The organism is Ignavibacterium sp., assembly GCF_025998815.1.
GTDB lineage: Bacteria > Bacteroidota > Ignavibacteria > Ignavibacteriales > Ignavibacteriaceae > Ignavibacterium.
In genome coordinates this window covers 519,042-634,384 of sequence record NZ_AP026678.1, presented here as the reverse complement: position 1 = coordinate 634,384, position 115,343 = coordinate 519,042, and the positions used below count along the sequence as shown (strand labels likewise).

Here is a 115,343-nt window from a genome sequence, read left to right as displayed (position 1 = left end):
GGTAAGAGAAATAAATCCTTGAAGTTGATGGTATTAAAGCATATTCCTTTGTGTCAGTTGAGAAAGCTTTTCTTAATTCATATTGAGATAGCTGTTCATCACAGGAGAAGTTAATTTGCGCGCAAAAATTTTGATGCGGAACCAATATATAACTCATAGCTTAAACTCTTATGATGTTGTAAGCAGATAAATCGTGTAATTGAACGGCAGTTATTTCAACCCTGTTAATTGATTTTCTTATTGATGTGATAACAAAAGCTGAATATACCGTTTGATTGTTGACTGTTGCTGTGAAATTTTCAGCGCCAGCAAAACCTTTTATATGTAAACCAAGGAGCGTCTTTGGTACGTTAGCAACGCCTACTACATCACCAACGTTAAATCTCAGATAACTCAGATTGTCAGTTTCAAACTGAATAACTCTGTGTCTATTGGCTCTCTGATTCAATAAGAATTTTGCAATCATATATGCCTCTGCATCTTCACCGGCATATAAAGTTGAATTATTCCAAACCGGCGCACCAATCTGTGGCTCAATCAGTTCAGTCCAATATTCTGAATTTGTCGGTGGTATATTTTTACAGGTTTTCGCACATCCGTAATACTTACCTGAGTAGCTAACCACATCAACAGTTACATAGGAACTGTATTTCTTTTCAATATTTTCAATAACAAAAGTGTTATTTTCAACTGTGTTATTGGCTTTCCAGAAGGAATAATCATACTGTGTTTCATCGAGTCTGAAGTGTTCGTCAATTACGAAATCATCAAGTCCGTGCATATAATCGGTTTTAATATGATTTATTTCGGCGGCGACTTCTTTAGCATCTGTAAGTGACATATCAAAAACAGTTGCATCAGCATAATCAAGAAAATCAACAATATCCTGTTCAGTATAGGTGGCTTTCAGGATTGCAATATTAAAGCTATCATCCTCAGATACATATACTGAAAAAGGTTCTGCTTGTTGATATTCATCAATAAATTTATCAAGTGTAATTTCTTTGTCAATAACAAATCCGGAAAAATCACGTTTATTTGAGAATACTGACTCCCACGCGGAATTGATTTTCTGATAGTTGAAGGTGGAAGCTAATTTTGTTTCACCTGAACGTCTTAACAGGAATTCAATAAATTCATAAGGACGTTTCATCAGATAGTTGTTTATTCCGGCAGGCGCTGAAATTAATTCATCTGAGATTGTTAGCGTGTAGCCTTCGGTTGCCCCATATAGATTATCACCAAAGGATAAATCAATCGCTCCGGCAGTCAGGTGATATGCTTTATAGAGTTTCACTTTATCGTCTGTTGAGGCTGAAAATAAAGTTATAGTTGGTGCAGTGAATTCAATCGCCGCACCAAGATTCTCTCCGGTAAAAGATTCTCTGTTGATAAAGGGGGCTTTTCCCATATCAGGTGTAATATACTCGTTGCCTTGTAATCCGATATGCCTGTTGTTGTCAGCTTCTGCAAAATCATAAAATAAAGATCCGGTCTGGTTTGTAAATATTCTTGCCTGTGCGTTATACCAGTAATTATAAGGTTCTGTTTTACAGTCATCAGGCGTTAATAGTCCCAAAGTTCCGGCTCCGAGATATTGAGGTAAATTTCTTGCCTGAAGGTCAAAAGGTTCTCCGCAAAAACCATCCTTCCAGTGATGAATAACAAAAGGATATATATCAACCGCCGTCCAGATATTATCGTGGAAATAACCCATCGCGCCGATATTTATTTCCCACCTTCCAAGCAAAAAGCCTTGCCCGCCGTTATTGGAATCTGTTGAAGGAATATGAATTCGTCGGAGCTTTCTTATATGCCCTTGTTCATCAACCCTTAAATTTTTGTTCAAGTCAAGTTTCGCTTTAACCCACAGACGTAAAAAGTTTGACCTGTTATTAGTAAATACAAAAGGTGCTGTGTTCAGATTATTAAACACATCAGGAAAATTATCCTTATTATCATATGAACTTGCACCCTCAATAGTAAACCAGGAAGGCAAATCTTTACGCGCTTCATATCTTAAAGGTACTGTAACGAATATATTTCCATCACGTTTAGTATGCCCACCCTGAAAGGGTAATAAAATTCCCGGCGAAAAATTCTCATCGGGTGTAACAATAGTATATACCTTAAGTATATCGCTTGTAAAATCAGTTTCATACAGCGGCGTGTAATAATCATCGTTCTCTATAAGAATTGATGAAGCTGTCTTGTTGATATTGAAGTGCTTTATGTTTGTGCGGATGTTCGATTGATTTACAACTGAAGTTGAATATTTATTGTCAATTGATGAGTAATAACGCTTCCAGTCAATCGAGTTATTCTGCAAATACGGAACAATAGGAGAGCACCAGTGTTTTCCGAATACAACGGGAAGTACTTTTTTATCAAACTCCTTTAATATCTTAAATCCTGCTGGCACGGGGTCATCGCCTATTGTCTGCGTGTCGTAGTTTATCTTCCTACCCGCTATCTGCCTTTCGGGAATTATAGAAGTTTTACCGGTGATAATAATCGAACTGTTGCCGAAATTAACATCATCCACCCAGCCGTCAAAAGCTCTCAGGCTGTCCTGAAGTGAAAGCCCTTCATAAGTCATGAATATAACTAATCTTCTTCCGAATATATGCTTATAAACAAAGTCATCAAAAATCGAATAACCGTCAGGGGTCTGGTAATCTGAAAGTACCAACCGCGGTGATGTTACAGTAATATTGTTTTTCTGACTGAGAATATTCCACTGCTGCGTTATATCAGAAAATTTATTTATAATACCAAGATATTGTACTCCGTCAACTACTGTTTGAGTTGTTGCAACCGCAAAATACTCAGTGTCGTTATAATACAGATGAGCGAGAATTATTTTGCGGGTATCCTTATCTGCTATTCGTTGTTTGAAATTGTCAGATAAAATAATCATACTTAATTAAGTCCTAACTGGTAACCTTTTAATATTGCTTTATTAATTTTAGGAATCAGACTGTCTTCAACCCAGCTGTCTTCGGCAATCAGATTTCCATCGAAATTCAGATTAACAACAACTGTATTTGATGCTTGAACTTTTCTTCCTGAATTAATTGTCTCAAGAAGCAGAGCGTTTTCCTTTGCCGCTTGCCGGTTAACTACATATTCACCTGGTGTTAACAAAGCAGGCACTGAATCTGTATATCCTGTTCCTTCAATCCAGCCACCAAGATTTTTCTTTATCAAATAAGGGTTCTGCTGTGAATTGATTGATGCAAGCTGAGTTGCAAGTGTGCCTGCAATCAGGGTTGTAAGTGCAAGCGATAGGGGTGGATTCGGGGGAATTATTGTCCAGGCAGAAAGTGAAGCCTGAGCGGCAGTCATAATTGCGCCTGATATTCTTGCTGATTTTTCAGCTTCCCATACTTTTGCTTTAAGCTGGATTTCCTCTGAGGTAAGTTTTGCGATTGCGCGTTTTTTCTCTGATTCCTGTTTGATATAATAAGCAGTCCCCTTGGCTCCGGCTTCTTCAAGATTAGAAAGCACTGTGTCCCAATATTCCTGTTCAAGCTCAATTCGCCTCTGCATAACATCAAGTTCGTTATTGAGGCGTTCAAGATTTGCATCAATCAGTGTATTTATGAAATTTATCGCTTCACTCATAAGCGGAAGAAATTCCTGCTGGAATTTCTGAATTAACTCGTTGATTGGTGAGTTGTCAATCTCGTCAATCTCATCACTGAGTCTTTTAATTTGCTGGGAAAGTGCCTTTGCTTCATCTGACGCTGAATCAAATAAATCCTTAAAGCTTTTAAGCACATCAAGTTTATTTCTCAAAGCAGTTAATTCGCTCCCGGCAGCTTTTATTCCACCATACAGGGAAGTATCATCAAATTGAACAACTTTAAAGGAGCGCGCTTTATTAATTAACGGCTCACCTAAATTTTGTGGCAAATCAAACCCTTTTGCAATAGGTTTAAGCCTGAGGGATTCCTGGTTTATATCAGCAAGAAGTTCTCTTTGCTCGATAAGCTGTTTATTGATTTCACGTAATACATAAGGTTGATCAGAATATTGTCTTTTAAGATTTTCAAGCGTGTGGATGTATTTCTGTGTTTCTTCTTTCAGGTTAGCAAGGTTTTTAAATTGTTCGATGATTTTCTTTGTGTTTTCATCCTGTTCAGGGCTGTAAGTGATGTTTTTATTTTTTTTGCCCCCAAAATACTGAGGATGCTGTACCGGATTATATATCGGAATAACAACTTTATTTTCTTCATCAAGTCCAAAAAACTCGCGGACTCTCTTACCAATTTGTAAATCGAGTTTACCGAAACTTGCTATCTGCACGATACCATCGATAATATCAGCAACTAATTTAGCGAGTGAATAACCAAAAGCCTTGACTGTTTTCCATAATCTGTCAAGCCAGTTGTCTGTTTCCTTGAAATAAGTGAAAAGCGCGTCGAAGAAATCATAAATCATAAACAACACAGTCAGATAAACTGATATTTTTCCTATGAATTTGAAGATCGCCCCGAAGGCTTTTCCTATACCTGTTAACTCTGATATAAACTTTATTGCTTTCGATGAACCGGAGAAAATTCCCGCAAATAATTTAGATATGCTTCCAAGTGCTTTCCCGAAAATCGATTCAATAACAGAGCCCGACTTTCCTAAAGCCTCAAACTTTTGCGGCAATTCTGTTAAAGGCTTAATTATGTCAGTAATTTTAACTTTTAGTTTTTCAAATTGAAGTGCTATTGATTCAAGTGAATTGTTTTTTCCGAATAAACCTTTTTGTTCAATCCGTGATGCTTTTTTGAGTTGTTCCTGAGTCTTCTCAAGGATTAGAATTCTCTCTTCAATTGCGCTAATAGTTCTTGTATCTAAATCACCTGACTGACCCAGTAATTCAAGGTCTTGAGTGCTTTGTCTGATAATATCATCAAGTTCCAGTATTCCGGCTTTGATGTCCGTAAGGTCGATTGCGTTTTTAATATTGGATATGCTTGCAACAAAAGCGGATAATCTGTCGATAGTAGCAAGTAGCTGTGAAATCGTTCTTAAATTTTTAGCAACCTTATTTGTTGAATCCAGCATAAACTCAAACAGGTCGGCAATCTTCTCAGTGTCCAGGTTGGCTATCTTGTCACTGATATTTTCAATTACGGCAGCTATTTTATCACCGGATTGTGCAAATATTTTACCTACGATAAGCTGAACTGTAGCCTTAAGTGTTGTAATTGCATCGTTGTAACGCTCAATATATTGTATTTCCTTTTCGCTTATACCGATTCGTCGCAACAGTTGTTTGGAACTTTCAAGCTGTTCGTCGTTTATGTATGCAACTTTTCTTAATTCACCGGCTAATCTTGCTCCAAGTATTGAAGCGTCTCCGGTTGCGCGCACATATTTTTTGAGGGTTTCATATGCTTCCAACAGTGAAGAGTTTAAATCGATACCGTATTGTTTAAGCTTTTTTGACAGCTTTGGGTCGGAGATTGCTTCATCAAGCATCTGCTTTATGTTGTTTAATATCCTGACTGAAGTATCAGTGTCCACTCCTGATAAAGCGTTTTGAAAGACAGTAGCATATAGGTCCTGAAAGGTTAAACCTAGTTGAAAGGCTTCTTTCTTAAGCGCGTCAAGATTTTCCAGAGCAGAATTAAAAGCAGTTGTTATCGCGCCGAAAGTTTTTGCTCCCAGGTATGTAAGGAACAAGCTTTTAAGCCTTCCAAGTGAGGACTCCATATTGTTGACCCAGTTCTTTGTTTCGCCTAACTGCCTGGAATAATAAGCTTTCGAGCGTGATATTGCTTTCTGGTTTTCAGCTTCAGTGATACGTTCAATCTTTTTATTAAGAGAATTAATTTCAGATACGATTCTCTGGTTGGACTGTTGAAGATGCTGATATAATTTTGATTGTGTATTCTGATTTATATTCAGAAGCTGTTTCTCGTGGCGTAAAGCTTGTTGTTCTACTCGCTTAGTAAACCTGGAATATTCAGACGATGCCTGGTTTACGTTGTATTTAACATCTATTATCAGTTCAGGATTATTTGAAGCTATTGCCATAGTTGTTACCTTATAAAAAAAGGATGTAATATCAAATTGCGCGGAATTATTTTGATATACATCCTCTGAATTATATTGTTAATCTTTATTTATTTACTGTCTTTGCTTTTTGCTGACTTTATTGCATCAGCTTCAACTTGTTCAAGTGTGGAAGAAATAATCTGAAAGGCTTGAAATACAATATTCGGTATTTCCTTCATCCCTTTTGGATAAAGAAATTGCATACCGTATCTTTTGAAGTTCACATATTGTCCGATAAGAACAAAGCTGTCTTCTGAAATAAAAAACTCCGGATGAACTCTTGCTGCAAGTATTAAAACAAGCGGCTTTAATTCGTCCTTGCACAGAAGGTGTTCCAGCAATTCCTTTTTGTTATAACAAAGCTTTTTTTGACGATTAAAATTTACAGCTTCAAAAGGAAAATCCACGTGCTTTGGAAATTTGATTTCATCCTTCTTGTCATATGCGGACCAAAAAGCCGCCAATATTAGTTTTTTTCCTTGTCTCCACCCAATAAGCTTAGTTCCATAATTGCGTTAGCAAGTTCATATCTTACATCTATCGGAAGATAATCAATTGATTCATCAACAGCTTTACTGTTAAATTTAACCTCCTGAGAGTCCGCATCCTTGAAGTTTTCCCAACCAACAAGACCATAAAGCAGAACTTCATAAGTATAAGTCCCAAGATTCTCTATATTCGAGTCGCCGTTGTCTTTTCTTGAAAAGCGCATAGAGTCCTGAATCCTTGCGTACTGCTTTGCTGAAAGAGGTTTGATCTTAAAAATCGTTTGTTCTGATTTATCAAGCTTTCGATCTGATTCTAAAATATAGTCAACAGTTTTTCTGGAAAGGGCAATTGCCATAAAAAAATTCCTCCTTTGGTAAATAGTTTATCGAAAAAAATAAAGGGGGCTGTCTTATTGACAACCCCGGAATTTACGGTGTTGTATCGTAGAAGAATTTGAATTCGACGGGCGAAACTGAGTTTCCAAAAACGCCCTCAAAAGTGAACTCAATTACTTCTCCTTCTGTGTAATCAGGCTTATAGCCTGTAAGATATGCGTTAACAGTAATTGCTAAATCACCCTCAGCTGAAGGATTTGAATTTCCAAACACGATTTTTATCGGAACAGCCATATTCACATCTTTGAGCAGGCAATCGTTTTTCATCGCTTCGGTATAAGCGTTGGCAACAACTTTAATTGTGCCTGTAACTTCCCACTTAGGAAATACTATCTCTGAAGAAGTTAAATCCTGAGCAAACTTTGCACCGTTGGTGATATTTAACTCGCAGGAGATAAAATCGCTTAAAAGAGGATTGTTGTTATAGCTCACCTGTGAGAGATTACCCCAGCGATACATATTTGTCAGGGGTGCGTGAGTTACAGTTCCTGTTGCTGAAAAATTACGATCAATTGCAGATCCGATAAATTGAAATTCGCCGGACAAAATACCTTCATCATCAGTAGGGGAGACAGACAATTTGAGGCTGTTGACAACAGCGCCCTTCATCAATTCACCGGTTCCATCCTGAAATCTTCTCGCAAGGTCAAAGAAATATCCTTCGTTGGCAGTTTTAACACCAGGAAGTTGCGCGTAGTTATTTGCTTTCATCGTCCAGACATCTGCTGTTGCGGTCCAATCAGGTTTACTCTGAAGTAAGCCAGGTAAAAGCAGATGCAATATTTGTGGGGTTATAAGAATCTTTGATTGAGCGGTTGGAACCACGTTAAAAGTATCGTTCCAGCTATTGGCAGAGTGAAATCCTCTGAAGCCCCAGGCACGATTGAGTCTGTGTTTGTTCGGCTCTAAAGTGAATTCAAGATTTTCTGTTGGCAATCCTACTGGCGCAGTGTCGTTTTCCTGACCGTAAATCGTCTCTCTTTCTGCTGTGAAAGTGTAGTCCTGCAATACTCTAATTGCTGACATAGTTAATTCTCCAATTATAAGGTTATTAAAAGCCCCGAATTATCGGGGCTGTCGGTAATTATACTACAAGTTTATCGATTAATTTAACACCAGCGGCATCAGTCAATTCGACTGCTTTGAGGAAAGCTGTTGCCAGGAAGTCAACTGCTACTTTCTCAAGGTTAGGCATAGATTCAATATCAATTACAGGTTCTCTGTATCCTAAGCCGAGTGCTTCTTTGAAATAAACACCGTTGGTGTACTGACCTGAAGCATCGACCCAGGGAGAGACATAAATATCAACGCCGCCAACGTTTGCAATATAACCGCGTGTAAGATATTCGTTTGCTTTGTTTCCGGCGCCTGATAAGCCGAGAATATCTTTACCGATTTTCTTCCAGGTCATAGGGTGTAAAACTGCAACTTTATCACCTACATAACCTGATTCATCAAGTTTTGCTACTGCGGTGAAGAAACTATCAATATTGACATCAGTAGCGTTGTCACCAACAGCGTTTGAAAACCCGTTGAATAACTGAGCTATGATTGTGTCAACTGTTCTTGCAATTCCACCTGCAAGCTGTTCTGCAATTTTTAGTTCTGCGTTAGGAGCAGCGATTGATATTTTACTTGATCTTACCAAAATAGGATAGGTTTCTAACTGTGCAGGAACATCACTGATGGTAACAACTGTTGGAGTAACATCTGTGTTTTCGACTGCCTGTTTTGTTGCGGCTCCCGGAACGCCGCTTGACATAAACTGAACGACGCTTGCTGAACCTGCTGATTGTGTATAAACAGCGTTAAATAAATCAGAACGTAGTCTGAAAAGCGCTGTGCTGTCGGCAATAATTTTATCCTGAAGACCACTCAGGGTAGCTAAAGTTGTGGACATATAAAATTCTCCTGATTAAATAAAGTGATTGGATTTCGGTGTGTGCGTTTAAATCTTGCCTGCTTTACGCGCTTCGTAGTAACCTTTGGGGTCTTTGGAGGCGAATTCAACAAGTGTAGAGTATTTTCCGCCGAAGAGACCAGGCTCTCCTTTGGGATTTGGTTCTTTTGGAGGAGTTTTAGGCTGTGGAGTAAGTAAAGTGGCGCGGTTTGAATTAATATATTTAATCTTATCGGCTAAAGATAATTGCTCCGGTATAAGCGTTCTTTTATCCTCGTCAACGCTCTGTACCAAGCTATCATAAACCTCCTGAAGTACCGAATTAAGGTTACTTGTTTCGCTTTCAAGCTTTGAAGATTTCTCTTTTAATTGTTCCAATTCCGCAATCTGAGATTTTAGAGATTCATAGTCCTTGTACTTGTCTTTTTCTTTTGCAAGTCGGGCTTGAATTATCTGATTTACCTCATCCTGCGTAAAGGTTTTTTCCTCTGGATTTTTAGGAGCAGAGTCGTCTCCGTCTTTTCCGCTATTACCCTTAGCGTCAGGTGTACCCTGATTTTTATTTAAATCAGTATCCATCATAGAATTTGTCCTTGCTTATTTATTGATAAAAAAGTCCTGAATCTGGAGCATATCAGAAACTGATAGCTTGATTTCACCAAGATTGTTGATGTTTATAGGCTCATAGGGGATTTCAATTTCACAGTCCATGAGCTGATTTAATTCCGCAAGATATTTTTCTCTGTTTTCAGTATTATCATCCGGTATAATAAGACTTCCATCATCCTGTTTAACCGCATATTTTTCCAATAGTTTAACCCTTTGTTTTTCAAATAATTCTAACTCTTTATCTATTTGCTGGAAAGCTCTGGCAAGATTGAAGCTTATCGGGGCTGGAAGGTCTCTTTCGGCAAGCTTTTTTAATCCGTCAAGTGCCGAAAGAAGCTTAAAAATTTTAATTTTCATAAGGTTTCCTCTGGTATTAGTGGTTGTCTCTACTAATAGGTTAAAGTCAGCCTGATTTTGGGCAGGGAATTTTGATGAATTTTCAGGTTTTTAATTCAAGACTGTCCACTGTGGAGTGGATGAATTAAATCCGGAGCAAATATATACTTTACCATCAGTGGAGTTTATGTAAATATCAGAAACTTTAACACCATATTGCGGAGCAGTGGAATATTTACCTAAAAATCTGACCACCGGATAATTTGCAACTTTTATATCATAAGCGTTTATTTCAAAGCTGTTTTTGCGGAAGGAGAGGTAGTTCATATCGGAATTGTATATCATAAGTCCTTCTTCGTTTATTAGGGTTTTAGTTCCCTCATAACCATAGAATTTAAGATCGCTTATTTCAAAGTCCAAGGCTCGTTTATACTGACCGCCTTTTAAGAATCCGGCAGTGAATTCAATATAGACAGCATAGATGTCAGGAATATTTCCCGGCGCAAAAATTTCAATTGCGTTTGCTCCTGTTTTATCAATAACCGATGCGTTTGCATATCCGATGCCGGGAACCTGTGATTCAAGAAACTGAAAATAAAGCACCTGTTCTCGTTTGATAACCGCCCACGAGGAGTTGAAGTAAATTATGTTGACTGTTCCGAATAAATCGTGATAGGTGCCTGTTTGATATTTAATACCGCGTAGTTTAAAATCAATCTTGATTTTACGGTTAAGTACTCTCTCAGTGTCAGTAAATAATCTATGTATTGTGCCATAGGTTAGTTGGTCAATATCAGTTGCTCTTTGATTCGCATCAGTGTTCACATAGTGATAAAGTGTATTATTTGATTTATTAAGATAAATCTGTGATGTTGATGATAGAGTATGTAAAGTTTGCCCATAATCACCCCACCAAGTATCACCACTATTTATGCCCGAATATCCGTTTAACAAATAACTTGTAATATCAGAGTAACTATTAGTTGGAGACGTGTATGTAAAACTACCTATTTTAATTTTATCAGTATCAACAACTAACCCTTTCATCGTTGATGATGCTTCGAGGCTTACGATTCCGTTTGACAGCTTTGTGGTATCAAAGTTCCACCCGCTGATTTTATTTGTTGAACCAAGTTGAAAAATCAAATTTCCGCTTGAATCAGTTCCCTCAAGTCCAAACCAGTTACCTGAAGTTTGGTAACCAAGTTTAACATAACGCTGCCAGTTGGAGCCATAAGCAATTACAACTGATGCTGATGATGTTGCGCTTATAGTAAGTCCATAAGCTGGACTTGTTGTAGGTGTTCCGCTTGTTAGCTTGTAGATGTGGTCTGGAATAAAATTCCACCCGGCGATCTTGTTAGTTGAGCCAAGCTGAAATACGAGGTTATTACTTGAATCTCTTCCTTCAATTCCCCAGGAACTTGAGTTAGTATAGAAAAGCTTGACTTTGTTTGAATTGACGCCGATTGTATCTGTTGCTGAATTTAACTCGATGTTTGTTGATTTGTAAAGTCTCTGGTAATCAAAATTCCAGCCCGCAATCTGAGTTGTGTTGTTGCTCAGTTCAAATAAGTTTGAACTACCTTGTCTGAAGGATATACCGTAGTAACCTGTAAAATTACCGTAACCGTCTTTAATATTGCCGAAGGATAAAAATATTGGCGTGTCAATTACACCTAAATCATAGTTCAAATAAGCGCCAACAGCATCGGAGCCACCATCTGCAACCAATTCAAAATTTGTTTCATAGCCGGCTCCATCAACAATAGTTGGGCTTAATAATCGCGCGGAATCTATTGTCCATCCGGCAATCCAACCACCTTGTTCAGCATAGATTTTACCTCTCAAATAAGCGTTCGATTTAGCATATAGGCCGTAACCGGAGAGCGTTCCGAAGAAAGAGTCAGTTATGCCGTCTAACTTTCCAAGGCGGGCTTTTAATTTGTTGAATCCACTCCACGTGCTCCAGCTATTAACTCCATCCACAATATCTATAAAGGGGGCGTTTGCATCATCACTTGTAAGATAAACACTGCCCTGTCTTGTTATATTTGATGTGTTCCCGATCCTGACACATAAGTCGTTTTTATCAATTGTACCGTTTCGGTAGAGGACAGTAGCCTGTAAAGTTATGCCTGTAACACTCGTTACCTGCAAAGCTATCTGTTTAACCAGAGTTGTTGAATCAAGTCTTACTCGTTGAACAAGTATAATATCGTTAACCAGAAAGGGACAAACTCCATGTCCTTCTGGGTCTTCAAAAGTAATTGTATAAGTTTCAGGGTCTCCGGTTGTTAAAACAGCGGATAAAACCTTCGCACTGCTTGAAACAAATAGAGAGCCGTTTGTTGCTCTTATTTGATTTATAATAAGCTCGTAAACTCTCATCGTTCCACGAACTGTTAAATCATCAAGCTCAAGGTGTGTTCTATTTGATGCAGTTATACCTTTATCAATTCTCCAACCTGAACCTGTCCAGCCGGAAGCAAAAGGATTTGTACCGATTGATTTATTACCAAATTGTTCGATGTTTGCATAAAATTGATTTGTACCCGATGTGCTTTTTTGTTCGAGAATATTATCAAGTGTAAGCTTATCGGTAAATCGTCCGGTGCCGCTAACATCGAGCTTGTAGGAAGGTGTTGCAGTATTTATACCTACGTTATTTGTACTGTTGTTTACAACAAGAGCGTGCGTGGCTGTGCTTTTATTGTAAATAGTAAATATATAATTTTCACTATAAAGATAGCTTGCAAGAACCCACTTACTATTACCTGAATTTAAAAGCTCAATTCCGTTATTGTTGTTACCATCAACACGAATTCTTGTATTTGTTCCTGATGATTTGAAGCTCGCAACAATATCTGATGATGAAAATACATCCAACTTATATGAAGGTGATGTTGTACCAATACCAACACTACCTGCGTTAAAATAACTATTACCCGAAGTTGAAAGGGCGATTGTTTTTGTTGTGCCGTTGTAAAGATTAATATCTCCAAATACACTTCCTCCTGCAACAGTAAACATACCTCCTTCACTAAGACCCATGCGTGTACCAATATACATGATTTCAGTAATACCAACCGGCTGAGACGGATTTGGAGTAAAAATAAATTCAAAATCAGTTATGTAATTATAGGGATTTGCTGTAATTTGATAAGAGATATAATTACCGACGTAATTATAAAGCGGAACAATACTACTTGTAAGGTCTGTCCAAACGCCATCTTTATTTTTTGATTTTACAGATACAATATTTGCAGGGTGTCTGCCAGGATAAAACTGTAAATAAATATAACCACTCGAATATGTAAAACCGTTAGGAGAAGTTAAGCCATCTTCTGTAAAATTAAGCCTTAACTTAACGTTTGAACCGCCAGCTGTTCCTAAAGAATAAGCCCCCTCGAAGTTCAAATCAAAAAACTGTGTTGGTGTAGTTACTTTTACGTCATCAATATAAACTGCAATTAATTTATGTCTTCCGGCAAACCTATTATGCTCAATATAGTGCAGGTAACTATTCATAGGCCAGGGACTGATGCTATCAACTATATAGTATTTAGCCACATATCTTGATGATAGAGTTTGGTTTGCCTCTTTTATCGTCCCTGTTGCTGTCAAATTATTAAAAGTAGGACTGCTATTAGTTGCAATATCTTGTATTGTGTTAAGTTGATTTGATGTTAGCCTTAAATTGGTAGTGTTATAGTTTAGTCCGATTGTCCTGTCAGCAGTTAAATTACCGCCGCCGGTTATTGGATAGGAAGTATTTATTGCCCTATCCGCTCTTACAGCGTTTGATGTTGTAGTTCCGGCGTTATTAAGTGTTAATTGAGCAAAAGTTGGAGTTGAAGTTGTTGATATGTTTTGTATTGTGTCAAGCTGATTGCTTGTAAGCTTTAAGTTTGTAGTGTTGTAATTTAGTGAAAAATTACCTGTTGAGCTGTTATAGCTTATCGGAGAGGAGGCAGTAAGTGCAGCTCTGGCTCTTGAGTCAGTGAAATAAAGATTTAATCCTTCCGGAACTGCTGTTGTATTTAATAGTTGCCAGGTTTTGTCGCCGCGAAAATATTGTGCAGTTGTGCCTTGAGAGATTAAATCTTCCTTGCCGGATAGTAGTGTCGCGATTTCAAGCTTATTGAATACCTCAGATTTCAGATAGTGAGATGCGTTAGGGTCGTTAACACCGTGCGGCGCAGGTGCGTAATTCCTTATATCGCGATAATTCTTTTTGTCAAAAGCAGATTCCCACTTCTTTAAAAAATCCGACATATTATGATTCCTGTTTATTGTAATTGTTCAAATTCTGTTGCTCGTAATTCAAGCAGTAAATAATTTATGCGTGCGTTATATTCAATCAGTTCAGACTGAGTTGTAACTTCTGATATTGAAAGGGTGGGCGATGTAAAGCTTTTCAGTCTCAGAAGCTTTTGAATATTGTTGACGATTTCAATTACTGTGTCTTTAGCTGTTTGTGATTTGAGAATAATTATTAATTCAAGCCGGTGATATATTTTATCAATTCCGGCGGCGAATAATTTTCTTTCCGATGTGTAATTCCCAAGAGCCACAGCATAATCTGTGAATACTAATTTTTCGAGATCATCAAGCACGTTTGGTGTTGAATCGTATGATTTTACGATAATATTCTGACTTTGCAACAATAGTTTTGCGCCCGATTTTAAATCAACCATATAAGACCCCTGCCTGCTTTAGAATTCTGTTTGGTGAGGCGATCTTTTTTGTTTCCGGTTGCCCGAAAACAGTAAAGCTGTCTCCCTGAAAAAATTTGCCGTCCAACCTTATTTGAAGCGGTGTACCCTCAAGTGCTTTCCAATCAAAGCTACCTTCAAACTCAGTAAATCGCTCGTCAGAGTCGGACCTGATAACATCCCATATCGTTTGTGCAGGAAAGCCACCCTGTGTGCAGACAAAAACAAGTGAATAGGCTATATCAGGAGCAGTGCCTTTTATATACACTGAACCTTGTTGAAGAGACACACCCTTCAAATTCCAGCCAATCTCTATTGGGGTGATTTGTAATTCAGAGACTATAAGCTCGTTTTGAGTGATTTTCTTTAACGATTCAGCTGTTACATCATAAAGGTTTTTGAGTTCATCGCTGTAACCGATATTCATACTTTCAAGGACATACTGAAAGAATCTTGCCTGATGAATTTTGAGTATGTACGGTATCTGTCCTGCGGAATCAATTGCCGGCAATTTTAAAGTCGCATCCAGAAAGGAATTTACAAGACTAAAGCTTGTTTTAAGAGCCAGGTCTATCTGCTCAACTGAATATTGTTCGGCCTGCGGATAGAATAATATAGCTTCATCAGCGGTTAAATAGCTTGTCATCGGAGTTCCCTTTTAATTTTGTCTATGATTTGTTGGGCTGTCTGATTGGAAATTGTAAACCAGTCGGCGGCTTTTTTTACGTATTTAAGTGTGTCTTTCCCGGCAGGGAAGATTCTAAACCCACCGCTGAATTTTGTTACCTCAAGCTTTGTTGATTTTCCTGTGCGTATCAACCAGTCAGTTGTGTTGTAGCCTTTAAGCTTGTATTGTTTAATAGTTGACTGTTTCTTCTCAGGGAAGCGGTCTTTATTTTCATCTACCTGAGATTTTAGTTTGTTGATTAAGTGTTGTTTGAGGAAGTTGGTAATATCAGCGTGTAGGATTCTTTTTATCTGATTCGATTGCCGCGCGAAAAAATTGTTGTCTTTGTATAAAACCATAATCAGTTTCCTTTTTCAGTCAGGTAAGTATTCAGTATCGGCTCAAGCAATAATTTTGCGGTCTGTTCGTCAATCAAGCCCTCTCTCTTAAGCAAAATTATTCTGTCAATCTGTTCCTGACTGTCTTCAGGAAATAGGTTCTGATTGCCTTTTACGGTGATATTTAATTGCGCCGGAGATTTTTTGCCTTCAACAAGATATTGCATCCTTATAAGCTTTTCGGCAACACTTTCGATAACCCCATAATACAAAGGTCTTAATCTGTTGATTATCTCAACAAGAGGCTGAAATATAATTTTAAGAGCAATTCCGCTGGGCAATTTACCGGCATCCCTCAGACCGGCAATTTCAGCAGGTACCTGTGATGCTTTTGCTATGTGATGTTCAAGGATTTCAAGAAGTTTTATTTCCTCAGATAAGCTTAATTCACTGCGTACCTGCTCTAAAACGCCGTCTGGTCCTAAGAAATTTATAGTGTCTGGGTCAAGCCGTATGGGTTGTTCCGGGTTGTCAACTGACAGGTTGGTTTTCCAGACGTTCTGGAGAATCTTTGTTTTCTTGGACATCTGAGAAAGAGTGTGATTGTATTCAATCACAAGGTCTTTGAAGCGCATCGGAAAAGGTTTACTGTATTTTCCTGAAGCGAATTTATCTACTGAATTAAAAACAACCGCCGGTGTAAATCCTAAATTGTGTTCTAAACCGTCAAACATAATATCGTCAATAAGAACAGTGCGTATATCTTCTTCTTTGATTGATGAATCAAGAACCGGAATTATTATTCCATCCTGGATCGTATATTCATATCCAAGCACTCCAATATCAATATAATCAAGCAGTACGTAAGTGCCGTCCCAGTTTTCTGCAATAGGAGTTTGATCACCAATTCTGAGCACTGTTAAATTACTGCCTGATACAAGCGTGTTTACTAATACATCGCGGAAAAATTCCTGAAGAGAGAGTTTCTCTGTTAGGAAATCCAGTTTCTCTTGTGCATCCTGATTATCAACCGATACAACATATTGCGAACTTAGAATATTCACTATTCGGTCGATTATTGAGGATGTTATCGGCACTGAAATCTTTGGCCTCCGATTATATTGAGATTGTGTTTCACCTGGTGAAGGCGGAAAATAAGTTTTACAGTATTTGGGATCTGTCAGTTTATTGTGATAAAATACAAGAGCTTCGGCTGCTTGATTGCGCGCGAGAAATTTTTCAAAATTATTGTTCTGCATAAAGATGATTCCTTATTAGTAGTTCTTATAAGCGTTGTATTTTTTTCTCCAGGCGGAGTAAAAGTCCTCAGAAGGGGAGTTGATTTGCCCGATCTTATTGCCGGTCAGATATGTCAGTGCGTAGCCCAGTGCATCAGTTCTGTGTCCGACCTCGTTGTTTTTATCATCAGGTCTGTCTGTACCTGGTTTAAAGCTTAATTCTCGTAATTCCCTGATTGTTTCCGTGCATCGTGAATCAATTAACAATCTGCGTTGTCCGAGGGCGTTCTGAAGTGTTGCGTTGACAATTGCATATCTTTTAAGCCTGTCAGGGTTTCTGTTATTTTCAACAATTCGATTAAGTCCGGTTTGTCTGAGGAGCTGGATATTCGTCTGAGCAACCCCCTGAATTCTGTTATTTCCGGTTGCATCGGGGACAATTATTGGCTGATACCCGAATTTTTCTATTATCTGACGCCCTACATCGGCCGTTGTTTTTGCTCCATAGCCTTCGTAGAAAACAACAAATCTGTTATCCGGTAGTTTTTGAATTGCGCACCAGGCGTTTTTGTCAATATTAAAGTCTAAACCAATATAGACGGGCTGCGTCTGATCATATTCATAATATGTGATATTGTCTTCACTGAAAGAATAATAAACCTGGTTATTAAACAGATTCACCCACTCACCCAGTACTTCCTGTTTGAACAACAGCGGGTCATAGCTTTGCTCGAGGCGCTTTACTGCTTCGGCAGTTATAATTGGGTTGTCATAAATAGAGAAGCGTATATATCTGACGCCGCTTAATTGTCCTTTTGAGAAATAATCCTGATAAAGCCAGTTGTTCAGTCCCGCTGGAGTGGAAATAATTTTTAATTGCCCGTTTGTTGTTAATAGTCTTCCTTTTACGACGTCAACTGCATACTTTGAACAATAAGCAGCCTCATCAATATAAGCCCTGCTGATATTCAAGCCTCTGAGTGCGAGGTCAGGATCTTCAAGCGAACGATAATAAATTAAGTTTCCGTTTTTCAGTGTGGTCTCGTGTCTTGAGAAGCTGTGTGAGTGTAATAATCCGAAATATTCAAGGCGATTGACTATCTGTCTTTCAAGAACTGTATCAACAAGCCTGTAAGTCGGAGCCGTTATTAAAGTGCCGAAACCGGAATTATCGTTCCAGCTGTTAACAATTGAGTCATAAATTACCGCATAGCTCTTACCTGAGCGTATAGCGGAAATAACCACCACTTCTTTTTCTTTGGCGCGGTGAAATTCAATTTGCCCTTTGTGAGGAATATAATCGCTTATGTAATAACGCTTTTTAGACATCAGTGTTTTTAATTGCAAGCTCAAGACCTTTTAACTGGTCAACTTCGATGCGCTGTTTATTCAGTCTTTCAACTATCGGTGCGGTCAGTTTAAGAAGTTCAATATAGTTTTTGTAAATCGCCGGGAAATTCTTATCAGTGGGTTGCAGTGATTTGAGCGCTTCCTGTATTCTATAAAGATTGCCCATAAGGACGGCTTCTATGTTGTTCAGGAAGTTATTTTCGACATCACGTGCAAATTCCTGATATTCCGGTGTTGATAAGGTTTGTGTGTAATCTACAATTGAAAATTGTGGGTTGTGCAAATAAGCGACATCGGGACTTCCGCCCGCAAAAAAAAGACTGATAAATTTCGCGCGGGTATTATCTTGCTGATCGTTGCTCATAAGCCCTCTTTAATACAAGACAATCATGAATACAAAACAATTCTATTGTGCAGTAATCAAGCTGTTTAACTGACGGTAGGATCACAGCTATCTCTGATAGCTGTTGATCCTTTGAAATAGATTCTGTGTTGTAAGCCGACTTTCTTGCAACACGAGCGGATAGCTGAATAATTTCCGCGGCGGGGAAAAAATATTCCAACCAGGATAACAAACTCCCAAATAACCTCTGTATATGTATTATGTCCCTTGCAAGCCTTTTTCTGTCATCACCGTTCAACCTTAAATAAGGCTTCTCAATAATAACGTTTACAATATCCTTATGTCTGTCAGTAATTCCCTTGATAAGCTTATAAAACAAGCCTGACGAGACTTTAAAGCTTTTAGAGACCTGAACGACACCGAAGTCTTTTTCGCTGATGTACCAGGCAAGGCTCTTAGGGTGTAACTTTATGAACAAATTCATAATTCGTGCTTTTGTTATTGGTGAATTTACAGAGATAAGCTCTCTATTAAAGCCGAAAGTCAGCCTTTATGTTATGAGTGAATTCCGTTATTAAATACAAGTTTTTTGCGGGCGACCAAAACTGCCCGCAAAAAACAATCAAGCTTAAGCCATAATCCCTAAACTAAAGCTCGGTTGAAGCATATAGAACTTCACTGCTTACACGCTTTAACCCCGGAATAAAGCCTTTCCGACTTGCATACAGGCTTAAGCGTTAATTACGAGAGAGTAAGTTAACGTTCTTGATGACGGGTTACTTTAAAAGTAACCCTGAAAACGCTGTTTTCAGCGTAAAATCAAAGCTTTTTGCTTAAGCGTGTTTTTGTGGTAACCAAGAAGTAACCTCAAAAGTTGCGTTTTTGCTCTGAAAACGCAGAAAGGTTACTTTTGACGCTGTTTTGATGCAAAAACTTTTTTTTATGCATATACATAAAGCTTACACTTTTTTGTCAACAAAAGCGTAAGAAGTAACCTTTTTGTGTTTTTGGTTTAAAAACACGGTTTTTGGGGTTACTTCTTGGGTTACTCCAGGGTTACAAGTTGTAGCACTAACAGTATTAATTGTTGTTAGCGTGTAGAATTGGATTGTCATCAACGTTTCTTTTGCAAGGCAGTTTTGAGACTGCCTTGCAAAAATACGCTTAGGCTTTAGTTTAAGGATTAGGAGCTTGGGCTTTAATTAAGGGGGAACGTTATTTTTTTCGGGAGAATATTTAACGCCCCCAAAAAAATTAACGGTGTTGAATTTCTCTACACGCTTACCTTCAAATAACGCCTGTTAAATCGATTTAACTCCAATTGATATTGATAACACGTTATGTATCAAACACTTTTGGGGCGTTAATTTATTAATTAACGTAATTGTTTAACTCAAAAGCTAAATAAAAAGAAAGGACGTCATGACCCAACAATTACCAGCAACAGGAACTACCAGCCAGTTAAGTGTCAATCATACACGCAAATTTGAGATTTCCAGCGCGTGTGAAAGCTTTATTGACGAAAACCCTTATACGTTTTATTCAACAGACAGGCACTCGATTGTAAGTTATGATCCTAATATCGGGTGTTATGTTGAGCTTGATGAGGAGGGTTTTGCTTCGATCGTACAGGAATTTCTTGTCGCGCGAAATTATAATATCCTGAGTAGCTCAACAGTCGACAACTTATGCAGATTCATAAGACGTAACAAGCGGTTCAGACGTGATGTAAAGTTTAATAGCAATAATTATTGCTTTAACGTCAGAAATAAGATGATTGATGTAACTAACGGGATTATAACAATTAAAGAACACACACCGGAATTTTATTCAACTGTTGTTTATGATGTGGAATATAATCCAAACGCTGAAGCTGAGATATTTTCCAGGGTTTTAAGTGAAGTACTTCCGGATAACGAAAAGCGCGATTTTATACTATCGTGGATGGCTTATTTGCTGCTTCCAACATATGAATACCAGAAAATCCTCGTCTTGCACGGAAGTGGACGGAACGGGAAGCGAACAATATTTGAAACAATAGCGGCAATTCTGGGAAGAAGAAACGTGATTTCTGTTTCCACCCACGAGATTACAAAGAACCGCTTTATGATTTCTAACCTGAGGGATAAGCTTCTTAATCTCTCATCAGAACAGAAGCTTGGTGTACTTGAGCAGGATAAACTTAAACAATTATCCGGCGAGGATTTAATCACCGCCGACCGAAAATATGATGTCGATGCAGTTATGTTTTATAACAAAGCACGACTTATTATTTCAGCAAACGAATTACCTTCACTCCGGGAATTCAACAAAAGCGTTACTGAAAGATACCAGATAGTAAAATTTGACAAGTGCTTTACCGATAACGAAGTTGATACATCACTCACCAAAAAACTTGTAACCGAAGAAGAAAAATCGGGGCTACTTAATTTACTGCTTGAGTATTACATACCTAAAATTCTTGCCAAAGGGTCTGTTTATTTCGACGCGCCGGAAATTATTAAACAAGAAACTAAACTTGCCTTCGAGAGATTAACAGATATTGATGACTTCGTTAAGGAAGCCTGTGAATTAGGCGATACCTCCTTTAAAACATCAGTAAAAGAACTATATAAAGCATACACCGAATATTGCTATGACTACAACGAAATACCGCTTGGCAAAGAAAAATTCACCAATCGTTTGACCAATATATATAACCTTAAAAAACAGCGGGGAGCACATAACAATCTGTTTATCTACGGAATCAGACTATTAAACTGAAACTTTCAGGATTATAACTGTAAGTCAAAAAAACAACCAAATTACACCTTATTGAATATTTGACGAAAATACAAGCTTATTAAACAACCGATTTACACTCAAACAATAACCGTGTAATTCGGTTGTTAAAACTTATCCGACTGGGTCGTAGATCCACAAATCACCACCAACTCAAATTTCACCAACTCAACAGGAGAGACCTATGGATTATTCACAACAGAATAAACAGGCTTTAAATCTATTTAAAGACAGATACTTCCAACACTGCTCAATAGATATAACCGACAACTACGATCAATACTGTCCCTATGATGCAAGGATTTTGAATAGAGACGGAAAGATATTAGCAATTATTGAGTCAAAATCCAGACCGTTTCCATCAACGAAGTACAATCACCTGCTTACGGATTTCAAAAAAATAACAACTGTCTTAAGTAAAGCAGCGGAAATCGGTTGCTCGGCTTATTTGCTTCACTACTTTATTGATGACAGTAAAATATACTGGATTGAGCTTATCGACGGTAACGGAAACGTAAATATTAACTTTAGACTAACGTATGAACTTCAAAGAAAAAATAACCAGGATCATGAAAAGATTAATAAATTAGTCACTCGCATACCTATAAGCATCTGCGAATCCTTTGATACACCAGAATTTATTTATCAGGAAGCCGAGGAGTACTATTTATGAAAAATACATACTATCTCGATGACTTTCAGTATGACAGTATATGGTTACTTGAACGTCAACAGGAATTAGAAACACGTGCGTACGAAAGCAAACGAGCGCAATTCAGACTTGAAATAATCATCGCGGCGATAAAAGATTTTACTACACACAAAACAACAAACCTTGAAATAACAATAAATAATTATCTCGATGAAGAAGACAGAGCAGAAATCAATTATCTCTACAAGCGAACCAACCAGCTTCTTGAGAAGCTGACCGAAAAGCAAATAAATATACTTTTCTTTTACCTGGTCGAGCGTATGCGGATAAGCGAAATAGCCGAGGCAATTGGAATAACAAAACAGACTGTATTTAAGCAAATAAAATCAATCAGAAAAAAAGGATCAAAAATACTTGACAACAAAATTTTCCAGGGGGGCGAATCATATGAAATCTGAATTTATGAAAACAATATTATTATATCTGTTAGTTGCATACATAGCTGGTCTGATTTCAGGTTTAAACATATCTCGCGGGCATAAAGACCAGCAGATTGTAAGCACCACAAGGGAAATAATAAATTCCGATACAACTAAGACTACAGAAGCGGTTGATTTGAAACAAATCACCGCGCGCGTTGATACAATTTATATAATCAGAAAATTAATAAAGGACTCATCTGAGACAGACACAACGCTCATAGGAGACATAGTCGCCAAAGGAGACACAACGCTGGAAGATTCATCACACATAGCAGTTGAATACTCCTATGCGCAAAATAAATTTCGCATCCTTGCTGAATTAAAGAATAAAATAATAACAAACACAATCAAAGAAACACAGACTATAACTGTAACTGAAACTAAAGATAGGGGGTTATTGTATTTGCAGGCAGGCTTCGGACTTGTAGCAAATCAGGAACAGATTAGTCCCGGTATTTACCTCGGAATAGGGTATTCAATAGAGATATTCTAAAACATAATTTGAAGGCAAAGTGAGTAAAATTGACTCCGCAAAACGGAGTCAATTTTTTTTATATAGGAAAAATATAGGTTGCCTTTTTTTAGAATATTTAAGAAAAAGGAGAGACAAACAACAGAGGAATTCTATATAAAAACCTTGAAAAAACCGCTGAAAAGCGGTTTTTTTTGTCTATGTGCTTCAGTGATAGAAATATGCAAGTAATACCGTATACTGGTATCTCGAACCCCAAACCGCCTGATCCGAAGTCAGGTGCTCTATCCAATTGAGCTACGGGCGCAAAAAATAATTCATAAATTAATTACAGTAATTTTAATCGATTCAAAGCTCTATCCAACTTGTCCGGATTTTTTCATCCAGAAAAAAGACGGATTGAGCTACGGGCGCAAAAAATAATTCAAAAATTATTCACAATAATTTTAATTGAGTCAAAGCTCTATCCAACTTGTCCGGATTTTTTCATCCAGAGAAAAGACGGATTGAGCTACGGGTGCAAAAAAAATTTATGATAAAATTTCAATGCAAATATAAATGTATTGGGTAAGATATTAAACGAATTAAAAGATATGAAAAATGCACAAGGAACGAATAGGAGTTCGTTCCCTGCAAATAATTAAATGCTGAGATCAGATTCCTGTCCAAAATATGAATTTTAGTTCATCAATCCTTTTGGATAAGCTTTTACATTCATTCCGAAATTTAATTGTTCTTCCATCCTGCAAGACCAAACAAGTTGACCATTCCAAACGGTAATATCAGGACAACCATCACACATATTTTGTCTGCCATCCTGAAGAAAATCTACAGGTTGAATAATCATTACTGATTGATAGTAAAGCTTTCTGAACAAGTTAAAAGGATTTTTATAAAAACTCCTGAATACTTTTCTTAATTTTTTATCAAAAGCACTCAATAACAAAATTGATTTCCCTCTGCGTGTGTCTTTTGGAGAAGCGTAAGCAAGATATCTTCCGTATAAAAGATGATTAAACATCTGAATCGCTTCAATAGATTTTGCACCGAGATAGCCGTAGATTTTCTGCTTTGTACCAAGTCTTCCAGTCAATAACCATTTGAATGAATCAGGTTTTTCAGAACCATTTAGATATGCGCAAGGATCAAAATCAGGATACTCTTTTCTGATAATCTCAACAATCTCCGGAGCTTTTAAGTCAGCTCTTGAATCAAGATCTTCATTATAAACTAATTGATTCATATCAATTTTTTTTGTTCCAACGAAATAATCAAAATCTTTATTGTTTACAGCACGATAAAGTATAAACACCATTACCTGTACTATGTCAATATTCTTATGCGCCCATTTCAACATTTCAGGTATAAAATGTTTTGTATCATCATAAACTGTTGAGTTGAATGCACAGGAAATATTTCCTTCTTCTGCAAGCATCTTTGCATAATGATATCTCAACTCATTCAGCTCAATTTCATTTTTTCCTTTCCAGCCCGGACGATTTTGTTTGCTGTCAATATGAAATGTAAAACCAAAAACTCCAGCTTTTTTCAATTTCTTTATCAAGTCTTTTGTTAAAGCTAATCCGTTTGTGTTGATTATTGGTTTGAGATCTCTTCTTCTTATTTCAGCAACAATGTCAAGTATGTCGGGATGAGTTAATGGATCACCACCAGCAATGGAAATTCCATCAGACTTTCTGAGAGAGGTGAACACATCAAGATCCTTTTTAATTTCATCAAGTGATTTATGTCCATCTTTCTCGTTTTTTCTGTAACAACCTTCGCAATAAAGATTACATTTTGATGTTGGTTCCAGCCAGGAGATTGAATTATCGGTGAGATTCCATGGAAGACGATAGTAATCAAGGTGATTTAATGTATCCATTGCACACCTCTTATTTTTATGTCAATTAAAATTAACTGATATGATGATTATGTGCAATAAATATTTTAATCGTAACGAACAGGATTTCGTTCTTTATAATATTAGAATTTGAGAATGCTTGATTTCAACATATTTTTATAACATATTCGCCAACCAAAAAAGAAGTAAGGATTAAATGGAAGAAAAAAGAAACAGAATAAATCTTATTGATGAACAGATCATTAAACTTCTGGCTGAACGAAGAAATTTAAGTAAAGAAATCGCTCAGATTAAAGATTCATCAAGCAGTGAGATAAGAGATCGCAACAGGGAAAAAGAAGTTCTGTCGCATATAATAAAATTAGCAAAAGCTGAAGGGCTTGATACACATTTCATCTCAAAAATATTCAGTGAGATCATTGAAGACTCAGTGAATATTCAGAAAAAATATTTTATTGCTAAAGAAAATCAATCAGGTGCTGATATTTTGCGAGTCGCTATTCAGGGAATTGAAGGTTCATACAGTTATCTGGCTGCGAATAATTTTTTCAACGATAAAAATCTCCATTTCGTTTTTAGTAAATCGTTTGATGATGCAATTGATGCAGTTGAAAATGATGAAGCCGATTATGCATTTCTGCCAATCGAGAATACGACATCAGGAAGTATCAATGAGGTTTATGATGCCTTGTTGAAAAGTAATCTCTCAATTGTAGGAGAAGAGATTTTTAAAGTTAATCATTGTCTCTTAGCCAATGCAGAAACTTCATTGAAGAATATCAAAAAAATATTTACTCATTATCAGGCAGCGCGGCAGTGTAGTGAGTTTCTTAAATCATTACCAAATGTTGAAGTTGAGTTTTTTGAAGATACCGCAAAGTCAGTACAAAAAATAAAAGAAGAGGGAAGAAAAGACTTTGCGGCAATTGCAAGTAAAGAAACTGCTGAAATATTTGATGTGGTAATTCTGAAAGAAGGAATTGCAAATCAGGAAGGCAACTATACAAGATTCTGGGTCTGTGCAAAAAATCCTATCCAGGTTGATGAAAGGATTCCTGCTAAAGTTTCTTTGATAATGGCAACAGCACATAAAGCCGGCTCACTTGTAGAAGCTTTGTCAGTATTCCGTGATTACAGTGTGAATATGACGAAACTTCAATCACGACCGATTTTAGGAAATCCATGGGAGGAAATGTTTTATGTTGATTTCCAGGGGAATATTAAAAATCCGCGCATCCAGGATTTAATTGATGATCTTGGTAAGTATACACGTTTTCTAAAAGTGCTTGGCTGTTATCCTGAAAAAGAAATTGAGCGAACAAAAGTTGAGAGCAAGGATATTCCTGTGTTTGAAACTTTTACAGCAGAATATGTTAGTCCTAAAAAAGATGAAACCAAAAAGACGAAAGGTAAAATTTCTTATAAGCTCGCAAGTCGTGAATACAAAAGTGAAGACACAATAATTAAAGTGAAAGATATTACTATCGGTGGGGGAAACTTTGTTGTAATCGCCGGACCTTGTTCCGTTGAATCGCAAGAGCAAATCTTAAGTTGTGCAAAAGAAGTTAAAGAATCTTTTGCTCATATTCTTCGCGGAGGATGTTTCAAACCAAGAACTTCTCCTTATGCTTTTCAGGGACTTGGATTTGAAGCTCTCGATTTGCTAAAAGATGCCGGTGAAAAATTTGACCTTCCAATTATCACAGAAGTAATGTCAACTGAGCAAGTAGAAAAAGTTGCTGAGAAATCAGACATACTTCAGATTGGTGCAAGAAATATGCAAAATTTTCCTTTGCTTGCAGAGGTGGGAAAATCATTTCGTCCTGTTTTACTTAAACGAGGTATGATGGCTAGTATTGATGAACTGCTTAATGCCGCAGAGTATATTCTCGCAAAAGGAAACAGACAGGTAATCCTTTGTGAAAGAGGAATAAGAACTTTTGAAACTGCAACAAGAAACACACTTGATTTAAGTGCAATTCCTGTTTTGAAAGAACTAACTCATCTTCCGGTTGTTGTGGATCCTTCACACGCAGTTGGAGAAAGGAATAAAGTTCTTCCGCTTGCAAAAGCTGCAAAAGCGGTCGGTGCAGACGGAATAATGATTGAGATTCATCCTGAACCGGAAAAAGCTCTGAGTGATGGAATGCAATCCCTGTATTTTGATCAATTCAGAATTCTGATGAAGGAAATTTCACAGTGAAAATATCCTCTATTGGTATTGCCGGACTTGGTTTAATTGGTGGTTCAATTGCAAAATCATTACGACTCGAATATCCTGAATTAAAAATTTCTGCTTTTGACTTTCCATCAGTTCTTGAAAAAGCAAAGCAACAAAATGTAATTGATGAATCAGTTGATGATCATTTGGAATTACTGGATGATGATTTAATTATTCTTTCATTACCTGTCTTTAAATCGCTTTCCTTATTTGAAGAATTATATCCAAAATTAAGTAAGCATCAGATTATTGTTGATGTTTGCAGTGTCAAATCACTTTTCTTCGAATCGTCAAAAAGAATTTCAAGTAAAGGAAAGTACATTGGTTTGCATCCAATGGCTGGTAAAGAAAAAAACGGATTTGATTTTTCAGATAGTCTTTTATTTGAAAATGCTGTCTGTTTTGTATGCGATAATGATAATAATGAAATAACTGAGTATGTGTTAAACTTTTTAAAGTGTACCGGACTCCGATTTACTTTTATTGATGCATTTCTACATGATAAAATTGCCGCTGAAGTTTCTCACTTACCTCAGTTACTTTCTGTAGCATTGGTAAATGAAGTTGCAAAGGTTGAAAATAATTTCAACTTTATAAATTTTGCTGGCAGCGGATTCCGTGATATGACAAGAATCGCTTCAAGCGATTTTAAGTTGTGGGAAGAAATTATCAAAGCCAATAAGCAAAACATTATAACATCACTCAAGAACATTGTTCAGCGAATAAATTCAATTTCAGAAAATTTGGCTTCCGATAATTTTGATTATCTGAAAGAGCAATTTGAACTTGCAAACAAAAACAGAAATGAAATTCCTTTTAACAATAAAGGATTTATTCAACCATTGTTTGATATAACTGTTTTCCTGGAAGACAAAGCTGGTACTCTGAATAAATTAACCTCTGTGCTTGCAAAACATAATCTTAATATCAAAGACATTGAGTTGTTGAAAATAAGAGAGGGAAGCGGAGGCAATTTCAGATTATATTTTGACTCCGCTGAATCCGCTCAAAGAGCAAATCAAATACTAAAAGAAAATAATTTTGCCACGAATATCACTAACTAACACGAAGTTTTAGTTCGTGAAAATTCGTGTAATTAGTGGCTGAACTTAGCAAGCAAATCTTTCACTGCATCTTTATGAACAAGAAAATCCATTATCTTTAGTTTAACATAATCCTCGTGGTAGAAATAGTATCCAACCGGCTCAACATTTCTCGCACCTGCACCTGAATCTTTAATCAGAAACCACATCTTGCCATCCTGCTCTTTATAACCGACAAGATGAATTCCGTGATCATCGGTAGTGGTTTCATTTGAAAAACGAAATTGTCTTGCATTCTCGTCAATGTATTCAGCCGGAATATCGAAAGTTGGAACAACAGCACATTTTGTCCACGAATCATAACCTGGCTCTGATACATCACCACCAATTGCAATTGTAAATCCATTTTTGATTGCCGATTTAATTGCATTCATAAAATCATCTAATGGAACATTGTAATAATCTTTATTGTGCCACCAGTTATCTGGAACTTCGTACTCAACCTGTTGCCAGTATGGTTGTTGCATATAGGAAAGAATATCAACATAATCATCCATATTTAGTTTCAGATAATCTTTCAGAAAAGATTTTGGATTATATGTTTTCCCTTCATAAGTAAAAGTTGCAGGAGGTTCACCCATATAATGATTCAATATTGCCTGAATATTTTCAACTGCTTCTTCTTCATTCCACATATTATTTTGTTTGCAGCTCTTTAAATAATTTTCCATTTCATTGAACATTGCACGATGATCGTGATGTTTCTGACCGGGAAGTAATCCGTTGTAAACCTCTTCAGGAACAGCTCCATAAGTTTTATAAATTCTAGTTACAGCATTTGCTTCACTGCCTTCACCGAAAAACGAATCACCGCGTTCCCGAATATATCTTTTAGCTTTCTCAACATACTCCCAGTAAGCAGTAAACATTTCGGATAATTTTACTTTTTTATTGTGAAGACGATAAACCTCAGATTCATAAAAAGAAGTTGTAGAAAAAGACCAGCAGGTTCCGGTCTGACCTTGTGAAATAGGTTCATTAAACCAATAATATTTGAATTCATCAAGTGATTTAGGAAGATTTTTATAAGAACTGAAATCCAGTTTGAATGATTTTCTTTTTTGCTTTTCTTTTTGATTGAAAGCTTCAATCTCTTTCATCATCTCCTGATAGAAACCGGGTTTTGATTCGGTAAATACGGCTTTATCCTTTACTTGCGGAAAAGCGATAAATGAAAAGACCAGTAAAAGAATAAATAATTGCTTCAGCATAAAAACTCCTGAAAATTGTTTGTTGAAAATTATATAAAAAATAATTTGAACCGAAGTTAAACCCCTTGCTTAAGAATCCGGGACAATTATTACACGGAGAACCACAGAGAAATCACGGAGAGAATGTGTTCTCAATTAATATTACTCCCGAGAAAATGCATTTTGCCATTCCGTAAAAAATATTTTTTTTCGATTCGACTAATTTCCGTTTTAAATCCGTTACAAAGCCGCTTTAAAGCCGTTGAAGGTGATATGCAAATAGATTTATAAGTCGAAACATTTTATCCTTTATTTATAAAATCCTATTTTTTGTTCAAAGAAATTTATAATTATAAAATATTCCTTCTTATTTGAAACAATGAAAAACCTTTTTGAAAAATATACAACTGCAATTTCAAAAAAGTTTTCACATCCGGAAACTTCCGAAATGGGTTATCGCACTGACTTCGAAATTCTTCTTCAAGGCGTATTTGAAAAAATAAATGTAAGACGAATAGACCACGATCCAAAAGCAAAGCACGGCAACAAGCCCGATTTTATTGTGATGAAAAACGATATTCCGATTCTTTACATTGAAGCGAAAGCAATCGGTGAGTCACTTGATAAAATTGAAAAGTCCAAACAGATGGAAAGATATTTTGGCTATGCTAATCTTGTTCTTACAGATTATGTTGAGTTCCGTTTTTATAGAAACGGAATGAAATATCAGGAACCGATAAAGATTGCCGAATATGATTTAGATAAAAGAACACTTACTCCGCTGCCTGATAATTTTGAGTTTGCTGCAAAGACTTTGATTGATTTTACTCAATCACACAAAGAACCGATTAAATCAGGCGAACATCTCGCGAAAATTATGGGAGGAAAAGCACAAAGAATAAGAGATAATATCAGAGAAGTGCTTGCTAAAAAAGATGAAAAGAAACCTGAGATTCTTAATGTTTATAACACAATTAAAAAGTTACTTGTACACGATTTGAGTGAAGAAGATTTTGCTGATATGTATGCTCAAACTTTGGTTTATGGATTATTTGTTGCAAGATATTACGATAACTCTCCCGAAAACTTTTCCCGACAGGAAGCACGAGATTTAGTTCCTGCTTCCAATCCTTTCCTAAGACATTTTTTTGATCACATTGTTGGGCCGGACTTTGACAAACGATTAGAGTACATCGTTAATGAGTTGTGCGAAGTTTTTGCTCACGCTGATGTTCAGCAATTAATGAAACAATATTTTGGAAATGGTCATGCTGAATTTATTTCAGCATCTTCAGATGAGACCCTGAAACGAGTTCAGGGTGACAATGTTGGACCCGATCCGGTAATTCATTTTTATGAAGATTTTCTTAAAGAGTATGACGCTGAACTCCGCAAGAAAATGGGCGCTTATTACACTCCGTTGCCAGTTGTAAGATTTATTGTTCGCTCTGTTGATTATCTTCTTCAAAAGGAATTTAATCTTCCTTCCGGATTGGCTGATACTTCAAAACTTGAAAATGGAGTGCATCGAGTTCAAATTCTTGATCCGGCAGTTGGAACGGGAACTTTTTTAAGTGCTGTTATTCGTGAAATTTATCTTAAGCTGAAAAACAACGGACAGATTGGACGCTGGACAGCTTATGTTCATAATGATTTGCTGCCGCGTCTCCACGGTTTTGAACTGATGATGGCTCCCTACACAATTGCTCATCTTAAACTTAGTATGGCTTTTAAAGCAACAGGTTTTAAGTACTTTAACCGCCGGCTTGGAATTTATCTCACTAACTCACTTGAAGAAAGCGAAAAACAAGAAGGTTTATTTGCCGGTTTTGGTTTTGCTGAAAGTATTGCAGAAGAATCCAAAGAAGCCGCAAAAATTAAAAACGAAACACCGATAATGGTTGTAATTGGTAATCCACCTTACAGTGTTAGTTCATCGAACAAAGGAAAATGGATTACAGAACTGATTAAAGATTATAAGAAAGATTTGAACGAACGAAATATTCAACCGCTTTCAGATGATTACATAAAATTTATAAGATATGCAGAGCATTTCATCGAAAAGAATAAAACCGGTATCGTTGCGATGATTACCAATAATTCTTTTTTAGATGGAATCATTCATCGCCAAATGAGAAAGCACTTACTTGAAACATTTGATGAGATTTATATACTTGATTTGCACGGAAGCACCAAAAAGAAAGAAACCGCACCGGATGGAAGTAAAGATGAAAATGTTTTTGATATACAACAAGGTGTTGCAATTTCAGTAATGATTAGAAAATCAGATAAAAAAGAAAACCTTGGGACTGTGAAGTTTGCTGAAGTTTATGGATTAAGAGAAAACAAATTTTATTTTCTTGATGAAAACACACTTAACACAATTAACTGGAAAAAGATTGAATTTAGTGAACCGAATTATTTTTATACAAATAAATCTTTTGGAAATAATTATAAATATGAATTGGAAGAATACAATAACGGGATAAATTTAAGAATATTATTTCCTAAGAACTCAATGGGAATTGCCACTGGTAATGATTGTCAACTTGTTTCTATTTCAAAAGAAATAATATCAAAAAAATACTCTAGTTCTTTCAAATTTTATTATAGACCATTTGATATAAGGTACACAATATTTGACCATAAGATTTTACAAAGAGCAAGGTTTGACTTAATGAAAAATTATCTTTTGGGTAAAAACTTAGGATTAAATATTGTTCGACAATCGAAAGGCAAGGGAATTGAAGTTTTAGTCTCAGATAATCTTACTAATAGAGATTTTATTACTAACCACACTTATAATTTCCCACTTTATTTATTTTCTAAAGACGGCACAAAAATCCCAAACCTCAAAAAAGAAATTGTTGATGAAATAGAAAAAACAGTTGGAAAAGTAACACCCGAGGATATTCTCGATTACATTTATGCGGTGCTTCACTCGCCATCTTACAGAGAGAAGTACAAAGAATTTTTAAAGATAGATTTTCCACGAGTACCATATCCAAAAGACAAAGAAAGTTTCAAAAAGCTTGTTAAACTTGGCACAGAACTTCGCTCACTTCATCTGCTCGAATCACCAAAAGTAAATAGGTTTATTACAACATATCCTGTTGGCGGGGATAACAAAGTTGAAAAAGTAAGATTTGAAACCGAACAAGATGTCATTTCGACCGAAGGGAGAAATCTTTCCACTAAACACACTAAAGATTTCTCAGTCTCCGCCCATGGCGGATCCTTCGAAATGACAATTAATCCTGATAGTAAAACCGGGAAAGTGTACATCAACAAAGAACAATACTTTGGCAATGTACCGGAGATTGCCTGGAACTTTTATATCGGTGGTTATCAACCCGCACAAAAATGGTTAAAAGACCGCAAAGGTCGTACACTTACCAACAGTGATATTGAACATTATCAGAAAATTATTGTTGCATTAGTTGAGACTGATAGGATAATGAAGGAGATTGATAAATTAGCTAATTGGTAATTATTAGAATTGAACTCTTCCTAATCCTTCTCTTAGTAAGAGAAGGACTTTTTAATAGCCATAACTAAACATTCAAAGTGCTGTCAAAACAATGAGGATTTTGTTTTGTATTTATACTAAAGTCTCTCTCTTTTTAAGAGAGAGATTTAGAGAGAGTTCATTATTAAAACACTGTTAATTTGTTCAATCAAACCCATCCTAAATCCTTCTCTTAAAAAGGGAAGGACTTGTTTCTTTTTTTATTATAAGTCTCTCATTTAATTATTGAGGGTTCATTATTAAAATGATGTTAGTTTGTTCAATCGAACCCATCCTAAATCCTTCTCTTAAAAAGGGAAGGACTTGTTTCTTTTTTATCATAAAGTCTCTCCCTTCCTAAGGGAGAGATTTAGAGCGGGTTCAAAATGAATTTGAACATTAGGAAAATTATCAGGAGTCGTCTGCAATTATACGGGAAAGGAAACAATTTATCTTCCTCGCAGTCCCCCAGAACTGCGAGGTTTTAATTTTTAATGATATGTTTTAAATGAGCTAATCAGTTTTTAACCGGTTCGAGATTGAGTAAAGTGAAATGAATTAAATGCTCATTGTAAGACAACTCCAACGCAACTAATTTATTGCTGTCATATCTTTTTTCACGCCCGACACCTACTCCATTGTGAACTGTAAATTCCAGTTTCTCCAGTTCATCAAAAAGATTGAGTGTTTTGAATTTAGCTTCCGCTTCGGTTATCTTGTTTTCCTTATCCTTCAGATTATAAACCTCCGTAGCTGCACTTCTCAATCTCTTTGGATAGTATTCGCGATAAATATCAATACGATTGAACAAATCAATACTCAGAGGAGAATTATCTGTAAAGATTGCCAATCCATTTGCTTTTTCATTCAGTGGAAACTTATCAATAAAGCTATCGAGTGATTCTCGTCTTTTATTCATTATGTCAGTTAAATCACTGCTTACTGAAAAGGCATTTAATTCCAGCGAATATTCGTTAACTGAATCCCAGACTTCTCCCTGATCTGCAAAATGTCCGCGACCTCTTTTAAGATTTGTTGTAACTGCTTTTAACTTCTGTGCTCTGATTCTGTCAGGAGAAACATAATCACTCGATCTGAACTTGTCAGAAATGGAACGCCATCTGCCTTGTTCAACACAGCTTACAGGCAAATTGATTTTTGAATTTGGAGCAACAAAAACACTTGTGTTTAGTACTCGATTCTGTTTTGCACCGACAAGTATATCTCCATCCATAAAGAAAACATATTTATCGGAAAGATTAACCAACTCAAGATTATTTACACTGCCTGTAATACTGACTTCGCGAACCTCGATGAGGTTTTTTGAAATCGCTGCGGGACCGGAAATGTAATCAAAAGTATTCTGCTCAGTGCTTGCAAACTGAACGACTGAAAGCCTCTTGTGCTTGTTGAAAGAAAGAATTTGAACTTGCATTTTGAACCTCCATTAATTGTTGACCGAAATCTAATTCACTCATGCTATTCGAAGCGTATCATTGTGTGATACTAATTTGATGAATCATTAACAAATATTATTTTGCAAAAGATTTTTTAGTGGGGTGAACTTATGTTCGACTTTCAGACCAAATTCAAACGACAGATTGAAATTCTTGGAATCTGTCTTTCCGAACAGGCACAAAGACCTATCCGTACCTTCGACTTAGCTGAATTTTTCGGAGTAGAGGAATTAACCATTAAAAGAGATTTGAGTGAACTCAGATCTTATGGAATTGATATTCATTCTACAAAAAGGGAAGGTGTTTGTGTTCACACAGAATTTTCGAAGCAAAAACTTGTTGATATTATTCTGGATTACACTTCATTAAATCACAATGATTATGCACTCGATAAATCAACATCTCTTCTGGTTGAAAAGCTTGGAACAAATGCATTAAGTATTCTTGTTGCACTACAACTTTGTATAGACAAAGAAGAGATTGCCATTATTGATTACAATAAAATCGGGACGATGGTAGAGCAAAGAAAAGAAGTTGAACCTCTGCTTATTTTTCAAAGTGATGGAAGCTGGCGACTTCTTGCAGTGAATGACGGAAAGATTAAACAATACCTTATTGATAAAATTACAAGAGTAAGAAATACAGGAAAGAAATTTCAGAAATCTAATTATGATGTTGCTGATTTATTTAAATACTCGTGGAAAAGCTGGCTTGGTCAGGAGAAGCACGAAGTGAAGTTATGGCTTTCAAAAACCTGGGCTGAAAGAATAAAACCGAGAATGCTTGTAGCAAATCAGAAAATTACAAAACTAGAAGACGGCGCAATAATTTTTGAATGTACGGTAAATTCGCTTAACGAAATTGCCGGCTGGATTGTAAGCAGGGGAGAAGGAGTGAAAGTTCTCGAACCTGAAGAATTAAAAGAAACAGTTATAAATCTCGCAAAAGGAACGCTCGCAAATTATCCTGATGAATAAAAAGTATCACATCCTGATACTGTTCAAATATCCTAAAAATTTATTTTTGAAATGAATTTCACAAACAATCATAAAGAGGATGCTATGAAAATTATCCGAATGAACAAACTGAGCGGCGGAAAGACCCTGGCTTTCTTTGATATTGAAACTGATGATGGAATCATTATCAAAGGATTCAGGATAGTTGATGGCAACAATGGTAAATTCATTGCTTCACCCGATGAGAAAGGCAAAGATGGGAAATATTATGAAACTGTAATATTGTTGAATAATTCCGTAAACAATAATGATAAAAGCACCAGTTGGACCACCAATTTGAACCCGGCTTCCACCAAGAAAAGCTATAATGAATCCAGCTATTATAGCAGTTATAATTCCTTTTTCAGGGGTTACACCACTTGCAATACCAAAGGCAATTGCCAGAGGCAGAGCAACAATACCAACGATAACTCCGGCAGTGGCATCTGAAATGAATTGCTGTTTGTTGTAGTTTTTAAGGGTTGTAAAAAGTTTTGGTTTGAATGATGACATAAAAAAAAGAATCTAAAGCATAAATAGTAATAATAAAGAATCTCACAAAAAGTGAGCTCGCGTTAAAATCATATTCTTTTATTAAAATGAAGACTTTAGTACGCCCAGAAGGACTCTCCAAAGGATGCTTTGCAGAACCTTCAACCTCCTAAGATGCAAATTAAATAAGTCAGTACACCCGGAAGGACTCGAACCTTCAACCTCCTGATCCGTAGTCAGGTGCTCTATCCAATTAAGCTACGGGTGCAAATAAATTAAAAATTTTTAACGAACAATTTTTATTTTCTCTGACTTAACCAGTTCTTCTTTAATACAAATAATCAGAGTAAAATTATATTTTAAAAATCAGCCAGAATTCTTAATTATATTATTTCCGAACCTTCAACCTTCCCGACTTGTCGGGATGCTCTATCCAATTAAGCTACGGGTGCAAATAATTAATTGTAAAAGCTGGTGCAAATATAAATTATTTTGCAGTATTTAGAAATTTGTAAATCGATGATATTTGGTCAGAGGAGAAAAAACATTTAAACCACAGATTGCACAGATTAAACACAAATTTTATCCATAAACTTATATCAATATTAAAAAGTCATTCATCAATTCAATTATACATGCAAGCGGGAGACATTTCGTAATTCAATCAATCAATCATTCATTCAGCCATTCAAACAAAATGCAATCATTTAATAAGGAATCCTTAATTTCATCTCATAAAAAAAGGGTGTCTTTTCAGACACCCTTTACCGAAACCTGAATTATGATTTTACTTGATTCTTGTAAATTCAATTCTTCTGTTCTTTGCTTTACCTTCTTTTGTCTTGTTATCAGCAATAGGTTTGTCTTCACCATAACCTTTTGTAGTAATTCTCTTCGGATCAATTCCTTTTTCAACTAACCAAGCTTTAACTGCGTCTGCTCTTGCTTGTGATAACTTAAGGTTGCTCTTAGCACTACCATCGCTGTCAGTGTGTCCACCGATTTCAACTTCAATTTCCGGATAAGTTTGAAGAGTCTTGAGTGCTTTCATTAAAGTCTCTTCAGATTCAGGTTTAATTGTAGATTTATTTACATCGAAGGTAATTCCTTCAAGAATAATCGGAACACCAACTTTAACAACATCATCTTCAGCATTTAATGGATCGGTGCCACGTTTTACTTCAACACCATCTTCAACTGTTCCACCGTCTGTATCTTTATTCAACGGATTGGTCTTGTATTTCATTACTTCATCACCATCGCTTAATCCATCACCGTCAGTGTCAACTTTCAATGGATCAGTCTTGTATTTCATTACTTCATCACCATCTTTTAATCCATCACCATCAGTATCAGCTTTTAATGGATCAGTCTTGTATTTCATTACTTCTTCATTGTCATTAAGACCATCGTTATCAGTATCAGCTTTCAACGGATCGGTCTTATGCTTCAGAACTTCATCACCATCATTTAATCCTTCTCCGTCAGTATCAGCAACTAAAGGATTGGTCTTGTAAACTTTAACTTCATCGTAATCACTCAATCCATCAGCATCAGTATCCTTATTTAAAGGATTAGTTTTATAGTTCAAATATTCATCACCGTCTGAAAGACCATCACCATCTGTATCCGGATTCATTGGGTCAGTACCAATTTGTTTTTCAAGACATTTTCCTAAACCGTCATTATCTTTATCAACTTCGCAGTTTTCACCGACAAATGAAAGACCGAGAGAAGCATTGAAATAAGAGTCCCAAATATCATCTGAACCAGCTCTGTATGCATCAAGATCATAAGTAGAAGTCATTGCACCACCAAGAGCAAAATCTAAAATAACATTTTCAGTTAATGCAAATTCAGCACCTATTCCTGCGGGAACGAATGCAGCCCAACCTTCATCTTCTGTAGCTTTACCACCAACGATTGAAGGTTTTGTGCTAACAGTGTAACTTACAGCTCCGGCGCCTAAATACAGGTAAGGATTCCAATCGGATAAATTAAATGGACTGATTCTTAATCTGAGGTGGAGCGGAACTAATTTGGTTTCATATTCACCAAATGTATTATTAGCATCATCAAAATATGCCTTACCAGCATATTTACCATAACCACCATTGATAGAAAGTTCCAGAGCTTTTGTTAATTCAAAGCCGATGAAAGCTTCACCGAGCCAGGAACCTTTATACCAATCGAAGCTGAAGTTATCATTTCCGCTGAAACCGAGGTTAGCAAATTCGTTTTCAGGGAAAAGAATATTACCACGGAGACCAAATTTATATCCGTAGTCTTTTAATTGTGCGTAGTTTTGTTGACTAAATGCCACCAAAACTACTAACAGAACAAAGTAAGATAGTTTTCTCATATATATACCTCTTGATTAGTTGGTAAAAATGATTGTAGTCGAAACCCTTGTTTGCATAAAGTAATAATTTATGCGCTTAAATATTTTGATTTTAATTTACTTATCAAAACAATTTAACTGTTGAATAGTTAATTTTTGATATAAATCAAGTGTTTACTTGATTCTTGTAAATTCAATTCGCCTGTTCTTTTGCCTTCCTTCAGGAGTATCATTTGAGGCAATTGGTCTATCCGGTCCGTAGCCTTTTGCAATAATTCTTGCAGGGTCAATTCCATTTCTTATCAACCAGTCTCGCACTGCATTAGCTCTTTTTTGTGATAGCTCGATGTTCTTTTTATAAAGTCCTGTTATATCCGTGTGTCCACTTATTTCAACTACAATTTCAGGATAACTTTGCAGAGTAGTCAATGCTTTTCTTAAAGTGAATTCAGATTCTGCAGTGATATCTGCTTTGCCTGTTTCAAAGTAAATTCCTTCAAGTACTATTGGAACTCCAACTTTAACAACATCATCTTCTGCATTAAGTGGATCAGTTCCTCTCTCAACTTCGGTTTTATCATCAACAGAACCACCATCCGTGTCTGTATCAAGAGGATTGGTTTTATACTTAAATATTTCATCGTAATCGTTAAGTCCATCATCATCCGAATCAGCTTTCAGAGGATTTGTTCTGTATTTAATTACTTCTTCTGCGTCATTCAATTTATCAGAATCACTATCAGATTTCTTTGGATCAGTCAGATAAATTAACAACTCCTCTTTGTCAGTCATTCCATCCATATCCATATCAGCTTTAAGAGGATCAGTAAAGTATTTGATTATTTCTTCTCCATCATTTAATCCATCGATATCTGTATCCTGAATTAATGGATCGGTTTTGTATTTATTCAATTCTTCAAAATCAGTTAGTCCATCTCCATCAGTATCAGCCAGAAGGGGATTTGTATGAAACTTAAATATTTCATCATAATCGCTTAAACCATCAAGATCAGTATCTGGTTGAAGTGGATTAGTCTGATACTTATTAACTTCCTCGCCATCTTTCAAACCATCCGCATCTGAATCAGGATTTTTTGGATTTGTGCCAAGACTTTCTTCCTGGTTTTTTGTTAATCCATCTTTATCTCTGTCTGAGCTTCCGCTCTCACCAGTAAATGTTATTCCAAGTGAAGCAGAAAGCATAAAATCATGTATCTCATCTTCTTTGAAATAATTCAAGTCATCACTTAAAGTGTAGGCGCCTCCAAAAGAAAAATCTAAAAGAACATAATCGCTAATCGCAAACTCACTACCTATTCCAGCAGGGAAATATCCTGTCCAACCACTTTCATTGACAGATTCTGGTGAAATTGATCTTGGAAAATCCTTAACAGTAAAATTCATACCGCCACCACCAAAATAAAAATATGGATTCCAACCTTTTACATCGAATGGACTGATTCTTAATCTTATATCAAGTGGTATGATGTCAGTTCGGTAAATGTAATTTGTATTATCTGAACCTCTGTAAAAACCATAACCAGCAGTTAATTGAAGCTCTGTAGCTTTAGTAAGTTCAAAAGCTAAAAATCCCTGTGCTAACCAGGCAAACTGATAGTTACTGAAATTCAACTGATCAATTGGATTAAATTCATTAACGGGAAGAATTTGATTATATCTTAATCCTAATTTTGTGCCCCATTCCTTGAATTGCGAATATGAGTTATTGCTAAGGAATAATAGGACTAAAAAAAATATAATATGTTTTTTCATTATGCTCTCCGAGTGCGTTTTATCGTGGTTTTATAGTACAAAAATAATTATTTATAAACCTAATGAAAATTATCCAAACGTTTGTAGATACTCTGTTTTACTCATCAACAAATTCGACACCTTCAGGAATTTCCGGTGTTACAAGAATGGTATCTTCTTTAAGTAAAGCAACTTTCCCTGGTTCCATTCCTTTTCTTTTAACAACATATTTTTTGAATGTATATGAAACAGGAACTAATCCAGCTGTTTTTGCTTTGCTATGATATGCCGCCAATGAAGCTACTTTTTTAAGCACTGATTTGGGAATAGGTTCTTTTGTGTTCTCAACTCTTAGAACAACATGAGAACCAGGCACTGCTCTGGCATGAAACCAATAGTCATTCTGTTTGGCAAATTTCAATGTCAGTAGGTCGTTGGATTTACTATCTTTTCCCACATAAACTTTATACTTATTATCTACTATATAGTGTTTGAATTTTTCCGAAATGGATTCTTGAATATTCTTTTCTGTTTTCATTTTTATTTTGAGTCCTTTTGCAATTTGTTCAAGTTCTTTAATGCTTGAGGAGTTTGAAGTTTTATTTTTGAACTCAATCAATTTGTCTTTTTCTCTACTTACATTTTCAATCAATTCGATTGCTTTGTGATATTGTGTTTTACTTTCTTTAGCTTTTTCAAAATAGCGATTAACATTTTCTTTTGGTGATAATTTTGGGTCAAGTTTGATTTCTATAGTTTGATCACTTTCATAGATGTCATCTAAAGTTATAGAATTCATTCCGGAATGAATCTTATTAATATTGATCAATAAAATATTTCCCAGGCGATTATAATCTTCTTCTTTACTTCCTCGCTCGATGATTGTTAAAAGATTATTCTGTTTATTTGAAATTCTTTTAAGTTCTCTTTCAATGTGCTTCAAGATTATATCTTTTTTCTCTTTAACCGATGCAAGGTGATGTATTTCCTTGATATAAAGCAAAAGTGCATCGTTTGAATTATCAAATTCATAAACTTTATTTTCAGAATCAGTTATGGGCAAATCTTTGAATGATATTTTTATATCGTAGTTGTTATAATCCACAATGACGATTGGATTATTGTTTTTGATGATTCCAACAACTTTCCTAATACCATCAATTAAACTCTTCGAACCGATGGCTTTTGCATATTGAAAAATATCCTTTCCGATAAAAGGATATTTTATTTTAATTGAATCAATATCAAGCAAATAATCTTCTTCAGTAAAATCGAGTGAATGAAATTCATTTATGTAATTTTTGTTTATTACTTCATTCTCAATGTTTGTTAAATCTTCGCTTTCAATTTTTTTGAAGGATGAAAAATCAGCCGTTGTTTTGAGATAAACATTTGTAAACTTTCCTCGTATTGTAAAAAACAATATTGAAGCATCATTAAAATAGAAAGCAATAATTCTGTCGTTGCTTGCAATAAAAATATCGTTGATAGTTTTACCTTTCAGAGGTTCGAATAACTCTAATGAATTTTTCTTAGCACGGATATAAAAATCTCTCATCAGAAAGTAGGGAAGAGAATGATTAACACAGAACTCCAGAAAAAGATGTTCTTCATCTTCAAATTCAATAACAAGTTTTTCCTTCTCCTGAGTGAAGATTGATTTTATTTTTTTATTAATAAAAACTTCTCTTAATTCGACTATGTGACGATTAAGGAAGAAATAGCTCTTTAACATTACTAATTCTCATTTGCATTTTCATTCATTACAAATTTACTAAAGTGTTTAGTGATATTTCCCTTAAGTTTGATTAAGTATGCGTTGATAAATATATTTGGAATGATGAAAAATCTTATCGAAAAACCATTTGTTAAAAAATCTCTTATCATTCTGGGAGTATTCGTAATATTCCTTCTGATTCTAGATAATATTTTATTACCCTGGTATGTTAGTTCTTCTGAAGAAGTGGTACCAAAAGTAATAGGACTCCCGGATTACGAAGCTATCGAAAAGTTAAATGACAGCGGTTTCGAGGCAATTATTGCTGACACAGCTTATGGCACTAATCAGCCTGCAGGGAAAATATTCCTGCAAAAACCCGAAGCCGGAAAGATTGTAAAGAAGGGAAGAACCGTTTATTTATTTGTGAGTGGTGGTGAACAAATGGTTTTCGTACCTCAATTAAAAGGTAAAAATATTGTCGATGCCAAACTTGCTTTGGAAAGAGTTGGTCTGAAACTCGGTCAGGTTGAACTTGTTTCATCAAATTATCCGAAAGATATGATTTTCGATCAGCAATATGTTGAAGGGACAAAGCTGAAGAAAGGTGAAACCATAAAAGTATTTGTCAGTAGCGGACAACTAGAAGGAACTATTGAAGTTCCTGATTTAATAGGTAAATCACTTACAGAAGCTCAAAGGATTCTTTCTGAAAATTCTCTCGAATTAGGAAAAGTGACCTATCAGATTTCAAATACTTTGCTCCCGAATACTGTTCTTGATCAATATCCGGTTCCTGGAAATAAATTAAATCCCGGAGAAAAAGTAGATCTTTTTATAACAAAGCAGGGGACTATAAAAGAGCCATTAGAAATTATTGAAGAATAGATTATGAAAATTTTAGCGCCATCAATTTTATCAGCTGACTTTACAAACTTATCTCAACAAATTCGACTTGTTGAAATGGCTGGAGCAGATTGGATTCACTGCGATGTGATGGACGGACATTTTGTTCCAAATATCACTTTTGGTCCTTTTATAGTTGAAGCGGTAAATAGAATAACTCATCTTCCGCTTGATGTCCATCTAATGATTGAAAAGCCGGAATTATATATTAAAGATTTTGTTGATGCCGGAGCGGATTATATCACTGTACATTATGAAGAAGTTGTTCATTTAAACCGGGTAATCAACCAGATCAAAGAACTCGGAGCAAAAGCCGGAGTAGTAATAAATCCGGCAACTCCGGTTCAGTCAATTCGGGATGTTGCCGAATACATTGATTTACTTTTAATAATGTCTGTCAATCCGGGTTTTGGCGGACAACAATTTATTCCGAATACAATAAGAAGAATACACGAAGCAGTTGAATTAAGGGAAAAGTTTCGAGCTAAATTTTTAATAGAGATTGACGGTGGAATAAATGCACAAACAATTAAAAGTACAAGCGACGCAGGTGCAGATGTTTTTGTAGCCGGAGCTTCAATCTTTAAATCAGAAAATATTAGTGCAGCAACAGCTGAATTAAAAAATATAATCTCTTCAAAATAAAATACTTATCAATTCCTTTTCATTTTATGATTACGCAGATTTTACATTCTGATGATTTGGACTTTCTTGATTACATTTCTAAAAAGTATTCAAACTATTCTTTAGCAAATCACAAAAACTTATTTCTCGAAGTCAGAAATCTTCCGGTAAATATCTTTAAAGAATCTGAGTTGTTTCTTCAGGAATTTATAAAATCTAAAAAGCTGTATTACAGAAAAGTTGATGATCAAAAATCAGATATAATTTTTCTTATTGACTCATTGGAAACACTATCAAACTATTTCCAACAAATTATTCTAATTAAGCAAAATGTTCTTGCTCAGGAAATTTTGGGAGCAATAAATAATTATTCTGAAATAAAAAAATTTCAGATTGGTAATAAAGTTTTTTCTTTTGATAAACCCTACCTTATGGGAATTCTCAATGTTACTCCAGATTCATTTTCTGACGGAGGAAAGTTTAATAATCTTGATGATGCAGTTACACACGCAATCGAAATGATTAATGATGGAGCAGACATTATTGATATTGGAGGAGAATCTACGAGACCTGGCTCAGAACCAGTTAGTGCAGAGGAAGAAATTAAAAGAGTTATTCCGGTTATCAAAGAAATTCTTAACAAAAAGCCCGAAGCAATTTTATCAATCGATACATATAAAAGCAAAGTTGCTGCAAAAGCATTAGAGGCAGGAGTAAAAATTGTTAATGACATCAGTGCTTTTACTTTCGATCCGGAAGTTGCTGATGTATGTAGTCACTTTGGTGCGACCGCAATTTTAATGCATATCAAAGGTACCCCCAAAACAATGCAGACCAGTATCGAATACAAAGAAATAATATCTGACATTTACGATTTTCTGAAATTACAAATTGATTATGCACTGGGGAAAGGAATTCAAAATATAATTATTGATCCTGGAATTGGATTTGGTAAAACAGTCAAAGATAACTTTAAGATAGTTAAGAGACTGAAAGACTTTAAATCACTTGGTTATCCGATTTTAATCGGAGTTTCAAGAAAGTCATTCATTGGGAAAACACTAAATCTCGAAGTTGAAGAAAGAGATTTGCCCACTGCAGCAATAGAAGCGGTTTCCATTTTAAACTCAGCCCGAATAATTCGAACTCATAATGTTAAAAATGGAAAACAAATTATTAAATTACTCATTGAAATAATTTGAGTTAATGTGATTGATTTATTCAAAATAGGATTTCTGACAGTTACACTTTCCGATGTAATTGACATTGCAATTGTTTCCTTTATCTTTTACAAACTTTATACAATATTGAGAGGAACTGTTGCAGCTCAAATTTTCATTGGATTGCTGATTATTTTGTTCTTTTCATTTATTGCTCAGGTAATTCATTTACGTGCTGTGAGCTGGTTATTAAAACTTATAACTGATGTATGGGTTATTGCTTTCGTAATTCTCTTCCAACCGGAAATCAGAAGGTTATTAGTTATCCTTGCCCGTAATCCATTCATAAAAAGATTTTTCAGACAGGAAGTTAATGAATCAGCAAAAGTAATTGCCGAAGCAGCCAATGAACTATCTCAACACCAGCACGGTGCTTTAATTGTAGTAGTTAAATCATCGGGCATAAGAGGTTTTGCTGAAACTGGTGAAATAATAAATGCAAAGCTTACAAAATCTTTATTAACATCAATATTCTTTCCACGATCTCCTTTACACGATGGAGCAGTAATTATCAAAGGAGATGTTATTGAAGCAGCCGGATGTACTTTACCATTATCTGCGATTACTTCGTGGCAGGGAAACACATTAGGAATGAGACATCGGGCTGGTTTGGGAATTTCAGAACAGGCAGATGTAATCAGTGTAATTGTATCAGAAGAAACCGGCAGCATATCAGTAGCTGAAAACGGTGAGCTAACAATGGGATTATCGAAGGAAGCTTTGATTAGCAGATTAATAAATGCAGCCGGGCAATCTCATCAAACAGGATGGAAAAATTTTATTGAGCAGCTCAGGAAGAAAAACTAGGATTGTAGCGGTTATTCCTTTTTATAATGAAAAGAAATTTATACTTAATGTTGTTAAACGAACTTTAAATTATGTTGATTTCCTAATCGCAGTTGATGATGGTTCAACTGATAACTCTGCTGAGTTACTGACTGCTGTTGAGAATGTTTTTATAATAAGAAACGAAAAGAACTATGGTAAAGGTTATTCACTACAACGAGGATTTGAAAAAGCAATTGAACTAAACTCAGATATTATTATTACTCTTGATGCAGATGACCAGCATAAACCAGAGTTGATTCCAATTTTTTTTGAGGGCATTAAAGAGAGTGATATAGTGATTGGAAACAGATTAAACGATTTGAAAACTATGCCTTTACACAGAAGATTAAGTAATAAAATTACTTCATCACTTCTTTCTAAAAAATTAGGCGTTGAGATTAAAGATAGTCAGTGCGGATTCAGAGCTTATCGTTCAGAAGTAATTAAAAAAGTGAAAACGGTTTTCCCAGGCTTCGAAGCTGAAAGTGAAATGATTGTAAAGGCGGTCAGGAAAAATTTCAGAATTAAATTTGTTGATATTCCAACTATTTATGGTGATCAGGAAAGTAAAATGAAATCGTTTCAAGCAATTAAAGGTTTCATAAAAGTAATGATGATTTAATATGGCAAAGAAAAAGTGGAAAATTGAAAAACTTCGTTATTCAAAACATCTCTTGAAAATTGCAAACCTTATCCTGAAGAATAGATTGGATAATCTTTTATTCTTTATTGATGAGTATTTTAATATAAAAGAAATTGAACCTTTACACGATGTCAGGATTGCGCTTAGACGAGTTAGATATAATATGGAATTATTTTTAGTTTGTTATGAAAAAAAATTATTTATGAGATTGTATAATAAAATTGAAAAACTTCAGGACTTATCAGGTTCTGTCAGGGATCTTGATGTATTTCTCGAAAACATTAATTCATTAAAGAATGAAAATGTACCAGTAAGCACAGAACTTGAAATCAAAATTAAAGAGAAGAGAAATTTACTTCAGCACGAATTTGAAGAAGAGCTACAAAAATTCATAAAGAGCAGTACACTAAAATCATTTTATAAAATCATCTCATAAATAGAGAGGTAGATATGAAACTAAAATATTTTGGTCACTCAGCTTTTCAAATCAAAACAGGAAAACATTCAATTCTTATCGATCCTTTTTTGGATGATAATCCCGTTAGTAAAACAAAGTCTAATCAGGTTGATGCAGATTTTATTGTTCTCACTCATGCTCACGGTGATCATCTCGGTGATGCATTAAAAATTGCAAAGAGATGTAACTCGCTATTCATCACTGTAAATGAATTAGCTGAATGGCTCAAATCAAAGGGAATGAAGGCGCATAATATGCACATTGGTGGTTCTCATCAATTTGATTTTGGAAGAGTTAAATTTACAATTGCTCATCACGGCTCAATCACTCCAGATGGTCAATATGCTGGCGAACCAGCCGGAGTTGTTCTTACTGTTGAGGAAAAAAATATTTATCACACTGGCGATACAGGTCTATTCTACGATATGAAACTTATTGGTGAAATGAATAATCCGATTGAATATATGCTTTGTCCGATCGGAGATAATTTTACAATGGGAATCACTGATGCTGTTAAAGCAGTAGAACTTGTTCAACCAAGAAATGTTGTTCCAATGCATTATAACACTTTCGGTTTAATTCAAGCTGACCCTGAAGAATTCAAAGCTAAAGTTACTTCAAAAGGATTCAATTGCAGAATAATGAACTTTGGTGATGAGATTGATATATAAATTACTTTTTAGTCAAGCAGATAAAATTTATTTTAGCACAATAAAATTTTCATTGTATTGAATGGCAAAAATTATTTCGATAGCAAATCAGAAAGGCGGAGTAGGGAAGACAACTACTGCAATTAATTTGTCTTCCTTACTTGCCGCTGCAGAAAAGAAAACTTTACTTGTAGATATTGATCCTCAGGCAAATTCTTCTTCCGGACTTAGTGTAACTAATCAACAGATTTCCGTTTATGATGTATTAGCCGGCACAAAGAATATTAACGATGTTATAATCAATACCTTTATGCCTTTTCTGGATTTGTTACCATCTAATATTAATCTTGTTGGTGCAGAAATAGAATTAGTTGATGTTGAAGGAAGAGAAGCAAAATTGAAAAATGCCTTAAAAGAAATAAATACTGAATATGATTTTATCCTGATTGATTGCCCACCATCGTTAGGATTACTTACACTCAATGCATTAACAGCATCTGACTCGGTACTTATTCCGGTTCAATGTGAATACTTTGCTTTGGAAGGACTAGGTCAACTTCTTAATACTATTAACATTGTTAAAAAGCATTTCAATCCATCTCTTTCTATAGAAGGTGTTTTACTTACAATGTTTGATACAAGATTAAGATTGTCTCATCAGGTTGCCGAAGAAGTGAGAAAATATTTTGGAGATAAAGTTTATAACACTGTCATTCACAGAAATGTAAGGATATCGGAAGCACCAAGTTATGGCAAACCAATAATTTTATATGATGCAATCTCGTCAGGTGCAAAAAATTATATGTCACTTGCAGCCGAACTTTTAGAGAGAAATTCAATAACTGCAAATAATAAACAAGGTAATGAGTAAGATGAAATCCAGTTTAGGTAGAGGACTTGATGCTCTTATCAATCCAAATTTAATTGAAGATAAGAGTGGTGAAAAAGTAACAGACCTTTCAAACATCAAACTTGATGATGGAAAACAGGTTGATATACTTGCTAAAATTGCTGTTGACCTGATATCACCAAATCCATTTCAACCAAGAACTAATTTTGATGTTGCTGCGCTCGAAGAATTAAAAAAATCAATTTTAATAAATGGACTAATTCAACCAATCACCGTAAGAAGAATTCAGGGCAACAGATATCAGCTTATCTCAGGTGAAAGAAGACTAAGAGCTTTCAAAGATATTGGATATAAAGAAATTCCTGCTTACATAATCAAAGTTGATTCGGATGAGATTCTACTTGCATTAGCTTTGATTGAAAACATTCAACGGGAACATCTTAATCCAATAGAAGTTGCAAAAGCATATAAAAGATTAATGGAAGAATGCCATTTGACTCAGGAAGAGATTGCTGAGAAAGTCGGAAAAGATAGAACAACAATTGCTAACACCATTCGCTTACTAAAGTTACCAGAAAAAATTCAGGATGCACTTGTTAAAGAAGAAATTTCTATGGGTCATGCGAGAGCTTTGATAAGTCTGCCGAATGAACAAATTCAACTTTTTGCATTAGACAAAATTTTAAAGGATGGTCTGTCGGTAAGAAAAGTTGAACAACTTGCCAAAACAATAAGTAAAAAGTCAACTGATTCGAAGAAACCAGGTGAAATTTCAGTTAGCACAAGTTCATTTTCAAATATACACGCACACGACCTTGAGGACAGACTAAGAAGAATCTTTGGAACTAAAGTAATTTGCAATCAAAGAAAAGATGGAACCGGTGAAATTAAAATTGAATTCTACTCAAATGATGAATTGGAAAGACTTCTTGAATTATTCGAAATCATTAATAAGACTTACAGTTAAGATAATTTTTTTCGTTATCATCTTTTCTGAATTTTCTCATTCACAGAATGCTGATAATAATTCGTTAAATCCATCCTTACCAGATACAACTTTTCAAATGACGAAATCTCCCTGGGGAGCTGTTGCAAGAAGTGCAATAATTCCCGGTTGGGGGCAATTTTATAATGAATCTTATTGGAAAGTTCCCTTAATCTGGGGAACTGCTGCCTGGTTTATTTATAACTGGATAGATAATGATAAACTTTACAATGATTACAAATCATTATATCAGTCAACTCAAAACGAATACTACAGAAGATTAAGAAACTTTTACAGAGATCAGCGGGATAACTTCACTATTTATTTGGGTTTACTTTATTTACTTAACTTAATCGATGCATATGTTGATGCGCATTTATTTGATTTTAATGTGAACGATGAGTTTGGCAGAAATGATTTTCAGATTAATCTTAGGATAAAACTCAATTGAGTTACATAAACGAAATACCTTGCTCTAATTGCGGAAGTCTGAATTTTGACTATGAGTACAAATGCAAAAATTGTAAATCATTCCTTCGCGAAAGAATCGTAAATATTGACTTAGGGGAAACACTGCTAAGATTAATTGACAGTCCATCAGAGGCATTTTACAAAATAAAATTATCTGAACATAAAAATTATGTATTGTTTATCGCTTTATTCCTTTCAATAAGATTTTTAATTATCTCACGATTTATTTCTGTCCCTTTTGTATATAATGAAATTCAGTTTAGTTTATTATTGTTACTTGGAATTTCAATACTACTTACATTTTCTGTACTGATGTTGATCTCATTCATATCATCAAAAATTTTTGCACTCAAAAAAATTAAAACCAGATTCAAAGATGTATTTTCAGTCATAATATATTCATTCGTTCCGAGTTTATTAGCATTATTTATTTTGTTTCCTATAGAGTTAGTATTTTATGGTGAATATCTTTTTTCTAACAATCCTTATCCTTATCAGATAAAAGAAAGCGTATTTTATTTTTTACTTGTTCTTGAAATTATGACAATTTTATGGTCCATTTTTCTTTTGACAAGTGGATTAAATGTTTTTTTGAAATCCAGATTTTTATCATTTATACTTTCAATCTCAATATGGATTATAATAGCAGTTGCACTTTTCATTCAATCAAAAATTTTTTTAATTCAATAGAAAAATCTTAAATGGAAACTGGTGTTTTAATAATTGGTAGTGGCATTGCAGGACTTTTTGCAGCTCTTAAAATTTCAGATTACGCAGATGTTATTGTTGTAACGAAAAAAGAAAAAGCAGAGTCGAATACGAATTATGCTCAGGGTGGAATTGCTTCTGTCATTGATCAACACGATTCATTTGAGAAGCATATCGAAGACACTTTGATAGCCGGAGCTGGACTTTGCAGAAGAGAATCAGTAGAATTAATGGTGAAAGAAGGTCCGGATAGAATTAAAGATTTAATTGAGATTGGTACTCAATTTACAAAAAGAAATGATGGATTTGATCTTGCCAGAGAAGGTGGTCACTCGATGCCAAGAATTTTGCACGCTAAAGATTTCACAGGAAAAGAAATTGAGCGAGCACTCATCGAAGCAATTTCTCAAAGAAAAAATATTCAGGTGCTTGAAAATTTTATTGCCATAGATTTGCTGACTGAACACAACTTTAGCGTAGATAAGAATATTAAAATTGAAAATAAGAATTGTTGGGGAGCTTACTTGTTAAATTGCCTGAACAATGAGGTTATTAAAATTACCGCTAAAGTTACTATTCTCGCTACAGGTGGTTTAGGACAGGTTTATCTTCATACAACTAATCCCAAAATTGCTACAGGTGATGGATTCGCAATGGCTTACAGAGCAGGAGTTAAATTAGGAAATATGGAATTCATCCAATTTCACCCAACAGCATTATATGGCTCAGCAAACTTACCAGAATTTGACTCACGATCTTTTTTAATTTCAGAAGCCGTAAGAGGTTTCGGAGGAATTCTCCGAACTAAAAATGGCGAAGAGTTTATGCATAAATACGATGAGCGAAAAGAACTTGCCCCACGAGATATAGTTGCAAGAGCAATTGACAGTGAATTAAAGAAATCCGGTGATGAATTTGTCTATCTTGATATAACTCATAAAAGTTCTGATGAAATAATTGATCACTTTCCTAATATTTACAATACTTGTTTAAAGCTTGGTATTGACATAACTAAACAAATGATTCCTGTTGTTCCTGCCGCTCATTATGCTTGCGGAGGAATAGTAGTAGATGCAAATAGCCAAACTTCCTTAAATGGACTTTATGCTTGTGGAGAAGTTTCGATGACAGGTGTTCACGGAGCAAACAGACTAGCAAGTAATTCATTGCTTGAAGCGATTGTGTTTGCTTACCGAGCTGCACAAGACATAAAAAAGTTTTTGTCTGATTATAAAGAAGCTATCCCGGATTTTCCTGATTGGGATGACTCAGGCACCCTCACATACGATGAGAAGGTATTAGTAACTCACAACATAAAAGAAGTAAAACATACAATGTGGGATTATGTTGGAATTGTCCGTTCAAATGAACGACTTCGTCGAGCACAGAAAAGAATTTCTATGCTTTTTGAAGAAAATGAAAAACTTTACAAGAAGACAAAAATTTTTCAAACTATTCTGGAAGCAAGAAATCTCATAGCGTGCGCACATGTCATCATTAAGTCAGCTCAAAAGAGGAAAGAAAGCAGAGGATTACATTTTAATATAGATTATCCGGAATCTGATCCACAATTTCTCAGAGATACAATATTAGAAAATAAAAACTATTAAGCAGAAGGATTTTTAATTAACAAATATCCTTCAAAACTTTAATCTTATTATTTTTGAATTAAAAATTCCAGAGTATTATGCACCGATTATCACTCTTATCAAAAATTTTTCTTACAATAGCTCTTGCTTCAGGCACTTTGTGGTTAGGTTCATATACAGTTAAACTTTTCAGCATTTATAATTTTTTTGACCTTGACCAGAATAATTCACTAATTCTGAAAAGTGCTTTATCTAATGTTGACCTGAAACCCGTTATTTTCGAATTGCTACCGGTTCTTACTTTTTCATTGATAAGTTATATTGTTTTTATCGTTTTCAGTGCTGCCTTCTTATTTTTATCAAAGATAAGTCTAAAAGCCAATGGATGGCTATTTATTTCCATAATGATTGTTCTTATCTGTTTACCTTTTGAAGTATTATTATCCCTAAAAGACTATAAAATCATTAATCTGATAATGAGTGGTTCAAATAATTCACAAGAGATGATTGAAATAATTAAATCAAGAATTACAGAGTTAAGTTCATTTCCAATTGTTTCAATAATATTACATTACTCAATATTTATATTATTAGTTTTCAAACCCTTAACTAAAAAGAATTAGTATGAAGATTAAAGAAAAAGAGTTTGAACAAATCATTGATGAATTAAAACAAGTCGCTTCTCAGCTTGGTGTCTCCGTCAGATTCGAGAAAGGGGATTTTAAAGGTGGTTTTTGTATTGTCAAAGAGAATAAGATAATTGTAATAAATAAATTTGCTAACACTCAAAGGAAAGCGGCGATTTTAGCTACAGCTCTAAAAGAATTAGGTGTAGATGATATTTACATCAATCCGAGATTGAGAGAAATTATTGATGAAATGACGGAGAATACATGAATATACTGATATTAAATGGCCCTAACTTAAATCTTTTATCTCAGAGAGATAAATCCAATTACGGAAACAAAGATTTTAATATCATTCTTGAAGAACTTAAAAAAGAATTTCCTGATGTTATTTTCTCATACTTCCAGTCAAATTCCGAGGGTGAACTTATAGATAAAATTCAGGAAGCTTCAAAAATTTATGATGGACTGATAATTAATCCGGGAGGATATGCCCATACTTCAGTAGCAATTAAAGATGCATTGGAAATTTGCAAAATACCCAAGGTTGAAGTTCATCTATCTAATCTGGCTAAAAGAGAAGACTTCAGACAAAATTTATTAACTGCCTCAAGTTGTGATGGTTATATTTCCGGTTTGAAAGACCTTGGATATTATTTAGCAGTAATTGCTATAAAAAGGTTGAATTCCGAGAGATCAAACACCTAATCAGAATCTTTTAAGCTACTACTTTTCTGAATCAGGGTATATTGTGCTTTTACAAGAGATTACTTATTTTCACCTCAGTAATAAACTTAAACTTCTATGAAAGATCTATCAATTAAAAAATTATATTACTCGATTAGTGAAGTGAGCAAACTTACTGGTATCGAGCAATATATTTTAAGATATTGGGAAACTGAATTTGAGCAGTTAAGACCTCAAAAAAACAGAGCTGGAAACAGGATTTATACCAACAAAGACATTCAACTTATTTTATATATCAAAAATCTTCTTAGAGAAAGAAAATATACAATAGAAGGTGCGAAAAAAATCTTGGAAAATTATTCCGCAGAAAAACTAACTGAAGAGCAAACACAGACTTCTGAACCTGAAACCGCCAAAGCAAAAGTTGAAGAAGTAAATCCAGGAACTAAGGATAAACAGGTGTTAAAAAAAGACCTTGAAGAATTAAAAAATTTACTTGAAGTTTTATTAGCAAAATTATAAAACACGGAACGTGGCGCAGCCCGGTAGCGTACCTGAATGGGGTTCAGGTGGTCGCGGGTTCAAATCCCGCCGTTCCGACAAAAAATTGACCCTCAACTAAGAGGGTCTTTTAATTTTACTCAGGAGAATTTTATGAACAGAGTTGTTTTAACTTTTACACTAGTATTTTCATATTCGATTACTTTTTCCCAATCCATTTTGGATGATGCTGAACAACAGTATAAAATTATTGGCAATTTTATCACTGAATCTGGTGAAACAATTAAAGACTGTAAACTTGGGTACAGAGTTTTCGGTACTGTTAATAATGATTCTTCAAATATCATTTTATATTGTACATGGTTTGGTGGTAACTCTGAAGCAATCGGAAGACTGATAAGAAAATATCAATTTATTGATACTTCAAAATTTCTGATTATTGCAGTGGATGCATTAGGTAATGGGGTTTCATCATCACCTTCCAATTATCAGGATAAATTTCCTGAAATAACAATTAAAGACATGATTAATTCTCAATTTAATCTTATTAAAAATCATTTTAAGCTAAAAAATATTTATGCGATAATTGGTGGTTCAATGGGAAGTATGCAGGCACTTCAGTGGTCAGTAACTTATCCCGATTTTGCGAAGAAAATTATTGCTTATGTTCCTTCACCAAAACTTTCATCTTATGATATGTTATGGATAAATACACAAATTAAATTAATAGAAACTTTGCGAAAGTATAAGTCTTCTGAGAGGGAAATTAAGACTCTAAGTGATATGATGACAGCACTATATTCAAGAACTTCCGGCTATATTGTTGAGAATATAAAACCTGAAAAGTTTGATGAATATCTTAACTCATTTAATAAAGATCCGGATAAAATTTTTACAATAGATAATTATCTTTCTCAATTAAAAGCGATTTTAAAATTTGATATAAGTAAAGATTTCGAAGGCGATTTAAATAAAGCTGCCAAACAGATTAGAAGTAAGTTATTTATGATAATTTCAAAAAGAGATATGATGGTAAATCCAACTTATTCATATCAGCTTGCCGATATGACTGGTTGCAGAACACTAATTTTAGATAATAACTGCGGTCATCTGGCAGTAACTTGTGAAATAGATAAAGTGAGAAAATCGATTGATGATTTTCTTAAAGATTAGTTCGGATACTTTCCAACTAATTTATTAATCCATCTGTGAAATGAATGAATTGATTTTACAGGTTCAGCAAACATCATTATACATTCACCTGCAATTACATTTATTCCATTTTTTTCACAATGTTCAATAGCAGCTTTAGATTCCGAACCTTGTTGCATCCAGATATGACTGATTGAATTTCTAATCAAGTCATCAACAATTTTTTCTGTTTCTTGCGGTGGGATTACTGTTATAACCGCATCAACTTTTATTGGAGACTCATCCAAACTTTTGAACAATTTTTCATTCCCAATTACACCACCGTTTTTATTTATTCCAATTACATTGTATCCGGCTTTTTTGAGTTGATTATAAACTGCAACACCAAATCCTTTTCCTTTGGCTGAGACTCCAAATACAGCAATATTCCTAAAAGATAAAAATTCATCTATTAATTCTCTAGGTTTCATAACAACTCCATAAATGTTCGTCTCTAAACTAGTTAATTATTCGCAAAGTACTACAATAATTTCATAAAATTTTTACTTATAGTTAACTTTGTTTGAAAAGAATTTCAAACTATAACAGATTAAAAAGTAAAGTTATGATTTACGAATACGATAAACCGATTTCATATTGCGGAATATTCGGCATTTATGGTCACCCGTGTGCTTCACTTCAAGCTTATTATGGTTTACACGCACTTCAGCATCGTGGTCAGGAAGCTTGTGGAATTGTATCACGATCTTTCAATGGTGATGGCAGAGCACATTTCAACATACTAAAGGGAGAAGGACTGGTTTCTGAAGTTTTTGCTGATTCAGAATCTTTGAACTCTTTATTAACCGGAGACTCTGCAATCGGGCACAATAGATATTCAACTACAGGAGCTTCTAAATCACGAAAGAATATTCAACCCTTTATGGTAAACTATCGTCTGGGCAATCTTGCAATTGCACACAATGGAAATCTTACGAATGCAAAAGAACTGAGAGAAGAATTAGTTAATGAAGGAGCAATTTTTCAAACAACAAGCGACACCGAAGTAATCTTACATCTTATCGCAAGAAGTAAAATAGATAATCAGATTGATCAGATAATCGAAGCATTAAACAGAATTCAGGGGGCTTATTGTCTTGTTATTTTAACAGATGATAAACTTATCGCAGCCCGCGATCCGCTTGGTTTCCGTCCGCTATCAATTGGTAAACTTGATAATTCATTTTTAGTTGCCTCTGAAACCTGTGCATTTGATATTCAGTCAGCAGAATTTATTAGAGAAGTTGAACCGGGTGAATTAATTGTAATTGATGATGAAGTTATTCAATCAGGTCGAATAAAATCACAAAGAATTAATGGAAATCCAGAACCTAAGAAACATTGCGTATTCGAATACATTTATTTTTCAAGACCTGACAGTTTTATCTTTGGACATAATGTAGATAAAATGAGAAGACGACTGGGAAAAGAACTTGCACGTAAACATCCTGTCACTGATCCTGATGGAGAACGCGTTTATGTGATCAGTGTGCCGGATAGTTCGAATACAACAGCATTGGGATATGCAAGAGAATTAGAAAAACAGGGAATAGATGCAAGACTTGAAATTGGTTTGATTCGAAGCCACTATATTGGAAGAACTTTTATTCAACCAGGTCAGAGTAACAGAGAAATCGGAGTTAGAATAAAATTCAATATTGTTAAAGGTGTACTTGAAGGAAGAACAATTGTTGTTGTTGATGATTCAATTGTGCGCGGTACAACATCGAGGCAACTTGTTCACTTGTTAAAAGAAGCTAATCCAAAAGCGATTCATCTGAGAATTTCATCCCCACCAATTATGCATCCTTGTTTTTATGGAATGGACTTTCCAAGTAAGGAAGAATTAATAGCTCATCGGCTTAATGGCAATATTGAAGCGATAAAAGATTACCTTGAAGTTGATAGTCTTGAATATTTATCTATCGGAGAGATGTTGGAAGCAGTTTCTGAAGCTGGTAAGGATAATTTTTGTACGGCTTGCTTCTCAGGACTATATCCAACAAATGTGGATTTAAACTTCAAAAAGGAAATGTATGAAATTTAAATTTGTTCTCTTCTTATTTCTTTTTGCACAACTCAACTCATTTTCCCAATCAACATTTTTTATCAAATACAAAAATTCAGTAGCACTTTCTGAAATAGCAAATAAGCTTGCTGTAAAAAAGATAAGTGGAGCTTTTGAAAATCGTCCCGTAGTGCTGCCGGATTTTCAAATGAATTATCTTGCAAAGGGATTAGCCAAAGAAGATGAAATATTAGGCAGAATAATTACTATAAGATTCTCAAAAATAATTGAGGAGAACTATCTGTCTTCGTTAGTTATGAATGATCCTGAAATCGAATACATTCAGGAGGCACAAACTTATCAGATTGATGCTTTACCAAATGATTCGCTTGTATCCCAACAATGGGCTTTAGGAAAAATAAAAGCATTTGATGCGTGGAATATTACCCAGGGAGTTGACTCAGTTCTTCTCGCTATAATTGATACTGGAATTGATTATGATCATCCTGATTTGAAAAATAAAATTTATCAGAATTCTGGTGAGATTGGTTTGGATGCTTTTGGTAATGATAAAAGATTCAATGGTATTGATGACGATGGAAATGGATTTATAGATGATTTTCGCGGCTGGGATTTCACTGACCGGGCTGGTTTTCCATTTGATTCAACTGGTGGGGATTATCTTAACTGGGATAATGATCCTTATGATGACCAGGGACACGGAACTTTTATAGCAGGAATTGCTGCAGCTGAAACAAACAATTTCATTGGTATTGCAGGAACAGCGCCAAATATAAAATTGCTTAATCTACGGGCTTTTGATCCAGGTGGATATGGTGAAGAAGATGATGTTGCTGCAGCGATTTTATATGCAATTAAGATGAATGCAAAAGTAATCAATATGAGCTTTGGTGATAACTCATTCTCACTTGTATTGCGTGATGTTATTCAATATGCTTATTCTCAGAATTTAGTTTTAGTTGCCAGTGCCGGAAACTCAGGTTCGAATTTACCTCACTATCCTTCAGGTTATTCAGAAGTTATTTGTGTCGGTAATTCAACCTCAGATGATTTCGTTGCAGCTTCTTCAAACTGGGGTTCAACTATTGATTTGGTTGCACCGGGCACTAACATTCTAACGACATCAAGAAATTCAGGTTATGCTTCAATTAATGGCACTTCAGCGTCAGCACCATTTGTTTCTGCAACTGCGGCGCTCATATTGTCTTTGCAAAATTTTTCTAATGAAGAAATTAAACAAATTATCAAATCAACGACAGATGATATTGGAGAGCTTGGCTGGGATTTGAGAAGTGGTGCAGGTAGATTAAATACCGAAAGAGCAATAAGAGTTTTAGCTCCTTCCATTGTTAAATTTCATAATCCAACAATGGATTATGCAACCTCAGATAATAATATTGAAATCATTGCAACAGTTCTTTCTGCTTACTTCCAATCATATAAACTTGATCTCGGAATCGGTTTTAATCCAACTTCCTGGCAAAGCTTAATTTCTGATGGACGTAATCAATTTAACCGACAAAAAATTTACGATCTCAATACTTCAAATTTGGTTGATACAGCATATACTCTTAGAATTTTAGTTAATCAAACAAATGGAAGAACTCTGGAAGAGCGAATTAATTTTTTTATTGACAGAACCTCTCCTCAAACTGAACTAATATCAGTTGGTCCGATGTATTATGGCGATAAATTGACTATTGTATCAGCGGTTTACACTAATGAGCCATCATTGGTTCGCTTATACTATAGAAAATCTGGCGAAGCAGAATATAAATTTATAACACTCGATGGCTTTACAACCAATAATCAATTTGTTAAACAATTACATTATGGATTTATTCCTAAAGAAATAGTTGACCAGAATTCAATTTATCAAACTTTTATTGAGGCAGAGAATCTTGTTGGACTAAAAACAACAGTTAAGAATAATGGAAACGATTTTATTGTTTCTACAGTCAACGAAGTGAACCTGGTTGATGCTATAAAGATGCCTTTTTCATTACCGCCTGGAAGTCCATATCAAAACCCCATTAGCTTAACTAATAGTTCAGACTCTGAAATAATTTTAAGAACAATCTCAAATTCAAGAAACTCAACAATCTTTTCTTTTTCTAATGGAAATTTTGTCATCAAGGATTCAATAAGTGACCGCTTTGTTAAAGACCACGGTGATTTTAACAGAAATGGACTGATTGATTTACTTACTTTTTTTGTTCGTGATGGTTTTATGATGGAACAAAGTAACAACAATAGTTCATCCTTCATAACTAAGTTTAGTAAAACTGGTGGGGATTTCTGGCCAATACTTGCAAAAGATATCGATAACGATGGAATCACTGAAGTTTTAGCTGTTAAGAATGACTCTACAATAAGTGTTTGGGAAGTTGACCAAAATCTAAACCTTTCTGAAAAAACTGCCGTTAAAAATTTTACTCAGAAAAAATTTGGTGGAAACATAATCGATTTTCCAAATGCAATTATTTGCGATTCAAACGGAGATGGAATTTTCGAACTTTGGTTTGTGGATGCCGATGGAGATATTTTTAGTTTTAGAATAACAGGCAATAATTCTTTCACACCAGATATTACTATTCCAATAGAATTCATCGGCTCAAATGCTTACCTGGCTGCCGGAGATTATAATTATGATGGTATAACAGATATTGCTGTATTGTTACATTCAATCGAACCAATTGATATTGCACCATACTATAGATTGATAATTTTTAGTCTCGCAGATAATCAATTATCAATTATATATGATTTTCCATTCATAGATGCTGCAGTTGAGTTTAATAATTCTTTCAGAAGAGCAGAAAATTCTTTACGGTTTGTAGATATTGATAATGATGGTGGGAAAGAATTTGTTCTCTTTACATTTCCTTATGCTTATATCTTTAAATATTTTCCTTCTGGTACAAGATTGATTTCATATTTTGAAAACATTAATTCGAACTCAATTCTCGTAAGTGATTTTAATGGTAATTATATTCCTGAAATTGCATTTCCTAATTCGAATGGAATAGATTTTTATGAATTTGCTTCCGGTTTTAAAACTCCAACGCCATTTGCTCTCGATGGCTTTAGTGTTGATAGCACTACTGTAAAACTTAATTGGATTAGCGATGGAGAAAAGTTTATTATCTACAAAGGAACTTCGTCGGAAAATTTGGCGCCAATCGATTCAGTTTTTACTAACTTTTACGATGATACTAATGTTTCAAACAGAACTGATTATTTCTACGCCGTGCAAGCTTATGACAGTCAATATCCGGAATCATACTCAGGACTTTCAAAAGTTATCAAAGTTTATGTGCATAATCCAGCAAAGATATCTAATGTTACAGCAACAACATCAAAGAATATAATTGTCCGATTTAATGAAAAAATAAAAACGACAATTGAAAATCTTCAATCATTTGAAGTGATAAATTCCGGATATCCAAATTCTGTTTCACCTGCTGATGAATTTTCTTATTTGATTTCTTTTGACTACCAATTACCTTACGGATTAAATTTACTTTTAGTAAAAAATTTAAGAGATTTTTACAATTCACCTATTGATCAGGATACTGTTGAATTTACTGTGATGATTTTACCTGAGCAAGAAGAATTCTTCGTTACTGGTTCTGAAATACTGAATCCATATAGAGTTAACATCACTTTTAATCTTCCGGTTGATGAAGCAACGGCATCAGATAAAAATAATTATTCATTTTCACCTTCGAATACCATCAGCTCAGTAAACATAAATAATAACATTGTTACGCTTGATTTAAGCGGAGGAAAACCAATTGGTTCAGTCGGAAAAGAATATGTTCTTCAGATAAATAATTTGAAATCATCATCTGCTTCGGGTAGTATTCCTTTGAAGTCCGGTGCAGGTAGTTATGTTGTGCTTACAGGAACATCAAAAGATTTATCTGATGTTTTTGTTTATCCAAACCCAGCAAAAGTTGGAGATGGTAACTCCCTTATAACTTTTGCAAATTTAACAAATAGAGTGAAGATCAATATTCTATCCCTAAATGGTAAACAGATTAAGGAAATTATTTCAAACACAGATAACGGTGGAGTAAATTACGATTTAACAGATGAGAAAGGGGAGAAGATACCCAGCGGAATTTATATATACCGAATTGTCAGTTTGGATGAAAGCCAGAATGAAACTCAGGAAATCTTTGGTAAATTTGCAGTAATAAGATGAAAATTAATAGTAAAGAATTTTTTACAGTTTCAAACCTGCTTTCATTGTTGAGGTTGCTATTAGCAATTCCAATATGGATTTTGTTTGATTATTATAATTCTGAAGTATCTATTAAATATTGGTTATTTGCACTTTGTGTTTTTGCTGCTATAACAGATATTCTTGATGGTTTTCTGGCAAGGAAACTTAATCAAGTCACTGAAGCTGGTAAAATAATTGACCCTTTAGCTGATAAAATTGCGATGGCTGTAGTTGTTATAAGATTGGCTATGTTGGGTGAACTTCCTTTTTATTATCTATCATTGATAGTTGTTAGAGATCTTTTAATCTTTTTAGGTGGGATTTATGTTACAAATAAAATTGGTAAAGTCTTACCTTCAAATATCTTAGGGAAAGCAACTGTGCTTATTATTGGCATAGTGGTTTTACTAACATTGTTGCAAATAGATAAAAATAGTTTGCTTTTTAATATCTTTTACTACTTTAGTATAATAATGATTGTATTGTCATTTATTGCTTATGTGATCAGAGCAAACGAATATCTTCAAAGGAAAAAATCGGTATGAGTTTCTTCAAAAATTTCAGTTTAGATAAAATAAAAAACGGTCTTTCGAAGACCAGGAATAAAATTGTACAGTCTATCTCTGAAACTCTCACTGGTAAAGCTCAGATTGATGATAATACGCTCGACCAAATAGAAGAAATTTTAATTACATCTGACATTGGTGCTGAAACTGCAGAGATGATAATTGACAATTTAAGGAAAGCCCTTAAAAGCGAGAAAGATCGTTCCGTCGAGAATGTATTGAGACTAATTAAAATTGAGTTATCTAAAATTCTAATCGACAGTAATAATAAAAATCAATCTATCATAAGACCTTACATTATTGTTGTCGTTGGAGTCAATGGTGTTGGTAAGACAACTTCCATTGGTAAATTGGCTTACAATTACAAAAATCTTGGTTATAAAGTGATAGTTGGTGCTGCAGATACCTTCAGAGCAGCTGCAAATGAGCAACTTGAAATTTGGGCTCAACGAGCCGGAGTTGAAATAATAAATAGCAATAAAGGTGCTGATCCATCATCAGTTGCTTTTGAAACGATAAAACGAGCTGTTGATGAAAACTATGATATTGTTTTAATTGATACCGCGGGACGACTACATAATAAAACCAATCTGATGAATGAGTTGTCTAAAATAAAAAAAGTTATTAAGAAGTTTTCTGATTCTGCTCCGCATGAAACTTTACTCGTTCTTGATGGTACAACAGGTCAAAATGCTCTTGTACAGGCAATTGAGTTTTCTAAAGTAATTGAACTTACAGGACTCATAATAACTAAACTGGATGGAACTGCTAAAGGAGGAATGGTATTTCAGATTAGTAATAAATTAAAAATTCCGATAAAGTATATAGGAGTAGGTGAGGGAATTGAAGATCTTCAGGAGTTCGATAAAGAAACATTCATCTCAGCCCTATTTGAATTAAAGTAAGGATTAAAACTATGTTTATGAAAAGACCTCAATATCGAAGATTTGATTATACTCCGCGTTTCTACAAACCTGAGTTGGATGAAGAAGAACGACGAAAAAGAAAATTAGGTTTTAGAAATGCGAGATTTTCAACCAGAAGAAAAGTTCAAAGCCCTCTTATCTGGCTGATACTAATCATAATACTGATTTTTATTTTGATGAAATTTGGTCGGTTTTAATAGATTTGTTTTAGTTTACATAATATATATTATCGGACAATTATTTTAACTTTTAAGTTCGCTCTCGAATTTCAATAAATTTTCATCTTTGCCAAATAAAACCAGCTCATCTTCTGATTCAAATTTATAGTTTGGTTCAGCTGTAATTATATTTTGTTTATTAATCCCATCAATAGAACTTTCATTCTTTTTAATCATCAATACTTCAATGTTATATTTATTTCTAATCCTCGTTTCAGATAATGTTTTACCAACTAAAGAATCAGGTACTTTAATCTCTTTAATTGAATATTCATCAGATACTTTTATCGTTTGTCGTGTTTGTAATGTTTTTAATTCTGTTGCAAGACTTGAGGTAAATTGATTTTTAAAACTTTCCTTTGTCAAGATGGATTGAATATCCTGAAGAGTCAGAATTCCCAGGATTTCTTCAATTTCAGCTGACTTATTTACAACAGGTATCTCGGATAAGTTGTACTTCATCATTAACCTTAGAGCATCATCCAAATTACTTTTTGAATCGATACATATTACTTTTGGATTCGAAATGTCTTTTGCGACAAGAACATCTTTAACAATTTCGAAATCATTGAGTATTGGTCTTATTTCTTTTTCCTGAATAAAGCCGACAAGTTTTTTATTCTGATCTATCACATATAAAACATTCTCTGGCATTTCCAGAAACTTTGAAACAATTGCTGTTAAATTTGTATTTTCATTTACAAGGTGAATTTCCTTTAACGGTATTTCTTCAATTTTTATTTCATTAAGTACTGAATAATTATCATTCTGTTGAAATGAATAACCTTCATTCTCAAGCTTTCTTTTATGTACGGTGCCTTTAATTGCTATCTGAACAAGAAGCGTGCTTGAAATTACTGCAAGCATTAATGGCAATATGAAAGAATAATCCTGAGTCATTTCAAAAATCATCATAATAGCTGTAATAGGAATGGTATGAATACCTCCTAACATTGCACCCATACTTATTAATATTACCGAGGAAAGATCAAGGTTAACTCCTACAAAATTCAATAATAAATAATGGACCAGATATCCAAAACTTGCTCCGAGGAATAACGATGGAGCAAACAAGCCACCAAATGCACCAGCGTTTGTAGCCAATGGAACTAAGATAAATTTTAGCAGGAATATTATTAAAACCACCTGAACTGATAATTGATTAGATAAAATTTCATTTATTGCTTTATAACCAATTCCAAAAATTTCTTTATAAAAGTAACCTGAAATTCCAATTATTAAACCCACAATTACCATTACAAAAATCTTGGAATTCACAGTTTTATAAATTTTTTTGAAAAGATTTTTAAGTGAATCGTCTAATCTTATAAAAAGAATTGAAACTATTCCGGCAAGAATTCCAATCAAAGCATAAAAATGTAAATGTGAGTATTTGATTGGTTCTAAAATCTTAAATAAAAATATTGATTCATTGCCAAGGAATATTCTGGATATTGTGCTGGCGGAAACCGAGGCGATAATTAAAGCTGAGAAAGTTGGTGTATGAAAATCATTCAGAAGAATTATTTCCAAAGTAAAAAAAACTCCTGCCAAAGGAGTATTAAAAATTGCTGCAATTGCAGCACCAGCTCCCGCAGCAGTAAAGATTCGTTTTCTCTCGTCGTTTAACGAAATTATACTACTGATTTTACTGGCAACTCCCCCACCAAGTTGTGCTGCAGGACCCTCAGGACCTAAAGTAACTCCTGACCCTATACTAATTACTGGCGCAAAGAAGTGAAATAAAGTTGTTCTGAACTTGATATTTCCACCTTTTGTGGCAACAGCTTTAACGACTTCGTAAACACCTCTGCGTTTTGATTCATCAGGAGCAAATTTAATCATTAGTGCCTGGATAAACATTCCAATTGCAGGAAGTAAAATAACTGCAGCACTCCCTAAAAAGAACAATCCTTCTTTTGTCTGTTCAAAAAAAACTTTATTGAAAAATTCTATTGCATTATGAAAAATTACAGCTGAAAATCCTGCCGCTATACCGATTATTACCGAAAATAAACTAAAGACCGCATAATCGGTCAATTCAGTTCTACGAAATAATTTAGGATAAGTCGAAAGACTAGTCTGAAACCTGTCAAATAAATTTTTTAATTTTTCTTTCAAAACGATAATAGATAATAATCAATATTTATAAAAACCTTCACCAGTTTTTCTACCAAGCTTACCAGCAGCTACCATTTTCTTAAGTAAAGGACAAGGTCTGTACTTAGGATCGTTATATCCATTATACAAAACTTCCATAATAGCCAGACAAACATCCAAACCAATGAAATCCGCTAAAGTAAGCGGACCCATTGGATGGTTCATTCCCAGCTTCATTACAGTATCAATTGCTTCTTTTGATGCAACGCCTTCCATTAAAGCGAAAATTGCTTCGTTTATCATTGGCATTAAGATTCGGTTAGATATAAAACCAGGATAATCAAATACCTCAACCGGTGTCTTATCAAGTTGAATAGCTAAGCTATTAATAGTCTGAAATGTCTCATCGGAAGTTGAGTAGCCGCGAATAATCTCAACTAATTTCATAACAGGAACAGGATTCATGAAATGCATTCCAATAAATTTATCTGCTCTGCAAACCGATGAAAGTTCAGTTATTGAAATTGAAGATGTATTCGAAGCGAATATCGATTCTTTTTTAATTTTATTTTCTAACTCTTTGAATATATTTAACTTAGCTTGCTTATCCTCGTATATCGCTTCGATTACTAAATCAACATCATAAGGTATTGAAACTACTCCAATTGTTTTTTTAATATTTCTTAAAGCAGTTTCTTTTTGTTCTGCTGTAATTACTTGCTTATTTACCTGACGATCTAAATTTGATGTAATAGTTGAGAATGCTTTATTAAATCTCTCTTCATCCATTTCGGTCAGATAGACTTCAAAATTCTTTAAAGCGAAAACATGAGCAATGCCATTGCCCATTGTTCCTCCGCCAATAACAGCAACTTTTTTAATTTCCATTTGACTTCCCTCTTTCTTATTGATAGTTCTTTACAATTAAAGCTGACGCTTCACCACCACCTATGCACAATGAAGCTAATCCGTATTCAACATTTCGTTTCTTCATTTCATAAATTAATGTCGTTAGAATTCTAGCACCACTTGCACCAATCGGATGTCCAAGAGCCACAGCACCACCATTAACATTCACTTTATCAACGCTAAGATTTAATAATTTATTTACTGCAAGAGAAACAACTGCAAAAGCTTCATTAATTTCATAAAGATCAATATCATTCACGCTCATATTTGCTTTCTTTAAGACTTTATTTATTGCATCAGCCGGAGCGGTAGTAAAGTCTATCGGGGCTTTAGCTGCAGAAGATTGAGCGACAATTTCTACCAATGGTTTTAACCCGAGTTCCTTTGCTTTATCTTCACTCATTACTAACAAAGCTGCTGCTCCATCATTTATTGAAGATGCATTGGCAGCAGTAACAACTCCGTCCTTCTCAAAAACTGGCTTAAGAGAAGGAATTTTTTCAAATATCACTCTTTCAGGCTCTTCGTCTTTATCTACTATAGTATCACCTTTCTTTCCAGCAACTTTAACAGGAATTATTTCATCTTTAAATCTACCAGTTTGAGTTGCATTGATTGCCCTTTTATAGGAATTGATAGCAAACTCATCCAATTCTTCTCTGCTGAATTTAAATTCTTTAGCACAGACTTCAGCACAACTACCCATATGAATTTGATTATAAACATCCCATAATCCATCAAGAACAATTAAATCCTGAACTTCGCCGTGACCAAGTCTGTAACCATTTCTTGCTTTAGGAAGAATGTAAGGAGTGTTTGTCATACTTTCCTGACCGCCAGCAATGATGATATCAGCATCACCAGCTAAAATAGCTTGTTGTGCAAGCATTACTGCTTTAAGACCACTTCCGCACATCTTGTTAATAGTCATACATTCAACTTTATTTGGAAGACCTGCGAATAGTGCTGCTTGCCTTGCCGGAGCTTGTCCCTGACCTCCCATTAAAACATTACCCATTATTACTTCATCAATAAGATTTACATCAATTTTAGAATCTTCAACAACTGCTTTAATTGCAATGGAGCCAAGTTGCCCTGCAGTAAACGAAGATAAAGAACCATTAAATGAACCGATTGGAGTTCTTTTGGCAGATACTATTACTACTTTTTTCATGATAATTCCCTTTTAGTTAAAAATTCTTATCAGAAAATTAAAAATAAATTATTTAAAGACAGAGAATTATTTGGCTGGAATAACCGATGAAATTTCACAAATAATATTACTGATTGCTAAATTCAGATTAATATTATTCTTTAATCGCGTTGATATCTCATCTAATCTATTAGCTAAAGGTAATAAATTGATATCCGGATATCTTGAATAAAATTTCTCAAAGGTTTCTTTATAATCACTAAAAACAATTTCACCTGAACTTGTTCTGAATTTATTAAAGTCATTAAGCCAGTGTATTAGTAAACTTATAATAATCTCTAAATATTCTGTATCTGAGTCTTTACCGATATTTTCAAATTCTTTGTATGCTGAATAAAATTTCTTACCAAATGAATATCTTAATATTTTTATTACGGTTTCTTTAAGCTCCTCCAATCCGTAGTTAAGAATTTTTAATCCCTGAGTAACAGAACCATTAGATAGTAAAGAAATTTTCCTGGCAAGAGAATCATCAATTTCAAATTTTTCATTAAGAACTTTTTCAACTTCTTTCCGATCGAGTGGTTGAAAGTTTAAATTCCAACATCTTGATATTATTGTCTCACGCAGTCTTTCAGGATAAGATGTGCATAAAATGAAAATAATATTTGCAGGTGGTTCTTCTAAATTTTTAAGTAGTGCATTTTGAGCAGGTTCATTCATCAAATGTGCATCCGAAATAATAATTACTCGCTTTATAGAGTCATCATAAGAAAGTGAAAGAAATCTATTTATATCTCTAATGCTGTTTATCTTAATATTGTTCGCTTTGGGAATCTGAATTTTATAAAAATGATTAGTTGCCTTTTTAGCTAATTCTTCCTGGATGAGTTCTATTTCGTCCTGCTTCAGTTTTTCATAAGGATTATCGTCATCACCCTCATTTTTTCCACGAGGTAATGGAAAAATATATTTAATAAATGGTTCGGTAAGTTTATCTATCTGAGATATATAGTTTTGTTTTTTTTCTTCGGGAATATTTGAGTTAAATACTATCGCCTGAGCAAATCTAATCGCAACATCTTCTTTTCCGACACCTTCGAGTCCACGGAATAAGAAAGCATGAGAAATTTTACCTGAAGAAATAATTTTCTCCAGAATCAGTTTAACTTTCTCCTGACCAATAATTTTATTAAGAGGATTAATCATAAAAAAAGGCGCTTAGCAGCGCCCTCGCTTTTAGTTTTCATCTTCGTTGTAAAAGAAGTCTTCGTCGGATGGATAATCCGGCCAGATATCTTCAATAGACTCATATGGTTCATCTGAGTCTTCGAGTTCTTTGAGGTTTTCGATTAATTCATATGGTGCACCGATTCTTTCTGCATATTCAATCAGTTCTTCTTTTGTTGCCGGCCAAGGTGCATCATCAAGATATGATGCCAATTCAACCGTCCAGATCATATTTATTTATCTCCCACTCTTTTTGTTATTTTTTTAGCTTCGAAATAGTTAAAATCTTCAAAGAAATAGTTTATAGGATCCTGAGGTATTCCATTTAAATGAACTTCATAATGAAGATGTGGACCTGTAGAAAGTCCGCTGTTACCTGTTAAAGCAATTCTATCCCCTCTCTTAACAGTTTGCCCTTCTTTTACTAAAGCTTTTGATAGATGGGCGAAAACGGTTTTATAACCAAAACCATGCTCAACTTCAACAGTTAATCCGTAACCACCTCTGGGACCTACATAAACAATTTTACCATTTCCAGGGGCGAATACAGGTGAACCCACATTAGTTAGAATATCCAATCCTTCGTGCATTTTCATTACTTTGAGTATCGGATGCATTCTCATTCCAAAACCTTCGATGGAATAACCACCTGTAGTTGGAATGATTGCAGGTAAAGCATCATAGAAAGCAGAATTTTCGTTAAGTTTTTCTGTTATTCTCAAATATTCTTTTTTCTCTAACTCAAATTTTTGTGTAAGAGTTTCAATTAAAGCTAAAGAACTAGCAACATCGGCATCTTTTGAAAGTATCGAGGAAATTTCGTCACTAAAAATACTTCCACCGATACCAGGATTTTCCTGAGTTATTAAAGGTTTTAGGTTTGTTAATTTTCTCAGATTCGAACTTAATTCGACTAAATTTTGTAATTCGTCCTTTAAAGACGAATACTGAACGCTAAGGTTCTTTATTTTTTCCTTTAAAAGTATGTTCTCCTGCTCTAATTGAGCTTTATCTTTTGAGTTAAATATTGTAAAAACAAGGTAATAAGTTCCGAAAAGTAAAGAACTTAGAATAATTGATGAAACTATAACAAAAGTGATAGTTTTAGCTTTGAAGTTCTTTATTTCAACGAATTTTAAGTTCTTATTTGAGTAGTAAAAAAATTTTTTCATAAGGTGCTGCAACATATATAAATGAGAGTGATTTGTCAATATTTAAGGCGAGGAAAAATTCTACTCAAAATCGTGTTCAAAATAGTTTACTCCACGATTTTCAGAATCATTTTTTGATCTTAACTTCTCAGCCAATCTTTCCTGAAAGATATGGGCTGAATCATAACCATAATGTTTCAACAGATAGTTAAGTGCAATTACCTCTGAAATTACGGTAATATTTTTTCCGGGAAGTATAGGTAATTTAACATAAGGAATTTCTACATCCATTATCGAGAGAGTTCTTCCATCCAAACCAGTACGGGTATAATCAGAATTGTCATCCCAAATTTCAAGTTCCACGAGAATTTCCAATCTCTTCTGATAACGAATAGCACGGATTCCAAACATTCTTTCAACATCAATTATTCCCAAACCTCTGATTTCCATAAAATGTTTTCCAAGTTCAGTTCCTGTGCCCATTAAAATGCCTTCACCTTTTTTGGTAAGGACAATTACATCATCTGCAACAAGCCGATGGCCTCTTTCGATTAAATCCAAAGTAACTTCACTCTTCCCTATTCCAGATTTTCCCATAAACATAATTCCCACACCATAAACATCGACGAAAGAACCGTGGACAGTTAATCGCGGCGCAAACTGATCATCAAGGAAATCACTTAAAAGGTAAACCAGTTTTGTAGTTGAATATTCAGTAGTAAAAATTGGTACTTTGAATTTTGAAGCTTCATCCAAAAAAATTTCATCAGGTTTATTACCATCAGTTATAACTACACAAGGTATGTTGAATTCAAAAACCCGTCTGAGAGATTTTCTCCTTTCTTCACCGTTTAATTTTTCAAGATATCTTAACTCAGTATTACCATAAACCTGAACCCTTGTGTAAGAAAATAAATCAACAAACCCGGCTAATGCCAGGCCGGGTCTGTGAAGATTCTGATCAATTATTTTGTTATCAAGATTATGTTCTTTTGTTACGAGATTTAATTTGCAAATCTTTTTTGCATTTTCATAAAGAAAATTTACCGTTATAAAATCTTTACGAATAATATTTTTTTCGTCAATTCTAATCATCTTGTTTTAGATGTTCTTTTTGATTTTATGGTTGATAATTGATTGCGCAATTTTTCAACTGCACCAGCTACAGATTTTTTGAAATCATCGGATTCTTCTTTTGCAGTCAACATCTGCCCAGGAATACTCAATAAAACCTCAGCAATTTTAATACTGTTCTGTGTGTTCTGAAAACTTAATTTAACATCCGCACTTATAATATCATCATTAAATCGTTTTAATGAAGTAAGCTCATCTTTAATGAACTCTTTTAAGGTTTCGTGAGCTTTGAACTTTCGGGCGGTAATTTGGATGTTCATATTATCCTCCGATTATTTTTATGATTTTGGATGCGACTTTTTATAAGTCGCTTTTAGTCTTTCGATACTAACATGAGTGTAAATTTGTGTAGTTGATAAATTTTCGTGTCCAAGTATTTCTTTAACAACTCTTAAATCTGCACCATTATCAAGCATATGAGTTGCCGCACTGTGCCTTAGTGTGTGTGGACTCTTATTTTTGACATCAGTTACTTTGGATAAGTTCCGATTAACAATTCTATAAACCATTCTTGGATAAATCTTTTGATTGCTTTTAGTTCTTATCAAAAAATCATTGTGACTTGAAACAGGAAATTCATTCAAATAAGAATTCAGAAGTTGTAATGATTTAGAACCCAAAGGAACAATTCGCATTTTATTTCCTTTGCCTAAAATTCTAATCATGCTGCTTTCAAAATCTACATCTTTATATTTTAGATTACACAATTCACTTACACGCAATGCACATCCATAAAGCAATTCAAGAATTATCTTCTGAAGCAAATCAGTATTGTTCTTGTTATCCTCAATTAAATATTCTAAAGAATTTACATCAACAACAGAAGGTAACTTTCTTCTTGTTTTAGGGCTAAGCAAAGAAGATGCAGGATTAGATTCAATCAATTCGTTCCTGAATGCATATCTGAATAGACTACGAATTGCAGAAAGTTTTCTGGATATACTGGTTTTATCAAGCTCTCTTTCTGTTAGGTTGACTAAATATTTTTTAAGAAACTTTTCGGTAATCTCATCGATATTAAATTTAGAGTTATCAGAACAAAATATACCAAATTCAGATAAATCAATACGATATGCCTTAATGGTATTATCTGAGTATCTTCTGATATTTGAAAGTTGCGAAAGGAATTGCTCAATCACCTGGCTTATTGTAACAGCCATTCAAACCTCATTAAAAACTTATGGAAAGGAAAAATTTTTCTTTCCTCTACCTTAATAAAATAAATTTATACTTTTTAATCAAACGATTCTCCTGATTTTTCATTTTTTTTCTTTCACCAGGAGTCAGGTCATCAAAACCAATTAAATGCAAAACTCCATGAACAATTAATCTGCCAATTTCTTCTAGATAACTTACTTTATACTTTGCAGCATTTTCTGTTGCATCATCAACTGAAATAAAAATTTCTCCGTCAATTCGATTTTTATTATTAGAGTAATTAAATGTGATAATATCTGTTGAATAATCGTGAGAAAGATATTGTTTGTTAATCTCTCTTATTTTATCTGATTTGATAAAATTTAATTCAAGTGAAGAAAGTGAAAGTTTAAGATCTTCCAGAATTAATTTCACAAAATAATGTAATTTTTTCTTAGGTATTTTTTTATCAATGGAATAGATTCTGAGATTTCTCATTATTTATTCTCAGAAAAATGAATCAAAGATTTTACTGTAAGTTCTGTGTACTTTTTATACCTCTGAGCTGATTTTTCAAATTCATCAAGTTCCTGCTGTGTTAAATCACGAACAACTTTTGCAGGTACGCCAGCTACTAATTTTCCTGAGGGCACAATAAAATTTGGTCTAACTACGGAACCAGCAGCAACCATTGATTTCTCTTCAACCACAGCACCATCCAAAATAATTGCACCAATTCCGATCAAACATAAATCCTGAAGTGTGCAACCATGTAATTTAACAGCGTGTCCGACAGTTACTTTATTGCCTATATTCAGTGGATATTTTCCATTTGTAACATGAAGCATTGAGCAATCCTGAATGTTCGTCATTTTACCTATTTTAACATAGTGAACATCACCTCTGATGACTGTATTGTACCAAACGCTTGAATCTTCTCCAATCTCAACATCACCAATTATTTTCACTCCTTCAGCAAGAAATACTGATGGATGAATTTTGGGAAATAAATCCAGATATGGAAATAATTTATCCTGAAAACTTAATTGCGAAATTGCGGAGGTGTCCAATTTTTCTTTTTCCATTCCTTCAACTCAACTGTAATGTTACCGATTATAACAGACATTTTAGCATAGATTGGAACAGCGTGCTCATCATTTGAAAACCAACCTTCAAAATATCCTGTTAAACCAAATATACCTTTGAATTCTGTTTCACCATCAAGATAAACACAATTTATTTTGTAGTCAACAGCGTCAATTTCGATTGGTTCTGGTTTATCATAACATCTTATTACTGTTTTTTCTCCCTTTTCATTTATAAACACTGGCGTGTTGTAAGAAGCTTTTCTTCCGGTACGCATTCTTGCGTAGTAAAAAAGCGAAAGTCCATCAAGATATTCACGATCGAGCGCTGCTGTTGAATCAGTCCATATTTCATTTTTTGATCGGCTGCCTTTAAGAATATGAATCTTTTTGTTCTTGTAATTAAATGAGTACTCAGTGAAGGTTGTGTCTTTGTCTATTATTGTTCCTCTGAAAAAAAATGGGATTTGTCTTGAATTAAATTTTGTTTCATAAATCTGATGAAGATTTACAAAAGGTAATCCTTCATAAGAATCTATGTAAGCAATTGCAGAATATACCGTGTCGTTGTTTGTTATTTCTCTATGAGTAACCTTTAACTTAATCTCTCCGATTGAGATGAAAAGATATTTGACCACATAAGTGATTTCTTCACCCACATCAATTTTTCTGAAAGGTAAATCGGATTGATAAAAACTTTTATCCGTTTGAGTATGAATACTTAAAACGAAAATGAAAGATAAGAAAAGAATTAAAATAATTTTTTTCACTTAAGATTTGCCAGATCTTTTGCTTCGTTAAATAGTTTCAGAGCTTTATTGAATTGTGAATCACCTTCCAATAAAACTGAATACCAACCATCATTTTTCCAGAAGTTTCTTGCGATCTGAGCTTTCAATCTTGCAGCAATGTAATCTTTATCTTTTTCAAAATCAGATTGCACAAATTCTACTTTCTTAGATTTAGCATAGTTGACAAAAGAATTAATCATATCATCAGATATTGAAAATTCTTTTCTGAATTTATTGAGATTGTCCCCAAATCTGTTTTTAATATTCTTTGTATTGATATCCAGGTAACTCAGCACGAAAGAATAAAACAAATTTTCTTTCAACAGATTCTGAGTATACTCTGTTAATGTTTCAGATTTAACTATGTAGTCAGGTGTTATTCCACCACCGCCAAAAACAGTTCTTTTCTTAACCAAAGTTTTATAAGTTGGTTTTGAGGAATCCTTTTCAGCAGTATGTTCAAGATTTTCACCTTCGGATTCTTCTCTGTCGGAAATTTCTGAGTAATAATCTTTTTTATCCTTTTTGTTTTTGTAATCTCTCTGAATTAATCTTCCCGAAGGAGTAAAATATTCGGATATAGTTAGTCTGATTGCTGAGTTGTCGAATAATTGAAATTGTCTTTGCACAAGACCTTTACCAAAAGAAGTTTCACCTACTACCAATCCTCTATCCCAATCCTGAACTGCACCTGAAACGATTTCACTAGCTGATGCACTTCCACGATTTATTAAAACAACTAATGGAATTTTTTCATAAGGGTAAGTTTCTGAAGCATAATATTCTTCATTGAACTCACTTCTTCTTCCTGAAGTGTAAACTATTTTTTTCTTTCCATCAATGAATAAATCTGCAATTTGAACTGCCTGATTTAAATAGCCACCAGGATTTCCGCGTAGGTCCAGGAGTAATTGCTTCATTCCTTTTGAATCGAGATCTTTCAATGCACTATATAATTCATCGAATGTGGTTTCGGAAAATCTTGAAACGCTCACATAGCCGGTTTTATCATCAATCATAAAATGAGTGTCCACTGAATAAATCGGAATCTTGTCTCTTACGATTGTGTATTCAAGTAGCTTCGAAACCCCAGGTCTTGCAATCGTAACATTTACTTTTGTTCCAGCTTTGCCTCTTAATTTCTGACGCACTTCATCATTAGTAATTCCGATTACTGAATTACCATCAATCTTCACTATTCTGTCACCAGACAAAATTCCAAGTTGTTCACTTGGTCCACCGGTAATCGGTGAAACAACAGTAAGCGTGTCGTTAACAATTTGAAATTCGATTCCAATTCCTTCAAAATCGCCTCTGAATGATTCTTCGACCGCAGTAAATTCCTTTGCCGGAATGTAAACGGAATGAGGATCAAGTTGATTAAACATTCCGTTCAAAGCTGCTTCAACCAATTTCTGAGTATCAACCTCTTCTATGTAATATTTTTCTGTGTAAGTAAGTACATCATTAAATTTTCTGATACTTTCCCGAAGATTATCACCTGAAAAAACTTTTTCAAGTTGAATTCCGATTAAAGCACCAATTGTAAGAACTAAAAAGAGAAATGGAAATTTAGTCCAGTTAGAAAACATATTATCTCCAATAAAGCTTTCGTATTAAAATGTAAAAATCCTTGTTTGATTAAAACTACTATTTTATTCCCTATTTGACTTCAGGTTTCATCTGCGGGAAGAAAATTACATCTCGTATCGATGGTTGGTTTGTAAGAATCATCACCAACCTGTCAATTCCGATTCCTAATCCTGCTGTTGGCGGCATTCCATATTCTAATGCTCGTAAAAAGTCTTCATCAATCTGATGTGCTTCATCATCTCCTGCTTCACGCATCTTAACCTGCTCTTCAAATCTTGCTCTTTGATCAAGTGGATCGTTAAGCTCAGAGAAGGCATTACAAATTTCTTTTCCAACTACATAAGCTTCGAATCTTTCTACAACTCCTTCTTTGGAGCGATGTTTTTTAGCTAATGGAGAAAGCTCAACAGGATAATCCAAAACAAAAGTTGGTTGAATAAGTTCACCTTCAACTGTTGCACTGAAAATCTCATCAATAAGTTTTGCTTTACTGTTAAGTCCGACAAGATCTATTGACAATTTTTTTGCAACTGATTTTAATGTGTCGATATCAGATTTAATTACATTAACTCCGGTTTTTTCTTCAATTGCTTCAATCATAGAAATTCTCTTCCAAGGACGGGTAAAATCAATTTCCTGATTTTCATAAGTAAATTTTAGTGTACCGAATACTTTTGTGCAGACATATTCAAAAAGCTCTTCAACAAAATTCATCATCCAGTTATAATCTTTATATGGAACATATAATTCGAGCATCGTAAATTCGGGATTATGAGAACGATCCATTCCTTCATTCCTGAAGTCTTTGGAAATTTCATAAACACCATTAAATCCACCTACAATCAATCTTTTCAAATACAATTCATCGGCTATGCGGAGATACAAATCAATATCAAGCGCATTATGATGAGTAATGAAAGGACGTGCAGCAGCTCCGCCATATAATGGTTGAAGAATTGGAGTTTCAACTTCAAGTAATCCTTTTAAGTCAAGAAACTCTCTTATGGTAGAGATGATTTTACTTCTTTTTATAAATACATCTTTAACATCAGGATTTACCACCAAATCAACATAACGCTGTCTGTAACGAAGTTCTTTATCTGCAAACTGGTCGTAAATAATTTTATTTCCATTTTCATCAATCACTTCTTTTGCAATGGGAATTGGACGAAGTCCTTTTGCAAGAAGAACCAGTTTTTGTGTATGTACAGAAATCTCACCGGTTTTCGTTTTGAATACAAATCCTTCCACTCCGATTATATCACCAATATCCATTAACTTGAATGCATCATACATTTCGCCAAGTTCATCCTTTTTCAAATAAATCTGAATGCGACCTTTATGATCCTGAATATGTGCAAATGAAGCTTTTCCCATTCTTCTTATCGCCATTATTCTTCCGGCAATCTTAACCTGACGATGTTCATCTTCCTTAAAATTATTTTTTATGTCTTCCGAATCTGAGTCCACATCAAACTCATAAGCATAAGGTTCGATGCCCATTTTCTTTAGTTCATCTAATTCTTCAAATCTTCTTTTAACTAAATCGTTATATTCTTGTTGAATATTATTCTCCATTTTTACTCCGAATGTTTTCTTTTAAAGTTTGACAATAAAACACAAATTGAATCCTGAATGTTCTCTGCAAGTTTAACAGGAACATTAAAATTATTTACAATTAAACTAAATGCTAATGGCTCTCCTTCAGCAGTGAATGCGTAACCTGATAAACTTCTGGTAAAACCTATAAAACCTGTTTTTGCATGCACTGAACTTTCTGCTCTTGTGTTTTTCATTCTCCTTGCAAGAGTGCCATCAACTCCGGCAATTGGCAATGAACTGAAAAACGCTCCGAAGTTTTTTGAAGCATACATATATCGAAGCAACAAAACTATTTGCCTGGGTGTAACACGATTTAAGTGAGAAAGTCCACTTCCATCTGCCATCAGAATATGATCAGGATTTAATCCTATTTCAGCAAACCATTCTTTGCAGGCAAGAATTCCATTTTCTACTGAACCAAATCCTTTCTTCTCAAGTCCGATGGTTTTAAGTAATTGTTCAGCAAAAAAGTTTTGTGAACCTTTGTTTATAACCTTAACTATTTCGAAAAGATAAGGTGAGTAATATGAAAAAAGATATTGTGCTTTTGAGTATTCGATGTGCTTTTCATAATCATCAATGTCAATTGCATAACCTAAAACTTTAATTCCTTTTTTTTCTAATCTGTCTTTGAAAACCATCATTGCAAATAATGTTGGATTTAAAACAGTTGCATAAGTCTTAAGTGTATCACTGCCTAGACTGAAAGTTCCTGAAACCTTGATAATGTTTGTCCCTCTTTCGCGATAGATATCTATATCTGTACTTCCGGTTCCTGGCGAAACAGGAACGACATCATTTATTACAACTATGCCTTTTACAATTGGTGAATACTTTACAATTACACTGTCAAGTTTTTTATCATAAAAAATTGTTATATCAACACAATTGTCATTAAATGAAATAGCACTTGATTGTGCAGCATACCAATATGTTTCGTAATCCCACGACCAACCTTCACCCAGACCTTTTTCATCAAACAAATCATCATCACCAATAATATTACCTTTAATTTTGGTTATTCCTAATGCAAGGAGTGAATCAGCCCAATCGTCAAAAACTTTATAGATATTTCCACCATAAAATCTGCCTGAGATAGTTGGATCACCTGTTCCCTGAACAATCAGATTCCCTTCGAGAGTTGAATAATTTATTTCGCCGTCAGCATAAAGATTAGTTGTATATCTGTAACCACTGCCAAGAAGCGATAAACCCGCAGCAGTTGTAAACAGTTTAAGATTAGATGCAGGTGTAAATAATTTATCTCCATCTTTCTGATAAAGATATTCACCTGTTTTTAATGAACGAATTACAACTCCCCAGTTTGCAGTATAAAAATTTGTATCGTCCAATAAATAAGTTATCTTTTCCTGCAGTTCGGGAACGGTAAGATATTCATACTCTTCGGTTGTGTCTTTGATTGAATACTTCAAAGTATCCTGCGCAAATAACTCGGAGATGAGCAGACAACAGACAATAGAAAAATATTTAAACATTATGTTGATATAATTTTTTAATTTCAGCAATCGTTAATTCTCTGTATGAACCGACAGGAATGTTTGCCTCAATTCCGGCAAAACTTTTTCTGTTCAGCTTTTTAACCTCATAACCAAGTAAAGCAAACATTCGTTTCACAAAATGATTTCTTCCTTCAACGCATTCTACAGTAACTCTTGTTCTGTCTTTAGGTTTATCAAAATAAACTTTTTCAAATTTACTTTTTCTTTTATCGAGTAAAATTCCTTTAATCAAACGCTCTGCATCTTTCTCTTCAAGTTCTTTATCTAATTTGGCTTCATAAACTCTAATTATTTTATTTCTGGGATGAAGAAGCTGATTAGCAAAATCACCATCATTAGTAAGTAACAGAACTCCTGTTGTATCAGCGTCGAGTCTACCAACAGGAAATAATTTTTCGCGAACAGGAATTAAATCGAGAACCGTTCTTCTTCCTCTTTCATCGTCAGTAGTTGAAATATAACCCGAAGGTTTATTCAGCAGAAAGTATAGTTTTTTCTTTTGTCTTATTCTCTCACCATCAAGAGCAACAATATCTTTTTCGGGATCAACATTGAAAGCTAAAGTTGTGATGGTTTTATTATTAACTGTTACACGACCTTGAAGAATTAGTTCTTCTGCTTTTCTTCTTGATGTAACTCCACTTTCAGAAATAAACTTATTCAGTCTCATCAGAATTCTCTTCGTTCTCCATTTCCTTTTCAAGTGTTTCTTCAACTGCATTCATCATTATCTTGTTTTTCTGTTCGATAAAGTCTTCATCCTGCATAATTTCTTCAATTTCTCTTGGCTTCGGCAAATCACTCAGACTATTCAAACCGAAGTATTTAAGAAATTCATCTGTTGTAGTATAAAGCAGCGGTCGACCAATAGTTTCCGCTCTTCCTGAGATTGTGATTAATTTTTTATCCAGTAAAGTTGCAAGTATGTAATCTGAATTTACTCCACGAATTGATTCAAGCTCGGGTTTTGTTATTGGCTGTTTATATGCAATAATAGCTAATGTCTCAAGTGCTGCCTGACTTAATCTTCTCTTTGTTTTTTCTGAAGACAAATAACCGATATACTTTGCAAATTCTTCCCGCGTAGCAAAAAGATATCCGCCAGCAATCTTCACAATCTTAACTGCTCTTGAAGTTGCTTCATATTCCTGATTCAGCAAATCTATCGCTGAATTAATATCTTCTGCAGTTATCTCAGCATCTTCACCATCGATTCCTTTTATTGCTTTGATGATTTCCGAATTGGTTAAAGGTTCGTCTGATGAAAATATCAGAGCTTCAATGATGTTTTTATATATGTTTTCCATTGTCAATCTTGTAAATTACAAAATCATTAAAGTTAGAAGATTCTTTCAATCCGATTCTTTGCATCTTAACTAATTCAAGAATTGCTATAAATGTGATAACGACTCTAATCTTTTCTTTCATTCCGTGAACAAGAGTAAGAAAATGAAGATTTGTATATTCATTTATCTTACCAAGGATATAATTCATTTGTTCTTCAATTGTGATATTTATTTTTCTTATTTGATGAACCGGTTCAGGTTTAATTCCCTCAATTACTTTACGGAATGCTTTTGCAATATCATATACTGTAATATTCTTTAATAAAATTCCGTATTCGTTTGGTGTTTCGATTGGATCCGCAGAAAAATTTCCTCTGAAGCTTAATTTTCTCTGATTTGATTCCAGAAAAGATAACTCCTCAGAAACTTCTTTATATCTTTTATATTCAAGTAATGCACGAACCAAATCAGCACGAGGATCAATTTCTTCACCCTTCTCATCAACCTCACGAGGTAAAAGCATTCTCACTTTAATGTGCATTAAAGTAGAAGCCATTAAAATAAACTCGCCAGCAGTTTCAAGATCAAGCATTCGGATATAGTTCACATATTCAAGAAATTCCTTTGTGATTTTTGAAATAGGAATGTCATAAATATTCAATTCATCTCTCTTAATGAAAAAGAGAAGTAAATCAAGAGGTCCTTCGAAATGTTCTAACCTAATTTTATACATTATCCTAATTTCATTTTTTCGTGAACTTCACTCATTGTCTGTTCAGCAAAAGCTCTGGCTCTGTTTTCGCCATCGTGCAGAATATCTAATACCTCATTCATTCTTTCTTCGTAATATTTTCTTTTTTCTCTTACAGGTTCAAAGAATGATGCAATTTTAGAAGCACAATTCATTTTACAATCAACGCAACCTAAAGCGCCGCTTCTGCAGTTTTTATCAATCTCTGCAACTTCATCAGGATTAAATTTTTTGTGATAAGAAAATACGAGACAGATGTCAGGATTTCCGGGATCACCTTTTCTTATTTTATTTGGATCAGTAACCGCTTTACGTAATTTATTTTTGATAGTATCCGGATCGTCAGAAAGAAGTATTGTATTGCCAAGTGACTTACTCATCTTAGCATTTCCATCAAGTCCCTGAAGTCTGGCGAACTTTGTTAGTAATGGTTCTGGCTCAGGGAAAACTTCTCCGTATTGATTGTTAAATCTTCGTGCAATCTCTCTTGAAATTTCGATGTGCGGAACCTGATCTTCTCCGACCGGGACAAAATTTCCTTTATATAAAAGAATGTCTGCGGTTTGCAAAACAGGATATCCAAGGTGACCGTAAATAACATTTTCAATATTCAAATCTCTTATCTGATCTTTCAAAGTTGGATTTCTTTCAAGACGATTAACAGTGATTAACATACTGAATATCAGATGTAACTCTGTATGTTGTTTTATCTGTGATTGTCTGAACATCGGACTCTTAACAGGATCAAGTCCTGCAGCAAGCCAATCAATCAACATCTGAATAGAATTATCATAAATATCAGAAGTATCAAGATTGGTTGTGAGTACATGATAATCAGCAATCAGATAATAACTCTGATATTCGTGTTGAAGTTTTACCCAATTTTCCAATGCTCCAACATAGTGTCCAATATGAAGTTTACCAGTCGGACGCATTCCGCTTAAGATTCTTTTATCAGCCATAGCAAGAAAAGATTTTTTTATGGGTGGAAAATAATAATAATGTGCTTAATAATAATGATTTAAGACAGATAAAGATAGGGTTTCCATCTTTCGTCCAATCTACCAACTACATTCTTTATGAACATAATATGACTTGGTTTGAATGGCTTGAATAGTAGTTTCATATTAGCTTCATCAGGAGTTCTGTCTCCTTTAACGTTGTTACATCTTGTACAAGCACAAATCATATTTTCCCAGGAGTCATCACCACCCCGGGCTTTTGGAATGATATGATCAACTGTTAAAGGAATATCCGATCTTCCGCAGTAAGCACACTTATAACCGTCGCGCCTTAAAATATTTTTTCTGGTGAGAATTACCTTTTTATAAGGAACTTTTATGAAACGACTAATTCTGATTATGCTTGGCCAGGGATAGGTTTTACTAACAGAATGTAGAGCTTTTTTTTCATCAATGATGACAGGTTCTGCTTTGCCCAGGTAAATGAGCATAATAGCTTTTTTAATGTTGCAGATTGTAAGAGGTTCGTAACTTTGATTTAAAACAAGAACCTTTGAATTGAGTTTACCGTTTGTTGGAACAGATCGTTCGAAGACTTATTCCCTTTCCCTGATTTTTTTGATAATGATAACTCTGAAAATAATTCTTAAAATGAATACGATTATTGCTACAACAAGTAATGGAATATAATATTCTTTAGGAACTGAATTCGTCAGTATGACTAACAAAAGCACTGCAACAAATGCAATTGAGCCATAGTTAAAATATACGTACCATTTAGGTTCCATAATTCTTTCCGATTTTCAGGGACAAAACTAATAAGAATAGAATAGTTTTACAATGGAATGTTCTTTCAGGATTTTTTATAAATGATTGCGACACAAGTTACATAATTATCGGAGTGTGAAATGGATATTTTTATTTCTTTATCATCGGATAAAAATTCTCTTAGCTTTCCAAAGGTAACTAATTTTGGGATGCCACTACTTTCGTTAACAATCTCCATACTTTTCCAGGATGCAATTGGTTGCCAACTTGAAGCAAGCGCTTTATAGACAGCTTCCTTGGCAGCAAATCTTGCAGCGTAGTGTTGATATTTATTGAACTTCGAAGAACAGTATTTGATTTCGTTTTCGGTAAATATTTTTTTTATAAAATGATCACCAAAACGATCAATGCTTTGTTTTATTCTTTCAATTTCGATTATGTCTATGCCAATTCCTATTACCATTTTAATATCCTATTGCTGCACCAAATCCTCTTGGATCAGTTGCTCCGAGATACAAATCATTCTCAACGGCTATCGCTTCAACTCTTCCCAACATTTTCTTTCCACCAATGATTTGTCCTTTTCTTATCAGATTGTCCAGTACATCCTTTGCAATTCCAAATTCTTCATAATCAATTTGGTCTGGTAACCATTGATGATGAAAACGTGCAGCATTAACAGCTTCCTGAATATCCATTCCAAATTCCAGATAATTCAAAATCACCTGACAAACTACTGTTGGAATTGTAGAACCACCCGGCGAGCCAAGAATTAAAACAGGTTTGTTATCTTTTGTAATTATTGTTGGTGTCATAGAGCTTAACATTCTTTTACCTGGTTCAATCTTGTTTGCTTCACTTCCTATTAAACCAAATTGGTTTGGTTCACCTGGCTTTGAACTAAAATCATCCATTTCATTATTTAATAAAAATCCTGCGCCTTCGACTACTATTCTTGAACCATAAGATGAATTTATTGTGGTCGTTGTGCTGACAGCATTTCCATCCTTGTCAATCACAGAATAGTGAGTTGTTTCTTTACTTTCATTTAATGAGAAAAATTCTCCCGGAATAATCTGACCCGATGGAATTGCGTTATCAGAAATTTTATTAAAAAGTTCTTTAGCATATTTTTTTGAAATAAGATTATCCACAGGAACCTGGAAAAAGTCAGGATCACCCAAATACTTTGATCTGTCAGCGAAGGAAAATTTAAAAGCTTCAGTAACTGTATGTATGTAATCACTGCTTCCCCAATCATCTCTTGTGAAGGTTTTATTTTCAAGAATGTTTAATGTTTGAATCAATGTTATTCCGCCTCCACTGGGAGGTCCCATTGTTACGATTTCGTAATCACGAAAAGTAGATATAAGAGGTTTCCGCTCAACAGGTTGATAACTTTCAAGGTCTTCTAATGAAATAATTCCACCCAACGCCTGAACCTGTGAAAAAATATTTTTAGCCACCTCTCCTTTATAAAATCCATCTTTACCTCTTTCTGCAATTAGCTTCAAAGTATTGGCTAAATCTTTTTGAATAAAAAGGTCGCCTTCTTCAAATGGTTGACCACTTTTGGTAAATATTTTTGCTGATGATGGATATTTAAGAAAGTCGTTATGAAAATAATTTATTGATTGAACCAGTCTGTAATCGAGAGTAAAACCTTGTTCAGCAAGTTTTATTGCAGGTTCAAGTACATCCTTGAGTTTCATTGTTCCATATTTCTCAAGAGCATAAATCATTCCCGCAACACTACCAGGCACACCTGCAGAAGTTGTTCCTTCCTGACTGAGTTCCGGCAAAAAATTTCCTAACGAATCCTGAAACATTTTCTCGTGTGCTTTAAGAGGTGCTTTTTCTCTGTAATCAATCGTTGTTGTCGTTCCATCTTTTAATCTGATTACCATAAAGCCACCACCACCAATATTTCCTGCCGAAGGATATGTTACAGCCAACGCAAACCCAACTGCAACAGCAGCATCGATTGCATTACCACCTTTTTTCAATATCTCTACTCCAACTTCAGACGCAAGTTTAGATGCTGAGACAACCATTCCATTTTTACCTCTAACAGGATCTGGTGCTTCAGCGAATAAATTGAAATTAATGACCAGTAGAAGAAAAAGAAATAACTTAGAAGATGTTTGCATCAACATTAATTCCTTTTCCTTTTAATTGCTCAATCAGAATTGATGTCAGTTCATTAACTTGTTTGAGTGAGGATTTAATATCTTTAATCATTTCTTCATCATATAAAATTTTGCCGAGATTGTTTTGCTTTTGCAAAGTTTCAGTTGTAATCTGATTTACATCGTTTAATAATTGGTTACTCTTTGAGATTACTTCGTTCAAATTTTTAATCAATTCATTCAAATTCTTTTCATTCTTTTCAATTATTTGGTTTGTATTTTCGGTAAGAGCTAAAGCATTAGATGTTAGTAATCGGATATTTTCTTTGTTTTGTTTGATGAGTTCATTCATCTCTGAAGTCAGCTCATTCAGATTTCTAAGCGATTGTTTTATATTGTCAGATAGGTTTTCATCTGTAAGATAATTATTCATCGATGACAAGGTTATCTTAACATCTTTCAAAACAGTAACAAGATCGTCCTGAACCGAACCAAGTAACGACATCACAGCAGGAATATCAGATAAAAATTCTCCGTGATGAATTTCTCGAAGATTTAAAGCGACTGAAGACTCACCAGGATAAATCTCAACTTTTTTACCTCCCATCAAATCAAGCATTGAAATTGAAAATTTTGCATCTTCTTTCAGAGTAACATCATTGTCTAAAGCGATTTCAACTATTACTTCATTCGGCAGAACTTTCATTTCATTCACATAACCTTTTCGAAAGCCATTTACAGTAACAGGATCGCCAATTTCTAAGCCTGCAACATTCCGGAAACTAACCTTAATAAGATTTTCAGATGAGCGAATTGAAATGTTTTTTGCCCAACCAAAAATCCAAAGGAAAATTAATATTGCGACAAGAACTGTTATCCCGACTTTTATTTCAGTTTTTCTTTGGTCTTTCATTGTAATCTCAATTTTTCAAATCAAAAATACGAAAGTAGTAATCATTTTTTCAGCAACTTCTCAATTATCACTTTACGAATTCTTTTCTTGTCCAACTGTTTCACTGTTAACTTATAATCTCCAAAAGTAATCTCATCTCCTTCTTTCGGAATATCTCCAAATATTTTTAAGACAAATCCTGCAATCGTATCAATATCGGGATCATTCTCGTCAATTAGATTAATTCCCAGTTCAGAAGCTAAATCTTCAAGAAGAATATTTCCGTTAACAAGAAATTTATTTTCAGATATAATTTGAATGTGCTTCTCGGCTTTATCGTATTCATCCCAAATATCTCCAACTACTTCTTCAATAATATCTTCGAGAGTAATCAAACCAGCAGTTCCGCCGTATTCATCAACTACTATTGCAAGATGAATTTTCCTTGCCTGAAATTCACGAAGCAAGTCACCAATCTTTTTCGATTCAGGGACGAATAAAACTTTTTTGAGTAGTGTAGAAAGTCTTGTCTGTTTTTTTAATTCTTCATCGTTGATGAATTTCAATAAATCTTTCGCAAATACTACTCCGGCTATCACATCAATATTTTCCTTATAAACCGGAATTCTACTGTGTCCGGATTCACTTATTATTTTGATTACTTCATCAATTGATTTTGTTTCGGACACAGCAACAATATCAACTCTTGGAGTCATAATTTCAGATACAGTCGTATCACGGAATTCAACAATACTGTTTATTATCTCCTTTTCATTTTCATCTATTGCACCTTTTTCTGTAGATAACGATGCAAGATCGGAAAATTCCTCTGCCGTTAAAGCAGATTTTGATTTATCAAAAGTAAGTTTACTTACTGATAGTTTAATCAATTCTGTTATAAATTCTGAAACAGGATATAGCACCGAACTAATAATGTAAATAGGAATCACTGCGTATTTTGCAAAAGTAATTGTTGACTTTGTAGCAATCATTTTAGGCAGTAATTCTCCGAAAAGAAGTACAAGAAGAGTTGTAACAATTATCTGAACAGTAATAGCAAGATTTATATTTATATTAAACAGATTTGCGATATCCAAAGCCAATATTACTGCAATGATTGATAGAGCAACATTGACTAAAGTATTTCCAATCAGAATTGTTACAAGTAATCTTCTTGGAAAATTAATGAGTGTCAGGATGTGACGATGGAGTAAAGGATTATTTTTGAAATGCCTGTCAATTTTTTTTTTGTCCAGACTAAAAAAAGCGACTTCCGAACCAGAAAAAAATCCTGAACAAATTAGTAACACGAAAAAAGTAATTAAGTTAAATATCCAATCAGTTTCCAAAAATAATCCTTATAATTGTTCAACAATCAGAAAGGTAAATCATCTGCTTCTGAAGAATCAGCAATATCAGGTTCCTGAGCTGAAGTTCCTTCAATATCGGCTTCTTTTGTAGCATCAGCATTTGAATCAAGCGGAATAATTCTTTCAGCACGAACTTCGGTTACATAACGTTTAACATTATCTTTGTCAGTATAGTCTCTTTTGACTAACCTTCCTTCAACATAAACCTTCTTCCCTTTTTTAAGATTTTCTTTCATAAAATCAGAGAGATTAAATGCTACGATGTTGTGCCAGGTAGTTTCATTTGTCCATTCACCATTTTTGTTTTTGAAGCTATAAGTTGTAGCCAATGTAAAATTTGTGACAGAAAAATTTTCTGCAGTAGTAAATCTTGTTTCGGAATCTTTCCCAAGATTGCCAATCAGCATAATTTTATTAAGAGAGAAAGCCATTTTTAATCCTCCTTTATTAAGTAAATAAATGATTTATTGTAATATGAATGTTTCAGAATAAAAAATCAAAAATTTATTGAAAAAATTTTTTACACAATTGGATTGAATAATACAATTTTACCACATTCATGGGAAATTATTACCAATTAACTCTTTAATTATTCCAACAAAAATGCTCTCAAATATTAACTGGTAAGAAATTACTTATAAAAAATTTCAAAACAATACATTTACCTTTTGAATTCCTGCGAAAAAATCAAATTAATCTCTTCAGTTCAATGGCTTAATGATTGCTATTTGAAACAGAAAAATTTAAGGATTTTCGATATGAGTACTGGTCAAATGATGTTAGCATTAGGAGCTGTTATACTGCTTTCCTTCCTGATTTTAAGGTTCAATGGAACAAGCTTCACAGCTCAGGAAATGACTATGGACTCCAAAATGGGAATCCTGGCTATCTCTGTTGCTAACTCATACATTGATGTTGCTAAGAAAAAAGCATTTGATGAAGTAGTAATGGACACAACAAAACCATCTATTCTCCTTTCAGATTTGACATCAAGTTTGGGAAAAGAAGCTGGCGAAGTTTATCCTGATTTTGATGATTTTGATGATTACAATTTGCCAGATGGAGAAGTTATTGTTGATACAACAACATTAATCAATCCATCAAAGTCAGCGTCTCCGACTCCGTTTTATATTACTTCGAAAGTATATTATGTAACAAGTGCCAATCCAAATGCTCCTGCAATGGTAAAAACATGGAATAAAAAATTAGAAGTAAAAGTTTGGTGTGATGGTCTTGTTGATACAATAAGAATGAGTACTGTTTCAAGTATGTGGTAAAAATTTTAAGAGGTAAAAATGGGCTTTACAACAATAATAGATATACTTGGCGCCACAATAATAGGCGGAATAGTTCTGATGAACCTATTAAACATGAACCAGAATGTAATTCAATCCGAAAGTATGTTTGGTCATGATAAGAGTCTCCAAGTTGATGTAGTGATACTTGCAACGATTATGGATAGAGATTTTGGTTTACTTGGCTATTGTGGTGATTACACAAAAATGGATTCAACTGCAATTATCTATGGAGATAGTGTATCTATTAGATTTTTAGCTGATGTTGATAACAATGGAATATTTGACACCTTGTATTACTTTACAAGTGATACTGCAGCATTATCACATACTCCAAATCCGAGAGACAGAATTCTTTATAGACAATTAAACAGTAATCCGCCTTTTGTTGTAGCAAACAATATTACAGAATTCAATCTTAAGTATTTAGATACTTTCTCAAATGAACAGACGATTCCTATAGATTTAAACAAGATCGTTAATTATGTAAGGATTGCATTCAAAGTAGAAGATCCATATGCCTATAATGAAGAATATACTGAAGCACTGTGGAGAAGATTAACAGTAACAGCAAACAATTTAACAAAGAAATAAAGTTAAGGAGGCAATTTTATGGGAGGTAAAGTTTCATTATTCCTTGTAATGGGTTTCGCAGGGATTTTTGCCTTATTCAGTAAAAATATAATGGATACATCAACAAGGACGGTGGATAATTATGCTTTTTACTTTAGTAAATCTCAGGCGCACCATATTGCAGTTAGTGGTATTCATATGGCAATGATGGAAATAAACATCAATGACCCGAAATGGACAACAGGTTTTTCAAATAAACCATTTTCAGGAGGCTACTTAGACCTTTCAGTTGCCAATCTTGCATCAGGAATAATTCGTTTGACCAGTGTTGGTAAATACGGGAGTTATAGTGATACAGTTATTGTAACTGCTAAACAAAGGTCTTTTGCTGAATATGGAAACTATTATAATGTGTTTAACAATGTGTGGGCAGCAACCGGAGATACTTTTGATGGTAAATTTCACGCAAATGACTGGATACAGTGTTATGGAGATCCTGTATTCAAAGGAGTAGTTACAACATCCAAAGGAGTTAAGTTATATGACAAGAATTCACATCCAAAATTTGAGGATGGATGGAAATTGCAAACTAATGATCCGGTTATATTCGATACAGCAGCAATGAGAATTGATGCGTATGCAGGTGGAAAAGTTTTCAGAGATACAACTAACAAAAATAAAATCACAGATGTGAAACTTATTTTTAACTCAGATGGAACAGTAAGATATAGCGTTAGCATTGATGGAAAACCTTATACACCAGAGGTAACTGTTCCACTCAGTGATTTAGCTCCAAATGGTTTAATATATATCGAAAGAGGTAACGCTCATATAAAGGGAACATTGGATGGACAGGTTACAATTGTTGCATCGAAGAAAGGAACTACCGGAGCTGGTAGAGTCCTGATTGATAATACTATTCAATATTCAGTTGATCCTCTTGAGCATCCGGATCTGTGTGATGATTATCTTGGATTAGTTGCAGAGCAACAAGTCGAAATTCCTTTTGACCCTACAAGAGGAGATTTTACCATTCACGCTTCGATGTTATCCCAATCTGGTGGATTAAAAGTCACCAGTTATGGAAGCTATCCTGCTGCATATAAAATGAATATTGTTGGTGGAATAATAGGACATAAAGTTGAAGCAACAGCAAACTATGCCTGGGACCCAATTAAGAAACAATATTATCCAACAAATGGATATAGTTATATTCATAAGTATGATAAAAGATTTGATATTCAGGTTCCACCGTACTTCCCCAAAATGCGAATTTTCAGTACAATTGCCTGGTATGAAGGTGAAGTTTATATACCGGCGTTCTAAGTAAACAATCATAAATTACTCAGGGCTCTTAAAGTAAAAAACTTTAAGAGCTTTTTTATTTATTAACAGTCACTATCCAAACATCACTGAATTCAGGTATAACTTTTAATTCATCCCTTACCAATTCAGCTTCTTGCCGTGATTTATAAAATGGTGTGATTTGAACAAGATACAGATTATTGTTTTCACTGTAAGTGATTATAACATCCCTGTTTATTTTAGCTTTACTCATTTCAGCAAACTTTTCAGCTCTTTCTTTTGTTGTAAACGCACCTATCTGAACAACAAAATATGTTTCATCAATATTAGGGAACTCACCTCCCTTTTTAACATCAATTTTTTCATCGTTCTTTTGTTCATCAAAGACATAAATACTTTCATTATCTGATGATTGTTGAGAGGGAGAACATCCAGAATGAATGACTAAAATTAACGATAAAAAAATTGCTGGAAATATTTTTTTCATTGGCTCTCCAAAGTTATTTATAAAAAAAGCTGTCAGATAAAATTCTTACCTGACAGCTCTAATCTAAATTATTTTCCGATTAGAATAACAAATGCTCAAAAACTTCCGGAGGCAATATTGGATAACCATTTTGATAGTTTATCTTTCCTGAAAAAATTAAACTGCCAGGAATTGTTGAAACATCTATTAAAGGAAATTGAGCGTTGTATTTAGTATTTATTACCTTCAGAAATTCATTTGCGATAATTGCTTGTCCCTGATTAGTTGGATGAACTCCATCCAAACTGAATAATCCACCGGTAACAAAAGTAGTTCTGAATGTGACACCATTTATAACGGTTCCGCCGGTAAAATCGTTTGCTCTGATTTGATTAAACACTGAATTTATATCAACAACTGCAAAACCAAAATTAGCAGCAGTTGCTGCGATGATATTGTTATAATCCGCAACTGCCTGGTTAGCAACCTGAATTTCATCGCTGTCAAGAATTAAAGCATTTGGCCATGGATTTTGTGGATGAAATCCAAAAGGTTTAGTTGTATCTACACTAGCAGGTACAGGTATTCCATTATCACGATAAAATTTTGCAGTTGGCTGACCAAGAAGCGGAGCATAAGAACTCCCTCGTAAAGTTACCAGATTTGTTCCTGTCAATAAACTTAAAGAGTCAGCAACACCAATCGCACCACCTGTTTTCTGATAAACCAATCCTACGACTCCTTGTGAAGCTAATTGTGACCATGGAGTTGAAAGAGCAATCTGAGGTCCAACTGTTGTGAAGAAAGGAATAGCAGATACATTCGGGATATTTGCTACTACTGCTTGTTTATTTGCTTGCGCTATGCCGTTACAAATTCCACCAAACAATTGTTGGAATTGAACTGAACTTGTTGGAGCTGATGGCGCAGTTCCACCGCTTGTAGCATAACCGAGTACATCATTATTTCCAATCCAAAGAGTTATCAGTGTAGGATTCTGAGCCAATGCCTGTTCAAGCTGAGTCCCAAGATTTAATGCACTATTTCGAAGAACTAAATCGAAATATGGATTTGGTGTTCCAGCGAATACTGCAGAGGCACAATTATCTTTATTTGTTGCAAATAAAACATCATAAGTTAATGCACCAGGTATTCCAAGATTCTGATAAGGTGCAGGTAATGTCAAGTTCATTGGTGAACCAGCATTTGGATTTGTATAAAGTGTAAACGGAGATAAAGATTTAATTTCCAATCTACCGCCTAAACCTGGGTCACTAACCTTTAAGCCGGTTATTTCAACACCTGCTTGTTGAGCAATTAAGTATGGGAATGCATAAATCTGTGCTGAGTAAAATAATGTTCCCGATTGATATCCTGCGGTTAAGCTGTTTCCAATGGCAACATACTTTGTCAAATCTGCGCTGCCACTTTTACCATTTAATGGAGTTGGAGCGGTTAAATCAGATTTATCAACGCAGGCATTAAAAAAGAGAGTGATTGATAATAAAGCTGCAAATACAAATAATAATTTTTTCATTGTTTCACCTCTCTTCCTTATAAACTATATAATAAACTTAATGAAAATACATTTGCATAAGTCGTGTAAACTCCATTGAATCCGGAATTTCCTGAATAATATTCTTTGGAATTTTCAATTCTTAATTCAGAACCTCTGATAAACAAATATGAACCACGGAGTGCAAGGTTATTGAATAATTTATATTCTGCACCAATGCTAAATCCAATTCTGTCTGTCTCGGGTAGTGATGGATTAAGGTATTCATCAGGCACAGGATTTTTGTCATAATAAATTCCACCTTGAAGCGATAAGTCCTGATTGAATTTATAATCAAGCCCGAATCTTAAAAAATAAGAATCTTCATACATTCTGGGACTTGCAACATCGGGATATGCTGGATCTACAAAATCAACAGCTAATGTGTCGTAACTTGACCAACCAACTAATTGAAAATCAGCGCTGAGCAGAAGATTATCCAATGCCTGATAAGCAACTCCAAAAGCCAGATTAAATGGTGTTGTGAGTTTTGCTTTTATATCTCCCATCGGCAATCTTTTAGCGTCAATGAGTTGCTGAGCACCAGTTGATGTTGCAGTTCCTTCAAAATCGTATTCAATTTGACTATGATAAGAAAGTCCGAATGTTAACTTATCAATTGGCTTATACATCAAACCAAGGTTATATCCAAAAGCAGCCTTGTCATCACCTTCAAGACGAATGGTCGCATCACCCGTAAATGGTGTTTGAGGATTTTTTCGCTCTATTAATACATCTGCAAAGCTGTAAACAAATCCTGCACTAATTGCTAATTGTTCAATCGGTCTGAATGAGACAACAGGAGATAAAGTTAATACTTGTAATTCAGTTTCAACTGCCAAATATCTACCGACCCATTCATTATCCCATTTTGTTCCTAAACCAAAAGGCACTGTAAAACCAAATCCAACTGCCCATTGATCATTTATGTAATGAGAAACAAAAAGATTTGCTGGAAAGAATGTTTGATCAATCAATTTATATTCATCTACATTCGGAAGTACTCCTCTGAATGTAGATTTAGGTTGAATTGCGTGAGTACTTAACATAAAGTGAGTACCACGAAGGAAAGATAGTCCGGCACCGTTCCAATAAACAGCAGATGGATCATTAGCAACTGCTGTAAAAGCTCCGCCCATTGCTACAGCTTTCGCCCCGTGTTCATTTAATTGGAATCCACCCGAATAAATATTTGTTGTACAAATTGAAAGTACAACAACCAGGTAAGTAAAGATTTTTTTCAATGTATCTCCTCCTGAATTAATTGAATGTTAATTAACGAGCAAAAATTGTTAAAATTTTCTAAATAACAAATTATCTTATCTCGAATAATTTAATGTTCTTCTCAACGCTTGTCCCCTCTTTTATTGAATTAAAAGTTACAGTGCCACTGATTGGGGCTCGTATTTCGTTTTCCATTTTCATTGCTTCAAGAATCATTACAGTCTCTCCTCTTTCAACATAATCACCGTTTTGTTTTTTGATTTTAAGGATTAGTCCGGGCATTGGTGCTTTCACAGTCATTCCGGATGAATGAGATTGGTTTTTAGATTTTAATAACTCTTCCGCTTTATAAGAAATCAGGGAATGAGAAATAACTTTATGCAACTCACCATTAACAACAATCTCGAAATTTGAATTTTTATTTTCTACTACAGTACATATGAAAGTTCTATTATCAAGTGTAAGTATAAAATTATCTGATGATAAAAGTTTGATAGAATAATTATATTCTCTTTCATTAAGAACCAGACGCGATTCATCTAAAAATTTAATTGAATATTTTTTGTCATCTATTTTTGAAACAAAATCATTCATATAATAGGTCGCGCCATTTGTTTGTAATGGAAATATCTGAAGAGACTTTTTGTTTTACTTTACTTTTGAGATAAGCAGATAGAATTGCTGCTGCAATTTCATTTTCATTAACCGAAATATTTTGTGTCTGTTCTTCAAATTCTTTTAAGAATTTTTGCTCAACAGAATTAATATTATGAGAACTTTCCCGAAACTCTTTTCTGTTCAGAATGAATTTCAAAAAAGAAATATTAGTGCTTACACCACCGATGTAGTATTCATCCAATGCTCTTAAGGAACGACTAATGGCTTCATCCCGGTTCTTTCCCCAACAAATCAGTTTTGAAATCATTGGGTCATAATGCACAGTAATCTCACTATTAACCATTACACCTGAATCAATCCTTACATTTGGTCCGCTTGGTTCTTTGTATAATTTTAATTTTCCGGTACTTGGTAAAAATCCCTGCGATGAATCTTCAGCATAAACTCTGCACTCGATTGCAACTCCATTTTGTTGAACATCTTTTTGTTCGAATGAAATTTTTTCACCCGAAGCGATCATTATTTGTTCACGAACCAAATCGATTCCCGTAACCAGTTCTGTAACAGGATGTTCAACCTGCAAACGAGTATTCATTTCAAGAAAGTAAAACTTTTTGTCTTTATCTATCAAAAATTCAATTGTGCCAGCATTAAAATAATTACACGCTTTAGCCGCATTAACTGCTGCCTCTGTTATTGCTTTTCGAGTTAAATCATCTAAAAATGCTGATGGAGATTCTTCAATTATTTTTTGATGTCTTCTTTGAATTGAACATTCTCTTTCAAAAAGATGTCGGTAATTACCAAATTCATCGGAAATAATCTGAACTTCAATGTGTTTTGGATTCTCGATAAGTTTTTCGATATAAACATCATCGTTCCCAAAAGCTTTAAGTGCTTCCCTTTTAGTTGATTCAAAAGCTGAGTCAAACTCATCTCTCGAAAAAACTTTTCTCATTCCTTTTCCACCACCACCAGCAGATGCTTTAAGTAAAACAGGAAAACCAATTTCATCTGCAAAGCTCAATCCTTCTGAGACTGTTTTAATTGGTTCAATTGTACCTGGAACGATAGGAACTTTATGCTTTTGCATCAAACTTCTTGCAGCAGTTTTACTTCCCATCATCTCAACAGATTTTGAAGAAGGTCCAATAAATTTGATTCCGCTTTCTTCAACCAACTTTATAAAATCCGAATTTTCTGAAAGAAAGCCATAGCCAGGATGGATTGCATCTGCATTGATTTCTTTTGCAAGTTGAATAATTTTTTCTTTGTTCAGATAGGATTGCGATGATGGTGCAGGACCAATCAAATAAGATTCATCAGCAAGAATTGTATGAAGTGAACCAATGTCTGCCTCTGAATAAATAGCAGCAGTTTTAATTCCAAGTTCTTTGCAGGCACGAATAATTCTTACTGCAATTTCTCCTCGGTTGGCAATTAGAATTTTTCTGATCAAGAAAATCCTTTTAATTAAATTCGATGATTGTTATTCCATCACCACCATGCTCAATTGGCGCAAAGTAAAAAGTTTTTACTCCGCTGTGCGAAGATAATATTTCTTTAACTAATTTTTTCAAAGCGCCGGTTCCTTTACCGTGAAGAATTTCTGCTCTGTCAAGGCCTGACTGGTAAGCATCATCAATAAATTTAATTATTTCATACTCTGCTTCATCGGCTCTTTTACCTCTTATATCGAGCCGATAGTTTACACTTGGAGTTTTTATGAAATCGTGGACTTCCCGGGAATCCTTCTCTTTAATTTCTTTTGCAGGAATCAGATCATTAAGTTTTGCCAGCATTTTAATTGAACCAATTAAAACTGTGGCTTTGTTTTTGGCTTTGTCTATCTCAATAATTTTTCCAACAGCATTTGAATTTTTTATTTTAACAAAATCCCCCTCAGAAAAATCATCTTTCTGTATAACCTCTTCCTGAATTTCTGTTAATTCGCTCTCAGTTTCTTTTTTTAATTCTTTAATAGTGTTCTTTGCTTCTTTAATAACGCTTTTTTCTGCCGATGATTCTTTTATCTCTTTAATTACTTTTTCAACTTTTCGATTGACATCTTCAAGATATTTATCGGCTTCAGTTTTTGCTTTTCTCAAAATATCCTTTTTTTCTTTTTCAAGTTTTTCATAACTCTGTTTGTAAAGATTCGATAAGCCCTTCAATCTTGTATTTTCTTTTTCAAGTTCAGCTAATTTTTTTTCTAATTCATTAGACTTTGCTTCAACTTCTGAGATAAATTTTTCTAAAGTGTGTTTTTCAGAATCCATTAAGTTTTCAGCTTCTTCAATCACATCCTTTTGCATTCCAATTCTTTCTGCAATCTGAAAAGCATAGGAACTTCCGGGAACTCCAAGTTTAAATACATAAGTTGGTGAAAGAGTCTCGTGATCGAATTGCATTGCAGCATTAACCATTCCTTGAACATTATATGCAAACAACTTTAAACTACCGTGATGTGTTGATGCAAAAACAAGTGCTCCTTTTTGAAGAAGCTTTTTCAGAATTGCTGCTGCAAGTGAAGCGCCTTCAGTTGGATCAGTTCCTGTTCCTATTTCATCGAGTAAAACCAGACTACTACTATCTGCTTCTCTTAAAATATGATTAAGATTTTTCAGATGAGAACTGAAAGTAGATAAATCATCTTCAAGTGATTGCTGGTCACCAATATCAATCAGCACTTTGCTGAACAAATGAAGGTTTGAATCAGGATGAACAGGAATATGTATTCCCGATTGTAACATCAATATCAAAATTCCGATTGTTTTAAGAACAACTGTTTTACCACCAGCATTTGGACCTGTTATGATAACAATTCTGTCTTTTACCAATCTCAGATTTAATGGAACAGTTTTATTCCTTCCGATTTTTTTTATAAGTAATGGGTGTCTTCCATCAATGATATGAAATGGTTTATTGTTATTAATTTTTGGGAAACTCCCAACTACTTCAAGCGAGTAATTTGCTCTTGCGAAAACGGTATCAATAAAAGTAATTCTGTCAAAAGATAAAAGAAGTTCATTACTATTATGTCCGACTAACTTAGTTAATTCTCTAAGCAGTCTTTCAATCTCTCTTCTTTCACTGAATGACAACGAAACAATATCATTATTAAGTTCAAGTGTTTCTTCCGGTTCTATATAAACAGTCTGACCGGTAGAAGATTCCGAATGAATAAAACCTCTGATGTGTCGTTTATGTTCAGCTTTTACAGGAATAACCATCCGACCATCGCGAAGAGTTAAATAATCTTCACGAACGATATCTTCTTCTTTTAATGATTTTATTATTCTGTTAATTGATTTTATTAGTTCATCTTTTTTAGCTCTGATTTCTTTCCGAATATCTGATAAAGTTTTACTGGCATTTTCTTTAACTTCACCATCATCACTGATTATCTTTTCAATCTGGTGCTCAAATAATCTGTCGGAAAATAATTGTTGCGCAGTTTCGCTTAATAAAGGATAGTTTTCTTTTTCTTTTGCAAATAAGTTTTGTAGTAACCTCGATGAGCGAGCCAAATTTCTGATTTCCAGAATTTTCTTTGTAGAAAGAACTGCACCTTCAATTCTGCTCTGAAATAAACCTTCACTCAAATCAGATGAGAAGTCAATCTGAATATTTCCTTGTTTAATCAAAAAGTTTTTTGCTTCTTCAACGATGTTCCCCTGAAAATTTATTTCATCCAAGCTATCTGTAGGAGCTAAATTAAGTATTGAGGATTTTCCTTTATCAGTAATACAATAACCGGAAATATGTTTTAGAAGTTTATCAAACTCGAGTTTTTCTATAACCGATTTATCAATCATTGAAGCGTATCTTTTTCATTAATATAATTTTTTATTATTTCTTCTGTGCTTGGTGTGTAGTCTTTGAGAAGATTAAATGCAGATGGGATTATTGAATAAGTTGGTTCATAAAACATAGATTTTTTTCTCGAAGATTTGTCCGGAATATCAAAAATATTTAATAAAAGAAACACTGCACTTAGGAAAATCAGGAATTGCAGGATTCCAACAACTCCACCAATGATTTGATTAATTAAAGAATTTATTTTATCAAATGGATGTACAACCCGTTTGAGAATTGAGAATAAAATTACAGTTACAAAGAATATCAGAAGTGCAGCCATTATCTCAGCCAGATAATATTCAATATCAAATGAAGATTCAATAAATCTTCCCACCTGGCCTTTGAAATATGCTGCAAGAAAAACTGCTGCAACAAATCCCACAACTCCAATCAGCTTTCTTAAAAAGCCATCTTTAAATCCTAAAACAAAGCCAATCAGTGAAGCGATTACGATTATTAAATCAATTGTATTCAATTTCAGCTCAAAAGACTTTCAACTACTTTACGAACTAAATTTCCATCTGCCTTTCCTTTTAACGACTTCATTGCTGCAGGCATAACTTTAGCAAAATCTTCTTTGCCTTTTGCTCCAACTTCAGCAATGATTTTCTGAACTTCTGATTTAATTTCCTCTTCAGTCATTTGCTTTGGCAAATACTCAAGAAGCACTTTAAGTTCAGCTTCTTCCTGTTCAACCAAATCCATTCGACCGGCATTTTTGAATTGTTCGATTGAATCTTTTCTCTTTTTAGCAGCACTTATAAGAAGCTTAACTTCATCATCAGGAGTTAGTTCCTTGTTTGCACCACTTTTTTCAAACTCAAGAATTAATGCACGAATGGATCGAACAGTGTTAAGGCGAACTTTATCGCCAGATTTCATTGCTTCCTTTAAGTCGTTATTAATTTTTTCTTTAAGACTCATCTGTAACTCCACTAAAAGAAAAGGCAGGTTCGTTATGCACAAGACCTGCCTTAAAAGTTAGAAAAATTTTTTAATTAAATTTTTAATGTTGCCGAATAATTTACACGAAGACAGTAAGCTTTCCTTAATGCCTGTTGAATATCCATTACTAATCCCATATCAACGCCCTGATCAATTCTAAAAGAAACAATTACATTAGGTAGCACTTGTCTTTTTCCATACATAATTGGTTCAACTTCTTCAAGCTTAACAATGCTGTCATTAATCTGAATTCTTTTGTCCTTTCCAACCCATAAATATGAAATCAATCTTTTATTTTCAATTTTCTCTATAGCTTGAGCTTCAGGTAATTTGAATTGAACCAAAACATCTACTTCTCTTAAAGTTGTAGTAACCATAAAAAAGAGAAGCAGCATAAATACAATATCAGGCATTGAGGAAGTTGGGATTTCCTGTTTTGTTCCAGCTCTTCTTTTCTGAAAATGCATTTTTAATACCTCAAATTATTTTATTTGTTCAGGTTCCGCCAGAGAGATGATAATTGGCACCGCATCTTTCATTTGATCTTGCTGTTCTTTAGTTAAATCTTTAAATCTTTTTCCAAATCTTCCTAAGGAGACTTCATCTCTGGCTTCAAAAAATGCGAGCTTAATTTGATCTAAAGCTGCAATGTATTGATTATAGATTGTTTTACGATCCGTTTTTAATGAAACTATTATCTTCTTATTCAATGGCATTTCAACTCTTGCCAATAACTTGGGCTTTATAAGATTTTTGATTTGGAAGATTGAAACAATTTCACCATCAATCAATACATCACCTTGTTCATTAACCAAAACAGCAACAAGTCTTTCAGGATCAACTTTTATTTCCATTCTTTCTTCTGGTGGCACATATTCCGGAAGAGTCAATCCTAAACCTGTATCGACATCTATTACTGTGGCTACAAGAAAGAATAGCAATAACAAAAATGCTATATCAGCCATAGATGAAGTTGGAATAGAAGCTTCTTGTAGTTTTTTCTTTTTAATCATAGTTGTGTTTTAAGGTTTAAAGTTTATCTTCTGTTTTTTAATTCATAAAGTGCATCAATAAGTTCAATTGAACTCTGTTCCATATCTCCAACTAATCTGTCAATTCTTGAAACAAAATAGTTATAGAAAATCTGAAGAATCATAGCTACAACAAGACCAAAGAGTGTTGTCAACAATGCAACGGAAATACCTGATGCTACGATTGCAGGAGAAATTTGTGCAGCTTCTTTAATAGCGTCAAATGCTTCAATCATACCTTGTACAGTTCCGGTAAATCCAAGCATAGGTGCAATAGTAATAAATGTAGAAATCCAAATCATTCCTCTTTCAAGGAAACTCATTTCAACTGCACCATAAGCAATAATTGCTTTTTCGGCAGCATCTAAACCTTCATTATATCTTAATAAACCTGCGTAGAAAACAGAAGCGACCGGACCACGGGTGTTTTCGCAGACTTTTTTTGCAGCTTCAACTCCACCTTCATCAAGAGCTTTTTTAACTTGCATAATGAATTTTTTTGTATCAATTCTTGCTCTTGAAAGCGAATACATTCTTTCTAATGCAAAAGCTAAACCTATTACCAAACTTGCGAGAATTGGCCACATGAAAAATCCACCTTCGTTGAATTTTGTAACCAACCAATTCAAAGCACCCTGATTATTAGCTTGTGCAACTACATTGAATAACGATGAGATTACTCCAAAAATATCCATAAAAGATATCCTCCTAATAATAAATATTGTTACTTAATAAACTTGTTTGCAACATTTTCTTAAAAATGCGTGCACTACAATAAATATTTATGCACACAAAGTCAACAAATTATTCTCTCTCAGTTAAGAAAAATTTTTAAACTAATCTGATCTTTAATTCAATAATATTTCCAGAATTAATTTTGTAATTATTGAATAAATCATAAATTATTTTTCCAACCTCTTCAGGTTTAATCCATTTATCAAAGTTAGCTTCGCTCATCCATTTTCGGTTTGATTTTGTATCTAAAATAAAAGGGGCAATCGCCATTGATGATAGATTTATACTTTCGCCTTCAATCGCTAATGATCTGACCAGATAAGATAATGAAGCTTTGGACATTCCATAAGCAAATTTATTTTCTTCGGGATGATTTGCTGTGTATGCTGATGTAAATATTATCGCACCACCTGTTGATTTTCTGACTAAATCTGAAAAGTATTTTGCAAGATTAAAATTTGTCAGCAAATTCATTGAAAACATATTCATCAAATCGTCATATGAAGTTTCCCATATTTTTTTCCCACCAAAAAATCCTCCGATAGTAGAGAAAAGAAAATATTCAGAATCATTCTCAGTTTTAATCTGCTCAAAAGCTTGTTTAACATTTTTTTCATTAGCAAGATCAGAGACAATAATTTGATGAATTTTCTTATCATCGTGTTGTTGATCGAACTTGAAATCAAATAAATAAATTTCATCAAAGTCTTTTTTGATTAGAACATTTGCAACGCCTGAACCAAGTTCTCCATTTGCTCCAAAGATTAAAAGAATTTTTTTCATCGTTTTACTCCAAAATAAATTTTGCTATAACCGGGAAATGATCGCTGTAGCCGCCAAGATATCTGTTGCCTCCATAAGTTGGGAAAGGTGTTCCCTGATACTTTCCGGATTTTGTAATCATAAACTCAGGTTTGTAAACCTGAAACGAATTACACTGGTATCTTACTTTTGCTCCAACAATAAGTTCCCTCGATACAATAATTTGATCCAACATATTCCAATTATCCTGATGTTTATATGAACCTTCACCAAGACTATATGAATGATAAGCCAGATTGAACAAATCCGAATTATCAACCCTTGAATTAATTTTTTCAATCATTTCAATACTATCACAAATAATAGGTTTAGCTTTAAGATGATTCAGGATTGAAGAATTTGTTGGCTCATCATTGAAATCACCCATAACAATAATTTTAGCATTTTTATCATTGTTAAAAATTTGTTCAATTCTTTTTCGTAATGTTTGAGCAGCTTTTATTCGTCTGATTTCTGATTCGCTCTCACCTCCTCTTCTCGAAGGCCAATGATTTACGAATACATAGATTGTGTCAGAATTTTTAAAGAGGAGTTTGACACCGAGAATCAACCTGGTTTGAATATTTTGTTCAAGATGAACAGTATCCGATAAAGTTTCGAGTAACTTGAATTTATCTGCTCTAAAAATTATTCCTGTTTGAATACCTCTTTCATCAGGTGCATCAGGAGATTCAGAAATATAATTCTTATCAAATAAATGTTTTGATATAAGACTATCTAATAAATATTTATGCTCAACTTCACACACGCCTAAAATATCTGGTCCTCTTCCATCATTCATTGATCTTATCACTCGAGATAAATTATAATATTTTCTTTCCAATCTGTCTTCATTCCATTGCTTCACTCCATCAGGAAGAAACTCTTCGTCATTTTTTGATTGGTCATCTTTGGTATCGAAAAGATTTTCAAGATTCCAAAAAGCAACTGAAATAGTTTTGTCTTCAGATATTTGTGCACAAGCAAAATTAGAAAAGATGATTAGTGTTATAAATAAGAAATTTTTCATAATAAGTTTTACCTTCAAATTTCAATTCTTGTCACGACACCGTGCAATTTATTATATGGAAACTCAAAAAACGAAATCCAGTTGGGAGCTAATCTTTTTAATACGGCAAATATCTTCAAGAAAGGTTTACTGGTTTTTATTTCTTCAGCACCATAGAAAATAGCTTTTTCCGAAAATCCCCATTGTTTGAAAAGTTTTGGTAAGTCAGGAGATTCCATATAACCATAAATTATTCTTGCAGTGTAAAGTCCATCGGTGACTTTGTCATAGGACTCGAGATTTACTCCATAAGGTTGGTCTGAAGTTTCAACAGAAACCAGAATATTTTTTTCATAGATAATTCCGGTTCGAAACATACAGTGTAAAATATACGGTGAAACTGAATTTACATTCTTTGTGAAAAATATTGCTTCACCTTTTATGTAGTTTCCTGTTTCATAAATTTGTTTGAAGCTTTCAACAAAAACATCCAGCGAAGTTGCTCTCAAAAATCTTCTGAGTTTTGTCATTCCATTCATCCATAATAACATTACCCCAAAAACAAATAAAGCTATAATAACTGACCAATATCCACCATAAGGAATTTTGTGAGTAACAGCTATTAGATATAAACCAGCGATGATTAATACCGTAAAGCCGATTGCTGATTTTAGATAGTTTTTCTTTATGTAGAAAATTGTAACAATAAAAATTGAACTTATAAACATTGTAGCAGTAACTGCCAGACCATAAGCAGCAGCCAGATTATTTGATTCTTTAAAGATCAAAATCATCAATATAACTGCAAACAATAAAAATTTATTAACAGCTGGTATATATATCTGAGAACGAAGTTTTTGTGAAGTAAACTTTATTTTCATTAATGGAAATATTCCTGTGTTAATACCTTGAAACACAAGAGACATAACAGCACTAATCATAGCTTGAGAAGCAATTATAGTTGCTAATAATGTCAGTATTAAAAACGGGATATAAAGTATTTCTGAATAACTGCTCACAAGTTTAAACAAAACCTGTTTTGTATCGCCGTGCTCAAGTATATATGCTCCCTGACCAAAATAATTTATTATAAGAGCAAAGAAAACAATTGACCAGGCTTGTCTAATAGGTTTGCCGCCAAGATGCCCCATGTCTGCATATAAAGCTTCGCCTCCGGTAGCACAAAGTATAACTTCACTTAGAACAAAAAATCCTGGCAATCCATTATGAATAAAAAATTCAATTGCATAATAAGGACTTAGTGCAAGAAAAATTTGAGGTATGTGAATCAAATAAAAAAATCCCGAAAGAAACAGACTTAAAAACCAAATCAACATAATGGGACCAAAAGATGAAGCTACTTTATCAGTTCCTCTGTGTTGAATAGCAAATAATAAAATTGTAATAATCGCAGTAATCAGAATAATAGTCGTTAGTGATATATGACCTAATTGAGGAATTAATCTCAAACCTTCAACAGCTGAAAGAATACTAATGGCCGGAGTAATCACTCCATCACCAATCAGTAATGAAACTCCAATATATCCCAGGAATGCTATAAAACCAGCTTTCCTTCCCTTCTTCATAAGTGAAGTAAGAATTTCTTTTAATACAATAATCCCTCCTTCACCACGAATACTAAGACTCATTGCCAACCAGGCATATTGAATCGTGACTAAAGTAATTAATGTCCAAAATATTAGAGATAAAATTCCAAATATGTTTTCTTTTGTTGGTAAAGTAAGAGTAAAGACAATACTTAAAGTATAAATCGGACTTGTACCTATATCACCGAATACGACTCCCATCGCATGTACAATGTTCCTGAATGTTCCGGGTTTTTTATTCTCAGTTTCCATTTAAATAATAAATAATATTTTTTCGACTGACGAATATAAAGCAAACTAATAAATCAATAAGTCAGAATAGTTATTATTTTGTGTAACAATTTGAAATTAAAAAAGAGTCACAATCTCTTTATGAGAGACACAAATTTATTTTTTTAATAAATAACAAAATTATATCTGGCAAAATGATTGTGCGATTTTTTCTCATCCTACCATTTTTGAGGGCTAAATACTGTGACTTTCAGAGAAAAGTTCTTTTCTTTGGGAACTGTTTATACTGTTATATTATTCATTGCGATATTCTTAGTTCTTGGAAATAAATCCGAGAAAAAGAATAATGATAATAAGGTAAAGTTGATTGAAAAATCCGGTCTTATTTATGAAATTGGAGCTGATACCCCTTATACTGGTGCAATAAAAGATACAGTTCAGGATAAGATTATTGAGTATTACCTGATTGATGGAAAAAAATACGGCGACTTCAAAGTATCCAACCTCAATGGAATTATTGAAATAAATGGCGTTATGAATGACAGCAAGAATGAAGGTGTCTGGAATTATTACTATCCAAATGGGCAACTCGAATCAAGAGGAACTTTTTACAATGACAAATTAAACGGCGCCTGGAAATGGTATTATCCCAACGGTGATCTTAAAGCTTTAGGTTATTATGAGGATGATAAAAAAGTTGGAACATGGAAATTCTACAACAATCAATCAAAAATCATAAGAGAAATTTCTTATAAGAATGACCATATTGAATTAGTAAGGTCTTTTGATTTTAGTTCATCTTTATAATTCATCATTGATTCGATATCATAAGAATAATCTATCCCTAAAATTCTAATGCTCGCTCTTCCCTATTTATTACAATTCAAAATTTTTAATTTCTATTCTTTTAAGAATAATATTTCATTATCCCTTATAATGAAATAAGTTCCAAATGAACTTCACGTGACTTCCATAAACTCAAATCAAATTATACTTCACATTTAATGAATGAATAATTATTTTGTTTAGTAATAATTTTATTCTTTAACAGAAATGAAAAACAAACTTTTTGTAATAATTGATGCAATGGCTTTGGCTTACAAAGCATACTTCGCATTTATCAGTCGTCCATTAAGCACTAAAAAGGGAGAGCCAACCTCTGCTGTATATGGTTTTATTACTCAATTACTCAGAGTGCTTGAAAAGCATAAAGCTGATTACATTGCTGTTGCATTTGATTCAAAAGAAAAAACATTCAGGCATGAAAAGTATGAAGCTTATAAATCATCACGCGAGGAAATGCCTGAGGATATGATTCCACAATTAGAAAGAATTAAACAAATCATTGATGTATTAAAAATGCCCGTTTATATCCTTCCAGGATATGAGGCAGATGATATTATTGGTACAGCAGTAAAAAAAGCTGAAAAGCTTGGTTTGGAATCTTTAGCCATTACACCAGATAAAGACTACTTTCAACTAATAACTGATAAAACTAAAATAGTTCGACCGGGAAAATCCACTGATGAAGTAATTATATATGACAAGAAAAAAGTTCTTGAAGAGCTTGGATTCGAACCCAAATATATGGTTGATTATCTTGCACTAGTTGGTGATTCAAGTGATGATATTCCCGGCGTTCCAGGAATTGGACCTAAAACTGCAGTTCCTCTTATTCAGCAATTTGGAACCATTGAAAACATTTACGATAACATTGATAAAATCGAAAAAGAATCTATTCGAAAAAAACTGATTGAGAATAAAGAGAAAGCTTTCCTTTCAAAAGAACTGGCTACCATCCACACTGAAGTTCCTCTGGATTTTGATTTTGAAAAGGCAAAATTCGAAAAACCTGATTTTGAAAAACTCAGAGAAATTTTTATCGAACTGGAATTTAAAACACTCTATTCAAAACTGCTTGAAATTTATGGAAATTCTGATGTTCTTAATTCAAAAACAGAAGAAGAAAAAATCATTGAACAAACTTCATTTGTCATAGAAGATGTTGAATATAAACTAATCGATAATCCAAAAGATTTAGACAAACTTGTCAAGCATCTGAAGAATTCAAAAGAGTTTGTATTTGATACCGAAACTGATGGACTAAAACCATATGAGATTCAATTGGCTGGAGTTTCATTTTGTACAGAACCGGAAAAAGCTTTCTTCGTTCCTATTAAACCCAGTGATAGCGTTGGTTTATTTTCAGATTCAAACAGAAAGGCAATACCAATTTCTGAGTTTGCTAAAAAATTTAAATCAGTTTTCGAAGACCAATCAATAAGAAAAATTTGCCAGAATGGGAAATACGATATTGCTGTATTAAGGCATCAAAATATTTATGTTAAGAATTTTTATTTCGATACTATGCTTGCAAGTTATGTTTTAGATCCGGACCAAAAGCACAATATGGATGATCTTGCACAGAAATATTTAAATTACAAACCTATTCCCCTTTCTGACTTAATTGGAACTAAGAAAGACCCAACAAAAATTTTTGATGTTGATGTTCAGGATCTTGCAAATTATTCCTCTGAAGATGCTGATATAACTTTTAGATTATATCAAAAGCTGGATGCTGAGTTAAAAAAAGAACAAGTTGAAAAAGTAGCTTATGATATTGAATTCCCTTTAGTTCCGGTTTTGGAAAATATGGAGTATGAAGGAATTAAGATTGATACAGAGGCATTGCAGCAACAGAGTAAAGAACTTGAACTTCTGATGGATAATTATGCACAACAAATTTATCAATTAGCAGGAAAAGAATTCAATATTAATTCAACAAAGCAGCTTCAGGAAATACTGTTTGATAAATTAAAGTTAAGCACTGGTAGAAAAACAAAAACAGGATTTTCAACCGATGCAAGAGCTTTGGAAAATCTTCGTGGTGAACACGAGATAATCGATATAATCCTGAATTACAGACAGGTTGCAAAATTAAAATCAACTTACACAGATGCGTTGCCAAATTTAATAAATCCAAAAACTGGAAGAATTCATACAAGTTTTAATCAAACCGGAGCTTCAACTGGCAGACTATCAAGTACAGATCCAAATCTTCAGAATATTCCTATCAGAACGGATTTAGGAAAAGAAATCAGAAAAGCTTTTGTACCAAGGGATAAAAATCACTTAATTCTTTCTGCAGACTACAGTCAGATCGAACTCAGAATAATGGCCTCAATTTGTGAAGATGAAACTTTGATGAAGGCATTTATAAATGGCGAGGATATCCACAGAAGTACTGCTGCATTGGTTTTCAATGTTAATCCTGAAGATGTAACTCCAGATATGAGAAGAAAAGCAAAAGAAGTTAACTTCGGAATACTTTATGGAATTGGTCCATTTGGTTTAAAGACAAGATTAGGAATACCACAAACTCACGCAAAAGAAATTATTGATACATACTTCAGAACATTCAAGAAAGTTAAGGACTTTATGGATGATTCTATACTCAAAGCCAAAGAAAAAGGTTACGCTGAAACTTTATATGGAAGAAGACGATATTTAAAAAATATAAATAGCAACAATCGGGTTGTCAGACAATTTGAAGAACGTGTTGCTATAAATATGCCTATTCAGGGAACTGCAGCCGATATGATAAAACTTGCTATGATAAAAATCCATAATGAACTCGAAAAGAAAAAATATAAATCCAGGATGGTCTTACAAGTTCATGATGAATTAGTTTTTGATGCACATAAATCCGAAATTGATGAACTGAAACCACTAATCAAAAAAATAATGGAAGAAGCATTTCCGTTGAAAGTTCCTGTGGTTGCTGATATAGGAGTTGGAGAAAATTGGCTCGATGCTCATTAGCAGATGAAAGATGATCAAAGAAATAAAAAAATCTGAAATTAAAAAGATACTATGCATCAAACCACGAGGCATTGGTGATATAATCCTGTCAACAATAATACTTGATAATCTTCATTCATTTTTCCCATCAGCAGAAATAGACTATTTAACTGAAGAGTTTGCAAAAGATTCAGTAAGCACTCACCCACATGTTTCAAGAGTTCTAAGTTATAAAAAAGAAGATTCTCTCCTGACAATTGTTAAAAAAGTCAGGAAACAAAAGTATGATATAGTCTTTGATCTATGGTCAAATCCCAGGACTGCACAGATAACTTTTCTCTCCGGAGCAAGGTACAGAGTTGGCTACTCATATAGAGGAAGGAAATATGCTTACAATATTAAAGCAAATGTGGGGCGAGGTGATTATCATTCAGCCGAACATAATCTCGAATTGCTAAAAGTCTTGGACATTCCAATTATCAGTAAGAAGATTTTTTATCCTATAGATAATGAATCCAAAGAATTTGCTAATCAATATATTTCTAAAATAGTTAGCTCAAAATATCTAATAGGTATTATTCCTTCCGGAGGCTGGGATTCTAAAAAATGTACAACACAAAAGTGGAATGAAATTTTGACAGCATTAAAATCACAATGTGATTGCAAATTTTTAATTCTTTGGGGACCAGAAGATTATCAGGATGCTAAATCAATAACCACGAAAAATGAACAATTTACATATCTTGCTCCCGAAACAAATTTAAAGCAGTTAGCAGCTTTGACAAGTAAATGTAACTTGATAATCGCTAATGATTCCGGACCTATGCATTTAGCAGCAGCGATAGGAATTCCGACATTAGGATTATTTGGACCTACTGATCCAAAAAAACACGGACCTTATTCCAAGAAATCTGATTATGTAATTAAATCCGATCTTCATTGTATTATTTGCAATAAACTTATCTGCCCATATAATAAAGAATGCTTTAATGAAATGGATGTAAGTGAAGTTGTTAACAAATCACTTAAGCTTTTGAAAATGAATGATGAAAAAAATTGAACAATTCTTCAAAAAATTACTATTACTTGGACTACTGTTATTCAGTAAGCAAAGAACTCACAATAAAGACTTACCAACCATAAATAAAGATTCAAAAATAATCTTTATAAGATTAAACAGAATTGGTGATGCATTAGTCAGCACTCCACTTATTGATTTGGTAAAGAAAAAAATTGGTAGCAAAATTTATGTACTTGCGGATAGAAAAAATTATTTCGTTTTTAGTAATAACCCCAATATCGATGAAATGATTGTATTTCAAAAAGGGATAAAAGCTTTTAATTATGTAAAGAAATTCATTAAAAAAAATGACATTAATGTACTGGTAGATCTTCATGATGATGTCTCAACCACAGTGAGTATTGTTACAGCAATTGTGGATTGTAATTACAAATTAGGATTGAAAAAATCAAATTATCAGATTTATACACACACTGTTAATAGGATAGATTCTTCGAAGAATCATGTAATCGATAGAATTTTAGAACTCAGCAAATTATTTGGTTTTAATTATTCAAAAGATGAAATAAAAATCGGTTACTATCCAAGGGAAGAAAATATTTTATTTGCTAAAGAGTTCATCAAAAATAATTTTCCTGAAAAAAGATTTTTAGTTGGTATAAACATTTCTGCCGGAAGCGATGCGAGATTCTGGGGAGTTGATTCATTTAAAAAACTTTTATCTGAATTGGGTAATTACCCTGTAGATGTATTGTTATTTACAGATTCAAAGGATTTCGACAAAGCAAAATTAATCGCGGAAAACAATTTAATTTATCCTGTCACAAAAGATTTTGATAAATTTGCAGCAGGAATTTTAGAACTCGATATGCTGTTTAGTCCTGATACATCAGCAATTCATATTGCGTCAATAAAAAGAATTCCGGTATTTGGTCTTTATGTAAAATACAAAACAAATGATATGATTTGGAGTCCTTACAATACTGATTTTAATTGTATCATTACAGAAGAATCAAATTTAGTTAATGTTTCCTTTGAAGAAGTAAATAAAAAATTTATTCCATTTTTAGAGAAGCACCTTAATGCAAAAAGAAATTCCGAGTTGTAAAAGGTTTACAGGTTATAAACCTTGTTATCCCGACCACAATTGTTGGATTGATGGTTGTAAAGACAATATTCCTATTGGAAAAAAAATTTTAATTATTAACCTTGATGCGATGGGAGATGTGCTAATGACTACAGCACAACTTCCGGCACTAAAAAGAAAATTTCCTGAATCAACAATCTATTGGATAACATTAAAAGTTGCCGCTCCTCTTCTCTACTACAATCAGTTTATTGACTTTGTTCTTGAATATAATTTTGAATCGCTTTCCATTTTACAACTAATAGAGTTTGATTATGTAATGAATGTTGATAAGTCTCAGCGTTCTTGTGCTTTATTGAATTCATTGAATGCAAAAAATAAGTTAGGATTTGGCTTAAATAAGGATGGGAAAATTATACCTGTCAATGATTCTGCTTATTATAATTATTTACTTGGAATGGATGATCATCTGAAATTTAAAGTTAATCAACGAACCGGACAGGATTATCTTGCAGAAACATTTGAGCTTGATTACAAGCGTGATGAATATGTATTTAACTTCACTGATGATGAAAAAAAATTTATTGATGATTACAAAAGAACCCTTGGTATCTCAGAATCAGATAAAATTGTTGGGTTCAATACAGGTTGCTCCGAGCTTTATCCTAATAAAAAAATGACCATTGAACAGCACATATATTTAATCGAAAGACTTCTTTCAACTGGTAACTATAAAATAATGCTTTTGGGTGGACCAGAAGATACAGAAAGGAATAAAATTATATCAGAGCATTTCAAAGGGGAAATTATAAATACTCCGACTAATGAAGGAGTCAGAAGAGGTGCATGTTATGAATCTATTCCTCAGATTGTTGTAACCGGCGATTCTTTCGGCATGCATTTGGCTATTGCACTAAAAAAATATGTAATTGCGTGGTTTGGAGTTAGTTGTTGGACGGAAATAGATTTGTACGATAGAGGCATCAAACTATATCAAAAGGATTTATTCTGTTCGCCTTGTTGGAAAAAAGTTTGTCCCTACGACCTTGAGTGTATAAAAATGATTGACCTGGATAGAATCATTAAAGAAATAGAAAATTATTTTAATAGCATTTCAAGAAAATGAATCTGCTTTCTGATTTTAACATTTTCAGTTTTAGCAAAAAAATGAAAAGACCATTAGTACTCGATGGTGCAATGGGTAGTCTTCTTGAAAAAATGGGTTTGACTGAAACTGATTTTGCCTGGAGTGCAAAAGCGAATGTCAAATATCCTGACAAAGTTTTAAAGATTCACAAAAGCTATATTGAGGCTGGTGCCGATATTATTACCACCAACACTTTCCGCACAAATCCTTACTCTCTTGGTCAGGTTGGAATAAAAAATTTTGAACGCTATGTGAAAAAAGCAATTTCGATTGCCTGTGAAGCTAAAGAAAATCTTCCTGTTTTAATTGCCGGATCAAATGCTCCTGCAGAGGATTGTTATCAGGTTAAACGTACAATTTCAAAAAAACAGTTGGAATTAAATCACTGCTACCATATTGATAGTTTGATTGAATACGGTTGTCACTTTATCCTGAATGAAACTCTAGGTCATTTCGATGAGATAAAAATAATCTCAAAGCATTGTGAAAAATATGATATTCCATTTGTTATGAGTTTGTATTTTGATGAGAATCTATGTTTGTTAAGTGGCGAAAAACTAAGCGATGTAATCAATTTTTTGAATGACACTAATGTTTTATCAATTGGATTTAATTGTATCTCAGACAAAATTCTTATAAAACTAATTAACCAATTATCATTACCTCCTAATTGGGGATTTTATCTTAATTGCTTTAGCACGAGTGAAAAACAAACTGAAGTTTGTTCAATCTCTGTAGCTGAATATTTAGTAACTGTTCAAGAGGTAATACATTTTAATCCTTCATTCATTGGCGCTTGCTGTGGCTCAAATCCTGAATTTATAAAAGCAATTAAAGGATTTCTTGATGGAAGAATTAAACATTAAATCATTTTCAAAAATAAATATCGGATTAAATATTATTTCAAAACGTGATGACGGATTTCATAACCTTCAAACAATCTTTTTCCCTCTTTCACTTCACGATAGCATAACAATTAGAAAATCGGAAAACTTCTCATTCTCATCGAGTGATAAATCATTATCTGAAGATAAAAATAATTTAATCATTCGTGCCCACGATTTGATTGAACAAACGAGTGGAAAAAAAATTAATTGTCATATTCATTTACAAAAAAATATTCCGATTGGTGCAGGATTAGGAGGCGGAAGTTCAAACGCTGCAAGTATTTTGAAAGGACTGAACGAATTATTTTCCCTGAAGATTGATAATTCTAAAATAAAAGAACTTGCGTTGCAATTAGGTTCTGATGTTCCTCTTTTTCTAGAGAAGCTTCCAGCTTATGCAGAATCAAGAGGCGAAGTGTTGCTACCGGTTAAAATTTCTTTTAATGGATACCTATTAATTGTAAATCCAGGAATTCATATTTCAACTAAGTGGGCTTTTAGCAAAATTATTCCAAAGCTGCCAGAAGTTAGTCTTAAAGAATTGATAAAAAATGATGAAATTAATTTTGATGATCTTGCAAAATATGCCTCTAATGATTTTGAACAAGTGATTTTTGAAGAATATCCTCAAATCAAAGAAATCAAAATGAGAATGTTAAATTTTGATTCGAAACTTTCAATGATGACAGGAACTGGTTCGACGGTCTTTGGATTTTTTAATGATGAACAGTCAGCTTATCAAGCTGAACAATTTTTTAAATGCAAAAATTATTTTACTTATTTACAAAGAGTTAGCTAACAGCATTTTCTAAAAAATCAACAGTGCCTTTTGTTGCATTTAAACCTACCTTTATCCCTAAAGGAATCGTTACAAAGTCTTTTATATGTCCGTGAGGAAAAGTATAAATTGTTGGCAACTTTAATGTCTTGAAATAATGTTCTATAACTTCTCCGAGACTTAAAGTTTTCTTGTTTGGATCTTGCTCGTAGCATTCAACAAACCTACCTAAGATAACTCCCTTTAATCCTTTAAAGACTTTTGCAAGTCTTAACTGATTTAACATTCTGTCAATTTTATATGGCTTCTCATCAATGTCTTCGAGCAACAAAATTTTATCTTTCATATCAGGAAAATACTCCGTTCCCAATAATGCACTAAAGACGGCAAGATTACCACCTAAAATCCTTCCATTAGACAAACCTTTATTAATAAAAGGCATCTTAGAATTATCCGGATATTTTATCTTTCCAATTTTTTTGTTCGAAGTTACAACTTTCCAAAACCACTCTTCTGTATACGGACTAACACTATTAACAAAATCGACCGCAGGCATTGGACCGGCAAAAGTTATCAAACCAGTCTTATTAAATATTGCATTCTGTAATGCTGTTATTTCACTATAACCAACAAATATCTTTGGATTCTTCTGAATTAGCTTGTAATTGATTTTATCAAGTAATCTGAATGCGCCATATCCACCTCTTAAACACATTATTGCTTTAACAGTTTTATCACTAAACATTGAATGAAAATCTTCTAACCTTTCATCATCTGTCCCGGCAAGATAACCATTAAACTTTCCAACATGCTTACCAAGCTTAATTTTGTAGCCCAACTTTTCAAGATATTTTGTTGATTCTTCAATTCTTAACAATTCATCTGGTGAGGAAGCTGGTGAAATGAGTCCAATTATATCTCCTTTTTTGAGGCGGGCTGGTTTGATTACTTGCATATAAATCCTAATTAAGTGTTTATACTTTGGCGAAAATAATATCACAGAGACTTTATTCAAAAAAAGTATAAAGCTTCACGCTCGTAAAATGTTTGTAAAATGATAATGATAAATATCACTTAACATATTAATAAATTGAAATTTAGCTCATATATGAGCATTTTTGAGATAGATTTTAGAGGGATTTCAATACTTTAGAATAAAATCAAAATATCCTTATGACAGCTGAAAAAAAGAAAATTCTTTATATCTGTGGTTCATTGAACCAGACTACTCAAATGCATAAAATTTCACTTGAATTACCTGAATATGAAGCCTGGTTCACTCCTTACTATGCTGATGGATTCATAAGATTTCTTACGAAAATTGGTATTCTTGATTTTACAATAATGGGAGGAATATTCAAAAAAAGAACTCTTGCCTATTTGAAAAAACATAATTTGAATATTGATTATGAAGGTAAAAAAAATCATTACGATTTGGTGTTCACTTGCCAGGATTTAATAATTCCCCATAATATTCGTAATTCAAAAATTATTCTGGTTCAGGAAGGGATGGTAGATCCGGAAACCTTTTGGTCAAAGCTTGTAAGAAAACTACATTTACCACGCTGGGCTGCAAGCACAACAATGACTGGTCAATCAGATCTCTACGATATTTTCTGCGTTGCTTCAGAAGGTTTTAAAGAATTATTTATCACTAAAGGTTTGAAGCCCGAAAAATTAAAAGTAACCGGTATTCCAAATTTTGATAATTGCGCTGAACACCTGAATAATGATTTTCCTCATAAAAATTTTGTTTTAGTTGCTACTTCGGACATGAGGGAAACTCTAAAGTATGAGAACAGAAAAAAGTTGATACAGAAAGCATTAGACATCGCAAATGGAAAGCTGCTTATTTTCAAACTTCATCCTAATGAAAATGTTAAGAAGAGAACTGCAGAAATTAAAAAATATGCTCCGGATGCATTAGTCTACTATGGAGTTCCTATTGAACCGATGATTGCAAATTGCGATGTTCTTATCACAAGATATTCATCCGTAATATTTGTTGCATCAGCGCTTGGAAAGAAAGTCTATTCAGATATTGATGAAGAAACAATTCAAAAGCTTACTCCAATTCAGAATGGTGGGACTTCTGCCAAGAATATTGCTGAAGAAGCAAGAAAACTTCTCGAGTTAGCTCCGGAAAAATCCAAAAAAGATTTTAACGAAAATAAATTCATATTCTATTTTAGAAAGAAACTTGCGAAAGTTAAGAGCCAAATAGAATGAATATTGTAACCGTCATACAAGCAAGAACAGGTTCCACAAGATTACCGAATAAAGTTCTTATGCCTTTTGCAGGCAAAACTCTACTTGAAAGAATGATTGAGAGAGTTCGGTGGTCTGAATTAGCTGGTAAAATTATTGTCGCAACTACTGAAGAAAAATCTGATGATGTAATTCAGGAAATTTGTGAAAAGAATAATTTTCTCATCTACAGAGGAAGTACAGAAGACTTACTTGACAGACATTATCAGGCAGCAAAACTTTTGAATGCAGATGCGGTTGTCAAAATTCCCTCGGACTGTCCGCTTATTGACTTTAGGATTATTGATAAAGTAATAGATTACTTTATAAAAAATTCAGAGAAATTTGATTTTGTTTCTAATCTTCATCCTGCAACTTATCCTGATGGTAACGATGTAGAAATAATGCACTTCTCTGTTCTTGAAGATGCTTGGGAAAATGCAACTAGAAAATTAGAGCGTGAACATACAACGCCATACATTTGGGAAAATCCTGATAAATTCAGAATCGGAAATGTTGAATGGGAAACAGGTTTGAATTATTCGATGAGCCATCGTTTTACGATTGATTATCCTGAAGACTATGAATTTATTAGAAGAGTTTATGATGAACTTTACAATAAAAATCCCAAATTCAGTTTAGAAGAAATTCTGAATTTGCTCGAAGAGAAACCAGAAATAAAAAAAATAAACGAAAAGTATAATGGAGTTAACTGGTATCGTAATCATCTTAATGAATTAAAAACTATAACAGCTGATCAAACAAAAATTATCTGAGGTTTTATTATGCCAAACAAAGTTGAATTTAACAAAGACTATCCTGTCATAACAAAGTCGGATGAGTATTACAAGATAGCACTTGAATTAATACCTGCTCAAACACAAACACTTGCAAAAGGTCCCGGACAAAACATTAAAGGCGTTGCACCAAAATATCTTAAGCGAGGTAAAGGTTCGCATGTTTGGGATGTTGATGGAAATGAATACATTGATTACACAATGGCTGTTGGTCCTTTATCACTTGGTTATGCTTATGATAAAGTTGATGATGCAATTCGTGAACAACTTAAAGATGGAATTACTTTTTCTTTGATGCATCCACTGGAAGTTGAAGTAGCTCAACTTATTAACAAAGTTGTACCAAATGCAGAAAGTATAAGATACAGTAAAGTTGGTGCGGA

General features: G+C 33.9%; 108 protein-coding genes, 2 tRNA genes and 2 pseudogenes (2 of these 112 cut by a window edge). 45 read left to right on the top strand and 67 right to left on the bottom strand.

Features of this window, described 5'->3' with window-relative positions; all coding sequences use genetic code 11:
* From Q0X14_RS02720 to Q0X14_RS02640, 17 genes are all read right to left on the bottom strand, one after another.
* Positions 1-157 carry the start of a hypothetical protein gene (locus Q0X14_RS02720; RefSeq protein ID WP_297842107.1) on the bottom strand. Its footprint begins 575 nt before the window's first position, so the window shows 157 of its 732 coding nt (coding positions 1-157); it begins with the start codon at positions 155-157; its stop codon lies off the left edge, out of view.
* Positions 158-160: 3 nt separating this feature from the next.
* On the bottom strand, positions 161-2,920 hold the full coding sequence (locus Q0X14_RS02715; RefSeq protein WP_297842105.1) for a hypothetical protein: 2,760 nt from the start codon (positions 2,918-2,920) through the stop codon (positions 161-163).
* A gap of 2 nt (positions 2,921-2,922) precedes the next feature.
* On the bottom strand, positions 2,923-6,039 hold the full coding sequence (locus Q0X14_RS02710; RefSeq protein ID WP_297842103.1) for a hypothetical protein: 3,117 nt from the start codon (positions 6,037-6,039) through the stop codon (positions 2,923-2,925).
* A gap of 89 nt (positions 6,040-6,128) precedes the next feature.
* Positions 6,129-6,524: a hypothetical protein gene (locus Q0X14_RS02705; RefSeq protein ID WP_297842100.1), complete on the bottom strand. Its 396-nt coding sequence runs from the start codon at positions 6,522-6,524 to the stop codon at positions 6,129-6,131.
* A 2-nt stretch (positions 6,525-6,526) separates the two neighbouring features.
* On the bottom strand, positions 6,527-6,904 hold the full coding sequence (locus Q0X14_RS02700) for a hypothetical protein (protein WP_297842097.1): 378 nt from the start codon (positions 6,902-6,904) through the stop codon (positions 6,527-6,529).
* A gap of 73 nt (positions 6,905-6,977) precedes the next feature.
* Positions 6,978-7,970, bottom strand: a complete 993-nt coding sequence (locus Q0X14_RS02695; RefSeq protein WP_297842094.1) for a phage tail tube protein — start codon at positions 7,968-7,970, stop codon at positions 6,978-6,980.
* Between the two features lie 58 nt (positions 7,971-8,028).
* On the bottom strand, positions 8,029-8,844 hold the full coding sequence (locus Q0X14_RS02690; protein WP_297842092.1) for a hypothetical protein: 816 nt from the start codon (positions 8,842-8,844) through the stop codon (positions 8,029-8,031).
* 48 nt (positions 8,845-8,892) lie between these two features.
* Complete coding sequence (locus Q0X14_RS02685) at positions 8,893-9,426, bottom strand: hypothetical protein (RefSeq protein WP_297842090.1); 534 nt, start codon at positions 9,424-9,426, stop codon at positions 8,893-8,895.
* A 15-nt stretch (positions 9,427-9,441) separates the two neighbouring features.
* Entirely contained in the window at positions 9,442-9,810 is a 369-nt protein-coding gene (locus tag Q0X14_RS02680) for a hypothetical protein (protein WP_297842087.1), read from the bottom strand.
* A gap of 90 nt (positions 9,811-9,900) precedes the next feature.
* Positions 9,901-14,067: a hypothetical protein gene (locus tag Q0X14_RS02675; RefSeq protein WP_297842084.1), complete on the bottom strand. Its 4,167-nt coding sequence runs from the start codon at positions 14,065-14,067 to the stop codon at positions 9,901-9,903.
* A gap of 14 nt (positions 14,068-14,081) precedes the next feature.
* The gene (locus Q0X14_RS02670) at positions 14,082-14,489 is read right to left on the bottom strand and encodes a hypothetical protein (RefSeq protein ID WP_297842081.1); all 408 of its coding nucleotides are present in this window, start codon (positions 14,487-14,489) and stop codon (positions 14,082-14,084) included.
* Complete coding sequence (locus Q0X14_RS02665; protein WP_297842079.1) at positions 14,482-15,153, bottom strand: hypothetical protein; 672 nt, start codon at positions 15,151-15,153, stop codon at positions 14,482-14,484. The genes Q0X14_RS02670 and Q0X14_RS02665 overlap by 8 nt, the downstream gene beginning before the upstream one ends.
* On the bottom strand, positions 15,150-15,533 hold the full coding sequence (locus Q0X14_RS02660; protein WP_297842076.1) for a hypothetical protein: 384 nt from the start codon (positions 15,531-15,533) through the stop codon (positions 15,150-15,152). Before Q0X14_RS02660 ends, Q0X14_RS02665 begins: the two co-directional genes overlap by 4 nt.
* Positions 15,534-15,535: 2 nt before the next feature.
* Positions 15,536-16,771 (bottom strand): hypothetical protein, encoded by a 1,236-nt coding sequence (locus tag Q0X14_RS02655; RefSeq protein WP_297842073.1) that lies wholly within the window; start codon positions 16,769-16,771, stop codon positions 15,536-15,538.
* A 15-nt stretch (positions 16,772-16,786) separates the two neighbouring features.
* Complete coding sequence (locus Q0X14_RS02650) at positions 16,787-18,079, bottom strand: phage terminase large subunit (protein ID WP_297842070.1); 1,293 nt, start codon at positions 18,077-18,079, stop codon at positions 16,787-16,789.
* A complete protein-coding gene (locus Q0X14_RS02645; RefSeq protein WP_297842068.1) occupies positions 18,072-18,464 on the bottom strand; it encodes a hypothetical protein in 393 nt (130 codons plus the stop codon). Before Q0X14_RS02645 ends, Q0X14_RS02650 begins: the two co-directional genes overlap by 8 nt.
* The gene (locus Q0X14_RS02640; RefSeq protein WP_297842064.1) at positions 18,442-18,921 is read right to left on the bottom strand and encodes a hypothetical protein; all 480 of its coding nucleotides are present in this window, start codon (positions 18,919-18,921) and stop codon (positions 18,442-18,444) included. Before Q0X14_RS02640 ends, Q0X14_RS02645 begins: the two co-directional genes overlap by 23 nt.
* Positions 18,922-19,865: 944 nt before the next feature.
* On the opposite strand from Q0X14_RS02640, the gene Q0X14_RS02635 reads away from it, so the two are divergent.
* The 4 genes from Q0X14_RS02635 (at position 19,866) to Q0X14_RS02620 (ending at position 22,851) form a co-directional block, all read left to right on the top strand.
* Positions 19,866-21,206: a phage/plasmid primase, P4 family gene (locus Q0X14_RS02635; RefSeq protein WP_297842062.1), complete on the top strand. Its 1,341-nt coding sequence runs from the start codon at positions 19,866-19,868 to the stop codon at positions 21,204-21,206.
* Positions 21,207-21,408: 202 nt separating this feature from the next.
* Positions 21,409-21,897 (top strand): hypothetical protein, encoded by a 489-nt coding sequence (locus Q0X14_RS02630; protein WP_297842060.1) that lies wholly within the window; start codon positions 21,409-21,411, stop codon positions 21,895-21,897.
* Positions 21,894-22,334: a sigma factor-like helix-turn-helix DNA-binding protein gene (locus tag Q0X14_RS02625; protein WP_297842057.1), complete on the top strand. Its 441-nt coding sequence runs from the start codon at positions 21,894-21,896 to the stop codon at positions 22,332-22,334. Before Q0X14_RS02630 ends, Q0X14_RS02625 begins: the two co-directional genes overlap by 4 nt.
* On the top strand, positions 22,324-22,851 hold the full coding sequence (locus tag Q0X14_RS02620; RefSeq protein WP_297842054.1) for a hypothetical protein: 528 nt from the start codon (positions 22,324-22,326) through the stop codon (positions 22,849-22,851). Before Q0X14_RS02625 ends, Q0X14_RS02620 begins: the two co-directional genes overlap by 11 nt.
* A 658-nt stretch (positions 22,852-23,509) precedes the next feature.
* Here Q0X14_RS02620 and Q0X14_RS02615 read toward each other — a convergent pair.
* Complete coding sequence (locus Q0X14_RS02615; protein WP_297842052.1) at positions 23,510-24,715, bottom strand: radical SAM protein; 1,206 nt, start codon at positions 24,713-24,715, stop codon at positions 23,510-23,512.
* A 175-nt stretch (positions 24,716-24,890) separates the two neighbouring features.
* On the opposite strand from Q0X14_RS02615, the gene Q0X14_RS02610 reads away from it, so the two are divergent.
* Complete coding sequence (locus tag Q0X14_RS02610; protein WP_297842050.1) at positions 24,891-26,897, top strand: bifunctional 3-deoxy-7-phosphoheptulonate synthase/chorismate mutase; 2,007 nt, start codon at positions 24,891-24,893, stop codon at positions 26,895-26,897.
* Positions 26,894-27,979, top strand: a complete 1,086-nt coding sequence (locus Q0X14_RS02605) for a prephenate dehydrogenase/arogenate dehydrogenase family protein (RefSeq protein ID WP_297842047.1) — start codon at positions 26,894-26,896, stop codon at positions 27,977-27,979. Before Q0X14_RS02610 ends, Q0X14_RS02605 begins: the two co-directional genes overlap by 4 nt.
* Positions 27,980-28,011: 32 nt before the next feature.
* Here Q0X14_RS02605 and Q0X14_RS02600 read toward each other — a convergent pair whose 3' ends face one another.
* Positions 28,012-29,229, bottom strand: coding sequence for a C1 family peptidase (locus Q0X14_RS02600; protein WP_297842045.1), 1,218 nt, complete (start codon positions 29,227-29,229; stop codon positions 28,012-28,014).
* A 358-nt stretch (positions 29,230-29,587) separates the two neighbouring features.
* On the opposite strand from Q0X14_RS02600, the gene Q0X14_RS02595 reads away from it, so the two are divergent.
* Positions 29,588-32,698, top strand: a complete 3,111-nt coding sequence (locus Q0X14_RS02595) for a type ISP restriction/modification enzyme (protein WP_297842041.1) — start codon at positions 29,588-29,590, stop codon at positions 32,696-32,698.
* 535 nt (positions 32,699-33,233) lie between these two features.
* On the opposite strand, the gene Q0X14_RS02590 is transcribed toward Q0X14_RS02595, so the two are convergent.
* Positions 33,234-34,151: a DUF6569 family protein gene (locus Q0X14_RS02590; protein ID WP_297842038.1), complete on the bottom strand. Its 918-nt coding sequence runs from the start codon at positions 34,149-34,151 to the stop codon at positions 33,234-33,236.
* 132 nt (positions 34,152-34,283) lie between these two features.
* Between Q0X14_RS02590 and Q0X14_RS02585 the strand changes: the two genes are divergently transcribed.
* Both Q0X14_RS02585 and Q0X14_RS02580 read left to right on the top strand, forming a co-directional pair.
* Positions 34,284-35,150: a WYL domain-containing transcriptional regulator gene (locus tag Q0X14_RS02585; protein ID WP_297842035.1), complete on the top strand. Its 867-nt coding sequence runs from the start codon at positions 34,284-34,286 to the stop codon at positions 35,148-35,150.
* A 51-nt stretch (positions 35,151-35,201) separates the two neighbouring features.
* Positions 35,202-35,369 (top strand): annotated as a pseudogene (locus Q0X14_RS02580) (hypothetical protein); the annotation flags it as partial.
* A gap of 39 nt (positions 35,370-35,408) precedes the next feature.
* On the opposite strand, the pseudogene Q0X14_RS02575 reads toward Q0X14_RS02580, so the two are convergent.
* From Q0X14_RS02575 to Q0X14_RS02555, 5 genes and pseudogenes are all read right to left on the bottom strand, one after another.
* Positions 35,409-35,681, bottom strand: a pseudogene (locus Q0X14_RS02575) (SulP family inorganic anion transporter); the annotation flags it as partial.
* A gap of 173 nt (positions 35,682-35,854) precedes the next feature.
* Positions 35,855-35,928: transfer RNA gene (locus Q0X14_RS02570), tRNA-Arg, on the bottom strand.
* A 519-nt stretch (positions 35,929-36,447) separates the two neighbouring features.
* Entirely contained in the window at positions 36,448-38,022 is a 1,575-nt protein-coding gene (locus Q0X14_RS02565; protein ID WP_297842030.1) for an OmpA family protein, read from the bottom strand.
* 153 nt (positions 38,023-38,175) lie between these two features.
* Entirely contained in the window at positions 38,176-39,774 is a 1,599-nt protein-coding gene (locus Q0X14_RS02560) for an OmpA family protein (protein ID WP_297842027.1), read from the bottom strand.
* 97 nt (positions 39,775-39,871) lie between these two features.
* The gene (locus Q0X14_RS02555) at positions 39,872-41,488 is read right to left on the bottom strand and encodes an NFACT RNA binding domain-containing protein (protein WP_297842024.1); all 1,617 of its coding nucleotides are present in this window, start codon (positions 41,486-41,488) and stop codon (positions 39,872-39,874) included.
* An 84-nt stretch (positions 41,489-41,572) separates the two neighbouring features.
* On the opposite strand from Q0X14_RS02555, the gene Q0X14_RS02550 reads away from it, so the two are divergent.
* From Q0X14_RS02550 to Q0X14_RS02465, 18 genes are all read left to right on the top strand, one after another.
* Positions 41,573-42,358, top strand: a complete 786-nt coding sequence (locus Q0X14_RS02550; RefSeq protein WP_297842020.1) for a PASTA domain-containing protein — start codon at positions 41,573-41,575, stop codon at positions 42,356-42,358.
* A gap of 3 nt (positions 42,359-42,361) precedes the next feature.
* Positions 42,362-43,021 (top strand): ribulose-phosphate 3-epimerase, encoded by a 660-nt coding sequence (rpe, locus tag Q0X14_RS02545; RefSeq protein WP_297842017.1) that lies wholly within the window; start codon positions 42,362-42,364, stop codon positions 43,019-43,021.
* A gap of 26 nt (positions 43,022-43,047) precedes the next feature.
* Complete coding sequence (folP, locus tag Q0X14_RS02540; RefSeq protein ID WP_297842015.1) at positions 43,048-44,202, top strand: dihydropteroate synthase; 1,155 nt, start codon at positions 43,048-43,050, stop codon at positions 44,200-44,202.
* A 6-nt stretch (positions 44,203-44,208) separates the two neighbouring features.
* Entirely contained in the window at positions 44,209-45,027 is an 819-nt protein-coding gene (gene cdaA, locus Q0X14_RS02535) for a diadenylate cyclase CdaA (protein ID WP_297842012.1), read from the top strand.
* Positions 45,002-45,670 (top strand): glycosyltransferase family 2 protein, encoded by a 669-nt coding sequence (locus Q0X14_RS02530; protein ID WP_297842009.1) that lies wholly within the window; start codon positions 45,002-45,004, stop codon positions 45,668-45,670. The genes cdaA and Q0X14_RS02530 overlap by 26 nt, the downstream gene beginning before the upstream one ends.
* 1 nt (position 45,671) lies before the next feature.
* Positions 45,672-46,127, top strand: a complete 456-nt coding sequence (locus Q0X14_RS02525) for a CHAD domain-containing protein (protein WP_297842007.1) — start codon at positions 45,672-45,674, stop codon at positions 46,125-46,127.
* Between the two features lie 14 nt (positions 46,128-46,141).
* Entirely contained in the window at positions 46,142-46,819 is a 678-nt protein-coding gene (locus Q0X14_RS02520) for a metal-dependent hydrolase (RefSeq protein WP_297842004.1), read from the top strand.
* Positions 46,820-46,880: 61 nt separating this feature from the next.
* Entirely contained in the window at positions 46,881-47,669 is a 789-nt protein-coding gene (locus tag Q0X14_RS02515; protein WP_297842001.1) for an AAA family ATPase, read from the top strand.
* 1 nt (position 47,670) lies between these two features.
* Positions 47,671-48,615: a ParB/RepB/Spo0J family partition protein gene (locus Q0X14_RS02510; RefSeq protein ID WP_297841998.1), complete on the top strand. Its 945-nt coding sequence runs from the start codon at positions 47,671-47,673 to the stop codon at positions 48,613-48,615.
* Entirely contained in the window at positions 48,578-49,084 is a 507-nt protein-coding gene (locus Q0X14_RS02505; protein WP_297841996.1) for a DUF5683 domain-containing protein, read from the top strand. The genes Q0X14_RS02510 and Q0X14_RS02505 overlap by 38 nt, the downstream gene beginning before the upstream one ends.
* Complete coding sequence (locus Q0X14_RS02500; RefSeq protein ID WP_297841994.1) at positions 49,081-49,794, top strand: YIP1 family protein; 714 nt, start codon at positions 49,081-49,083, stop codon at positions 49,792-49,794. Before Q0X14_RS02505 ends, Q0X14_RS02500 begins: the two co-directional genes overlap by 4 nt.
* Before the next feature lie 11 nt (positions 49,795-49,805).
* Complete coding sequence (gene nadB, locus Q0X14_RS02495; RefSeq protein ID WP_297841991.1) at positions 49,806-51,422, top strand: L-aspartate oxidase; 1,617 nt, start codon at positions 49,806-49,808, stop codon at positions 51,420-51,422.
* Positions 51,423-51,499: 77 nt separating this feature from the next.
* Positions 51,500-52,024, top strand: coding sequence for a hypothetical protein (locus Q0X14_RS02490; protein ID WP_297841988.1), 525 nt, complete (start codon positions 51,500-51,502; stop codon positions 52,022-52,024).
* 1 nt (position 52,025) lies between these two features.
* A complete protein-coding gene (locus Q0X14_RS02485) occupies positions 52,026-52,298 on the top strand; it encodes a hypothetical protein (protein ID WP_297841985.1) in 273 nt (90 codons plus the stop codon).
* Positions 52,295-52,735 carry a type II 3-dehydroquinate dehydratase gene (locus Q0X14_RS02480; protein WP_297841983.1) on the top strand — a complete coding sequence of 147 codons (441 nt, stop codon included), beginning with the start codon at positions 52,295-52,297 and terminating at the stop codon, positions 52,733-52,735. The genes Q0X14_RS02485 and Q0X14_RS02480 overlap by 4 nt, the downstream gene beginning before the upstream one ends.
* 96 nt (positions 52,736-52,831) lie before the next feature.
* A complete protein-coding gene (locus Q0X14_RS02475) occupies positions 52,832-53,236 on the top strand; it encodes a MerR family transcriptional regulator (RefSeq protein ID WP_297841980.1) in 405 nt (134 codons plus the stop codon).
* 4 nt (positions 53,237-53,240) lie between these two features.
* Positions 53,241-53,314, top strand: a tRNA-Pro gene (locus tag Q0X14_RS02470).
* Positions 53,315-53,368: 54 nt separating this feature from the next.
* Positions 53,369-54,388 (top strand): alpha/beta fold hydrolase, encoded by a 1,020-nt coding sequence (locus tag Q0X14_RS02465; protein ID WP_297841977.1) that lies wholly within the window; start codon positions 53,369-53,371, stop codon positions 54,386-54,388.
* Here Q0X14_RS02465 and Q0X14_RS02460 read toward each other — a convergent pair.
* Positions 54,385-54,837, bottom strand: coding sequence for a CoA-binding protein (locus Q0X14_RS02460; RefSeq protein WP_297841974.1), 453 nt, complete (start codon positions 54,835-54,837; stop codon positions 54,385-54,387). The genes Q0X14_RS02465 and Q0X14_RS02460 overlap by 4 nt on opposite strands.
* A 134-nt stretch (positions 54,838-54,971) precedes the next feature.
* On the opposite strand from Q0X14_RS02460, the gene purF reads away from it, so the two are divergent.
* From purF to Q0X14_RS02435, 5 genes are read left to right on the top strand one after another with little or no spacing between them, the layout of a single operon-like run.
* The gene (gene purF / locus Q0X14_RS02455) at positions 54,972-56,453 is read left to right on the top strand and encodes an amidophosphoribosyltransferase (RefSeq protein WP_297841970.1); all 1,482 of its coding nucleotides are present in this window, start codon (positions 54,972-54,974) and stop codon (positions 56,451-56,453) included.
* A complete protein-coding gene (locus Q0X14_RS02450; RefSeq protein WP_297841967.1) occupies positions 56,443-60,645 on the top strand; it encodes a S8 family serine peptidase in 4,203 nt (1,400 codons plus the stop codon). Before purF ends, Q0X14_RS02450 begins: the two co-directional genes overlap by 11 nt.
* A complete protein-coding gene (locus Q0X14_RS02445; protein WP_297841964.1) occupies positions 60,642-61,211 on the top strand; it encodes a CDP-alcohol phosphatidyltransferase family protein in 570 nt (189 codons plus the stop codon). Before Q0X14_RS02450 ends, Q0X14_RS02445 begins: the two co-directional genes overlap by 4 nt.
* Entirely contained in the window at positions 61,208-62,137 is a 930-nt protein-coding gene (gene ftsY, locus Q0X14_RS02440) for a signal recognition particle-docking protein FtsY (protein WP_297841961.1), read from the top strand. The genes Q0X14_RS02445 and ftsY overlap by 4 nt, the downstream gene beginning before the upstream one ends.
* Before the next feature lie 11 nt (positions 62,138-62,148).
* Positions 62,149-62,355 (top strand): hypothetical protein, encoded by a 207-nt coding sequence (locus Q0X14_RS02435; RefSeq protein WP_297841959.1) that lies wholly within the window; start codon positions 62,149-62,151, stop codon positions 62,353-62,355.
* A 45-nt stretch (positions 62,356-62,400) separates the two neighbouring features.
* On the opposite strand, the gene Q0X14_RS02430 is transcribed toward Q0X14_RS02435, so the two are convergent.
* The 26 genes from Q0X14_RS02430 to ssb all read right to left on the bottom strand — a co-directional run bounded on the left by Q0X14_RS02430 (position 62,401) and on the right by ssb (position 86,370).
* Entirely contained in the window at positions 62,401-64,497 is a 2,097-nt protein-coding gene (locus Q0X14_RS02430) for a chloride channel protein (protein ID WP_297841957.1), read from the bottom strand.
* 18 nt (positions 64,498-64,515) lie between these two features.
* Positions 64,516-65,364, bottom strand: a complete 849-nt coding sequence (locus Q0X14_RS02425; RefSeq protein ID WP_297841954.1) for a 3-hydroxybutyryl-CoA dehydrogenase — start codon at positions 65,362-65,364, stop codon at positions 64,516-64,518.
* Positions 65,365-65,380: 16 nt separating this feature from the next.
* The gene (locus tag Q0X14_RS02420) at positions 65,381-66,559 is read right to left on the bottom strand and encodes a thiolase family protein (RefSeq protein WP_297841951.1); all 1,179 of its coding nucleotides are present in this window, start codon (positions 66,557-66,559) and stop codon (positions 65,381-65,383) included.
* Positions 66,560-66,625: 66 nt separating this feature from the next.
* A complete protein-coding gene (locus tag Q0X14_RS02415) occupies positions 66,626-67,747 on the bottom strand; it encodes an AAA family ATPase (RefSeq protein WP_297841948.1) in 1,122 nt (373 codons plus the stop codon).
* 30 nt (positions 67,748-67,777) lie between these two features.
* Positions 67,778-67,999, bottom strand: coding sequence for a DUF2795 domain-containing protein (locus Q0X14_RS02410; protein WP_014560431.1), 222 nt, complete (start codon positions 67,997-67,999; stop codon positions 67,778-67,780).
* Between the two features lie 2 nt (positions 68,000-68,001).
* Complete coding sequence (locus Q0X14_RS02405) at positions 68,002-68,940, bottom strand: M23 family metallopeptidase (RefSeq protein WP_297841946.1); 939 nt, start codon at positions 68,938-68,940, stop codon at positions 68,002-68,004.
* 60 nt (positions 68,941-69,000) lie between these two features.
* Entirely contained in the window at positions 69,001-70,014 is a 1,014-nt protein-coding gene (gene hprK, locus Q0X14_RS02400; RefSeq protein ID WP_297841943.1) for an HPr(Ser) kinase/phosphatase, read from the bottom strand.
* The gene (raiA, locus tag Q0X14_RS02395; protein WP_297841940.1) at positions 70,011-70,313 is read right to left on the bottom strand and encodes a ribosome-associated translation inhibitor RaiA; all 303 of its coding nucleotides are present in this window, start codon (positions 70,311-70,313) and stop codon (positions 70,011-70,013) included. Before raiA ends, hprK begins: the two co-directional genes overlap by 4 nt.
* An 18-nt stretch (positions 70,314-70,331) precedes the next feature.
* Positions 70,332-71,213, bottom strand: coding sequence for a tyrosine-type recombinase/integrase (locus tag Q0X14_RS02390; RefSeq protein ID WP_297841937.1), 882 nt, complete (start codon positions 71,211-71,213; stop codon positions 70,332-70,334).
* 46 nt (positions 71,214-71,259) lie between these two features.
* Positions 71,260-71,688 carry an rRNA maturation RNase YbeY gene (gene ybeY / locus Q0X14_RS02385; RefSeq protein ID WP_297841934.1) on the bottom strand — a complete coding sequence of 143 codons (429 nt, stop codon included), beginning with the start codon at positions 71,686-71,688 and terminating at the stop codon, positions 71,260-71,262.
* Entirely contained in the window at positions 71,688-72,275 is a 588-nt protein-coding gene (locus tag Q0X14_RS02380; protein ID WP_297841931.1) for a gamma carbonic anhydrase family protein, read from the bottom strand. Before Q0X14_RS02380 ends, ybeY begins: the two co-directional genes overlap by 1 nt.
* Entirely contained in the window at positions 72,233-73,045 is an 813-nt protein-coding gene (locus Q0X14_RS02375; protein ID WP_297841928.1) for a DUF3108 domain-containing protein, read from the bottom strand. Before Q0X14_RS02375 ends, Q0X14_RS02380 begins: the two co-directional genes overlap by 43 nt.
* Positions 73,042-74,658, bottom strand: a complete 1,617-nt coding sequence (locus Q0X14_RS02370; protein ID WP_297841927.1) for a S41 family peptidase — start codon at positions 74,656-74,658, stop codon at positions 73,042-73,044. Before Q0X14_RS02370 ends, Q0X14_RS02375 begins: the two co-directional genes overlap by 4 nt.
* A gap of 70 nt (positions 74,659-74,728) precedes the next feature.
* A complete protein-coding gene (lysS, locus tag Q0X14_RS02365) occupies positions 74,729-76,237 on the bottom strand; it encodes a lysine--tRNA ligase (protein WP_297841925.1) in 1,509 nt (502 codons plus the stop codon).
* A 2-nt stretch (positions 76,238-76,239) separates the two neighbouring features.
* On the bottom strand, positions 76,240-77,694 hold the full coding sequence (dacB, locus tag Q0X14_RS02360) for a D-alanyl-D-alanine carboxypeptidase/D-alanyl-D-alanine-endopeptidase (protein ID WP_297841922.1): 1,455 nt from the start codon (positions 77,692-77,694) through the stop codon (positions 76,240-76,242).
* 55 nt (positions 77,695-77,749) lie between these two features.
* Positions 77,750-78,451: a pseudouridine synthase gene (locus Q0X14_RS02355; protein WP_297841919.1), complete on the bottom strand. Its 702-nt coding sequence runs from the start codon at positions 78,449-78,451 to the stop codon at positions 77,750-77,752.
* Complete coding sequence (scpB, locus tag Q0X14_RS02350; RefSeq protein ID WP_297841916.1) at positions 78,438-79,088, bottom strand: SMC-Scp complex subunit ScpB; 651 nt, start codon at positions 79,086-79,088, stop codon at positions 78,438-78,440. The genes Q0X14_RS02355 and scpB overlap by 14 nt, the downstream gene beginning before the upstream one ends.
* Positions 79,072-79,800 (bottom strand): segregation/condensation protein A, encoded by a 729-nt coding sequence (locus Q0X14_RS02345; protein ID WP_297841913.1) that lies wholly within the window; start codon positions 79,798-79,800, stop codon positions 79,072-79,074. Before Q0X14_RS02345 ends, scpB begins: the two co-directional genes overlap by 17 nt.
* A complete protein-coding gene (trpS, locus tag Q0X14_RS02340) occupies positions 79,800-80,780 on the bottom strand; it encodes a tryptophan--tRNA ligase (protein WP_297841912.1) in 981 nt (326 codons plus the stop codon). Before trpS ends, Q0X14_RS02345 begins: the two co-directional genes overlap by 1 nt.
* Positions 80,781-80,839: 59 nt before the next feature.
* A complete protein-coding gene (locus Q0X14_RS02335) occupies positions 80,840-81,271 on the bottom strand; it encodes an HNH endonuclease (RefSeq protein WP_297841909.1) in 432 nt (143 codons plus the stop codon).
* A gap of 105 nt (positions 81,272-81,376) precedes the next feature.
* Positions 81,377-81,568, bottom strand: a complete 192-nt coding sequence (locus Q0X14_RS02330) for a hypothetical protein (protein WP_297841908.1) — start codon at positions 81,566-81,568, stop codon at positions 81,377-81,379.
* A 65-nt stretch (positions 81,569-81,633) separates the two neighbouring features.
* Complete coding sequence (gene acpS, locus Q0X14_RS02325; RefSeq protein ID WP_297841907.1) at positions 81,634-82,011, bottom strand: holo-ACP synthase; 378 nt, start codon at positions 82,009-82,011, stop codon at positions 81,634-81,636.
* 1 nt (position 82,012) lies between these two features.
* On the bottom strand, positions 82,013-83,698 hold the full coding sequence (gene ggt, locus Q0X14_RS02320; protein ID WP_297841904.1) for a gamma-glutamyltransferase: 1,686 nt from the start codon (positions 83,696-83,698) through the stop codon (positions 82,013-82,015).
* Positions 83,682-84,590, bottom strand: coding sequence for an MlaD family protein (locus tag Q0X14_RS02315; protein ID WP_297841901.1), 909 nt, complete (start codon positions 84,588-84,590; stop codon positions 83,682-83,684). The genes ggt and Q0X14_RS02315 overlap by 17 nt, the downstream gene beginning before the upstream one ends.
* A 41-nt stretch (positions 84,591-84,631) precedes the next feature.
* A complete protein-coding gene (locus tag Q0X14_RS02310) occupies positions 84,632-85,918 on the bottom strand; it encodes a hemolysin family protein (protein ID WP_297841898.1) in 1,287 nt (428 codons plus the stop codon).
* 26 nt (positions 85,919-85,944) lie between these two features.
* Entirely contained in the window at positions 85,945-86,370 is a 426-nt protein-coding gene (gene ssb / locus Q0X14_RS02305; protein ID WP_297841896.1) for a single-stranded DNA-binding protein, read from the bottom strand.
* Positions 86,371-86,697: 327 nt separating this feature from the next.
* Between ssb and Q0X14_RS02300 the strand changes: the two genes are divergently transcribed.
* The 3 genes from Q0X14_RS02300 (at position 86,698) to Q0X14_RS02290 (ending at position 89,133) form a co-directional block, all read left to right on the top strand.
* The gene (locus tag Q0X14_RS02300) at positions 86,698-87,216 is read left to right on the top strand and encodes a hypothetical protein (RefSeq protein ID WP_297841894.1); all 519 of its coding nucleotides are present in this window, start codon (positions 86,698-86,700) and stop codon (positions 87,214-87,216) included.
* Between the two features lie 78 nt (positions 87,217-87,294).
* On the top strand, positions 87,295-87,828 hold the full coding sequence (locus Q0X14_RS02295; protein ID WP_297841891.1) for a hypothetical protein: 534 nt from the start codon (positions 87,295-87,297) through the stop codon (positions 87,826-87,828).
* An 18-nt stretch (positions 87,829-87,846) separates the two neighbouring features.
* Positions 87,847-89,133: a hypothetical protein gene (locus tag Q0X14_RS02290; protein ID WP_297841889.1), complete on the top strand. Its 1,287-nt coding sequence runs from the start codon at positions 87,847-87,849 to the stop codon at positions 89,131-89,133.
* A gap of 55 nt (positions 89,134-89,188) precedes the next feature.
* On the opposite strand, the gene Q0X14_RS02285 is transcribed toward Q0X14_RS02290, so the two are convergent.
* The 14 genes from Q0X14_RS02285 to Q0X14_RS02220 form a co-directional block, all read right to left on the bottom strand.
* Positions 89,189-89,599: an SPOR domain-containing protein gene (locus Q0X14_RS02285; protein ID WP_297841886.1), complete on the bottom strand. Its 411-nt coding sequence runs from the start codon at positions 89,597-89,599 to the stop codon at positions 89,189-89,191.
* 79 nt (positions 89,600-89,678) lie between these two features.
* Positions 89,679-91,115, bottom strand: a complete 1,437-nt coding sequence (locus Q0X14_RS02280) for an SGNH/GDSL hydrolase family protein (RefSeq protein WP_297841883.1) — start codon at positions 91,113-91,115, stop codon at positions 89,679-89,681.
* Between the two features lie 17 nt (positions 91,116-91,132).
* Positions 91,133-92,377 (bottom strand): outer membrane protein transport protein, encoded by a 1,245-nt coding sequence (locus Q0X14_RS02275; protein WP_297841880.1) that lies wholly within the window; start codon positions 92,375-92,377, stop codon positions 91,133-91,135.
* Between the two features lie 70 nt (positions 92,378-92,447).
* Positions 92,448-92,951 carry an acetyl-CoA carboxylase biotin carboxyl carrier protein subunit gene (locus tag Q0X14_RS02270; protein ID WP_297841877.1) on the bottom strand — a complete coding sequence of 168 codons (504 nt, stop codon included), beginning with the start codon at positions 92,949-92,951 and terminating at the stop codon, positions 92,448-92,450.
* The gene (locus Q0X14_RS02265) at positions 92,944-94,434 is read right to left on the bottom strand and encodes an acetyl-CoA carboxylase biotin carboxylase subunit (protein ID WP_297841874.1); all 1,491 of its coding nucleotides are present in this window, start codon (positions 94,432-94,434) and stop codon (positions 92,944-92,946) included. Before Q0X14_RS02265 ends, Q0X14_RS02270 begins: the two co-directional genes overlap by 8 nt.
* A gap of 10 nt (positions 94,435-94,444) precedes the next feature.
* On the bottom strand, positions 94,445-96,793 hold the full coding sequence (locus Q0X14_RS02260; RefSeq protein ID WP_297841871.1) for an endonuclease MutS2: 2,349 nt from the start codon (positions 96,791-96,793) through the stop codon (positions 94,445-94,447).
* Positions 96,790-97,311 (bottom strand): CvpA family protein, encoded by a 522-nt coding sequence (locus tag Q0X14_RS02255; protein WP_297841867.1) that lies wholly within the window; start codon positions 97,309-97,311, stop codon positions 96,790-96,792. Before Q0X14_RS02255 ends, Q0X14_RS02260 begins: the two co-directional genes overlap by 4 nt.
* 2 nt (positions 97,312-97,313) lie before the next feature.
* Positions 97,314-97,760 carry a GatB/YqeY domain-containing protein gene (locus Q0X14_RS02250; protein WP_297841866.1) on the bottom strand — a complete coding sequence of 149 codons (447 nt, stop codon included), beginning with the start codon at positions 97,758-97,760 and terminating at the stop codon, positions 97,314-97,316.
* A 74-nt stretch (positions 97,761-97,834) separates the two neighbouring features.
* A complete protein-coding gene (locus tag Q0X14_RS02245; RefSeq protein ID WP_297841861.1) occupies positions 97,835-98,248 on the bottom strand; it encodes a biopolymer transporter ExbD in 414 nt (137 codons plus the stop codon).
* A 15-nt stretch (positions 98,249-98,263) separates the two neighbouring features.
* Entirely contained in the window at positions 98,264-98,794 is a 531-nt protein-coding gene (locus Q0X14_RS02240; protein ID WP_297841858.1) for a biopolymer transporter ExbD, read from the bottom strand.
* A gap of 23 nt (positions 98,795-98,817) precedes the next feature.
* Positions 98,818-99,507, bottom strand: coding sequence for a MotA/TolQ/ExbB proton channel family protein (locus Q0X14_RS02235; protein ID WP_297841857.1), 690 nt, complete (start codon positions 99,505-99,507; stop codon positions 98,818-98,820).
* A 136-nt stretch (positions 99,508-99,643) separates the two neighbouring features.
* Positions 99,644-100,330: an SDR family oxidoreductase gene (locus Q0X14_RS02230; protein WP_297841854.1), complete on the bottom strand. Its 687-nt coding sequence runs from the start codon at positions 100,328-100,330 to the stop codon at positions 99,644-99,646.
* A 4-nt stretch (positions 100,331-100,334) separates the two neighbouring features.
* The gene (locus tag Q0X14_RS02225) at positions 100,335-101,378 is read right to left on the bottom strand and encodes a hypothetical protein (protein ID WP_297841849.1); all 1,044 of its coding nucleotides are present in this window, start codon (positions 101,376-101,378) and stop codon (positions 100,335-100,337) included.
* Between the two features lie 14 nt (positions 101,379-101,392).
* On the bottom strand, positions 101,393-103,216 hold the full coding sequence (locus Q0X14_RS02220; RefSeq protein ID WP_297841847.1) for a KUP/HAK/KT family potassium transporter: 1,824 nt from the start codon (positions 103,214-103,216) through the stop codon (positions 101,393-101,395).
* A 222-nt stretch (positions 103,217-103,438) separates the two neighbouring features.
* On the opposite strand from Q0X14_RS02220, the gene Q0X14_RS02215 reads away from it, so the two are divergent.
* The 7 genes from Q0X14_RS02215 (at position 103,439) to ispE (ending at position 111,937) form a co-directional block, all read left to right on the top strand.
* On the top strand, positions 103,439-104,002 hold the full coding sequence (locus Q0X14_RS02215) for a hypothetical protein (RefSeq protein WP_297841845.1): 564 nt from the start codon (positions 103,439-103,441) through the stop codon (positions 104,000-104,002).
* A gap of 246 nt (positions 104,003-104,248) precedes the next feature.
* Entirely contained in the window at positions 104,249-107,017 is a 2,769-nt protein-coding gene (polA, locus tag Q0X14_RS02210) for a DNA polymerase I (RefSeq protein ID WP_297841844.1), read from the top strand.
* A gap of 10 nt (positions 107,018-107,027) precedes the next feature.
* Positions 107,028-108,056: a glycosyltransferase family 9 protein gene (locus Q0X14_RS02205; RefSeq protein ID WP_297841842.1), complete on the top strand. Its 1,029-nt coding sequence runs from the start codon at positions 107,028-107,030 to the stop codon at positions 108,054-108,056.
* Complete coding sequence (locus Q0X14_RS02200; RefSeq protein WP_297841840.1) at positions 108,043-109,125, top strand: glycosyltransferase family 9 protein; 1,083 nt, start codon at positions 108,043-108,045, stop codon at positions 109,123-109,125. Before Q0X14_RS02205 ends, Q0X14_RS02200 begins: the two co-directional genes overlap by 14 nt.
* Positions 109,100-110,230: a glycosyltransferase family 9 protein gene (locus tag Q0X14_RS02195; RefSeq protein WP_297841839.1), complete on the top strand. Its 1,131-nt coding sequence runs from the start codon at positions 109,100-109,102 to the stop codon at positions 110,228-110,230. Before Q0X14_RS02200 ends, Q0X14_RS02195 begins: the two co-directional genes overlap by 26 nt.
* A 41-nt stretch (positions 110,231-110,271) precedes the next feature.
* Positions 110,272-111,117 (top strand): homocysteine S-methyltransferase family protein, encoded by an 846-nt coding sequence (locus tag Q0X14_RS02190; protein ID WP_297841837.1) that lies wholly within the window; start codon positions 110,272-110,274, stop codon positions 111,115-111,117.
* Positions 111,098-111,937 (top strand): 4-(cytidine 5'-diphospho)-2-C-methyl-D-erythritol kinase, encoded by an 840-nt coding sequence (ispE, locus tag Q0X14_RS02185; RefSeq protein ID WP_297841834.1) that lies wholly within the window; start codon positions 111,098-111,100, stop codon positions 111,935-111,937. The genes Q0X14_RS02190 and ispE overlap by 20 nt, the downstream gene beginning before the upstream one ends.
* On the opposite strand, the gene Q0X14_RS02180 is transcribed toward ispE, so the two are convergent.
* Positions 111,930-112,871: an LD-carboxypeptidase gene (locus Q0X14_RS02180; RefSeq protein WP_297841832.1), complete on the bottom strand. Its 942-nt coding sequence runs from the start codon at positions 112,869-112,871 to the stop codon at positions 111,930-111,932. The genes ispE and Q0X14_RS02180 overlap by 8 nt on opposite strands.
* A 218-nt stretch (positions 112,872-113,089) precedes the next feature.
* On the opposite strand from Q0X14_RS02180, the gene Q0X14_RS02175 reads away from it, so the two are divergent.
* The 3 genes in view from Q0X14_RS02175 to Q0X14_RS02165 are tightly spaced (at most 9 nt apart) and all read left to right on the top strand, a layout consistent with a single transcriptional unit that may run on beyond the window.
* The gene (locus tag Q0X14_RS02175) at positions 113,090-114,145 is read left to right on the top strand and encodes a hypothetical protein (protein ID WP_297841830.1); all 1,056 of its coding nucleotides are present in this window, start codon (positions 113,090-113,092) and stop codon (positions 114,143-114,145) included.
* A complete protein-coding gene (locus tag Q0X14_RS02170; protein WP_297841827.1) occupies positions 114,142-114,939 on the top strand; it encodes a glycosyltransferase family protein in 798 nt (265 codons plus the stop codon). The genes Q0X14_RS02175 and Q0X14_RS02170 overlap by 4 nt, the downstream gene beginning before the upstream one ends.
* A gap of 9 nt (positions 114,940-114,948) precedes the next feature.
* Positions 114,949-115,343, top strand: partial view of an aminotransferase class III-fold pyridoxal phosphate-dependent enzyme gene (locus Q0X14_RS02165; protein WP_297841824.1) — the 5' portion only. Its footprint extends 949 nt past the window's final position; the window shows 395 of its 1,344 coding nt (coding positions 1-395); the start codon lies at positions 114,949-114,951; the stop codon falls past the right edge of the window.

What these genes read in the sequence shown, in the direction of transcription:
- Q0X14_RS02655 (WP_297842073.1), bottom strand. Translation starts at nt 16,771, where the DNA reads ATGCAGAACAATAATTTTGAAAAATTTCTCGCGCGCAATCAAGCAGCC.
- Q0X14_RS02625 (WP_297842057.1), top strand. Translation starts at nt 21,894, where the DNA reads ATGAAAAATACATACTATCTCGATGACTTTCAGTATGACAGTATATGG.
- Q0X14_RS02355 (WP_297841919.1), bottom strand. Translation starts at nt 78,451, where the DNA reads ATGAGACTGAATAAGTTTATTTCTGAAAGTGGAGTTACATCAAGAAGA.
- Q0X14_RS02690 (WP_297842092.1), bottom strand. Translation starts at nt 8,844, where the DNA reads ATGTCCACAACTTTAGCTACCCTGAGTGGTCTTCAGGATAAAATTATT.
- Q0X14_RS02175 (WP_297841830.1), top strand. Translation starts at nt 113,090, where the DNA reads ATGACAGCTGAAAAAAAGAAAATTCTTTATATCTGTGGTTCATTGAAC.
- Q0X14_RS02330 (WP_297841908.1), bottom strand. Translation starts at nt 81,568, where the DNA reads ATGGAACCTAAATGGTACGTATATTTTAACTATGGCTCAATTGCATTT.
- Q0X14_RS02295 (WP_297841891.1), top strand. Translation starts at nt 87,295, where the DNA reads ATGAACCTATTAAACATGAACCAGAATGTAATTCAATCCGAAAGTATG.
- Q0X14_RS02410 (WP_014560431.1), bottom strand. Translation starts at nt 67,999, where the DNA reads ATGATCTGGACGGTTGAATTGGCATCATATCTTGATGATGCACCTTGG.
- Q0X14_RS02635 (WP_297842062.1), top strand. Translation starts at nt 19,866, where the DNA reads ATGACCCAACAATTACCAGCAACAGGAACTACCAGCCAGTTAAGTGTC.
- Q0X14_RS02520 (WP_297842004.1), top strand. Translation starts at nt 46,142, where the DNA reads ATGAAACTAAAATATTTTGGTCACTCAGCTTTTCAAATCAAAACAGGA.
- Q0X14_RS02195 (WP_297841839.1), top strand. Translation starts at nt 109,100, where the DNA reads ATGCAAAAAGAAATTCCGAGTTGTAAAAGGTTTACAGGTTATAAACCT.
- scpB (WP_297841916.1), bottom strand. Translation starts at nt 79,088, where the DNA reads ATGGAAAACATATATAAAAACATCATTGAAGCTCTGATATTTTCATCA.
- Q0X14_RS02620 (WP_297842054.1), top strand. Translation starts at nt 22,324, where the DNA reads ATGAAATCTGAATTTATGAAAACAATATTATTATATCTGTTAGTTGCA.
- Q0X14_RS02590 (WP_297842038.1), bottom strand. Translation starts at nt 34,151, where the DNA reads ATGCAAGTTCAAATTCTTTCTTTCAACAAGCACAAGAGGCTTTCAGTC.
- Q0X14_RS02170 (WP_297841827.1), top strand. Translation starts at nt 114,142, where the DNA reads ATGAATATTGTAACCGTCATACAAGCAAGAACAGGTTCCACAAGATTA.
- Q0X14_RS02285 (WP_297841886.1), bottom strand. Translation starts at nt 89,599, where the DNA reads ATGAAAAAAATATTTCCAGCAATTTTTTTATCGTTAATTTTAGTCATT.
- Q0X14_RS02595 (WP_297842041.1), top strand. Translation starts at nt 29,588, where the DNA reads ATGAAAAACCTTTTTGAAAAATATACAACTGCAATTTCAAAAAAGTTT.
- Q0X14_RS02280 (WP_297841883.1), bottom strand. Translation starts at nt 91,115, where the DNA reads ATGAAAAAATTATTATTTGTATTTGCAGCTTTATTATCAATCACTCTC.
- Q0X14_RS02405 (WP_297841946.1), bottom strand. Translation starts at nt 68,940, where the DNA reads ATGAAAAAATTTTTTTACTACTCAAATAAGAACTTAAAATTCGTTGAA.
- Q0X14_RS02300 (WP_297841894.1), top strand. Translation starts at nt 86,698, where the DNA reads ATGAGTACTGGTCAAATGATGTTAGCATTAGGAGCTGTTATACTGCTT.
- ybeY (WP_297841934.1), bottom strand. Translation starts at nt 71,688, where the DNA reads ATGAGAAATCTCAGAATCTATTCCATTGATAAAAAAATACCTAAGAAA.
- raiA (WP_297841940.1), bottom strand. Translation starts at nt 70,313, where the DNA reads ATGAACATCCAAATTACCGCCCGAAAGTTCAAAGCTCACGAAACCTTA.
- Q0X14_RS02250 (WP_297841866.1), bottom strand. Translation starts at nt 97,760, where the DNA reads ATGAGTCTTAAAGAAAAAATTAATAACGACTTAAAGGAAGCAATGAAA.
- Q0X14_RS02670 (WP_297842081.1), bottom strand. Translation starts at nt 14,489, where the DNA reads ATGGTTGATTTAAAATCGGGCGCAAAACTATTGTTGCAAAGTCAGAAT.
- Q0X14_RS02380 (WP_297841931.1), bottom strand. Translation starts at nt 72,275, where the DNA reads ATGGAAAAAGAAAAATTGGACACCTCCGCAATTTCGCAATTAAGTTTT.
- Q0X14_RS02200 (WP_297841840.1), top strand. Translation starts at nt 108,043, where the DNA reads ATGAAAAAAATTGAACAATTCTTCAAAAAATTACTATTACTTGGACTA.
- Q0X14_RS02390 (WP_297841937.1), bottom strand. Translation starts at nt 71,213, where the DNA reads ATGGCTGTTACAATAAGCCAGGTGATTGAGCAATTCCTTTCGCAACTT.
- Q0X14_RS02630 (WP_297842060.1), top strand. Translation starts at nt 21,409, where the DNA reads ATGGATTATTCACAACAGAATAAACAGGCTTTAAATCTATTTAAAGAC.
- trpS (WP_297841912.1), bottom strand. Translation starts at nt 80,780, where the DNA reads ATGGCTGATAAAAGAATCTTAAGCGGAATGCGTCCGACTGGTAAACTT.
- Q0X14_RS02525 (WP_297842007.1), top strand. Translation starts at nt 45,672, where the DNA reads ATGGCAAAGAAAAAGTGGAAAATTGAAAAACTTCGTTATTCAAAACAT.
- ssb (WP_297841896.1), bottom strand. Translation starts at nt 86,370, where the DNA reads ATGGCTTTCTCTCTTAATAAAATTATGCTGATTGGCAATCTTGGGAAA.
- Q0X14_RS02425 (WP_297841954.1), bottom strand. Translation starts at nt 65,364, where the DNA reads ATGGAAATTAAAAAAGTTGCTGTTATTGGCGGAGGAACAATGGGCAAT.
- Q0X14_RS02565 (WP_297842030.1), bottom strand. Translation starts at nt 38,022, where the DNA reads ATGAGAAAACTATCTTACTTTGTTCTGTTAGTAGTTTTGGTGGCATTT.
- Q0X14_RS02445 (WP_297841964.1), top strand. Translation starts at nt 60,642, where the DNA reads ATGAAAATTAATAGTAAAGAATTTTTTACAGTTTCAAACCTGCTTTCA.
- Q0X14_RS02710 (WP_297842103.1), bottom strand. Translation starts at nt 6,039, where the DNA reads ATGGCAATAGCTTCAAATAATCCTGAACTGATAATAGATGTTAAATAC.
- Q0X14_RS02510 (WP_297841998.1), top strand. Translation starts at nt 47,671, where the DNA reads ATGAAATCCAGTTTAGGTAGAGGACTTGATGCTCTTATCAATCCAAAT.
- Q0X14_RS02650 (WP_297842070.1), bottom strand. Translation starts at nt 18,079, where the DNA reads ATGTCTAAAAAGCGTTATTACATAAGCGATTATATTCCTCACAAAGGG.
- Q0X14_RS02245 (WP_297841861.1), bottom strand. Translation starts at nt 98,248, where the DNA reads ATGCATTTTCAGAAAAGAAGAGCTGGAACAAAACAGGAAATCCCAACT.
- Q0X14_RS02220 (WP_297841847.1), bottom strand. Translation starts at nt 103,216, where the DNA reads ATGGAAACTGAGAATAAAAAACCCGGAACATTCAGGAACATTGTACAT.
- Q0X14_RS02645 (WP_297842068.1), bottom strand. Translation starts at nt 18,464, where the DNA reads ATGAGCAACGATCAGCAAGATAATACCCGCGCGAAATTTATCAGTCTT.
- Q0X14_RS02615 (WP_297842052.1), bottom strand. Translation starts at nt 24,715, where the DNA reads ATGGATACATTAAATCACCTTGATTACTATCGTCTTCCATGGAATCTC.
- polA (WP_297841844.1), top strand. Translation starts at nt 104,249, where the DNA reads ATGAAAAACAAACTTTTTGTAATAATTGATGCAATGGCTTTGGCTTAC.
- Q0X14_RS02370 (WP_297841927.1), bottom strand. Translation starts at nt 74,658, where the DNA reads ATGTTTTCTAACTGGACTAAATTTCCATTTCTCTTTTTAGTTCTTACA.
- Q0X14_RS02600 (WP_297842045.1), bottom strand. Translation starts at nt 29,229, where the DNA reads ATGCTGAAGCAATTATTTATTCTTTTACTGGTCTTTTCATTTATCGCT.
- Q0X14_RS02665 (WP_297842079.1), bottom strand. Translation starts at nt 15,153, where the DNA reads ATGACAAGCTATTTAACCGCTGATGAAGCTATATTATTCTATCCGCAG.
- Q0X14_RS02205 (WP_297841842.1), top strand. Translation starts at nt 107,028, where the DNA reads ATGATCAAAGAAATAAAAAAATCTGAAATTAAAAAGATACTATGCATC.
- Q0X14_RS02695 (WP_297842094.1), bottom strand. Translation starts at nt 7,970, where the DNA reads ATGTCAGCAATTAGAGTATTGCAGGACTACACTTTCACAGCAGAAAGA.
- ispE (WP_297841834.1), top strand. Translation starts at nt 111,098, where the DNA reads ATGGAAGAATTAAACATTAAATCATTTTCAAAAATAAATATCGGATTA.
- Q0X14_RS02190 (WP_297841837.1), top strand. Translation starts at nt 110,272, where the DNA reads ATGAAAAGACCATTAGTACTCGATGGTGCAATGGGTAGTCTTCTTGAA.
- Q0X14_RS02700 (WP_297842097.1), bottom strand. Translation starts at nt 6,904, where the DNA reads ATGGCAATTGCCCTTTCCAGAAAAACTGTTGACTATATTTTAGAATCA.
- purF (WP_297841970.1), top strand. Translation starts at nt 54,972, where the DNA reads ATGATTTACGAATACGATAAACCGATTTCATATTGCGGAATATTCGGC.
- Q0X14_RS02270 (WP_297841877.1), bottom strand. Translation starts at nt 92,951, where the DNA reads ATGAATGATTTTGTTTCAAAAATAGATGACAAAAAATATTCAATTAAA.
- Q0X14_RS02450 (WP_297841967.1), top strand. Translation starts at nt 56,443, where the DNA reads ATGAAATTTAAATTTGTTCTCTTCTTATTTCTTTTTGCACAACTCAAC.
- lysS (WP_297841925.1), bottom strand. Translation starts at nt 76,237, where the DNA reads ATGGAGAATAATATTCAACAAGAATATAACGATTTAGTTAAAAGAAGA.
- Q0X14_RS02460 (WP_297841974.1), bottom strand. Translation starts at nt 54,837, where the DNA reads ATGAAACCTAGAGAATTAATAGATGAATTTTTATCTTTTAGGAATATT.
- rpe (WP_297842017.1), top strand. Translation starts at nt 42,362, where the DNA reads ATGAAAATTTTAGCGCCATCAATTTTATCAGCTGACTTTACAAACTTA.
- Q0X14_RS02335 (WP_297841909.1), bottom strand. Translation starts at nt 81,271, where the DNA reads ATGCTCATTTACCTGGGCAAAGCAGAACCTGTCATCATTGATGAAAAA.
- acpS (WP_297841907.1), bottom strand. Translation starts at nt 82,011, where the DNA reads ATGGTAATAGGAATTGGCATAGACATAATCGAAATTGAAAGAATAAAA.
- Q0X14_RS02675 (WP_297842084.1), bottom strand. Translation starts at nt 14,067, where the DNA reads ATGTCGGATTTTTTAAAGAAGTGGGAATCTGCTTTTGACAAAAAGAAT.
- Q0X14_RS02465 (WP_297841977.1), top strand. Translation starts at nt 53,369, where the DNA reads ATGAACAGAGTTGTTTTAACTTTTACACTAGTATTTTCATATTCGATT.
- Q0X14_RS02715 (WP_297842105.1), bottom strand. Translation starts at nt 2,920, where the DNA reads ATGATTATTTTATCTGACAATTTCAAACAACGAATAGCAGATAAGGAT.
- Q0X14_RS02435 (WP_297841959.1), top strand. Translation starts at nt 62,149, where the DNA reads ATGTTTATGAAAAGACCTCAATATCGAAGATTTGATTATACTCCGCGT.
- Q0X14_RS02555 (WP_297842024.1), bottom strand. Translation starts at nt 41,488, where the DNA reads ATGTTAAAGAGCTATTTCTTCCTTAATCGTCACATAGTCGAATTAAGA.
- Q0X14_RS02610 (WP_297842050.1), top strand. Translation starts at nt 24,891, where the DNA reads ATGGAAGAAAAAAGAAACAGAATAAATCTTATTGATGAACAGATCATT.
- Q0X14_RS02240 (WP_297841858.1), bottom strand. Translation starts at nt 98,794, where the DNA reads ATGATTAAAAAGAAAAAACTACAAGAAGCTTCTATTCCAACTTCATCT.
- Q0X14_RS02260 (WP_297841871.1), bottom strand. Translation starts at nt 96,793, where the DNA reads ATGATTGATAAATCGGTTATAGAAAAACTCGAGTTTGATAAACTTCTA.
- hprK (WP_297841943.1), bottom strand. Translation starts at nt 70,014, where the DNA reads ATGATTAGAATTGACGAAAAAAATATTATTCGTAAAGATTTTATAACG.
- Q0X14_RS02290 (WP_297841889.1), top strand. Translation starts at nt 87,847, where the DNA reads ATGGGAGGTAAAGTTTCATTATTCCTTGTAATGGGTTTCGCAGGGATT.
- ggt (WP_297841904.1), bottom strand. Translation starts at nt 83,698, where the DNA reads ATGCAAACATCTTCTAAGTTATTTCTTTTTCTTCTACTGGTCATTAAT.
- Q0X14_RS02235 (WP_297841857.1), bottom strand. Translation starts at nt 99,507, where the DNA reads ATGGATATTTTTGGAGTAATCTCATCGTTATTCAATGTAGTTGCACAA.
- nadB (WP_297841991.1), top strand. Translation starts at nt 49,806, where the DNA reads ATGGAAACTGGTGTTTTAATAATTGGTAGTGGCATTGCAGGACTTTTT.
- Q0X14_RS02490 (WP_297841988.1), top strand. Translation starts at nt 51,500, where the DNA reads ATGCACCGATTATCACTCTTATCAAAAATTTTTCTTACAATAGCTCTT.
- Q0X14_RS02415 (WP_297841948.1), bottom strand. Translation starts at nt 67,747, where the DNA reads ATGATTAATCCTCTTAATAAAATTATTGGTCAGGAGAAAGTTAAACTG.
- Q0X14_RS02315 (WP_297841901.1), bottom strand. Translation starts at nt 84,590, where the DNA reads ATGAAAGACCAAAGAAAAACTGAAATAAAAGTCGGGATAACAGTTCTT.
- Q0X14_RS02585 (WP_297842035.1), top strand. Translation starts at nt 34,284, where the DNA reads ATGTTCGACTTTCAGACCAAATTCAAACGACAGATTGAAATTCTTGGA.
- Q0X14_RS02475 (WP_297841980.1), top strand. Translation starts at nt 52,832, where the DNA reads ATGAAAGATCTATCAATTAAAAAATTATATTACTCGATTAGTGAAGTG.
- Q0X14_RS02180 (WP_297841832.1), bottom strand. Translation starts at nt 112,871, where the DNA reads ATGCAAGTAATCAAACCAGCCCGCCTCAAAAAAGGAGATATAATTGGA.
- Q0X14_RS02515 (WP_297842001.1), top strand. Translation starts at nt 46,881, where the DNA reads ATGGCAAAAATTATTTCGATAGCAAATCAGAAAGGCGGAGTAGGGAAG.
- ftsY (WP_297841961.1), top strand. Translation starts at nt 61,208, where the DNA reads ATGAGTTTCTTCAAAAATTTCAGTTTAGATAAAATAAAAAACGGTCTT.
- Q0X14_RS02480 (WP_297841983.1), top strand. Translation starts at nt 52,295, where the DNA reads ATGAATATACTGATATTAAATGGCCCTAACTTAAATCTTTTATCTCAG.
- Q0X14_RS02485 (WP_297841985.1), top strand. Translation starts at nt 52,026, where the DNA reads ATGAAGATTAAAGAAAAAGAGTTTGAACAAATCATTGATGAATTAAAA.
- Q0X14_RS02230 (WP_297841854.1), bottom strand. Translation starts at nt 100,330, where the DNA reads ATGAAAAAAATTCTTTTAATCTTTGGAGCAAATGGAGAACTTGGTTCA.
- Q0X14_RS02345 (WP_297841913.1), bottom strand. Translation starts at nt 79,800, where the DNA reads ATGTATAAAATTAGGTTAGAACATTTCGAAGGACCTCTTGATTTACTT.
- Q0X14_RS02680 (WP_297842087.1), bottom strand. Translation starts at nt 9,810, where the DNA reads ATGAAAATTAAAATTTTTAAGCTTCTTTCGGCACTTGACGGATTAAAA.
- Q0X14_RS02420 (WP_297841951.1), bottom strand. Translation starts at nt 66,559, where the DNA reads ATGAAAAAAGTAGTAATAGTATCTGCCAAAAGAACTCCAATCGGTTCA.
- folP (WP_297842015.1), top strand. Translation starts at nt 43,048, where the DNA reads ATGATTACGCAGATTTTACATTCTGATGATTTGGACTTTCTTGATTAC.
- Q0X14_RS02560 (WP_297842027.1), bottom strand. Translation starts at nt 39,774, where the DNA reads ATGAAAAAACATATTATATTTTTTTTAGTCCTATTATTCCTTAGCAAT.
- Q0X14_RS02685 (WP_297842090.1), bottom strand. Translation starts at nt 9,426, where the DNA reads ATGATGGATACTGATTTAAATAAAAATCAGGGTACACCTGACGCTAAG.
- Q0X14_RS02660 (WP_297842076.1), bottom strand. Translation starts at nt 15,533, where the DNA reads ATGGTTTTATACAAAGACAACAATTTTTTCGCGCGGCAATCGAATCAG.
- Q0X14_RS02225 (WP_297841849.1), bottom strand. Translation starts at nt 101,378, where the DNA reads ATGAAAAATTTCTTATTTATAACACTAATCATCTTTTCTAATTTTGCT.